Annotated in this window: 74 protein-coding genes, 3 tRNA genes, 1 other RNA gene and 2 pseudogenes (1 of these 80 only partly in view); 29 read left to right on the top strand and 51 right to left on the bottom strand. The window is 71.8% G+C overall.

The annotated features are described in order from the left end of the window. Positions 1–240: 240 nt before the first annotated feature. The 4 genes from HUN58_RS13945 to ptsP form a co-directional block, all read right to left on the bottom strand. A complete protein-coding gene (locus tag HUN58_RS13945) occupies positions 241–1,404 on the bottom strand; it encodes a mannitol-1-phosphate 5-dehydrogenase (protein WP_180224971.1) in 1,164 nt (387 codons plus the stop codon). Further along, positions 1,401–1,838: a PTS sugar transporter subunit IIA gene (locus HUN58_RS13940; protein WP_022907882.1), complete on the bottom strand. Its 438-nt coding sequence runs from the start codon at positions 1,836–1,838 to the stop codon at positions 1,401–1,403. The genes HUN58_RS13945 and HUN58_RS13940 overlap by 4 nt, the downstream gene beginning before the upstream one ends. Before the next feature lie 74 nt (positions 1,839–1,912). Beyond that, positions 1,913–3,466: a PTS mannitol transporter subunit IICB gene (locus HUN58_RS13935; RefSeq protein ID WP_180224970.1), complete on the bottom strand. Its 1,554-nt coding sequence runs from the start codon at positions 3,464–3,466 to the stop codon at positions 1,913–1,915. A 73-nt stretch (positions 3,467–3,539) separates the two neighbouring features. Continuing rightward, on the bottom strand, positions 3,540–5,195 hold the full coding sequence (ptsP, locus tag HUN58_RS13930) for a phosphoenolpyruvate--protein phosphotransferase (RefSeq protein WP_180224969.1): 1,656 nt from the start codon (positions 5,193–5,195) through the stop codon (positions 3,540–3,542). A 249-nt stretch (positions 5,196–5,444) separates the two neighbouring features. On the opposite strand from ptsP, the gene HUN58_RS13925 reads away from it, so the two are divergent. The 9 genes and pseudogenes from HUN58_RS13925 to HUN58_RS13885 all read left to right on the top strand — a co-directional run bounded on the left by HUN58_RS13925 (position 5,445) and on the right by HUN58_RS13885 (position 14,757). Further along, on the top strand, positions 5,445–6,215 hold the full coding sequence (locus HUN58_RS13925; protein ID WP_058742742.1) for a DeoR/GlpR family DNA-binding transcription regulator: 771 nt from the start codon (positions 5,445–5,447) through the stop codon (positions 6,213–6,215). Between the two features lie 75 nt (positions 6,216–6,290). Further along, positions 6,291–6,563, top strand: a complete 273-nt coding sequence (locus HUN58_RS13920; RefSeq protein WP_058742743.1) for an HPr family phosphocarrier protein — start codon at positions 6,291–6,293, stop codon at positions 6,561–6,563. Positions 6,564–6,771: 208 nt separating this feature from the next. Then, complete coding sequence (locus tag HUN58_RS13915) at positions 6,772–7,614, top strand: exodeoxyribonuclease III (protein ID WP_114849865.1); 843 nt, start codon at positions 6,772–6,774, stop codon at positions 7,612–7,614. Between the two features lie 35 nt (positions 7,615–7,649). Then, the gene (trpS, locus tag HUN58_RS13910; RefSeq protein WP_058742715.1) at positions 7,650–8,660 is read left to right on the top strand and encodes a tryptophan--tRNA ligase; all 1,011 of its coding nucleotides are present in this window, start codon (positions 7,650–7,652) and stop codon (positions 8,658–8,660) included. Between the two features lie 2 nt (positions 8,661–8,662). Next, the gene (locus tag HUN58_RS13905; protein ID WP_058742708.1) at positions 8,663–9,244 is read left to right on the top strand and encodes a GNAT family N-acetyltransferase; all 582 of its coding nucleotides are present in this window, start codon (positions 8,663–8,665) and stop codon (positions 9,242–9,244) included. 100 nt (positions 9,245–9,344) lie between these two features. Further along, a complete protein-coding gene (ribD, locus tag HUN58_RS13900) occupies positions 9,345–10,412 on the top strand; it encodes a bifunctional diaminohydroxyphosphoribosylaminopyrimidine deaminase/5-amino-6-(5-phosphoribosylamino)uracil reductase RibD (protein ID WP_180226158.1) in 1,068 nt (355 codons plus the stop codon). Positions 10,413–10,441: 29 nt separating this feature from the next. After that, positions 10,442–11,065 (top strand): annotated as a pseudogene (ribA, locus tag HUN58_RS13895) (GTP cyclohydrolase II); the annotation flags it as partial. Positions 11,066–11,319: 254 nt separating this feature from the next. Then, the gene (locus HUN58_RS13890) at positions 11,320–12,717 is read left to right on the top strand and encodes an MFS transporter (protein ID WP_180224968.1); all 1,398 of its coding nucleotides are present in this window, start codon (positions 11,320–11,322) and stop codon (positions 12,715–12,717) included. 213 nt (positions 12,718–12,930) lie between these two features. After that, positions 12,931–14,757, top strand: a complete 1,827-nt coding sequence (locus HUN58_RS13885; RefSeq protein WP_180224967.1) for an ABC transporter ATP-binding protein — start codon at positions 12,931–12,933, stop codon at positions 14,755–14,757. 4 nt (positions 14,758–14,761) lie between these two features. On the opposite strand, the gene HUN58_RS13880 is transcribed toward HUN58_RS13885, so the two are convergent. From HUN58_RS13880 to HUN58_RS13820, 13 genes and pseudogenes are all read right to left on the bottom strand, one after another. Continuing rightward, positions 14,762–16,231 carry an NAD-dependent succinate-semialdehyde dehydrogenase gene (locus HUN58_RS13880; protein WP_114849867.1) on the bottom strand — a complete coding sequence of 490 codons (1,470 nt, stop codon included), beginning with the start codon at positions 16,229–16,231 and terminating at the stop codon, positions 14,762–14,764. A 62-nt stretch (positions 16,232–16,293) separates the two neighbouring features. Further along, the gene (locus HUN58_RS13875) at positions 16,294–16,914 is read right to left on the bottom strand and encodes an isochorismatase family protein (protein ID WP_114849868.1); all 621 of its coding nucleotides are present in this window, start codon (positions 16,912–16,914) and stop codon (positions 16,294–16,296) included. Between the two features lie 100 nt (positions 16,915–17,014). Further along, the gene (gene dacB / locus HUN58_RS13870; protein ID WP_180224966.1) at positions 17,015–18,502 is read right to left on the bottom strand and encodes a D-alanyl-D-alanine carboxypeptidase/D-alanyl-D-alanine-endopeptidase; all 1,488 of its coding nucleotides are present in this window, start codon (positions 18,500–18,502) and stop codon (positions 17,015–17,017) included. Between the two features lie 11 nt (positions 18,503–18,513). Continuing rightward, on the bottom strand, positions 18,514–19,584 hold the full coding sequence (locus HUN58_RS13865) for a Gfo/Idh/MocA family protein (RefSeq protein ID WP_180224965.1): 1,071 nt from the start codon (positions 19,582–19,584) through the stop codon (positions 18,514–18,516). A 284-nt stretch (positions 19,585–19,868) separates the two neighbouring features. Continuing rightward, a tRNA-Thr gene (locus HUN58_RS13860) sits at positions 19,869–19,944 on the bottom strand. Between the two features lie 44 nt (positions 19,945–19,988). Then, complete coding sequence (locus HUN58_RS13855) at positions 19,989–20,630, bottom strand: TetR family transcriptional regulator (RefSeq protein ID WP_114849653.1); 642 nt, start codon at positions 20,628–20,630, stop codon at positions 19,989–19,991. A 144-nt stretch (positions 20,631–20,774) separates the two neighbouring features. Further along, complete coding sequence (locus tag HUN58_RS13850; RefSeq protein WP_180224964.1) at positions 20,775–21,917, bottom strand: DNA polymerase III subunit delta'; 1,143 nt, start codon at positions 21,915–21,917, stop codon at positions 20,775–20,777. A gap of 25 nt (positions 21,918–21,942) precedes the next feature. Beyond that, positions 21,943–22,617: a dTMP kinase gene (gene tmk / locus HUN58_RS13845; protein ID WP_114849655.1), complete on the bottom strand. Its 675-nt coding sequence runs from the start codon at positions 22,615–22,617 to the stop codon at positions 21,943–21,945. Continuing rightward, on the bottom strand, positions 22,614–25,877 hold the full coding sequence (gene topA / locus HUN58_RS13840; RefSeq protein WP_180224963.1) for a type I DNA topoisomerase: 3,264 nt from the start codon (positions 25,875–25,877) through the stop codon (positions 22,614–22,616). The genes tmk and topA overlap by 4 nt, the downstream gene beginning before the upstream one ends. Then, entirely contained in the window at positions 25,874–26,179 is a 306-nt protein-coding gene (locus HUN58_RS13835; protein ID WP_114849657.1) for a hypothetical protein, read from the bottom strand. The genes topA and HUN58_RS13835 overlap by 4 nt, the downstream gene beginning before the upstream one ends. Before the next feature lie 10 nt (positions 26,180–26,189). Continuing rightward, complete coding sequence (locus tag HUN58_RS13830; protein WP_058741674.1) at positions 26,190–26,396, bottom strand: DUF4244 domain-containing protein; 207 nt, start codon at positions 26,394–26,396, stop codon at positions 26,190–26,192. A 99-nt stretch (positions 26,397–26,495) separates the two neighbouring features. Further along, positions 26,496–27,443: a type II secretion system F family protein gene (locus HUN58_RS13825; protein ID WP_208745542.1), complete on the bottom strand. Its 948-nt coding sequence runs from the start codon at positions 27,441–27,443 to the stop codon at positions 26,496–26,498. After that, positions 27,440–28,177: pseudogene (locus HUN58_RS13820) on the bottom strand (CpaF family protein); the annotation flags it as partial. The pseudogene HUN58_RS13820 and the gene HUN58_RS13825, both read right to left, overlap by 4 nt. A gap of 35 nt (positions 28,178–28,212) precedes the next feature. Between HUN58_RS13820 and HUN58_RS13815 the strand changes: the two are divergent. Beyond that, positions 28,213–29,700 (top strand): recombinase family protein, encoded by a 1,488-nt coding sequence (locus HUN58_RS13815; RefSeq protein ID WP_180224961.1) that lies wholly within the window; start codon positions 28,213–28,215, stop codon positions 29,698–29,700. A 48-nt stretch (positions 29,701–29,748) separates the two neighbouring features. Here the strand turns inward: HUN58_RS13815 and HUN58_RS13810 are convergent, their stop codons facing one another. Beyond that, entirely contained in the window at positions 29,749–30,630 is an 882-nt protein-coding gene (locus HUN58_RS13810; protein WP_180224960.1) for a hypothetical protein, read from the bottom strand. Positions 30,631–30,793: 163 nt separating this feature from the next. Continuing rightward, positions 30,794–31,555 carry a DUF5343 domain-containing protein gene (locus HUN58_RS13805; RefSeq protein ID WP_180224959.1) on the bottom strand — a complete coding sequence of 254 codons (762 nt, stop codon included), beginning with the start codon at positions 31,553–31,555 and terminating at the stop codon, positions 30,794–30,796. A 524-nt stretch (positions 31,556–32,079) separates the two neighbouring features. On the opposite strand from HUN58_RS13805, the gene HUN58_RS13800 reads away from it, so the two are divergent. Together HUN58_RS13800 and HUN58_RS13790 are read left to right on the top strand one after the other, a co-directional pair. Next, on the top strand, positions 32,080–32,340 hold the full coding sequence (locus HUN58_RS13800; RefSeq protein WP_180224958.1) for a hypothetical protein: 261 nt from the start codon (positions 32,080–32,082) through the stop codon (positions 32,338–32,340). Between the two features lie 411 nt (positions 32,341–32,751). Further along, on the top strand, positions 32,752–34,086 hold the full coding sequence (locus HUN58_RS13790; protein ID WP_180224957.1) for an AAA family ATPase: 1,335 nt from the start codon (positions 32,752–32,754) through the stop codon (positions 34,084–34,086). Positions 34,087–34,178: 92 nt separating this feature from the next. On the opposite strand, the gene HUN58_RS13785 is transcribed toward HUN58_RS13790, so the two are convergent. Next, on the bottom strand, positions 34,179–34,373 hold the full coding sequence (locus HUN58_RS13785) for a hypothetical protein (RefSeq protein ID WP_180224956.1): 195 nt from the start codon (positions 34,371–34,373) through the stop codon (positions 34,179–34,181). Between the two features lie 577 nt (positions 34,374–34,950). Between HUN58_RS13785 and HUN58_RS13780 the strand changes: the two genes are divergently transcribed. After that, positions 34,951–35,403: a hypothetical protein gene (locus tag HUN58_RS13780; protein WP_208745540.1), complete on the top strand. Its 453-nt coding sequence runs from the start codon at positions 34,951–34,953 to the stop codon at positions 35,401–35,403. Further along, positions 35,400–36,458 (top strand): hypothetical protein, encoded by a 1,059-nt coding sequence (locus tag HUN58_RS13775; protein WP_180224954.1) that lies wholly within the window; start codon positions 35,400–35,402, stop codon positions 36,456–36,458. Before HUN58_RS13780 ends, HUN58_RS13775 begins: the two co-directional genes overlap by 4 nt. A gap of 54 nt (positions 36,459–36,512) precedes the next feature. On the opposite strand, the gene HUN58_RS13770 is transcribed toward HUN58_RS13775, so the two are convergent. Further along, positions 36,513–36,797, bottom strand: a complete 285-nt coding sequence (locus HUN58_RS13770) for a hypothetical protein (protein WP_180224953.1) — start codon at positions 36,795–36,797, stop codon at positions 36,513–36,515. Positions 36,798–37,454: 657 nt separating this feature from the next. Here HUN58_RS13770 and acs point away from each other — a divergent pair. Next, positions 37,455–39,407, top strand: coding sequence for an acetate--CoA ligase (gene acs, locus HUN58_RS13765; RefSeq protein WP_180224952.1), 1,953 nt, complete (start codon positions 37,455–37,457; stop codon positions 39,405–39,407). Between the two features lie 85 nt (positions 39,408–39,492). Here the strand turns inward: acs and HUN58_RS13760 are convergent, their stop codons facing one another. Beyond that, positions 39,493–39,954 carry a RidA family protein gene (locus HUN58_RS13760; RefSeq protein ID WP_180224951.1) on the bottom strand — a complete coding sequence of 154 codons (462 nt, stop codon included), beginning with the start codon at positions 39,952–39,954 and terminating at the stop codon, positions 39,493–39,495. Further along, positions 39,951–40,109, bottom strand: coding sequence for a DUF4177 domain-containing protein (locus HUN58_RS13755; RefSeq protein ID WP_111227112.1), 159 nt, complete (start codon positions 40,107–40,109; stop codon positions 39,951–39,953). Before HUN58_RS13755 ends, HUN58_RS13760 begins: the two co-directional genes overlap by 4 nt. A 50-nt stretch (positions 40,110–40,159) precedes the next feature. Between HUN58_RS13755 and HUN58_RS13750 the strand changes: the two genes are divergently transcribed. The 5 genes from HUN58_RS13750 to HUN58_RS13730 all read left to right on the top strand — a co-directional run bounded on the left by HUN58_RS13750 (position 40,160) and on the right by HUN58_RS13730 (position 45,684). Next, positions 40,160–42,715 (top strand): transglycosylase domain-containing protein, encoded by a 2,556-nt coding sequence (locus tag HUN58_RS13750; RefSeq protein ID WP_141862208.1) that lies wholly within the window; start codon positions 40,160–40,162, stop codon positions 42,713–42,715. After that, entirely contained in the window at positions 42,712–43,668 is a 957-nt protein-coding gene (locus HUN58_RS13745) for a metallophosphoesterase (protein ID WP_180224950.1), read from the top strand. Before HUN58_RS13750 ends, HUN58_RS13745 begins: the two co-directional genes overlap by 4 nt. A gap of 104 nt (positions 43,669–43,772) precedes the next feature. After that, positions 43,773–43,846, top strand: a tRNA-Pro gene (locus HUN58_RS13740). Between the two features lie 180 nt (positions 43,847–44,026). Next, positions 44,027–45,055 (top strand): sensor histidine kinase, encoded by a 1,029-nt coding sequence (locus HUN58_RS13735; RefSeq protein WP_180224949.1) that lies wholly within the window; start codon positions 44,027–44,029, stop codon positions 45,053–45,055. Further along, positions 45,052–45,684, top strand: a complete 633-nt coding sequence (locus tag HUN58_RS13730; protein ID WP_141862214.1) for a response regulator transcription factor — start codon at positions 45,052–45,054, stop codon at positions 45,682–45,684. The genes HUN58_RS13735 and HUN58_RS13730 overlap by 4 nt, the downstream gene beginning before the upstream one ends. Positions 45,685–45,832: 148 nt before the next feature. Here the strand turns inward: HUN58_RS13730 and HUN58_RS13725 are convergent, their stop codons facing one another. The 12 genes from HUN58_RS13725 to ffs all read right to left on the bottom strand — a co-directional run bounded on the left by HUN58_RS13725 (position 45,833) and on the right by ffs (position 59,630). Further along, complete coding sequence (locus tag HUN58_RS13725; protein WP_180224948.1) at positions 45,833–46,876, bottom strand: LLM class flavin-dependent oxidoreductase; 1,044 nt, start codon at positions 46,874–46,876, stop codon at positions 45,833–45,835. A gap of 91 nt (positions 46,877–46,967) precedes the next feature. Then, positions 46,968–47,594, bottom strand: a complete 627-nt coding sequence (locus HUN58_RS13720) for a thymidine kinase (RefSeq protein WP_141862217.1) — start codon at positions 47,592–47,594, stop codon at positions 46,968–46,970. Beyond that, positions 47,594–48,295, bottom strand: coding sequence for a response regulator transcription factor (locus HUN58_RS13715; protein ID WP_229666641.1), 702 nt, complete (start codon positions 48,293–48,295; stop codon positions 47,594–47,596). The genes HUN58_RS13720 and HUN58_RS13715 overlap by 1 nt, the downstream gene beginning before the upstream one ends. Then, positions 48,282–49,481 carry a hypothetical protein gene (locus HUN58_RS13710; RefSeq protein ID WP_180224947.1) on the bottom strand — a complete coding sequence of 400 codons (1,200 nt, stop codon included), beginning with the start codon at positions 49,479–49,481 and terminating at the stop codon, positions 48,282–48,284. The genes HUN58_RS13715 and HUN58_RS13710 overlap by 14 nt, the downstream gene beginning before the upstream one ends. Next, positions 49,478–50,752 (bottom strand): sensor histidine kinase, encoded by a 1,275-nt coding sequence (locus HUN58_RS13705; RefSeq protein WP_180224946.1) that lies wholly within the window; start codon positions 50,750–50,752, stop codon positions 49,478–49,480. Before HUN58_RS13705 ends, HUN58_RS13710 begins: the two co-directional genes overlap by 4 nt. 106 nt (positions 50,753–50,858) lie before the next feature. Continuing rightward, positions 50,859–52,007, bottom strand: coding sequence for an Rv2578c family radical SAM protein (locus tag HUN58_RS13700; protein WP_180224945.1), 1,149 nt, complete (start codon positions 52,005–52,007; stop codon positions 50,859–50,861). Between the two features lie 51 nt (positions 52,008–52,058). After that, positions 52,059–53,546, bottom strand: a complete 1,488-nt coding sequence (locus tag HUN58_RS13695; RefSeq protein WP_180224944.1) for a malate:quinone oxidoreductase — start codon at positions 53,544–53,546, stop codon at positions 52,059–52,061. Positions 53,547–53,659: 113 nt separating this feature from the next. Then, entirely contained in the window at positions 53,660–54,709 is a 1,050-nt protein-coding gene (locus HUN58_RS13690) for an aspartate-semialdehyde dehydrogenase (protein ID WP_180224943.1), read from the bottom strand. Between the two features lie 31 nt (positions 54,710–54,740). Then, entirely contained in the window at positions 54,741–56,006 is a 1,266-nt protein-coding gene (locus HUN58_RS13685) for an aspartate kinase (RefSeq protein WP_058743290.1), read from the bottom strand. Between the two features lie 137 nt (positions 56,007–56,143). Further along, a complete protein-coding gene (recR, locus tag HUN58_RS13680) occupies positions 56,144–56,743 on the bottom strand; it encodes a recombination mediator RecR (protein ID WP_058743291.1) in 600 nt (199 codons plus the stop codon). Then, on the bottom strand, positions 56,743–59,448 hold the full coding sequence (locus HUN58_RS13675) for a DNA polymerase III subunit gamma and tau (protein WP_180224942.1): 2,706 nt from the start codon (positions 59,446–59,448) through the stop codon (positions 56,743–56,745). Before HUN58_RS13675 ends, recR begins: the two co-directional genes overlap by 1 nt. 85 nt (positions 59,449–59,533) lie before the next feature. Further along, positions 59,534–59,630: signal recognition particle sRNA small type (gene ffs, locus HUN58_RS13670), an RNA gene on the bottom strand. Between the two features lie 36 nt (positions 59,631–59,666). On the opposite strand from ffs, the gene HUN58_RS13665 reads away from it, so the two are divergent. Beyond that, positions 59,667–60,341: an NAD(P)H-binding protein gene (locus HUN58_RS13665; RefSeq protein WP_058743336.1), complete on the top strand. Its 675-nt coding sequence runs from the start codon at positions 59,667–59,669 to the stop codon at positions 60,339–60,341. A 120-nt stretch (positions 60,342–60,461) separates the two neighbouring features. Here HUN58_RS13665 and HUN58_RS13660 read toward each other — a convergent pair whose 3' ends face one another. Together HUN58_RS13660 and pta are read right to left on the bottom strand one after the other, a co-directional pair. Then, on the bottom strand, positions 60,462–61,658 hold the full coding sequence (locus tag HUN58_RS13660; protein ID WP_141862228.1) for an acetate/propionate family kinase: 1,197 nt from the start codon (positions 61,656–61,658) through the stop codon (positions 60,462–60,464). 52 nt (positions 61,659–61,710) lie between these two features. Continuing rightward, positions 61,711–63,819, bottom strand: coding sequence for a phosphate acetyltransferase (gene pta, locus HUN58_RS13655; protein WP_141862230.1), 2,109 nt, complete (start codon positions 63,817–63,819; stop codon positions 61,711–61,713). Between the two features lie 122 nt (positions 63,820–63,941). On the opposite strand from pta, the gene HUN58_RS13650 reads away from it, so the two are divergent. Together HUN58_RS13650 and HUN58_RS13645 are read left to right on the top strand one after the other, a co-directional pair. After that, positions 63,942–64,029: transfer RNA gene (locus HUN58_RS13650), tRNA-Ser, on the top strand. A 332-nt stretch (positions 64,030–64,361) separates the two neighbouring features. Further along, entirely contained in the window at positions 64,362–65,006 is a 645-nt protein-coding gene (locus tag HUN58_RS13645) for a hypothetical protein (protein WP_180224941.1), read from the top strand. Positions 65,007–65,101: 95 nt separating this feature from the next. Here the strand turns inward: HUN58_RS13645 and HUN58_RS13640 are convergent, their stop codons facing one another. Next, a complete protein-coding gene (locus HUN58_RS13640) occupies positions 65,102–67,120 on the bottom strand; it encodes a helicase HerA-like domain-containing protein (RefSeq protein WP_180224940.1) in 2,019 nt (672 codons plus the stop codon). 58 nt (positions 67,121–67,178) lie between these two features. Next, positions 67,179–68,435: a multidrug effflux MFS transporter gene (locus HUN58_RS13635; protein WP_114849680.1), complete on the bottom strand. Its 1,257-nt coding sequence runs from the start codon at positions 68,433–68,435 to the stop codon at positions 67,179–67,181. A gap of 299 nt (positions 68,436–68,734) precedes the next feature. On the opposite strand from HUN58_RS13635, the gene HUN58_RS13630 reads away from it, so the two are divergent. Next, positions 68,735–69,313 carry a TetR/AcrR family transcriptional regulator gene (locus tag HUN58_RS13630; RefSeq protein ID WP_174777944.1) on the top strand — a complete coding sequence of 193 codons (579 nt, stop codon included), beginning with the start codon at positions 68,735–68,737 and terminating at the stop codon, positions 69,311–69,313. A gap of 86 nt (positions 69,314–69,399) precedes the next feature. Here the strand turns inward: HUN58_RS13630 and HUN58_RS13625 are convergent, their stop codons facing one another. The 7 genes from HUN58_RS13625 to HUN58_RS13595 all read right to left on the bottom strand — a co-directional run bounded on the left by HUN58_RS13625 (position 69,400) and on the right by HUN58_RS13595 (position 79,955). Further along, positions 69,400–69,945, bottom strand: a complete 546-nt coding sequence (locus HUN58_RS13625; protein WP_254631695.1) for a substrate-binding domain-containing protein — start codon at positions 69,943–69,945, stop codon at positions 69,400–69,402. 11 nt (positions 69,946–69,956) lie between these two features. After that, complete coding sequence (locus HUN58_RS13620; protein ID WP_180224938.1) at positions 69,957–71,345, bottom strand: MFS transporter; 1,389 nt, start codon at positions 71,343–71,345, stop codon at positions 69,957–69,959. Between the two features lie 116 nt (positions 71,346–71,461). Next, positions 71,462–72,607: a cystathionine gamma-synthase gene (locus HUN58_RS13615; protein WP_141862243.1), complete on the bottom strand. Its 1,146-nt coding sequence runs from the start codon at positions 72,605–72,607 to the stop codon at positions 71,462–71,464. Between the two features lie 61 nt (positions 72,608–72,668). Beyond that, entirely contained in the window at positions 72,669–74,033 is a 1,365-nt protein-coding gene (locus HUN58_RS13610; protein ID WP_114849685.1) for a cystathionine beta-synthase, read from the bottom strand. 10 nt (positions 74,034–74,043) lie between these two features. Continuing rightward, a complete protein-coding gene (locus HUN58_RS13605) occupies positions 74,044–75,501 on the bottom strand; it encodes a mechanosensitive ion channel domain-containing protein (RefSeq protein ID WP_180224937.1) in 1,458 nt (485 codons plus the stop codon). Continuing rightward, complete coding sequence (locus tag HUN58_RS13600) at positions 75,498–77,717, bottom strand: adenylate/guanylate cyclase domain-containing protein (RefSeq protein ID WP_180224936.1); 2,220 nt, start codon at positions 77,715–77,717, stop codon at positions 75,498–75,500. Before HUN58_RS13600 ends, HUN58_RS13605 begins: the two co-directional genes overlap by 4 nt. Before the next feature lie 351 nt (positions 77,718–78,068). Then, complete coding sequence (locus HUN58_RS13595; protein ID WP_254631501.1) at positions 78,069–79,955, bottom strand: ABC transporter ATP-binding protein; 1,887 nt, start codon at positions 79,953–79,955, stop codon at positions 78,069–78,071. A 110-nt stretch (positions 79,956–80,065) separates the two neighbouring features. Here HUN58_RS13595 and HUN58_RS13590 point away from each other — a divergent pair, with 110 nt between their 5' ends. After that, on the top strand, positions 80,066–81,490 hold the full coding sequence (locus HUN58_RS13590) for an APC family permease (RefSeq protein ID WP_180224935.1): 1,425 nt from the start codon (positions 80,066–80,068) through the stop codon (positions 81,488–81,490). A gap of 186 nt (positions 81,491–81,676) precedes the next feature. Further along, entirely contained in the window at positions 81,677–82,603 is a 927-nt protein-coding gene (locus HUN58_RS13585) for a hypothetical protein (RefSeq protein ID WP_180224934.1), read from the top strand. 159 nt (positions 82,604–82,762) lie between these two features. Here the strand turns inward: HUN58_RS13585 and rplL are convergent, their stop codons facing one another. From rplL to HUN58_RS13565, 4 genes are all read right to left on the bottom strand, one after another. After that, positions 82,763–83,146 carry a 50S ribosomal protein L7/L12 gene (gene rplL, locus HUN58_RS13580; RefSeq protein WP_114849690.1) on the bottom strand — a complete coding sequence of 128 codons (384 nt, stop codon included), beginning with the start codon at positions 83,144–83,146 and terminating at the stop codon, positions 82,763–82,765. 51 nt (positions 83,147–83,197) lie between these two features. After that, complete coding sequence (rplJ, locus tag HUN58_RS13575; protein WP_058741931.1) at positions 83,198–83,713, bottom strand: 50S ribosomal protein L10; 516 nt, start codon at positions 83,711–83,713, stop codon at positions 83,198–83,200. Between the two features lie 291 nt (positions 83,714–84,004). Next, positions 84,005–85,456, bottom strand: a complete 1,452-nt coding sequence (locus HUN58_RS13570; protein WP_180224933.1) for a cell wall metabolism sensor histidine kinase WalK — start codon at positions 85,454–85,456, stop codon at positions 84,005–84,007. Continuing rightward, positions 85,453–86,187 (bottom strand): response regulator transcription factor, encoded by a 735-nt coding sequence (locus tag HUN58_RS13565; RefSeq protein WP_217488611.1) that lies wholly within the window; start codon positions 86,185–86,187, stop codon positions 85,453–85,455. Before HUN58_RS13565 ends, HUN58_RS13570 begins: the two co-directional genes overlap by 4 nt. A gap of 109 nt (positions 86,188–86,296) precedes the next feature. Here HUN58_RS13565 and HUN58_RS13560 point away from each other — a divergent pair, with 109 nt between their 5' ends. Genes HUN58_RS13560 through HUN58_RS13550 form a run of 3 tightly spaced genes read left to right on the top strand, consistent with a single transcriptional unit; the run spans position 86,297 to position 89,450 of the window. Then, on the top strand, positions 86,297–87,322 hold the full coding sequence (locus HUN58_RS13560; protein ID WP_180224931.1) for an acyl-CoA dehydrogenase: 1,026 nt from the start codon (positions 86,297–86,299) through the stop codon (positions 87,320–87,322). Next, positions 87,316–88,719, top strand: coding sequence for a PIG-L family deacetylase (locus HUN58_RS13555; protein WP_180224930.1), 1,404 nt, complete (start codon positions 87,316–87,318; stop codon positions 88,717–88,719). The genes HUN58_RS13560 and HUN58_RS13555 overlap by 7 nt, the downstream gene beginning before the upstream one ends. Further along, positions 88,716–89,450 (top strand): glycosyltransferase family 2 protein, encoded by a 735-nt coding sequence (locus tag HUN58_RS13550; RefSeq protein ID WP_180224929.1) that lies wholly within the window; start codon positions 88,716–88,718, stop codon positions 89,448–89,450. The genes HUN58_RS13555 and HUN58_RS13550 overlap by 4 nt, the downstream gene beginning before the upstream one ends. 19 nt (positions 89,451–89,469) lie before the next feature. On the opposite strand, the gene HUN58_RS13545 is transcribed toward HUN58_RS13550, so the two are convergent. Next, positions 89,470–89,777, bottom strand: partial view of a hypothetical protein gene (locus HUN58_RS13545; protein WP_180224928.1) — the 3' portion only. Its footprint extends 637 nt past the window's final position; 308 of the gene's 945 nt are visible here — the last part of the coding sequence; the start codon falls outside the window, past its right edge — the gene reads right to left on this strand; the stop codon is at positions 89,470–89,472.

The following is an 89,777-nucleotide window of genomic DNA, read 5'->3' as shown; positions in this document are numbered from 1 at the left end:
TGACTGCGGTTGAGACGTGTGCTCTTCCGGATCGTCGCCGCCGCCGCACCGCGGCGCGCCCCAGGGCTCCGTCATGGCGCCGGCGCTACGCCGGGACACCGGTCCGCCACCGAGGCACCGCCGGGTGGCCGAGCCGGAGCCGGATCCGGCGGCGGCGCGCGGGCGAAGGGGCGTCTCGGGGAGAGCGGAGCGGCTCGTCCCGGGTGCCGGGGCGCCTCCCGTCCGTCCTGGGGTCGCGTCTCAGGCGCGCGCTGCGCGCACCCGCTCCGTGAACGCGGCGTGCAGCGGGTGCTGCGCGTCGAGCCCGGTGATCTCGGTCGCGACGTCCGCGTCCGCGCGGTCGGACCGGAGCAGCTCCTGCAGCTCGACGCTCTGCTCGTCGTCCGCGACGTCGAAGCGCAGGGCCGCACCCATCGCGTCGAGCAGCGCGGTCGGCTCGGTGCCGTCCTCGGCCAGGGCGGCCGCCGGCGAGACGAAGCGCTCGTCGCGGGACAGCTTGCGGAGCGGCTGCCGGCCGACCCGGGTGACCGTGTCCGGCAGGTGCGGGTTCTCGAAGCGGCCGATGATCGCCTCGACGTAGGAGCGGTGCACCTCGGGGTCGAGCTCGTGGCGGCGCACGAGCAGGTCGCTCGTCTCGGCGAGGACCGACTCGAGCTCGGAGCGCACCGCGGGGATCGCGATCGCGTCGGAGATCTTGTCCGCCCCGGCGAGGAAGCCGTGGTACGCGACGGTGGCGTGCCCGGTGTTGACCGTGAAGAGCTTCCGCTCGATCGACGCCGCGAGTCCGTCGACGTAGTGCGCGCCCGGGATCTTGGGCTCGGAGCCGCCGAACGGGGTGCGGTCGATGGCCCACTCGTAGTAGGTCTCCACCGTGACGTCGAGGCCGGCGCCCTCGGGCTGGGCCGGGACGATGCGGTCGACGGCGGTGTTCGCGAAGACGGCCTTGGCGAGGGCGGCGTCGCGCTCGTCGGTCGGCAGTGCCTCGACGATGGAGTCGCGGAGCCGGTCGGTGGCGTTGATCGCGTTCTCGCACGCCATCACGGCCAGCGGCGCCGCGTCGGCGTCGCGCCGCCGGAGCGCCGCGGCGATCACGGGGGCGATGAACTTCAGCACCGTCGGGCCCACGGCGCACGTGACCACGTCGGCCGCGGCGACCTCGGCGATGACGCCGGCCTCGTCCTGGGCGCTGTTGACGGCCCGGAACCCGGTGACCTCGTGGTCCTGGGCGCCCTGGCCGACCTCGTGCACGGTGTAGGAGTCCGCCGCGGCGAGGGCGTCGATCAGCGGGGCGGCGACGTCGGCGAACACGACCTCGTAGCCGGCCTCGTGGAGCAGCAGCCCGACGAAGCCACGACCGATGTTGCCGGCGCCGAAGTGGACCGCGGTGTGCGTGCCGGAGGTCACTCGTTGACCTCGCCGAGGATCGACAGGATCGCCGCGGTGTCCGGGGCGTCGGTGAGCTTCTGGACCTCGTCCTCGTCGGAGAACACGATCGCGATCTTGGACAGGATGTCGAGGTGCTCGTTGTTCACGCCCGCGATGCCGACCACGAAGCGCACGGGGTTGCCGTCCCAGTCGATCGGGGTGGCGTAGCGGATGAACGACAGCGCGGACGACTTGATCGCGTCCTTCGCATCGTTGGTGCCGTGCGGGATCGCGAGGAAGTTGCCCATGTACGTCGAGACGCTCTTCTCACGTTCGAGCATCGCCGGGTAGTAGTCCGCCGTGACCGCGCCTGCAGCCTCGAGGATCTCGGCGGCCTCCTTCATCGCCTCCGACTTGGTCGGAGCGGTGTCCTCCGTGTGGATGCGGATCTGGCTCTCCTGCAGGACGGGCATGGGGTTCTCCTTGCTGTTCGAGGACGTGGTGGAGGGGGCGGGCCTCGGCCCACCCCCTCCGATACTGCACGCTGTTACTGGTTCTTGAGCTGGTCGACGACCTGGTCGTACTGCGGCGCGTTCATGAAGTTGCCGACCGACACGTGCTGCGCGTTCGGGTTCTTCTGCCGGGCGCGGTCCGTCAGCTCCTCCTGCGTGATGATGAGGTCCTCGGTGCCGTCGAGGTTCGCGATCGCCTTGTTGACGACCGTGACGCCCTCGATGCCCGCCTTCTTCACCTTGTTCCGCAGGACGCTGGCACCCATCGCGCTCGAGCCCATGCCGGCGTCGCAGGCGAACACGACGTTCTCGACGCGGGTCGCCGTCGCGGTGCCGGAGCCGACACCACCGAAGGCGGCCTCGGTCTCCTCCTCGGAGCGCGGGGCGTTGTTGCCGAGCAGGCCCGAGGTCGCGGCGTTGACGTCGCGGCCCTTGTTGGCCTGGAGCTTCGCCATCGCGGCGGTCATGTCGCCACCGCCGTTGGCGAGGTCACGCTTCCGGCTCGCGAGCAGGAAGAACGAGGCCACCGCGAACGACACCGCCGCGGAGAGGACGACCGACAGGATGACGCCGACGTAGCTGTCCTTCGCCGTCGCCGTGAGCACCGCGATGATCGAACCGGGCGACGCCGGGGCGACGAGGCCGGACTGGAAGGCCACGTTCGTCGCGACACCGGTGGCGCCGCCGAGGATGACCGCGAGGAACAGGACCGGCTTCTGCAGCACGTACGGGAAGTAGATCTCGTGGATGCCACCGAAGAACTGGATCAGGATGGCGCCGGGAGCGGTCGAGCGGGCGATGCCGACACCGAAGAAGGTGAAGGCGAGCAGGATGCCGAGACCGGGGCCGGGGTTGGCCTCGAGCAGGAACAGGATGCTCTTGCCGGACTGCTGGACCTGCTGCGCGCCGAGCTGGTCGAGCACACCGTGGTTGATGGCGTTGTTCAGGAAGAAGACCTTGGCGGGCTCGATGATGACGCTGGCGAGCGGCAGGAGCGAGCTGTCGACGAGGAACTTCACCGCGGCGCCGAGGCCCTCTGCGATGAGCTTGAACAGCGGCGCGAGCCAGAAGAAGCCGATGAGCGCGAGCGCGAAGCCGAGGATGCCGGCCGCGTAGTTGTTCACGAGCATCTCGAAGCCCGGCTTGATCTTGCCGTCCCAGATCTTGTCGATCTGCTTGATGAGGTACGCGCCGAGCGGCCCGCAGATCATCGCGCCGAGGATCATGATCGTGCCGTTGGCGCCGATGATGACGCCCATCGCCATGATCGAGCCGACGACCGCGCCGCGGGTCTCGTAGATCATCCGGCCGCCCTGGAAGGCGATCGCGAGCGGGATCAGGTAGGTCAGGATCGGGCTGACGAGACCGATGTTCGCCACCCCGTTCGTCTCACCGAAGCCGCCGAGGACGCCGACGGGCGTCCAGCCGGTCTGGATGAAGAACGCGGTGATGAGGCCCCACGCGATGAAGATCGCGATGTTGGGCATGACCATGCCGGAGAGGAAGGTGCCGAACTTCTGCACGGCGACGCGTGCGCCGCCCCGCGACTTCGCGGGAGCGTCGGGCGCTGCAACGGACGACGTTGTCATGTGCCTGGCTTTCTGTGATGGGTGCTGCAGTGGTGGAGGGTGTGGGTGCTGCTGTGCTGCGGTGGTGCTGCGGCTAGGCGGCGTGCGCTGCGGCCGCGGCGGACTTAGCAGCCGCCGCGGTGCTCGCGGCGAGTGCCGCCTTCGCCATCTCGCGGGCCTGGTCGAGCGTGTGCTTGCCGAGTTCGGCGCGCACGTCGGCAAGGGCCGCGGGGGTCATCGAGAGGGTGGTGGCGCCGAGGCCGACGAGCACGACGGCGAGCAGCGGGTCGGCCGCCGCCTCGCCGCAGATGCCGACCGCCTTCCCGGCGGCCTGCCCGGCCTGGCCGAGCTGCGCCACGAGACGCAGGACGGCGGGGTGCCACGGGTCCTGGTAGGACGCGACGGTGCCGAGCATGCGGTCGGCGGCCATCGTGTACTGGGTCAGGTCGTTCGTGCCGATCGACACGAAGTCGGCGTGCGTCAGGACCTGCTCCGCCATCAGGGCGAGCGACGGCACCTCGGCCATCACCCCGGCGGTGCGGATGCCGAGGTCGCGGGCGAGGTCGACGAAGTACTCGGTCTCCTCGGCGTCGGCGACCATCGGGGCCATCACCCAGAGGTCGGCCTCGGTCGCCGCGTCGGCCTGCGCGAGGGCGGTGAGCTGGTCGCGCAGCACCTCCTCGTGGTTCCGGAGGGCGCGGAGGCCGCGACGGCCGAGCGCCGGGTTCTCCTCGTCCTTGTCGGTGAGGAACGGCAGGGGCTTGTCGGCGCCGGCGTCGAGCGCGCGGACGACGACCTTCTTGCCCGGGAACGCCTCGAGCAGCTGGCGGTAGGACGCCGTCTGCTGCTCGACGGTCGGGGCCGTCGGCGCGTCGAGGAAGAGGAACTCGGTGCGGAAGAGCCCCACGCCCTCCGCACCGAGAGCAACGGCACCGGCGGCGTCGGCGGGGCTGCCGAGGTTCGCCAGGAGCGGGACGGTGTGGCCGTCGGCGAGCGCACCGGCAGTGAGCGGCGCAGACGCGGCGGCGGCACGCTCGGCGATGCGGCGCTCGACGTCGGCGACGAGCTCGTCCGACGGGTCGGTGACGACCGTGCCGGCCGCGGCGTCGACGACGACCTCGGTGCCGTCGGCCAGGGCGTCGGCCCCGGTGACGCCGACGATGGCCGTGATGCCCTTGGCGCGGGCGAGGATCGCGGTGTGCGAGGTCGGGCCGCCGTCACGGGTGACGAGCGCCTGCACCTTGTCGAGGTCGAGGAGTGCGGTGTCGGCCGGCGCGAGGTCGCGGGCGACGAGCACGAAGGGGGTGTCCGACTCGGGGACGCCGGGAGCGGGGACGCCGCGGAGCTTCGCGACGATGCGCTGCGCCACGTCGTCGAGGTCGGCGGCACGCTCCCCCATGTAGCCGCCCATGCCGACGAGCAGGTCGCGGAACTGGCCGAACGCCTCGAACACCGCACGCTCGGCGTTCGTGCCGCCGTCGATGCGGGCGTGCACGTCGTCGAGGAGCGTGGGGTCCTGCGCCATGAGCGCCTGCGCCTCGAGTACGGCCTGGGCGTCGCCGCCGGCGAGCTGCCCGCGCGTGTTGAGGTCCTCCGCGACCACGGCGAGCGCGTCGTGCACGGCCTGCTTCGCGTCGTCCGCGGAACCCTCGAGCGGGGCGGTCGACGGTTCGCCGAGCGGGTCCGCCATGCGGAGCACGGGGCCGTGGGCGACGCCACTGCCGACGCCGGTGCCGAGCAGTTCGGTCATTCGAGACTCCTTCATCTCACGCGGAGGTGCTTGGGGCTGCCGCGCGACGAACGAGGGCTCGACCGCGGCGGCGTGACGTCACACTACCCCGATCCACGTTGACAAACAAACACATCCGGGGATAAAAATGCAGAAACAGATGCCCGTTTGCGTCTGACGGACGAACCGATCCGCGCTGATCCGTCGAGATCGTGCCCGGTCGTGTCCGTTCTGTTCCGAGCACGCCGATCGACCGAGACGACGAGGTCCATGTACGCACCAGAGCGCCACCAGCGCATCGTCGAGCAGGCGCGGGCGCACGGCCGGGTCGACGTGAAGGACCTCGCCGAGCTCCTCGCGGTCACGCCGGAGACCATCCGGCGCGACCTCACGAGCCTCGAGCGGCGTGGCCTCGTCCGCCGCGCGCACGGTGGCGCCATCCCCGTCGAGCGGATCACCCTGCACCCGGGGGTCGGCGACCGCGGCGGCATCAACCAGGCCGAGAAGATGGTCATCGCCGAGGCGGCCCTCGGCGAGCTGCCCGAGAACGGCTCGGTGATGATCGACGCCGGGACCTCGACGATCTGCCTCGCCGAGATGCTCCCGACCGACCGGGGGCTGACCGTCGTCACGCACTCGCTCCCCGTCGCGATGGCCGTCGCGAACCGCCCCGGCATCGACCTGCACCTGCTGGGCGGCAACATCCGCAGCGACTCGCTCGCCGGCGTCGGGACGTGGACGCACCAGCTCATCGGCATGGTGAGCGTCGACGTCGCCTTCATCAGCATCAACGGCATCACGCCCGAGCGCGGCCTCACCACGCACAACATGGCCGAGGCCGCCGTGAAGAGCGCGATGATCAAGTCCGCGCGCCGGAGCATCCTGCTCGCCGACCACACGAAGTTCGGACGCGAGGAGTTCGGCCGCGTCGCCCCGCTCGCCGCGATCGACACGATCATCACCGATCCCGCCGTCAACGCCGACCTCGTCCGCGAGGTCGAGGCGGCCGGCACCGAGGTCTTCTGGCCCGGCCGCGACTGACGTCCGGCCGCCAGGACCGTCCCACCCGGCGCTCGCTACCATGAGCGCCACCACCCCGTCGACAGGAGTTCATCGATGTCCGAAGCCACCCGCACCGTCACCGTCGCCAGCGCGTCCGGGCTGCACGCCCGCCCCGCCTCGCTGTTCGTCCAGACCGTCACCGCGTCCGGCCACCAGGTGACGATCGCCAAGGGCGACAAGTCCGGCAATGCCGGCAGCATCCTGGCCCTCCTCGGCCTGGGCATCGAGAACGGCGACGAGGTCACCCTGACGGTGTCCGGCGACGACGCCGAGGCGACCGCCGACAGCCTGGTCGAGTTCCTGCAGACGGACCACGACGCGGCCTGAGCGCGCAGGTCGCGGTCGCGACCAGACGACGGACGGGAGGCACGGTGCCAGCTGGCACCGTGCCTCCCGTCCGTCCGTGCGCGCTTGTACGGCCGTCATGGAGCAGACGACGTCGCGTCGCCCGTCCGCACCCGACAGTTGCTGCTTCACCGATGCAGGAACGGCGGCGGGACCGGCCGCGTCCGCGCCCGCCGATAAGGTGGTCGGCATGACACGCCTGCGCCTCGCATCCGTCAACGTGAACGGCGTCCGCGCCGCGTTCCGGAAGGGCATGGGCGACTGGCTCGCCACCCGCGACGTCGACGTGCTCGCCCTCCAAGAGGTCCGTGCGTCCACCGACGACCTGACCGGGCTGCTCGGCGACGAGTGGGACGTCGTGCACGACCCGGCGACGGCGAAGGGCCGCGCGGGCGTCGCCATCGCGTCACGGAAGCGCGCGCACCTGCACCGCGTCGAGCTCGGCCCCGCCGACTTCGACTCGGCCGGCCGCTGGATCGAGGCCGACTACGAGGTCGGCGACGCCACGGTCACGGTCGTGTCGGCGTACGTGCACTCGGGCGAGGTCGACACCCCCAAGCAGGACGAGAAGTGGAAGTTCCTCGACGCGATGACCGAGCGGCTCCCGGCGCTCCGCGCGCACAACCCGCTCGCGGTCGTCGTCGGTGACCTCAACGTCGGCCACGACCAGCGCGACATCAAGAACTGGAAGGGCAACGTCAAGCGTGCCGGGTTCCTCCCGCGCGAGCGTGCCTACTTCTCGCGGTTCTTCGGCGCCGACGGCGAGCAGGTCGAGGGCGCGGACGGCTCGACCGGACCGGGGCTCGGCTGGGTCGACGTCGGTCGCGAGCAGGCCGGCGACGTCGACGGCCCGTACACGTGGTGGTCCTGGCGCGGCCAGGCGTTCGACAACGACAGCGGCTGGCGCATCGACTACCAGGTGGCGACCCCCGAACTCGCGGCGAAGGTCGCGCAGTACACGGTGGACCGCGCCGCGGCGTACGACCAGCGATGGTCCGACCACGCCCCCGTGGTCGTCGACTACGAGCTCTGACCCTCCTCTCACCCCCGCACCACCAGGACACCCCCATGACCACGACGCGCATCTTCTCCGGGATCCAGCCCTCCGCCGGGTCCCTCCACCTCGGCAACTACGTCGGGGCGCTCATGCAGTGGCGCGACCTGCAGGACGACCACGACGCGATCTACTGCGTGGTCGACATGCACGCGATCACCTCGCCGCAGGACCCGTCCGAGCTCCGCGCGAGCACCCGAGCGACCGCGGCGCAGTACATCGCCTCGGGCATCGACCCGACGAAGTCGACGCTGTTCGTGCAGTCGCACGTCCCCGCGCACGCCGAGCTGGCCTGGGTCCTCAACACCCTCACCGGCTTCGGCGAGGCCAGCCGGATGACCCAGTTCAAGGACAAGTCGGCACGTCAGGGCGCCGAGGCGGCGTCCGTCGGGCTCTTCACGTACCCGATCCTGATGGCCGCGGACATCCTGCTCTACGACACCGCCGTCGTCCCGGTCGGCGACGACCAGCGCCAGCACGTCGAACTGACCCGGGACCTGGCGAACCGCTTCAACTCCCGGTTCGGGGACACGTTCGTCGTGCCGGAGGCCAAGATCGGCACCGAGACCGCGCGGATCTACGACCTGCAGGACCCGACGAGCAAGATGAGCAAGTCGGCCGCGTCCGACAACGGCCTCATCCGCCTGCTCGACGACCCGAAGCGGACCGCGAAGAAGATCCGGTCGGCGGTCACCGACACCGAGCGCGAGATCCGGGCGGACCGGCAGGCGAAGCCCGGCGTCACGAACCTCCTCGCGATCCTGTCCGCGTTCACGCGCACGCCCGTCGCGACGCTCGAGGAGCAGTTCGTCGGCAAGGGCTACGGCGACCTCAAGGGCGCGGTGGCCGACGCCGTCGTCGCCGAGCTCGAGCCGGTGCGGGCGCGCACGCTCGAGCTGCTCGACGACCCCGCCGAGCTCGACCGCCTGCTCGCGGTCGGCGCCGACCGCGCCGAGTCCATCGCGCAGGCGACGCTCGCCCGGGTGTACGACCGCATCGGCTTCGTGCCCCGCACCCGCGGCTGACGATGCTGCCCGTCACGCTGTCGTCGGACCGGGTCCGGCTCGACCTGCCGATCCGGTCCGACACGGCGGCGATCACCGCGGCGTGCCAGGACCCCGACGTCGTGCGGTGGACGACCGTGCCGACGCCGTACACCGAGCAGCACGCACGGACCTTCCTGGACGCCCTCGTCGGCCCCGGGTGGGCGTCCGACCGCGAGTACACCTGGGCGATCCGCCGTACCGGGTCGACCTGGCTCGAGGGCGTCGTGTCCTTCCGCACCGAGCACCGCGACCTCGGCTTCTGGCTGGCGCCGTCCGCCCGGGGCGCCGGGCTCATGCACGAGGCCGTCGACCTGGTCGTCCGGTGGGCGTTCTCCCAGGGCGCGGCGGACGTGTACTGGGAGTGCTACGAGGGCAACACCGCGTCGGCGTCCGTCGCCCGCTCGGCCGGGTTCTCGTTCACCGGCACCGGTCCGGCCCGCATCCCCGCACGGGACGGTGCGCCGACGACGGCCTGGACCGGGCTCCGTCGCGCGGACGGCGTCCCGGCGTCGGCGCTCCCCTGGCCGGACGCGTCCTTCCGTGACGGCGGCGTCGTTCGCTGACAGGGGACAAGTCGGTGACGCGTCACCACGCTCCCGTCGGTAGTGTCGGAGCGTGACCACGTCCCCCCTCCCGCCGGCTCGTCCGGCCGAGGTCCGTGCGATGCAGCGAGCGCTCGACCTCGCGGCCCGCGGACCCGTCGTCGGCGACCACGCCCGCGTCGGCGCCGTGGTGCTCTCCCCCGCCGGTGACGTCCTCGCCGAGGGCTGGCACAAGGGCGCGGGGACCCCGCACGCCGAGGTCGACGCGATGGCCAAGCTGTCGCCGGAGCAGCTCCGCGGCGCCACGGCCGTCGTGACCCTCGAGCCGTGCAACCACACCGGACGCACCGGGCCCTGCGCCGTCGCGCTCATCGAGGCCGGCGTCGCGCGGGTCGTCTACGCCGTCGACGACCCGGGCGTCCAGGCGCGCGGGGGCGCCGACCGCCTGCGCGCCGCCGGGATCGAGGTGGTCTCCGGTGTCCTCGCGGACGAGGCCGAGGCCTTCCTCGAGCGCTGGCTGCTGTCGGTCCGCGCCGGGCGGCCGTGGGTCACCGTGAAGTGGGCGTCGAGCCTGGACGGTCGTGCCGCGGCCGCCGACGGCACGAGCAAGTGGATCACCGGCGCGGCCGCCCGCCAGCACGTGCACGAGCAGCGTGCCGCGCACGACGCCATCCTCGTCGGCACGGGCACCGTGCTCACCGACGACCCGAGCCTGACCGCCCGCGGCGACGGCGGCGAGCTCCTCGCCGACCAGCCGCTCCCGGTCGTCCTGGGCGACCGCCCCGTGCCCGAGGACGCCGCCGTCCGTCGGCACCCCCGCGGCCTCGTGACCCTCCCCGGGCACGAACTCGACACCGCCCTGCGCAGCCTGCGCGACCACGGTGTCCACTCCGTCTTCGTCGAGGGGGGTCCGACGATCGCGTCCGCGCTGATCGCCGCGGGTCTCGTCGACGAGGTGCTCGTCTACCTCGCCCCGGTGCTGCTCGGAGGTCCCCGGACCGCCCTCGGCGACGTCGGGGTGGGAAGCATCGGCGAGCGTCACCAGTTGGACGTAACATCGACCACCAGCCTCGGCCCCGACCTGCTGGTCCGCGCACGACCCCACCGTTCCCGGCCCGGTACCGGACCGACGACGACGGCCGACGAGCGCGGAGACGACGGGGCTCACGACGACCGGAGCACCCCATGACCGACGCACTCACCTCCCCCACCCCGGGCAGCCCGGTCCAGTTCGAGGTCGCGACGAACGTCCCGACCACCCACGGCACCTTCCAGATGCGCGCCTACCGCGACCTCGTCACGGGCGCGGAGCACGTCGCGATCATCGCGACGGACGACGACGGTTCACTGCCCGGGCCCGGTGCGCTCGTGCGCGTGCACTCCGAGTGCCTGACCGGCGAGGCGTTCGGCTCGCTGAAGTGCGAGTGCGGACCGCAGCTCGACGCTGCGCTGGACACGATCGCCGCCGAGGGCGGTGTGGTCGTCTACCTGCGCGGGCAGGAGGGCCGGGGCATCGGCCTCATCAACAAGCTCAAGGCCTACCGCCTGCAGGAGGACGGTCTCGACACGCTCGACGCGAACCTGGCGCTCGGGCTCCCCGCCGACTCGCGTGAGTACGGCGGCGCGGCCGGCATCCTCGCCGACCTCGGGATCACGAGCGTCCGCCTGCTCTCGAACAACCCGGAGAAGCGGCGACAGCTCGAGGAGCACGGCATCACCGTCGAGTCCCTCGTGCCGCTCGTGGTCGGGGTCTCCGCGCAGAACGCCGGGTACCTCGACACGAAGCGCGACCGGATGGGGCACCAGCTCCCCGCGCACCTGCAGGCCGGCGCCGCGAGCTGACCACGAGCAGGGCTGCGCGGGCGACCGCGAAGCCCTGCTCGGAGCGGGCGACCGCCCAGCGCCGCGCCAGCCGATCCTCGGTGGATTCGCAGCTGGGCGACCTCTGTCGTACGCTGGGTGCTCCGTCACGAGCGGTCCCACCCACCGAACGCACCCGGCAACGCCCCGCGCCACCCCGCGCGGACCAGCCGGTGTCCGCAGCTTCGGCACACCGCCGCGCTCGTCCGAGCGCTCCCCTCGGAGTCCCCCGCACCATGTCCGCCGCACCGGCACCCACGTCCACGACCACACCGGCCCCGGCCGCCGAGAACCCGCGCTCCCGCGTCGTCATCGCGAGCCTCGTCGGCACGTCGATCGAGTTCTACGACTTCTACGTCTACGCGACCGCCGCCGTCCTGGTCTTCCCGACGCTCTTCTTCCCGAACGAGGACCCGACGGCATCGCAGCTGTCGTCGTTCGTCACGTTCGCCCTCGCCTTCTTCGCCCGGCCCGTCGGGTCGATCCTGTTCGGGCACTTCGGTGACCGCATCGGCCGCAAGGCGACGCTCGTCGCGTCCCTGCTCGTGATGGGCGCCGCGACGTTCCTCATCGGCTGCCTGCCGACCTTCGCGAGCGTCGGCATCTGGGCGCCGGTGCTCCTCGCCGTACTGCGCTTCGCCCAGGGCGTCGGCCTCGGCGGCGAGTGGTCCGGCGCGGCCCTGCTCGCGACCGAGAACGCCCCGAAGGGCAAGCGCGGGGTCTTCGGCTCGATGCCGCAGCTCGGCGCCCCGATCGGCTTCCTGCTCGCGAACGGTCTGTTCATCGCGATCAACGCCGCCATGCCCGCCGCCGCCGACGGCACCCCGAACGCCGACTTCCAGGCGTGGGGCTGGCGCATCCCGTTCCTGCTGTCCGCGGTGCTCGTCATGGTGGGCCTCTACGTCCGCTTCAAGCTGGTCGAGTCGACCGTGTTCCGCGGCGTCCAGGAGAGCGGCACGGTCGCGAAGCTCCCGCTCGGCCGGGTGTTCCGCACGTCGTGGAAGGCCGTCGTCGTCGGCACGTTCGGCATGGTCGCCACGTACGTCCTCTTCTACTTCATGACGACGTTCACGCTGAACTACGGCACGAACCCGTCCGAGCCGGCACCGCTGCAGAAGCTCGGGCTCGGCTACAGCCGCGGTGAGTTCCTCACGCTGCTCATGATCGGCGTGGTGTTCTTCGGCATCTTCACCCCGATCGCCGGCTGGCTCGCGGACAAGTACGGTCGCCGCCGCACCCTGATCCCGACCACGGTCGGCATCGCCCTGTTCGGCCTCACGTTCCAGCTCTGGTTCGCCGCCGCCACCGGGCCGATCACCGTCGTGACGTTCCTGATCGTCGGGCTGTCGCTCATGGGCCTGACGTTCGGGCCGATGGGGGCGCTCCTGCCGGAGCTCTTCCCGACGAACGTCCGCTACACGGGCTCCGCGCTGGCGTACAACATCGCGTCGATCATCGGGGCCTCGCTCGCGCCGACGATCGCGCTGCAGCTCTGGCAGCCGGACGGGAACATCTTCTTCGTCGGGCTGTACCTGACCGGGGCAGCCGTCGTGACGCTCGTCGCCCTCCTGCTCGTCCGCGAGACCAAGCAGGCCGGCCTCGCGGACGGGGACGCGACCGCCTCGCGTCGCTGACGCGACCCCGATCGGACTGGAGCGCGCCCCGCTCAGCGGTGACGCGCCAGCGTCACGCGGGGCGCGCCGACCGAGCCTCCGAGGGAGGTGTGCCAGCTGGCACCGTGCCTCCAGTCCGTCCGTCCGTGCGTGCGCAGCGCGCACCCACCGGTCGGTGCGAGACTGGACGACGGCCGCCAGCACCTCCCGCACGGGCGGCAGGAACCAGGAACGATGAGTCTCTTCGCACGTGCCAAGAAGTCCGACGGGCCCCGCGCCAGCTTCGGACGGCTGCTGACCTACCTGTTCGAGAACAAGCCCGCGATGGCCGTGATCATCGTGCTGAGCGTCCTCGGAGCTGCCGCATCGCTCGCGCAGCCGCTCCTGGTGAACCAGGTCGTGACGGCCGTGCAGCAGGGCGACACCCTGTCGGTCCTCGTCTGGGTGCTCGTGGCGCTCGTGCTCGTGTCCGGACTCCTGAACGGCGTCCAGCACTTCCTGCTCCAACGCGCGGGCGAGGGCGTGGTGCTCTCGACGCGCCGCAAGCTCATCGCGCGGATCCTCAACCTGCCGATCTCGGAGTTCGACACGCGGCGCACGGGTGACCTCGTCTCCCGCGTGGGGAGCGACACGACGCTGCTGCGCGCGGTGCTCACGCAGGGGCTCATCGAGTCGATCGGCGGCGCGCTCACGTTCATCGGCGCGATCATCGCGATGGCCGTGATCGACCCGCTCCTCCTCGGCATCACGGTCGTCATCGTCCTCGTCGCGATCGTCGTCGTCGGCGGGCTCAGCCGGCGCATCCGCATCGCGTCGAAGCGGGCGCAGGAGAAGGTCGGCGACCTCACGGCCGCGATCGAGCGCGGCATCGGGGCCGTGCGGACCATCCGCGCCGCCGGTGCCACCGACCGCGAGGTCCGCGAGGTCGACGACCACGCGACCGAGGCCTACCGCCGCGGTCTCGACATCGCGAAGATGTCGGCGTTCGTCGTGCCGGTCGCGAGCATCGTCATGCAGGTCGCGTTCATCGCCGTGCTCGGCGTCGGCGGGGCACAGGTCGCCGCGGGGCAGATCACCATCGCGACGCTCATCACGTTCATCCTGCTGCTCTTCATGATGGTGATGCCGCTCGGGCAGGCCCTGGGCGCGGCGGTGGCCGTCGCGCAGGCGCTCGGCGCGCTCGGCCGCATCGAGGAGATCCTGCACCTGCCGACCGAGGACCAGGACGACGGCGCCGTGCGGGTGGCCGCCGCGACGGAGACGGACGACGCGATCGCGTTCGAACACGTCACGTTCCGGTACGCGCGGGGCGCCGATGCGTCCGGCGCGGACGGGGCTGCGGGTGCGGGTGCCGTTGGTGACGGTGCTCCTGGTTCGGACGACGTCGTGCTGGACGACGTGTCCTTCCGGGTGCCGCGCGGTGCCCGGATCGCGCTCGTCGGGCCCTCGGGCGCGGGCAAGTCGACGACGCTCGCGCTCATCGAGCGGTTCTACGACCCGACCGCCGGCGTCATCCGGCTCGGCGGGGTCGACGTGCGCGGGCTCGACCGCGCGGAGCTCCGCGCCCAGATCGGCTACGTCGAGCAGGACGCCCCCGTGCTCGCGGGAACGATCCGGGCGAACCTGCTGCTCGGCTCGCCCGACGCGTCCGAGGCCGAGTGCGTCCGCGTGCTCGAGGCCGTGAACCTCGGCGACGTGCTGCACCGCGACCCTCGGGGCCTCGACGCGCAGGTCGGTGAGGACGGCGTGATGCTCTCCGGCGGTGAGCGGCAGCGGCTCGCCATCGCCCGGGCGCTCCTGGCGGCGCCGCCGATCCTGCTGCTCGACGAGTCGACCTCGTCGCTCGACGGGGTGAACGAGCAGAAGATGCGGCTCGCGATCGACGCCGTGGCCGAGGACCGCACCCTGCTCGTCATCGCACACCGGCTGTCGACCGTCGTGGACTCCGACGTCATCGTGGTGCTCGAGCACGGCCGCGTGGTGGGCACGGGCACGCACTCCGAGCTCGTGCAGTCCACCCCGCTGTACCGGGACCTGGCGAAGCACCAGCTCCTGGTCTGAGCCGTCAGGCGGCGAAGGGGTCCGGCGTCAGGACGTACACCGACTCCAGGTACTCCTCGATGCCCTCGTGCGACCCCTCGCGCCCGAGTCCGGAGGACTTCACCCCGCCGAACGGGAACGCGGCGTTCGACACGACGCCCGTGTTCAACCCGAGCATCCCCGTCTCCAGGCGCTCCGCCAGCCGCTGCCCGCGACGGAAGTCACCGGTGAACGCGTAGGCGACCAGGCCGTACTCGGTGTCGTTCGCGAGCCGGATGCCCTCGTCCTCGGTGGCGAACCGGGTGATCGAGACGACCGGGCCGAAGATCTCGGTCGTCAGGATGTCGGACCCCGGCTGCACGTCGTCCAGGACGGTGGGCGCGTAGAACGTCCCCGGCCGGTCGACCCGCTCCCCGCCGGTGATCAGCCGCGCCCCGCGCTGCACGGCGTCGTCGACCAGGGCCGCGGCCTTGTCCACCGCCCGGTCGTCGATGAGCGGCCCCATCGTCGTGCCGTCCTCGGTCCCGCGACCGATGCGGAACGCGTCCACCTTCGCGGTGAGCGCCGCGGTGAAGGCGTCCGCGATGCCCTCCTGCACGAAGAAGCGGTTCGCGGCGGTGCAGGCCTCGCCGACGTTCCGGAACTTCGCCTGCATCGCGGCCTCGACGGCCTGGTCCAGGTCGGCGTCGTCGAAGACCAGGAGCGGAGCGTTGCCGCCGAGCTCCATGCTCGTCTTGAGGACGGTGTCCGCGGCCTGCTTGAGGAGCGCCGAGCCGACCGGGGTCGACCCCGTGAAGGTGAGCTTCCGGAGGCGTCGGTCGGCGAGGATCGGCGCGGACAGGCCCTTCGCGTCGAGGGACGACACGACGTTGAGCACGCCGTCCGGCAGCCCCGCACGGCGGAACAGCTCGACCAGGAACAGCGTCGTGAGCGGGGTGAGCTCGGCGGGCTTGAGCACCACGGTGCAGCCGGCGGCCAGGGCGGGCCCGATCTTCCGGGTCGCCATCGCGAGCGGGAAGTTCCACGGGGTGATCGCGTACACCGGGCCGACCGGCCGGCGCAGGACGATCCCGCGGCCGGTGCCCTCCGGGTTCGTGCGGTAGTCGCCGTGGATCCGGACGGCCTCCTCCGAGAACCAGCGGAGGAACTCGGCACCGTAGGTCACCTCGCCCCGCGACTCGGCGAGGGGCTTGCCCATCTCGAGGGTCATGAGCGCGGCGAGGTCGTCCTCGTGCTCGAGCGCCAGGTCGAAGGCCCGGCGTAGGATGTCCGACCGCGTGCGGGGCGGTGTCGCCGCCCACGACTCTTGCGCGGCGGCAGCGGCGTCGAGGGCGGCCATGCCGTCCTCCGGTGTGGCGTCGGCGACCTCGGCGAGGACCTCCCCCGTCGAGGGGTCCCGGACGGCGAACGTCGCGCCACCGCTCGCGGCCCGCCACTGCCCGCCGATGAACAGGCCCGTCGGCACACCCGTCACGCGGACGTGCTCGTCCGCCACGGTCGTGGTCGGGCCGCCGTAGTGCTCGGTGCCGGTGGTGTCGGTGGTGCTGGTGGTGTCGGTCACAGTACTGCTCCTCCGGGGTTCGCGAGCCCCTCGTCCATGTCGCTGCGGTCGACGTGTCCGCCGACCGCTCGGATGTCGTCGAGCGCCGCAGCGCTCCGGTCCGGGTCGACGCCCGCCACCAGGTCCTCGTACACGGCGACGTCGAGGCCGGCTTCGCGGGCGTCGAGCGCCGAGGCACGGACGCAGTGGTCCGTCGCGATGCCGACGAGGTCGACCGTGGTCACGCGGCGCTCCGCCAGCAGGTCCGGCAGGGCGGTGCCGTCCTCGGTCACGGCCTGGAACGCCGAGTAGTCGGGACGACCCTGCCCCTTGAACACGTGGACGTCCAGGACCGAGGTGTCGAGGGCCGGGTGGTACTCGGCGCCCGCGGTGCCGCCGACGCAGTGCACGGGCCAGGTGTCGACGAAGTCCGGGCCCGCCGCGCCGGCGAAGTGGCCGCCGTTGTCGTCGTCGCCGTGGTGCCAGTCGCGGGACCCGACGATCAGGTCGTACTCGTCGGCGTGCCGACCGAGGAACGCGGTGATGCGCTCCGCGAGGGCGGCCCCGCCGGCGACGCCGAGCGCGCCGCCCTCCGTGAAGTCGTTCTGGACGTCGACGACGAGCAGTGCCCTGGCCATGCCGTCCATCCTGCACCCGGCGGCTCCGAGCTCGGTCGGCCGCAAGGGCGACGCGCGCAGGACTCAGCGGAGCGCGAACAGGGCGGCGTCCGTCGCGGGGTCAGGACCCGGTGAGCTGCCCGCCGCACGAGTAGGTGGCCGCGGTCACGGCGTCGAGCGCGGGGAGCGCCGCCGCCCGCGACGAGCCGATCGCGTAGAAGGCGAACGTCAGCCGGGTGCCGTCCGCCGCGTCGATGTAGCCGCCGAGGGTGTTCGCGCTGTCGATCCACCCGGTCTTGGCGTGCACCTTGCCGCGCGCCACGGCGTTCGCCCCGGTGAAGCGGCTCGCGAGCGTCCCCGACTGCCCGGCCACCGGCAGCGACTCCGCGAGGGTCCCGAGGCCCTTCGCGCCGGCCGCGACCTGGACCATGAGGTGGGCGACGAAGTCGGGCGACACCGCGTTCGACGCGCTCTCCCCCGAGCCGTCCTTGATCACGATGCCCGCCGGGTCGACCCCGTACGACGAGAGTGCCGTCTGGTAGACCGCGGTGAGCGAAGCTGCGGAGCCGTCGGCGCCGGACTCCTTCGAGGAGATCCGCGCGAGCATCTCGGCCAGGGTGTTGTCCGAGTTCGGGATCATCTGCCCGATCAGCGTCGAGACGGGCTGCGAGGAGACCGTCGCGATCGTGTCCGTGCTCGTCGTGGCCCGCTTGACGATCTGGGCGTTCCCCGCCCCGACCACGCCCGCGTTCGCCAGTGCCGTCCGGAACGCCGCACCCGCGCGACCGACCGGATCGGTGGAGCGCGGCGAGGTCGCGGCCGCGGGGTTCGCCCGGTCGCCGTCCACCATGAGCGCCGTGACCTCGGGCTGGTACCCGATCGTCCGCTCGCTCACGGGCCACGTGGGATCCCACGCGTCGGCGTCGTTCCAGTAGGTGTCGTCGGTGACGATCGTCGTGACGGGGGCGTCACCGAGGGACGCCTTCACCTGCTGGGCGAGCTGCGCCAGGGTGGGCGCCCCGGGGTAGACCGTGCCGCCGCCGACCGAGAGCGTCGGGTCGCCGTGACCGACGATCGCGATCGTGCCGTCCGACTCCTTCGTCACCGTCGTCGGGATCCGGTGGTCGCCGCCGAGGACCGCGAGGGCCGTCGCCGTCGTGAGGGTCTTCATCACGCTGCCGGTCTGCGCGGGCTGGTCGCCCTTGCGGGAGAACAGGACCTCGCCGGTCGCCGCGTTCATCACGTACCCCTCGAAGTCGCCGAGGCCGGGCGCCGAGGCCGCGGCGTCGATCGTGCACGTCCGCAGGGCGGACGGGCCGGCGACGTCCTGCGGCACCGACCGGCCGGCCGGCGTGGGCGTCGGGGTGGAGGTCGGGCTCGGGGTCCGGGACGTCGTCGCGGACGGCGCCGCGGCGGCGCTCGTCGACCGCGTGGTCGGAGCGGTCGCAGCGGCGATCGCGACGGCTCCCCCGGACCCGAGCACGAGGACGCCGGCCAGGGCACCCGCGATCCACGGCACCGGGCGGCGGGTGACGGACCCGCGGACGGCGGCGACCGCGTGACGGAGGCGGTCGGCGACGGACTGCGACGAGGGCTGCTGGTCGGACATCCCGACCGATCCTACGGAACTGCGGGAGGAGCCTCCAGGCCGGATCCCGGAACCGACCGTCCACCGTCGGCCGGTGCACTCGAGGGAGCAGCGGTGTCGCCGTCGCCGTCGGCCACGTAGCGGACGCCGACCTGGCGACGGGCCTCGTCCATCACGGCCATGATCGCGACGCTCTCCTCGGGGTCCATCGGACCGCCCTCGTGCATGCCGGAGGTGACCATCGCCTCGAAGGCGCGGGCCTCGTGCCCGTAGCCGGCGAGTTCCTCGCGGCCGTCGAACTCCTCGACCACGACGCCGTCCCGGTCCCGGATCCGCCACGTCGTCGGGGTGTACCAGGTCGCGTCGAGGTCGATGCGGCCGTCCTCACCGATGATCGACGCGGTGTTCGGGCTCCGCAGGTCTAGGCCGAAGTGGAGCATCGACTGCGCGCCGCCCTCGTGCGTGAGCACGACGCCCATCTGCGTGTCGACGCCCTGGTCGCTCAGCGTGCCCGCCGCGGTGACCGCCGTCGGGACCCCGAGCACGTCGACCGCGAACGAGATCGGGTAGACGCCGAGGTCCAGGATCGCGCCCCCGCCGAGCGCGGGGTCGTTGAGGCGGTGCGTCGGGTCGGACGGCAGCGCCTGGTGGTGCGTGGCCTCGACCACCCGGGGGCGACCGATGCGCCCTTCGGCGATGACCTGGCGGATCATCGCGGACTGCGGCAGGAAGCGGGTCCACATCGCCTCCATCACGGCGACGTCGGCGCGGCGGGCAGCGTCGACGACACGGCGGGCCTCGTCGGCGGTGATCGTGAAGGCCTTCTCGACGAGGACGTGCTTGCCGGCGGCGACGGCGAGGAGGGCGTCCTCGGCGTGCCGGGAGTGCGGGGTCGCGACGTACACCGCGTCGACGTCGTCCGCGGCGACGAGGTCCTCGTACGAGCCGTACGCCCGCGAGATGCCGTGCTCGGCGGCGAACGCCTCGGCGCGCTCCGGCGTGCGGCTGCCGACCGCGACGAACGCGATCCCGGCGGCGGTGCAGTCCCGCACGAACGAGTGGGCGATGCCGCCCGTGCCGATGACTCCCCAGCGAACCGTCATGCGTCCTGTCTACCAGTCGGCTCCGGGACGGCCGGTCGTGTGACGGGGTGGGTGCGCCCGGCGGACGCGTCGTGTCGCGCACGGGCTCGGCGCGTCCGGCGGACGGGTCGTGTCGCGCACGGGCTCGGCGCGTCCGGCGGGCGGGTCCCGGGCGTGCCCGGCGCGTCCGGCGGACGCGCCGGCGCGTGCCCGGCGCGTCCGGCGGGCGGGTCCCGGGCGTACCCGGCGTTGCGGCCCGGAACGGCGAGAACCCCCGCCTCCTGCTGGAGGACGGGGGTTCTCGGTGGAGCCGCCTGTCGGAATCGAACCGACGACCTATTCATTACGAGTGAATCGCTCTGCCGACTGAGCTAAGGCGGCGGGCACTCCGTTGCCGGAGTGGCACGGGTAAGGACTATACAGGTTCAGACGAGCGAACGCGAAACGAGCGCCCCGAGCTCGGCGAAGGACCGCTCCAGCTCGTCCACCAGGTGCGTCTCGGTCGTGCTGTCCGACCACTCCCACCAGGCGTGCCGCAGGGCCGCGAGCGCCACGATCGAGGCCAGTCTCGCCCGGCGCCGCAGCGCATCCGGGTCCGCGGCGTCCGCCAACGCGGGGTCCGTCGTCCGGAGTCGGGCGGCGACGGCGTCCTCGATCTGCGCCTGGAACTCCTTCATCGACGCCATCCGCCGACTGAACAGCTCGGGCGCGGCGCGCAGCACCTGCTGCCGCTCCTCGAGCAGGCCGCGCTCCTCGATGAGCTCCTCGGTCGCGTGCACCAGCAGGGTCCCCAGGTCGCCGAGCAGGTCCCCGCTCGGCCCGCCGGCGCGGAACGTCGCCAGGGCGTCGTCGTCCGGCAGCGTCGGGTCGTCGCCGAGGAGCGCCTGCTCCTTGCTCGGGAAGTAGTTGAAGAACGTGCGCGGCGACACGTCGGCGCGTCGCGAGACCTCGTCGACCGTCACGGCGGCGAGGCCGGACTCGATCGCGATCCGGAGGGCGGCCTGCTGGATCGCGAAGCGGGTGGCGCGGCGCTTGCGCTCGCGCAGGCCGGGAGCGGCGTCGGGCATGCGGTGATCTTCTCACGGGCGCCGGGCCCGCAGGTGGGGGCGGGGACGGACGGGAGGATCGTGGCGCGGCCCGCCGAGCGGGGGGCGGTGGTCAGCGGGTCGCGCGGGCGATCGTTGCGGGGCCCGCCGTGCGGGCGACGCTGGTCAGCGGGTCGCGCGGGCGATCGTGACCAGGAGGGCCTCGAGTGCCAGGAGCGCGGCGACGTTGGCGGCGATCCGCTGCCGTGCGAGGGCGATCGCGTCGAGGACCTCGAGCGCGGCCGCCGGGGGTACCGCTCCGAGGGCCCGGTCGAGTTCGTCCCGCATGGCCTCGTTCACCGGTTCCGCCGGAGCACCGAGCCCGAGCAGGAGCAGGTCGCGGTACAGCGAGGAGACGTCGACCAGGATGCGGTCGAGACCGTCCCGCAGGCTCCGCGTCGCCCGGCGCTTCTGGTCTTCCTCGAGAGCACGGAGCTGCGAGCGGAGCGCGGGCGGGACCGTCCCGCCGGGCTCGATGCCGAGGGACCGCAGGGCGGCGTCTCGTTCCTCGGCGTCGCGCTGCTGGGTGATCGCCTTCGCGTCCTCGTCCGCGACCGCGAGCAGGTCCGCCGCAGCCATCACGGCGTCACCCACGGAGCGCACGCCGAGCACGGTGGTCAGGGTGCGCCGTCGGCGACCGCGGGCCTCCTCGCTCGTGGCGAGCCGCTGGGCCATCCCGATGTGGCTCTGCGCCTGGCGCGCGGCATCCGTCGCGAGGGCGCGGTCGACACCGGTGCGCGCGACGATGAGCTCGGCGACCGAGGCGACGTCGGGCACCCGGAGACGCACGGACCGGACGCGGGACCGGATGGTCGGCAGCAGGTCGGCCTCGCTCGGGGCGCACAGGATCCACACCGTCCGCTCCGGGGGCTCCTCGAGCGCCTTGAGCAGCAGGTTCGAGGTCCGCTCGGTCATGCGGTCGGCGTCCTCGATGATGACGACGCGGTACCGGCCCACCGACGGCGAGTAGTACGACGACGTCACGAGCTGCCGGATCTCGTCGATCGTGATGATCACCCGCTGGGTGGTCAGGACGGACACGTCCGGGTGGGTGCGCGCTGCGATCTGCCGGAGCGCGTGGTCGTCGTCGGAGCCTGCACCGACCAGCGCGGCGGCGAAGGCCGCGGCGACGTTCGACCGACCGGACCCGGGCGGGCCGGTGATGAGCCACGAGTGCGTCATGCCACCGGTGTCCTCCGGCCCCTCGGCAGCGGACCGCAGCGCAGCCACCGCCTCGTCCTGACCGGTCAGGCCGTCCCACACGCTCACGTGGTCATCCTGTCAGCAGCCACCGTCACGCCGCGGGCACCAGGGCAGCGACGGCCGCACGGATGCGCTGCTGCACCGCAACGGGGTCCTCGGCGGCGTCGACGACCAGGAACCGGTCCGGCTCGGCCGTCGCCATGGCGAGGAACGCCTGCCGGACCGACTCGTGGAACGCCTCGGCCTCAGACTCGAGCCGGTCGAACGTGTCGCCCCGGGCCGCTGCCACCCGCGAACGGCCGACCGTGACGTCGAGGTCGAGCAGGACGGTCAGGTCCGGGACGAGCCCGTCGGCGGCCCAGTCCGACACCGACCGGATGTGGTCGGCGCCGAGGCCGCGCGCGACGCCCTGGTACGCCACCGACGAGTCGATGTAGCGGTCCTGCAGCACGACGTCGCCGCGCGCGACGGCGGGGCGCACCACGGTCTCGACGTGGTGCGCCCGGTCGGCCGCGTAGAGCAGGGCCTCGGCGCGCGGGGCGACGTGGCCGCGTTCGTGCAGGACGATCTCGCGGATCCGCTGCCCGAGGTCGGTGCCCCCGGGCTCACGGGTCCGGACGACCGTGCGGCCGCGCGCCTCGAGCCACGCCGTCAGCAGGGCGGCCTGTGTCGTCTTGCCGACACCGTCCCCTCCTTCGAGCGTGATGAACCACCCGCGCGCCGGCGATCCGTCCGCTGCTGCGAGCGGCGCTGTTCCGTCGGTCACTGCTTCTTCGGGGCGGCCTTCTTCGGAGCGGCCTTCCGCGCCGGGGCCTTCTTCTTGACCGGACCCTTGGCACGCTTGTCGGCCAGGAGCTGGACGGCGCGGGCGTGGTCGACGGACTCGACGTCCTCGCCGCGCGGGATCGTGGCGTTCGTCTCACCGTCGGTGACGTACGGACCGAAGCGACCGTCCTTCACCTTGATCGGCTTGCCGGACACCGGGTCCGCCTCGAACTCCTTGAGCGCGGCGCTCGCGGTCCGACGGCCGCCGTACTTCGGCTGGGCGAACAGCTCGAGCGCGCCGGGCAGGTCGACCTCGAAGATCGCGTCCTCGCTCGGCAGGGTCCGGGTGTCCGTGCCCTTCTTGATGTACGGACCGTAGCGGCCGTTCTGCGCCGTGATGTCCTCGCCGGACTCCGGGTCCTTCCCGACGACGCGGGGCAGGTCGAGGAGCTTCAGCGCGGTCTCCAGGTCGACGGTCTGCGGGTCCATCGACTTGAAGAGCGACGCGGTGCGCTCCTTCGGCGCGGCGGCCTTCTTCGTGGTCTTCTTCGCCGGCGCCTTCGTCGCGGTCGTCGCCGCTGCGGTCGTCGTCGCTGCTGCGGCCTCGGCCGGGGCAGGCTCCGTCACCTCGCCGGTCGCGGGGTCCACGGTGGGCTCGGGCTCGGGGGTCCGCTCGGTGACGTAGGGGCCGAACCGACCGTCCTTCGCCAGGACCTCCTTCCCGGACTCCGGGTTGATGCCCACGACGCGGTCGCCGACGACCGGGGCGTCGACGAGCTCCTGTGCCTTCTCGGCGGTGAGCTCGTCCGGCGCCAGGTCCTCGGGGACGTTCACGCGTCGAGGCTTCTCGGGGTCCTCGCCCGGCACCTCGATGTAGGGGCCGTACCGACCGATGCGGAGCGTGAGCCCCGGCGCGAGCTCGACCGAGTTGATGTCCCGCGCGTCGATCTCGCCGAGGTTGTCGATGACCGTGCGCAGACCACGCTGGTCGCCGCCGCCGAAGTAGAACTCCTTGAGCCAGTCGACCCGGTCCTCGTCGCCGCTGGCGATGCGGTCGAGGTCCTCTTCCATCCCGGCGGTGAAGTCGTACTGCACCAGGTCGGCGAAGTGGTCCTCGAGCAGCCGGACCACGCTGAACGCGATCCAGTTCGGCACGAGTGCGCTGCCGCGCTGGGTCACGTAGCCGCGGTCCATGATCGTCGAGATGATCGCGGCGTACGTCGAGGGTCGACCGATGCCGAGCTCCTCGAGCGTCTTCACCAGGCTCGCCTCGGTGTACCGCGGCGGGGCCGAGGTGTCGTGGCCCTTGGCGTCGACCTCGCTGACGCCGAGGTGGTCCCCCTCGGCCATCTGCGGGAGCTTCGCGTCCGCGCCGTCGGCACCGCCGTGGCGCTCCTCGTCGCGACCTTCCTCGTACGCGTTGAGGAAGCCGCGGAAGGTGATCACGGTGCCGGACGCGGTGAACTCCGCGTCCGTGCCGTTCGCCGTCGACGCCAGGCCCGTGACGGGCTCGGTCGACGTGATCCCGAGGACGACCGACGCGGTCGAGCCCTTGGCGTCCGCCATCTGCGACGCGACCGTGCGCTTCCAGATGAGGTCGTAGAGCTTCCAGTCGTTGCCGCGCAGCACCCCCTCCATCTCGGACGGGGTCTTGAAGGTGTCGCCCGCAGGCCGGATGGCCTCGTGCGCCTCTTGCGCGTTCTTGCTCTTGCCGGCGTAGCTGCGCGGCTTGTCCGGGACGGTCTCCGGACCGTACAGTGACGACGCCTGCTTGCGGGCGGCCGTGATCGCCTGCTGCGACAGGGACGACGAGTCCGTTCGCATGTAGGTGATGTGGCCGTTCTCGTACAGACCCTGCGCGACGCTCATCGTCTGCCGGGCCGAGAAGCGGAGCTTCCGCGCGGCCTCCTGCTGGAGCGTCGAGGTGGTGAACGGCGCAGCCGGACGGCGCGTGTACGGCTTCGAGTCGACGCTGCGGACGACGGCGTCGCCGGCCTGCTCGAGCACACGGGTCAGGGCAGCGGCGGACGCCTCGTCCAGCCGGACGGCCTCGCCCTTGAGCGCACCGCGGTCGTCGAAGTCGCGACCGGAGGCCACGCGGGCGCCCTGGAGACGAGCGAGCCGGGCGGTGAAGGCGGTGTCGCCGACCTTCTCGAAGCGCGCCGTCAGGTCCCAGTAGTTCGCCGAGACGAACGCCAGGCGCTCGCGCTCCCGGTCCACGACGAGACGGGTCGCGGCGGACTGCACGCGCCCGGCGGACAGCCCGGGTCCGACCTTGCGCCAGAGCACCGGCGAGACCTCGTACCCGTAGAGCCGGTCGAGGATGCGACGGGTCTCCTGGGCGTCGACGAGCGCGGTGTCGAGTTCGCGGGTGGCCTCCTGCGCGCGCTGGATGGCCTCCTTCGTGATCTCGTGGAACACCATGCGCTTCACGGGCACCTTGGGCTTGAGCACCTGCAGGAGGTGCCACGCGATGGCCTCGCCCTCGCGGTCCTCATCAGTTGCGAGGTAGAGCTCGTCGGCGTCCTTGAGCGCCCGCTTGAGCTCGGTCACCGTCTTCTTCTTCGCGTCGGAGACCACGTAGTAGGGCTCGAAGCCGTTGTCGACGTCGACGGAGAACTTGCCGAGCGACCCCTTCTTCAGCTCGGCCGGCAGGTTCTTGGGCTCGACGAGGTCGCGGATGTGTCCGACTGACGCCTGGACTTCGTATCCGTCACCGAGGTATTGCGCGATCGTCTTCGCCTTCGCGGGGCTCTCGACGATCACGAGCTTCTTCGTGCCTGGCACGTGACTCCTTGATCGATGGTGCACGCCGGCTCCGTCCCGCACGGGGACCATGGACGACCGGGACGACGGTGACCGGGGGCCGACGTGCACACCATACACACACTGTCGGCACGTCCCGGTGGGCGGACCGGCCACCGCGAGCGCGCCCACGGCGAACGCTCCGGAACCGACCGTGACGCCGACCCGGGCGACGGAGCCCGCCGTCCGACAGTCGGTGAGCCGCGCGTCGTTCGCGCTGGCGACCCGACCGGCAGCGGCGCACGGCGCACCGGCCACGAGCCCGACGGCGGCCGCGGCAGCGGCGATCGCCGCCGAGTCCGCCGTGGCCGCCGCACGAGTCGACAGGACCCGGTCGCGCGCGGCGCCGAGCGCCACCGAGCCGACGAGCAGGACGAGGGCGACGACCCCGACCAGCAGGATCGTCGCCGAACCGCGGTCCGACCGGAGCACCGGACCTCCCCGGTGCCCGCTCACCGACCCGCCTCCGCCGCGCACCCCGTCGCGGTCAGCGGGACGGCGGACAGCGGGCCGCCCGTCCGCCCCACCAGGTCGACGCACACCGTGCCGTCGGCGTGCCGGACGGTCGCGACCGTGCCCGGCGCCCCCTCGCGCACCAGCCGGTCGGCCGCGGCCTGGTCGCCCCGCCCGAGCGCCCGTGCGGCGGCGCCCGCCGCGGCCTGCATGCTCCCGACGCGGTCGACCAGGACGACCCCGGCCGCCAGCGTCACGAGCACGAGGACCACGGCGGGCAGTGCCACGGCGAACTCCACGGTCACGCTCCCGCCGTCACGAGGTGAGCGCACCGCGGACGAGGTCGGTCAGGATCTGCTGGACCTCGCCCGACCGCATCACGGCCACGAGCACGCCGGCGAAGGCCACCGCGGCCAGGATGACGACCGCGTACTCGGCCGTGGCGGACCCGTCGTCGGCGCGGAGCCGCAGCCGGCGCCTCGTGCGGCGGTGGCCGCGGTGGCCCCTCGTGGTGTCGGTCATGTCGTTCCCCTTTCTCTGTGAGGCATCTCGCTCGTCGTGGGACCAGCCTCGCGACCGCGGCGGCCGCGGGACGGGCGGACCATGCGGTCTGTGGATGCGTCAGCCCGGACCCCCGACGGTGGAGGAGAGGACACCGACGACGACCGGCACGACGGCGACCAGCACGAACGCCGGGAGCACGCACACCCCCAGGGGCAGGACGAGTCGCACGCCGAGCCGTTCGGCCTCGGCGAGCGCGGCGGCAGCCGCGTCGTCGCGCACGTCCTCGGCCGCGGCACGGAGGAGCCCCGCCGCGGGCACACCGGCACGACGGCTGAGGGACAGGACCTCCCGGAGCCGGCGCTCGGTCGCCGCCTCCGCCGGAGACGGAGCCGGAGCCGGAGCCGAAGCCGGAGCCAGGGCACCACCGCCCTGCTCGGCGAGGACCTCCCGCACCGTCGTGGCGGCCGCCGCCCACGACCCTCCGCCGGACACCGCGACCGCCCAGGCGTCGAGCAGGACCCCCGCGACCCGGCCGTCCGGCGTCGCTCGGCGGACGAGGCCGGCACTCCACCGTCGACCGACCAGGACGAGGAGCCCGGCCGACACCGTGCAGCACCAGCCGACCGGACCGGTGACGAGCACCTCGACCGCTCCGGCTCCCCACGCCGACGCGAGCGCGAGGCCGAACACCGGCAGCGTCAGCACCACCCGGGCACTCGTCCGCGGCCCCGCGAGCGCCACCCGGACCGCCCGGTCCGAGGCTGCCGTCCGACGCATCGCCGCGGCGAGCGCCCGGAGCGCGTCGGCCACGGGCGCCCCGGTGCGCTCGGCGACCGCGAGGACGGTGCGCACGTCCTGCCAGGCCGGGTCGTCCCCGTCGGGGAGTCCGCCGACCAGCGTCCATGCGCGCGGCGGTGGGACGCCGGCAGCCACCAGGACCGCGACCTGGTCGATCCGACGCGCGATCGCAGCGCCGTCGACCCTGTGCCCGGGCGCGCCGCCTCCGACCCGACGCGCAGCCGCACCGCCGCCGGCCTGCCACCCGTCCGAGCCGTCACCGGTCATCGTCGCCGGCGTGCGGTGCCCTGGAGCGGTCGCGTCGCGAGCCGACCGCCCTCGTCCACGACGAGCGTGCCGACCGCTGCGACGATGCGTTTCCCGGCCCGCCGCTCGAGGTGCACGACGAGGTCCAGCGCGCTGATGACCTGCCGGGCGACGGCGGTGACCCCGAGCCCGGCGAGCGCTCCGAGGGCCTCGAGCCGGGCTGCGACGTCCGCCAGACCGTTCGCGTGCAGGGTCCCGGCGCCACCGTCGTGCCCCGTGTTCAGCGCGGCGAGGAGCTCGCACACCTCGGCGCCCCGGCACTCCCCCACCACGAGGCGGTCCGGACGCATCCGCAGGGCCTCGCGGACGAGCCGTTCGAGGCCGAGCGCTCCGGCCCCCTCGGCGTTCGCCTGACGTGCCTCGAGCGCGACGACGTGGGGATGGTCCACGCGGAGTTCGGCGACGTCCTCGACGGTCACGATCCGCTCGGTGTGCGGGACGGCGGCGAGCATCGCGGAGAGCATCGTCGTCTTGCCGCTGCCGGTCGCGCCGGTCACCAGGACGTTCCGCCGCGCGGCGACGGCGTCCTCGATCACCGACCGTGGCACCGTCCGGAACGCGCCGAGGCCCTCGAGGTCGGCGAGGGTCGGACGACCGGGCCGCGGCAGGCGGACGGACAGCGCGGTCCCGTCGACCGCGACCGGCGCGAGCACGACGTGCACCCGGATGCCGTCCCCGATCCGGACGTCCGCACACGGTGTGCTCTCGTCGAAACCGTAAAATTGACACTATGGAGAAGCCGCAGCCGGTCGGGAGCGCAGACGAAGCGCTCCCGGCCGCAATTTACGCCCGGATCAGCCGAGACAAGGCCGGAGCAGGCCTCGGAGTGGACCGCCAGGAGGCGGACTGCCGGGCTCTCGCGGAACGCCTTGGGTGGGACGTGGTGGCAGTCTTCGTGGACAACGACATCAGCGCCTACGACCGTCGCAAGGTGCGTCCGGAGTACCGCGCGATGCTGGAAGCAGTGAGGACTGGGAAGGTCCGGGGCATCGTCGCCTGGCACCCCGACCGGCTCCACCGCCGGGCTGCAGAACTCGAGGAGTTCATCACCGTGGCCGAAGCGCACAGCCTCGAGATCCAAACCGTTCAGGCGGGCTCGTACGACCTCGCTACCCCTGCGGGACGCATGGTGGCGCGCATGCTCGGGGCCGCGGCTCAGCACGAGGTCGACCACAGTCGCGAGCGAGTTCAGCGCGCCAAGGAGCAGGCAGCCGCGAGCGGCAAGTACCGCGGTGGCATCCGACCGTTCGGGTTCGAGAAGGACGGGGTGACCGTTCGGGAGTCCGAGGCCCAGATCATCCGGGACGCCACGAAGGGCGTGCTCGCAGGACGAACCCTTGCCGCGCTGACGCGTGAACTCAATGAGCGCGGTGTCCAGACTTCTGGACGGTCTGCAACGTGGAAGTACGGCGCACTGCGGGACATGCTGATCCGTCCTCGAAACGCCGGCCTGCTGGCACGAGGTCTCCCCGGCAAGACCGGGCAGTCGTACGAGTTCCAGGTGCTGGGACCCGCCTCTTGGCCCGCAATCGTCTCCGAAGACGAGTGGCGCGCGCTTGTGGCACTCGTGACAGACCCTTCGCGCCGCACGACGCCCTCTAACGAGACGAAGTGGCTCGGGTCAGGCATCTACCGGTGCGGGGTGCCGATCGTCGACGAGAGCGGGCAGGAGCGCCCCTGTGGTGCCACGCTGCGTGCTACGCCGCACGGCGGCACCTACGCACGGCAGTACCAACGCCGCTACTTGTACCGGTGCAGCGAGTCAGCACACCTCACGATCGGCCAGAAGCAGACGGACGAGTACGTGCGCGGCATGATCGCCGAACTCGTGCGTGACCCTCGGATCGTCGCCGCGATGAGTCCGGGAACGCCCGACCTTGCCGCTGACCGCGAGCAGCGCTCGGCACTGGCCGCGAGGCTCGAAGCGTTCGAGTCGGACTACGCGCTCGGGAACATCACGGGGCCGCAACTCGCGAAGGCGACGGCAACGGTCGAGGCGGAGCTCGCCAAGGTGGACGCGAGGCTCGCGAAGGGCCTCAGCCGGTCCGCGTCGTCCTCCGTGCTACGAGCCCCCGACCCCGGTCAGGCGTTCCTCGACGCACCGATCGACGTTCAGCGGGCTGTTCTCGCTTCGACGCTTCGGGTTGCGGTGCTCCCTGCTCTTTCGCGCGGCTCGAAGTGGAGCGCGGAGCGGCTTCAGATCGCCCGTGCAAGCTAGTCAGCAGGGCGCCGTCGAGACTCGCGACGCCCTGCTGACTGACTCTGACTAGAACTTGCCGTCGACGAACGCGGTGAACGCGTCCACGAGGTCCTGCTGAGACTTCAGGGCACGGTTCGTGACACGGATGTTGGTGTCGCGACCCGGCTCGAGGCCCTTCTGCTTCTTCAGAACCTTCTTCGGCGTCTTGACCGGCTTCCCGTTGGCGTACACCATCGTCTCGAACTGTGCGTAGGACAGGACGATGGTGCTCCAGAACCGACGCGCGCGCATCAGGATGCGCTCACGTGCCCATCCCCTCGGGACGAGCAGGAGGGGTTCGCCGTTGACGACGGGCAGCTCCACGTTGGCGGTGTCCCACTTCGACGTAGCCGGGTCCCAGACCTGCCGGGTGAACGTCTGAACGCCCTCCCCGACCGAACGGAACTGCGGGTACTTCGCGATCATGTCGGCCGTGAAGTCAGCCAGCGGGCCGTAGATGATCCGCGTCGTGAGGTCCGACGTGATGTCGTTGTCGACACCTTCGACGAAGAGGGGGATGTGTTCGATCTGCTTGAAGACACCCACCGTGATGAGCACCCGGACGTCTCCGAGGAGAGCGTTCCAGATGTCCGTGCCGACCTTGTCGGCACCGCCGTGCCCGTGGAACCCCACCTTGGCCATCCCGAGGCGCGTCTCCCGCGGCTCGGAGAACTTCTGCAGGAGTTCCTCACCTTCCGCGAGCGCCATCCGCGTCCCGAGGATGATCCGGTTTGTGACGGCGTCGAAGAAGGTGTCCAGGCAGTTCACCGCGTTCGTCGCGAACGGCAGCGGCGAACCCATGAGCCGGATGACGTGCGGGTCCACGTAGAGCCGGTTGTCGTCGTCGAGGTCGACGTCGACGAAGGGCAGCGGCCCCTTGATTCCGTAGTAGTGACTGATGAGATTCATGATCTCGCTTCCTGTTCGGTGGCCCGAGGGGAAGCGTGAGACGCTGGTTGCGCCGCAATTCAGATTCGCTACACTGCTGGGGACTGCTCAGTCACCAACCGCGCCCTCGTGCCGGTTCCTGGTCCCCCGTCGTTCCAGCGGCGGCGGACCAGAAGTCTTTGGCCTACCGCATCGAGTCACTCTCGGTGCGCTTCGGCTTGTAGTTCGTGACGCGGTCAACCAGATCCATCACGAAGTCGCGATCCTCCTTCGACAGACTGAAGAGGTCAACGTCGAGACCGATGTCGACACTGCCGCCCGACGCCAGCTTCAGGCGATGCCGGGAAGGACTACCCGAAGGCGGTGCCGCGACGAAGGAACCGAAGGTCTGGCGAGGACGGCGTCGGGCAGACTCAGAGTCTCCTGCCTGCCGCACTTCGGCTGGGCTGATCAGGGCCTGCGACTCCGATGCCGCATCTAGCTGAACGACAGCTTCGGCGGTGAGGGCCCGCGGCTCGGACGAGGGTGTCATCCGCGCTTCCCGGAGCAGGTTCATGAACAGTGTCACCATCCGAGGCCGCTGACTCGGCGGTCCGAACTGCTGGAACGCGTCCGCCACTTCTTCGTGGGTAGTTCGATCCGATCCGATGAACTCGAAAATCGGCGCGTAGACGTGACGGAGCAGCGATCCCAACCTCGAAGAGAAGTCGGCCCGCGAGGGCGTCGCAAGGCCTTCGAACACCTCAGTCGTCTCCCCCTCCTCGTTGAGCAGTTCGAGGAGCTTCAGCGCCTGGAGGGTGCGCGGCGCGAGACTCTCTCGGATCCCGAGTGCGAGGAGGTCGTCAGGACCGAAGTGGGAGAGCGATCGGTCTCGCCGCTTGGCGGTGATGACCCGCATCACCGCAGACGAGGGCGCGTAGGGCGCGATTCCACCTGGTTCGATCACGGTTGCCTCCTTCCGAGGTTGATCGATAGCGTACAGCATGAAACGGGCTCTGTACAGCCAACTACATTTTAGGCATGCCGTTCGAAACTTTGTTCGGTACTCACCCTCGAAGGGTTGTACATGATTTTCCTTCGTCGACGCGGCACAGCTGCGGGCAAGCGGAAGATCGGCGTTTCACGGGCTGAACAGCGCCGGTCCGAACTTCGGTGCGCGCGCCTCCGGAAACTCGGCCAGATCGGCGCTGAGCGGGCCGGGAAACGACGAACTTCCGCTTGGCGGCACGCGGTGAACGTGGGAAAATAGAACCAGGACGCGGGGAGACTCGCTCCGTCCCCTCGGGAGATGCTGCTGGTAGCCGAGGACGAGGACACGCCGCGCGAACCGACGAGCAACATCCACCACGGACGAGCGCGAGAGAGCAGTGGGAGACGGGCCACCGAGTACCCGGTTCCGAGAGGCACGACCCTCTCAGAAGGTGATCGCAGAGCGCGCCGAAGGCGCGCCGCTCCCTTTGGAGAACACCCGTGGCTCACCACGTCAAAGAGGTCCCTGCGGCCCGTCACTTCAACGTTCACCCTCGAACCATCGCGAACTGGATCGGCAAAGGCTTCATCCACGGCTACGACGACGGCCAAGGCAGCATCTACGTCGACATCGATGAGATCGAGCACGTCCTGCCGGACAACCCGCACATGCGCGACGGACGCCGCTCACGCTACGGGGCGGACGCGAAGATCGTCCCTCTGCCTATCGTCCGAGACACCACCTCCGAGGACGAGAAGTGACCGGCCTCGCCGCGGAGCTCGACGCTCGGAACCGGAGAGAGGCTGCCCGCGCTCGTGCGCGCTCTCTCCCGCCTCTCACCGACGCCCAGGTCGCGCGCATCGCCACGCTGCTCACGCTCGGTGCCCCCTCGGGAGGTACCCGATGAGCAACAGCCAGCCGCCGATCAAGAGCCCGAACAGCCCATCCCGCAAGGGCTCCCCGAAGGACTGCGACGAGTGCGGACGCCGGTTCCGTCCCTGGGTCAAGGGCGGCAAGTTCTGCTCCGTGCAATGCCGCTCTATGTCCTGGTCACGACGCTTACGAACCGTTCGAGAGCCGAAGCCAGCGCCGATCACCAGCCCTGAGCGATTGAAGGCCATCCAGGACGAGGCGCGGGCCGCGCTCGACAACCTCAGGAAGCGACTGGACGGATGAACCGCGAAACGTACGACCAGTACGCGACCTTCGAGTACCGAGGCAAGACTGCGACGCGGTCGCACTATCTCCTGATCGAGCATGAGGGGATCGTGTACGACCCAGACGGAAGACCAGACCGCACCGGCTGGACTCACGACTGGGGAGGGCTCGTGCCCGAGGCCGCAGACGAGCGGCGAACGGTCCTCGCTCAGGGCACGTTCTGGCGCGATGCGGAGCGGCTGAGCCCTGCGCAGACGAACTACGAGCGCGCCAGGATCCTCCGAACGTACGACGGGCTACCCAGCGCCTTCGCGAGCCGCCCCAGCGGCGCCGTGCAGCCGTACATCCCCGGCCTCTGGCACCACCATTCCGTGCCGATGCTCGGCGGGCCCCCGAAGGTCGGGAAGTCGCTACTCGTCAGCGACCTCGTCGCATCTCTCGTGATCGCCGGCCGAAGGTTCCTCGACCACTTCGACCCGGTGAACGTGACGCCAGAAGAACGAGCGCGCCCGATCGTGCTCGTGAACGCCGAGAACCCTGAGGCGGCCATGCACGAGGCACTGCTCGCGACCGGTCTCGAGTACGACGCCGAGGGCCACCCCTACCCGTTCTACTGCGACCCGAACGACGACGGCGAGGGGTCGATGCTCTTCGTCGTGCACCTCGAAGCCGCGGGCGGTGCAGACACGTTCGACCTCACAAAGCAGGACGTCTACGACCGCTGGGAGTTCGAGCTGCTGGGGCTTGCTCGATTGGTAGGGCCTCCCCTCACGCTGATCGTCGACGGTGTGACGGCCATCCTCAACAGCGACACGACGCGCTACGGGCGGTGGTACTCGGAGTTCCGCAGGCTGTTGAAGTCCGTGGACGTGCCGAACGGGCTCCCGACCGGTCACACGGGGATGAAGAACGGCTACCTGATGAACGGCGTCGAGTCCATGGCCGGGCAGGACGGGCTGTGGACGTACGACGCGCACGAGCCCTACGTGAACCCACGAGCGCCGCGCAGGTTCCGCACGGTGCCGCGGCTCCACGCGCCCGCAATCGACCCCACGCCGGTCGTGATCGGTCAGGACGGGCGGCTTCGGCTCGATCCCTCGGGAGCCGTCCGAGTCGGAGGCCGGGAGGCGCAGCCAACTCCCGGCGACAAGCGTCAGTACCTCCGCGACCAGATCGCCTCGCTCAGCGCGGCACGGCAGGACACCTACACGAAGGCGGTGTGCGGCACGGGAGAGGCCTACACCGAGCACGCGGCGGTTCTGCGGCAGATGGAACAGAACGGGGAGGTCCGAAAGGATCGCAAGGGGCAGGGTTTCGTCTGGTCCCTAGTCACCCCAGGATCCGTCTGAGCTCCGAACAGCCGAGTTGCGGGTATTCGGTTCCTAGGGAGTGGAGTTCGAAGAACTCCCCTAGGAAACCGAAACCCGAAACTCGCTACGGCTCAGCGTCCGGAGCGGCCGAATGCGGGTCCGAAGCGATCGAAGTGCCGGTTGACCGCATCACGATGCGCCGACGGGTCGGTGATGCGCTGGACGGCGGTCCACGACCTCGTTGCGAGGGCGGTTCGAGACGGCTGGTACGAGAACGTCTGGGTGCGTGCCGTCATCGTCTGGGTGGTCTTCTGCTGCTCGCTCATGGCTGCTCCTTCGTCGGAAAGTCGACGCTCGGTCAGGGAGCCCGACCCGAGCACCGTGGTCGTTCCCACTTGCACGGTGCGTGCGGCCGCGTTCCGCATGAAGTCGGGCACCCAGAGCGAACGTCACCAATCACTGACTACTATAGGTCGAAACCGTGCCTGCAACAGTAGTACGGTGTGGACAGAGCGCCGGGACCTCTCCGACGCCAAAGGACGCCGCTGGCAGTAGGGCCGGGCCTGAGATCGAAGGCCGATCCATGCCCCCTACCAAGACCGAGTCCGCTCGCGATGCGCTCGCCCATCAGGATGCGCTGAGGACGCAAGGCAGCCTCGCCCGCGGTCGACAGCGGATCGAGAAGGCGCTGTCGCTTCCGTGCCCGCAGTGCGCTGCCGCACCGAGCGTGTACTGCCTGCCCAGCGTCAACGGCTTCTGCCGGTACCGCTACGAGAAGGGCCTGGCTCTGTCGGTCCCGCCCCAGGTGCCGCGCGGGGTTCCGAGCCCGCCTCTCGCGCTGCCCGAGACGAGGACCGAGCCGGACCGCCGCCACCCCAACCGCCACCCCGTTCGGAGCGCCCGATGATCCCCCAGCAGCCTCGGTTCGTTCAGATCACCCACGCAGACGTGATGGCCGCACAGCGAGCCGAGAAGGACACCGAGCAGGGCCTCGAGGTCGACGTGGAGCGGGAGCACAACCGGCGAGCGCGGGAGCGAACCTTTGCCGTCGTCGATGCGATCGCCCCCGCTCCGAAGCGGTACCGCTACGGGATCCGTGTGGAGGAGCGTGGCAACGTGTCGCAGACCTTCGCGTGCAACTGCGGGAAGCATTCGCACGGCCACGGAAAGCCCGAGCACCCCGACGCTTTCGCGTCGATCATCGAGCCCACCCGGTTTGAAGTGGCACCGACGCAGCGGGTCAAGAAGCCGGACGCCGCCGCTGACTTGGCAATCCAGCGCCGCGCCGACGCTCTCGCTCAGCGCGTACGAGACAGCCGGGTGCAGCGCCCGACGATCGATCGGAAGCGCCGATGAGCCCGAGCCTCACGCCGGACGAGTGGAAGCGATTCCTGACCACCGGGAGCACGACCAGCCCTGACACCGAGCCGGGACTGCCATGCCGGGACTGCGGCGTGCTCGTCGCCGCCGGAGAGGGACCCATCGAGACCGTGACGGCGACGGAGCGGGAGCGAGTGCTTCCTGTCCGCTCATCCGAACCCGTGATCCGTACTGAGGAGATCCTGCCGTTCGAGATCCAGCTGTCGCAGTGCTCGCGATGCCGAGCACGTAACAGGGCGGCGGCCAACCTGGTGGACGAGTACCCGTCGCTCTCGCGCTCGCTCGGTGACCGCTGGTACGCGACGCTCGCCTTCGAGGCCATGCTGCTCGTGCCCGACGTAATCGGCATGAACTGGCGATCGATCGTGAAGGGAGGGCAGAAGAGCGTCAGAGTCGCGATGGCACACTTCCGCCCCCTCGGAGGCGCGGCTCGGTGGTCGTCGCTGTTGACGCCGGTCATCCGGCACGACGCGACACAGCCCACTCGGACCCGCTGGCGCCATCTCTCCGAAGAACTCGTCGACCGGTTCCGAGACGCCTACGGCGAGATGTTGGCTGACCTCACGGACGGCCCGCGGATGGTTCCGCCACCCGAGGGGAACGAGTTCCGCACCGCGCTTCGCGGCTGCCTGCTCTGTGGAGTCGGGACGGCCACTGCGATGCGAAACCAGGCGTCGTTCGTCTGGGGGCCGCTTCGTGGGGCTGACCCTGGGCTACTGGGCGGCCAGCGTCTCCCCCACGACATCTACGGCTACCTCTGCCCGACGTGCGCCCGTGCTGTCGCGTCCGTAGGCCCGGGGATCGGACCGACCGGGATGGAGAAGGCGCTCTTCGCGTTCCTCGAGATCGCTCCCCCGGAGCTTGCCGAGGACAAAGTCGCAGAGTTCGGCCGAACGACGGTGCAGGTGAGCCACCTCCGCGCCTGGTGCGCCCTGCCTGCCGGCACTCCTCCGAACGTGACACCCTGGGCGCACGTATCCGGTCTGGGGGAGCTTGCCGAAGGGCTGCGGAGCGCGATCGGAGCTCGCTAGGCAGGAGCACCTCTCCGCCAGGCGAAAAAGTGAAACTCCCAGGTCAGAAATCTGTCAAAAAGTTGGTTTTGACTCGTCGACGTGCCGGTCGCCGAGTGCGACGAGCTCGGTCGCCAGCGCCCGCACGCGCCGCTCGGGCAGGGCCGGCGGGACCCGTTCGAGTCCGCGCCCCCGGTCGACCCACGTGTCACGTCCGCCGACGACCAGGACGTCGGTCGTGTCCGCGTCGACCACGAGGGCGGCGAGCTCCTCGAAGACACCGGCGTCCACCCGACGCCGGTGCGCCGGCCGGTCGACGTGCGGCAGGAAGGGATCGGTCGCGGCTCGGTGTCGGTGCATGACGGGGACGGTAGGGCGACCATCCGTGGTTCGCCGCGCGGACGAACGGCTCTGTGGACAACAGAGCCGATCCCGGCCAGCGGACTCTTTTGTACCCCGAACTACAAAGCCGTACCCCGTTCAGTGCCGCGAGTCCAGGGGTGGCGCAACACCGCACCGAGCCGCCCTGACCCGTCTCACGAGAGGTCCCGGGGCCTCGACACCGATTGAACGCGCGTCGCGCCGCTATGGACAGGTCTGTCCACGGTTCGGCACCAGATCGGGGATCACCCGACGGGCCGCCGGACGGATGCGCGACACCCGTCGGGGAAAAAGAAGAGGCGGCACCGGTTGGGGGGAACTGGTGCCGCCGGACATCGGTGGATTGGGGGGAATCCGAACCGGTGCCACCGGGAACAAGCCCGGTAGGAACCACTGTACCCCATGAACGAGCCTGCTCGGCAACCCCCGGTCGTGATCCGGCTCGTGTCACGACGACCCTCCGGTCCGCGCCCGGCGGTAGTCTCCGTCTGCACCCACTCGACCGCCGACCGCACAGCAACCGACGACCGCCACCCGGCGCCGACCGCACCCGCGACCGACGACCGCCACCCGGCGCCGACCGCACCAGCAACCGACGACCGAGCACCCCTGCCGCAACGACGCGAAAGGACACCGATGTCCACTCCGACCCAGGCCGACGAACGCCACGAGGACGGCCCGACCTTCGCTCCCCCCGCCGACTTCGTCGCCGACGCCGTCGCGCACGAGGACCTGCACGAGGCCGCCGCCGCCGACCGCGAGGCGTTCTGGGCGGACCAGGCGCGGAACCTGCTCGACTGGCGGACACCGTTCACCCGGACGCTCGACTGGTCGGGCGCGCCGTTCGCCAAGTGGTTCGACGACGGCACGCTCAACGTCGCGGAGAACTGCCTGGACCGCCACGTCCGCGCGGGCAACGGCGACCGCGTGGCGATCCACTTCGAGGGCGCCCCCGGCGACACCCGCCGGATCACCTACGCCGAGCTCACCGCCGAGGTGCAGCGCGCCGCGAACATGCTCACCGACCTGGGCGTCGAGCAGGGCGACCGCGTCGTCGTCTACATGCCCCTCATCCCCGAGGCCGTGGTCACGATGCTCGCCGTCGCGCGCATCGGTGCCGTGCACTCGGTGGTGTTCGGCGGGTTCAGCGCCGAGAGCCTCCGCGCCCGCATCGAGGACGCCGGCGCGAAGCTCGTCGTCACCGCGGACGGCGGCTGGCGGCGCGGAGCGGTCTCGCCGCTCAAGCCCGCGGTCGACGAGGCCCTGGCCGGCGACGGCACGGACACCGTCGAGCACGTGCTGGTCGTGAAGCGCGGGGGCAACGAGGTCGGCTGGACCGACCGCGACCTGTGGTGGCACGACGAGATCGCGAAGGCCGCCGCCGAGCACGAACCGCAGGCCTTCCCCGCCGAGACGCCCCTGTTCATCCTCTACACGTCCGGCACGACGGGGAAGCCGAAGGGCATCGTGCACACGTCAGGTGGCTACCTGACGCAGGCGGCGTACACGCACCGCAACGTGTTCGACATGCACCCGGAGAAGGACGTCTACTGGTGCACGGCCGACATCGGCTGGATCACCGGGCACTCCTACGTCGTCTACGGCCCCCTGGCCAACGGCGTCACCCAGGTCCTGTACGAGGGCACCCCGGACGAGCCGAAGCCCGGCCGCTGGTGGGACATCGTCGACTCGTACGGCGTGACGGTCCTGTACACCGCCCCCACCGCGGTCCGCGCCGCGATGAAGGCCGGACGCCAGATCCCCGAGGCGCGCAGCCTGGCGTCCCTCCGCCTGCTCGGGAGCGTCGGCGAGCCGATCAACCCCGAGGCGTGGCAGTGGTACCGCCAGGTGATCGGCCACGACCGCACACCCATCGTCGACACGTGGTGGCAGACCGAGACCGGCGCGATCATGATCTCCGCGCTCCCGGGGGTCACGAAGCTCAAGCCCGGCGCCGCCCAGACCCCGCTCCCCGGCATCACCGCGGAGATCGTCGACGAGGACGGCCAGCGTGTCGCGCCCGGCGGCAGCGGCTACCTCACGATCACCGACCCGTGGCCGTCGATGGCCCGAGGCATCTGGGGCGACCCGGACCGCTTCGTCGAGACCTACTGGTCACGCTTCCCCGGCCGCTACTTCGCGGGCGACGGGGCGCGGCTCGACGGCCAGGGCGACATCTGGGTGCAGGGCCGCGTCGACGACGTCATGAACGTCTCCGGTCACCGCCTGTCCACCGCGGAGATCGAGTCGGCACTCGTCGGGCACGAGGGCGTCGCCGAGGCCGCAGTCGTCGGCGCCGCCGACGAGACGACCGGTCAGGCCGTGGTCGCGTTCGTGATCCTCACCGCCGAGGCGGCCGAGGGCGTCGACCGCGACGCGGTCGCGAAGGAACTCCGTGACTGGGTCGGCAAGCGCATCGGGGCGATCGCGAAGCCGCGCCAGGTGGTCGTGGTCCCGGAGCTCCCGAAGACCCGCTCCGGCAAGATCATGCGCCGCCTCCTCCGCGACGCGGCCGAGGGCCGCCGCATCGGCGACACGACGACGCTCGCCGACCCGACGATCATGGCGACCATCGCGGCACTGATGTAGCGCACGGAACGTGAGCGGGGCCTCCAGTCCGTCCTGACTGGAGGCCCCGCTCACGTGGGCGCACCGGCTGCGGTGCGCGGGTGGTTCAGTCCGTCAGCTCGACGACCAGCTCGACCTCGACCGGCGCGTCCAGCGGCAGCACCGCGACGCCCACCGCGCTCCGCGCGTGGACGCCGGCGTCCCCGAAGACCTCGCCGACCAGGGTCGACGCGCCGTTGGCGACGGCGGGCTGACCGGTGAAGGACGGGTCCGAGGCGACGAAGACCGTCACCTTGACGACCCGGGCCACCCGCTCGAGGGACCCGGCGACGGACTGGACGGCCGCGAGCGCGTTCAACGCGGCCACGCGCGCCTGCGCGGGGGCGGTCTCGGGGTCGACCGACGTCCCGACCTTGCCCGTGACGGGCAGTGCGCCGTCGACGAAGGGGAGCTGTCCCGCGGTGTACACGTACCGGCCGGTGACGACCGCGGGCACGTAGGCGGCGACCGGCGCCGCGACCGCGGGGATCGTCAGCCCGAGCTCGGCGAGGCGGTCCGCGACGCTCACGCGTCGGCCTTCGGGCGCTTCAGGTAGGCGACCAGTCCGCCCTCGGGTCCGGTGACGACCTGGACCAGCTCCCAGCCCTCGTCGCCGTGGGCGTTGAGGATGGCGGCGGTGTTGTGGATCATCAACGGCGTGGTGAAGTACTCCCAGCGAGTCATGCGGTTCCTTGCCAGCCTTTCAGTCGTGGGCGTCGTTTAGGCTGCATCCTATGTCTGCCCAGAAGTCTGCCTCGCGGACCAAGCCCGTCTCCGCGATCGGCGCCTTCGTCGGTTTCGTCGGCTTCAGCGCGCTCGCCGGCCTGCTGGTCACGATCGGCGTCACCCCGGCGATCGCGGTCGCCGGCGTCACGACGACCTCGACGATCGGCGTCTTCGAGTCGCTGCCGGAGTACATCGAGATCGGTGACCTGCCGCAGCGCAACGAGGTCCTGGCGTACTCGAACGGGCAGCCGGTGCACCTGGCGACGGTCTACGACCAGAACCGCCAGGAGCTGCAGTTCGACCAGATCAGCGACCAGCTGAAGAACGCGGCGATCGACGGCGAGGACAAGCGCTTCTACGACCACGGCGGTGTCGACATGACGTCCCTGGTGCGTGCGGGCGTGGGGTCCCTCGCCGGCGGCCTCGGCGAGTCCGGCGGTGGGTCGACGCTGACCATGCAGCTGGTGCGCAACATCAAGATGCAGCAGGCGCTCGAGCTCCCCACCCCGGAGGAGCGCGAGAAGGCCTACAACGACGCCGTCGAGCAGACCATCCCCCGCAAGCTCGAGGAGATGAAGCTCGCCATCGGCCTGGCGAAGAAGTACTCGCACAAGGAGATCCTGACCGGGTACCTCAACATCGCCTACTTCGGCGACCAGACGTACGGCGTGCAGGCCGCCGCGCAGCACTACTTCAACAAGAACGCCACGGACCTGACCCCGCAGGAGGCCGCCTCGATCCTCGCGATCGTGCAGTCGCCGAACTCGCGCAACCTGTCCGACCCCAAGTACTACGACGCGAACGTCGCCCGTCGCGACGTCATCCTCAAGTCCATGTACGCGCAGAAGCACCTGACCAAGGAGCAGTTCGACGCGGCCATCGCCTCGAAGCCCGCGGACTACGTGCACCTGACGGAGCCGAACCAGGGTTGCCAGTCGGCGGCCGGCAACGGCTCGCAGTTCTTCTGCGACTACGCGGTCAAGGTCGTCAAGCAGATGTCCCAGCTCGGCGCGACCGAGAAGGAGCGCGCGACCGCCTGGCGCAACGGCGGCTACACCGTGCAGACCACCCTCGACCTCGACCTGAACGGTCAGCAGAAGGACCTGCTCAACACGTTCGACCCGAACACCGAGAGCCGCTTCAGCCTCGGTGGTGCCCTCAACTCCGTCGAGGCGTCGACCGGGCGCATCCTGACGATGGCGCAGAACAAGGACTACGACCAGTCCCTGCAGACCCCGCCCACGGCGACGTCGATCAACTACTCGGTCGACAAGGAGTACGGCGGGTCGATCGGCTTCCAGGTCGGCTCGACCTACAAGGTGTTCACGCTCCTCGACTGGCTGAAGGCCGGGCACGGGCTGAACGAGAGCGTCAACGGCACGCCGCACAACACGTCGCGGTGGACGCAGTGCGGCTCGACCATCACGTCGAACTGGGCGCCGAAGAACGACTCCGCGGGTGAGAACGGCAACTTCACGGTCGCCCGTGCCACCGCGCTGTCGGTGAACGCGGCGTTCGCGTCCATGGCCGCGAAGCTCGACCTGTGCGACATCCGCCAGACCGCGCAGGACCTCGGCGTGCACTCCGCCGACGAGAAGACCGAGCTGAACGCATACCCGTCGTCGATCCTCGGCACGAACAACATCGCGCCGCTCACCATGGCGTCCGCCTACGCGACCATCGCGAACAACGGCACGTACTGCTCCCCGATCGCGATCGACAACATCACGAACGCCGAGGGCAAGTCGCTCGGCGGCCAGCCGAAGCAGTGCAAGCAGGTGCTCGACCCGAGCGTCGCCGCGACCGCGGCCTTCGCCATGCGCGGGACGATCGCGTCCGGTACGGCCGTGGGCGCGCAGACCCCGGACGGCACGCAGCTGTTCGCGAAGACGGGCACCACGGACGACGCCGACCAGATCTGGCTCGTCGGTGCGAGCTCGAAGGTCGCGACGGCGTACTGGCAGGGCAACACGGACGGTGGCAAGAACAACCTCCGCCACTACCTGCCCGGCGCCGGGTGGGGCTCCTACGCTTCGCAGCGTGCGCACGTGTGGCAGCAGGCGATGATCCCGATCAACGCCAAGCACCCGGCCGACCCGTTCCCGACCCCGTCGCAGACCGCCCTCCGCGGCAACAGCGTCGCCGTCCCGGACGTGTCGGGCAAGACCGCCGACGAGGCCCGTTCGATCCTGTCGTCCGCCGGGTTCACGTACGTCGACGGTGGCGCGCAGCCGGGTGCCGGCACGGCGGGCACGGTCTCCTCGACCTCGCCGGGCGCCGGTTCCCTGCTCTCCACCGGCTCCTCGGTGACCGTGTACACGACGGACGGCTCGCAGTCGACCGTGCCGGAGGTCGCGGGCAAGAGCCTGCAGGACGCCCGGAGCACGCTCGGCGACGCCGGCTTCGGCTCGGTGAACGTCTCCGACCAGTACGCGAAGGGCGGCAAGGAGTGCACCGTGGCCGCGGTCGACCCGGGTGCCGGGACCGCCACCGCGAAGAGCACGGCGCTGACGCTCCAGCTCTTCGGGGACAAGGACGGCAAGGCGCCGAAGGACTGCAAGTGAGTCGCGGTCGCGCCGCGCTGGGCGTCATCGCCGCGGGTGCGACCATCGGAGCGGCGACGGCGGCGTGGGGTTCCCTCGTCGAGCGTCGCCGCTTCGGCATCCGGTGGGAGACCGTGCCGGTGCTCGCGCCCGGATCCCGCGACGTGACGGTGCTGCACCTCTCCGACATCCACATGGCACCGTGGCAGGCCGACAAGCAGCAGTGGCTGCGCGACCTGTCGCTCGTCGAGCCTGACTTCGTCGTGAACACCGGCGACAATCTCGGGCACGCGACGGCGAACAGCGCGGTGGAGTACGCGCTCGAGCCGTTCCGCGGCGTCCCGGGTGCCTTCGCGCACGGGTCGAACGACTTCTACGGACCGTCGCCCCGCAACCCGCTGAAGTACTTCGGCGGTCCGAGCCGCATGCACGCCGACCGTCGGCCGGTGTCGCTCGACATCGACCGGCAGACGGCCTTCTTCGAGTCGCTCGGCTGGCTCGACGTGAACGACCAGGCGCACGCGATCGAGCTCCGCGGGTCACGCTTCGAGCTGTTCGGCACGTCGGACGCGCACCGGGGCTGGGACCGGCTCGACCTGCTGCCGACGAACGTCGACGAGATGCGCAGCGACGTCCCGTGGACCGAGGACGAGGACGGCCCCTCCCCCGTCGCGATCGGGATCACGCACGCGCCGTACCGCCGCGTGCTCGACGCCTTCGTCGACCAGGGCGCGGACATCGTCTTCGCCGGGCACACCCACGGCGGGCAGGTGCAGGTCCCCGGCATCGGCGCCCTCGTCACGAACTCCGACCTGCCGCGGCGGTACGTGAGCGGCCTGCACAAGTGGCAGCACCGCGCGCACTGGTCGTGGCTCGAGGTCTCCGCGGGCATCGGGACGTCGATCTACGCGCCCGTCCGCTTCGCCTGCCGCCCCGAGGCCGTCGTCGTGACCCTCACGGCACGCACCGACTGACCCCTGCGACAGCGACTCGCCCGGGCGTCTCGCCGATGGTCGTGAGCACCCCCGAACATCGGATAGACTTCTGGGGTTGCTCCGGGAACGGAGTGATCACACCGCGGGGTGTGGCGCAGCTTGGTAGCGCGCCTCGTTCGGGACGAGGAGGTCGCAGGTTCAAATCCTGTCACCCCGACACTGTGTTGAGACAGTAACCGCAAGAGGCCCTGGTTCGAAGGAACCAGGGCCTCTTGCTCTGTCTGGCCTTCTGCTCTTTCTGGCCCCGTGCTCGGTCCCCGACGGCGTGTGTCCGTGGGTACAGGACCGGCCCGCGGCACGCTCCCCACCCCGGGGCCCCGCTACGCTCACAGGCGTCATGACGATCCCTCCGCAGCTCGCCGCCGTCCTCACCGAGATCGGGTCCCGGTTCCCGGAGCTCGCCGACGACCCCGTGCTGGCGCAGAGCCTGCTCGAGAACGTGACCTCGATGATCACCGAAGCGCACGCTCGGTACGCCGCGGGCGACGGCACCGCGAGCATCGTCAGCGACCGCTACCTCGACCCGGAGCACCTCGCCACCGGTGCGCTGCACGCCGAGCACGCCCAGCACCCGGCCGGCGCCATGCTCGCCGCGGAGATGCTCTTCGACGCCTACCTGCCGGTCTTCGTCGCCGAGGTCCGTGCGAGCACCACCGACGAGGTCCTCCGCGCCACCCGGGCCCTGCACGCGGGCGTCTGGAGCCGGTTCCCGGCGGGGGCGATCGCGTACACCGAGGCGCTGCGGCAGCGCGTCACGACGACCAACCTCGACTCCCGCACCCAGATCGCCCGGGACCTGCACGACCGGGTCGCCCACGGCGTCCTCGCGGGGCTGCAGCGGCTCGACCTGGTCCTGCTGACCGATCCCCCGACCTCCGAGCGCACCGCGCAGCTCGAGGCGGCCGGACGGCTGCTCCGGACCGCGCTCGGGGACGTCCAGGACCTCGCGGTCTCGCTGCACGCCCGGGTCGGCGACGACCGCCTCGACGACGCCCTGCGACGGCACGTCGACGACCTGTTCCCCGGCGACGACCGGCTGACGATCACCACGACGGGCGTGCCCGGTGCCCTGCCGAACTGGAAGGCCGAGGAGACCCTGACGATCCTGCTCGAGGCCCTCACGAACCGGCGCAAGCACGCCCCGGGATCGACGGGGACGGTGACGTTCGCCTGGTCCGACACGACGGTCGTGGTGACCGTGCGGGACGACGGACCCGGGTTCACGCCGGGGACCGCGGCGGAGGGCCGGCTCGGGCAGCACACCATGCGCGAGCGCGCGGGCGTCCTCGGGGCACGACTCGACGTCGAGAGCGCCCCGGGCACCGGGACCACCGTTCGGCTCGTCGTCCCCATGGGGTCGCTGTGACCGGGCAGCGGCCGGGCATCACGCACGTCGCGATCGTCGACGACCACCGGCTGTTCCGCGAGGGACTCGCCACGATCCTGTCCGCGGTACCGACCATCCGCGTCGTCGCGCACGGCGAACGGCCGTCCGATGTGCTGGACTCCCCCGAGGTCGCGGCGATCGACGTGCTGCTCCTGGACGTGGAGCTCGACGGGCCACCGGCACGGACGACCATCGCGACGGTGCGTCGGCGGCACCCGCACGTCCGGGTGGTCGTGCTGACCATGCACCGGGACGCGGTGCTGCGCCGGGCGCTCCTCGACGCCGGTGCCGTGGACTTCGTCACCAAGGACACCCCGAGCCGCGAGCTCGTCGACCGCATCGTCCGGGCGACGAGCACCGACGCCGCGCCGGTGACCTTCCCGATCGACCTCGTCACCGAGGCACGGGCGGGCACGCCCCTGAGCGACCGCGAACTCGAGGTCCTGCGGCTCGTCGCCGCCGCTCGGTCGAACGCCGAGATCGCGTCGGAGCTGGGCCTGGCGGTCGGCACGGTGAAGCGCCACGTCTACAACGTGTTCCGGAAGCTCGACGTCGGCACCCGCGTCGGTGCGATCGCCACCGCGAACCGCCTCGGCCTGCTGGCCTGAGCGGGACAGCCAGCCAGCGATCGTTCGCGCCCAGCGACATCCCACGGCATCGCGAGCGCGTGAGGTGTCGCTGGGCGCGAAGAGTGGCCGCCAACACCGCAGCAGCGGCACCGCAACAGCCGCAGCGGCACCACAGCCGCAGCCCCGGCTACCGCGCCGCAGCCACCCCGGCGGGCACGAGCCGTCCCTCGGCCTGCAGCGACGCGACGACCTCGAGTGCCTGGTGCCGGTACCGCGCCTGGGCGGCCCCCGGCGCCACGATCACGCCGTCCGCCCCCGTGGACGCCACGAGCTCGTTGAGCTTCGCCGCGACATGCTCACGCGACCCGTACGCCTGACGCTCCGTGCGGGCCGCGATGAACCGCCGCTCGAGGTCGGAGAACGCGTACGCGCGGGCCTCGTCCATCGAGACCGGCTCGGGCTTGGCGCCCTGCCGCATCCGGATGAACGAGATCATCCCCGGCGCGCTCTGCTCCTCGACGACCGCGGGGTCCTCGTCGGTGACGACCTGCACGCCGATCAGCGCGTTCGGCGTCTGCCGGAAGCGCGAGGGTCGGAACGAGTCGCGGTACAGCGCGAGCGCCGCCTCGGTGTTGTCCGACGCGAAGTGGTGCGCGAAGGCGAACGAGACGCCGAGCGCCCCCGCCACCTGGGCGCTGTAGCCGGAGGATCCGAGCAGCCAGAACTCCGGCACGTCCCCGTACCCGGGAACCGCGCGGATGCGCGACAGCGGGTTCTCGGCGTCCATCCCCGTGAAGAAGCCGATCAGGTCGGCGAGCTGCTGCGGGAAGTCGTCGACGTCGAGACGGTCCGTGCGGCGCAGCGCCATCGCGGTCGCACCGTCGGTGCCCGGCGCCCGGCCGATGCCGAGGTCGACCCGGTCGCCGTACAGCGCTCGCAGCGTGCCGAACTGCTCGGCGACGACGAGCGGCGCGTGGTTCGGCAGCATCACGCCACCGGAGCCGATCCGGATCCGCGAGGTAGCGGCGCCGACGGCGCTCAGCAGCACCGCGGGCGCCGACGAGGTGATGCCCGGCATGCCGTGGTGCTCGGCGACCCAGATCCGCTCGTAGCCCAGCCGTTCGGCGTGCACCGCCGTGTCGATCGTGCCCTGCAGGGCCTCGGTGTTCGTCTGGCCGTACTCGCGGGTGGCCAGGTCCAGGACGGACAGGTGCACGGTGGCGTCGCTCATGTGGGCACCAACGGTCGCCGGCTCGCGTGCATTCCGGGCCACGGGACGCACTGGAGGCGCGTGGCGGGGCCCGCCACGCGCCTCCAGTCCGTCAGTCGCCGTCCAGGCGACCGCCCGACTCGGTGAGGTAGCAGTTGGCGCACAGCGCCTCGTAGGTGACGCCGGCGCCGTCGATGGCGACCTGCGAGCCGTCGAAGACGAAGCGTCCGTCGACCTTGCGGGGGTTGAACACCGCCTTGCGACCGCAGCGGCAGATGGTCTTGAGCTCCTCGAGGGAGTGCGCGATCTCGAGCAGCCGCGCGCTGCCGGGGAACGCCTCGGTGCGGAAGTCGGTGCGGATGCCGTAGGCGAGCACCGGGACGTCGTCGAGGACGGCGATGCGGAGCAGGTCGTCGACCTGGCGGGGCGTCAGGAACTGCGCCTCGTCGACGAGGACGCAGCTGAGCGGCCGGACCATGCCGTCGAGCCGGTCGGACTCCGGGTCCACCGCACCGGCAGCTGCGACGGACGCGCGGACGTCGTCGTCCGGCGCGAAGACGACGTCGACGGACCGGGTGACGCCGAGGCGCGACACGATCTCGCGGTCACCCTTGGTGTCGACCGACGGCTTCGCGAGCAGCACGCGCTGCCCGCGCTCCTCGTAGTTGTAGGCGGCCTGCAGGAGTCCGGTGCTCTTGCCGCTGTTCATCGCGCCGTAGCGGAAGTAGAGCTTCGCCACTACGCGAGGAACCCGTCCTCTGCCGCACGACGGATCAGGTCGGACTTCTTCGACGCCGGACGACCGACCTTGCTGTACTTCTCGCGCACGCGGCGCAGGTAGGTCTTGGCCGTCTCGTACTGCACGTTCATCTGCGCGGCGACCTCGTTCGTCGAGTAGCCCGACACGTACAGGCGCAGCGCCTCTTCCTCGCCGTGGCTCAGCTTCGGCCGCTGGTGCGCGTTCGCGCCGGTGGGCAGCGGACGCCAGTCGCGCTGCGGCGGGGTCTCTCGCGAGACGCCCATGACCTCGCGCGCCACGTCCATGACCTCGCGCATCGGCAGCGACTTCGACAGGAACGCCGCGGCACCGGCGGCGAGGGCGCGGTCGCGGGACTCGCGGCTGTCGACGCTGGACAGCACGATGACCTTCGCCCCGGCCGCGCGGCAGGTGCGGACCCGAGCCTCGATCGAGACCGGCTCCTTGAGCTGGAAGTCGAGGAAGACCAGGTCGGTCGGGAAGTTCTCGCTGTGCACCATCTCGAGCCAGGTGTGGGCCGTCAGCGCGAGGTCGAAGTCGAAGGCGTTCACGGCGATCCAGCTCGAGAGGCTGTCGAGCAGCACCTCGTGGTCGTCGAGGATCGCCAGCCGCACGCGTCGGGTGCCGGGCTGCGGGAGCGGGGGTACGCCCTCCGTGGTCCGGTTCGGGTCAGTGCTGGTCATAGGAGAACCTTAGTGCGAGGGACGACGGCCGGACGGCGACGTCGAGGTCGGGGAAGGTCACGCGGAGGACCGCGAGGTAGGGGTCGAAGGTGCGGTGGATGCCCACGTCGGAGTCGTCCACGGCCAGGTCGAGCGCGACGGAGACCGCTCCGGCCCCGGTGGCGCTCGGGGTCGTCGGCGGATCGTCGTCCACCGCCCGCCGGACCCGGGCGCGGAACCCGGCCGGGTCGACCGTCGACGCGCGGAGGGCCGCGCGCAGGAACGTCCGGACGACGGTGCGCTGGTCGGCGTCGAGCGTCGCGATCAGCCCGTCCGGGTCGTCGATCGCGCTGGCCGTCCCGCCGTCCACGACCACGGCGTGCTCGAACCACGTCCGGTCGGCGTCGGCGACCATGGCCCGCCGGATGCCGTCGGCGATCGCACGGGCCCGCGCACGGTCGGCGTCCGTGATGACCTCCCTCGTGCGGAGCTCGGCGAAGAACGGTGCGACGTCGCGGGCGAGGACCACCGAGCGGTCGTGCTGCACGCTCGCGGCGATGCCGTCCCGCTCCGCGCGGGCGACGGAGTAGGACCCGGCCCGGATCTGGACGCGCTCGGCGAGCCCGGCGAAGGTCGCGGCGAACACCACGGCCGCCGTGGTGAGCACGAGCGTCGGGGCGGCGGCGAGGAACGCCGCGACCGACGCCGGGACGCCGTACGGGAACACGGTCGCGGCAGCGCCCCACGCTCCGGCGTCGACGACGGCCAGCACCACCCCGCCCACGGCGAGGTCCCGCCACGGTCGGTACGGCGCGGCCATGACGATGCCGGTCGCGGTGAGCAGGCTCATGAAGTCGTTCAGGGCGCTGCGGTCCGGGCCCCACTGCGCCGCGACGCTCGCGACGGTCGCCGCGGCGAGCAGGACGACGTGGAGCACGAACGCCCACCGTGGGAACGGGGCGCGGAACGGCGACGAGGCGACGAACACGACCGCGCCGGACGCCGCGAGGAGCAGGACGGTCAACGCGCTGAGCGTCGGGCTCCCTGGCACGTCCCGGTCGAACACGGACACGAGGAGCGCCCAGGCCACCCCACCGGCGCCGAGGACGATCGCGAGCGGACGGGACCCCATCGCGCCGAGCGGGTCGTACTGCTGCGCCGTGCGGCTGCCACGGATGCGGGTCCGGACGTCGTCGACGCGGCTCACCGGCCGGTCCCCCACTCGTCGTCGAGCGTGGCAGCGACCGGGACCGCGGCGGCGGCGTGCGGCACCGTCATCATCACGCTGGTGCCGGACCCGGGCGACGACCAGACCTGCACGTCGCCACCGACGCGCGCGATGCGCTCGCGGACGGAGCCGCGCAGGCCCATCCGGTCCGGGCTGGTCTCCTGCTCGTCGAAGCCACGGCCGTCGTCGACGACCATGACCGTGCACGACGCACCGTCGTCGAAGACGCTGACCTCGGCTCGGTCGGTGCCGGCGTGCTTCCGGACGTTGGCGAGGCACTGGCCGACCGCGCGGAACAGCGCGGTCGAGGCGGTGTGGTCGAGGGCGCCGAGCACGGCGGTGTCACCCGTCACGTCGACCTGCAGGCCCTCGGCGCGGTGCTCGTCGACCATCGCCTCGAACGCGTCGACGGCGACGGCGGACGGCCGGTCCACGGTGGACCCGGACGGCGCGAGCCACTCCTTGCCGGTCAGCATCGCGACGTCGGACTCCACCGTGCGTGCGAGTTGCGGGTCCATCGGGCCGTCCGGTGCCAGGGCGATGGCGCCGAGGTGGTTGAGCACGGTGTCGTGGAGGATCGCCGCGGCCTCGGCCTCGACCCCGGCGCGGTACGCCGAGACGTGCTCCTCGCGCGCGGAGCGGAGCAGCTCGGGCTGGACCCGCTCGGACCGTGCGGTGTTCCGGCTGGTGAAGAGCACGAGCGCGACGACGAAGCCGAGGGTCACCCAGGCGAGCAGGAGCGGCCGTGGCGGCCCGTCCACCTGCGCGACGGCGATCGAGGTCGCGAGGCGTCCGACCAGGAACCCGCCGACCGACCAGAGCACGACGCGTCCGGCCACCGCGCCGGCACCACCGACGAGGACGAGCGGGATGATCACGAGCGACAGCAGGTAGCTCGTCACCCAGCCCGCCGGGACCTCGCGCTGCACGACGAGCGCGAACCACCACGCGGACACCCCGCCGACGAGCAGGAAGGCCACGGCCGACCGCCACGTGCCGAACTGCACGTGCACGCCGATCATCAGGGCCATCGGCACGAGGGCGAGCACGGCGCCGACGATCCGGACGTCCGGGTCGGCCAGCCGGTAGAGCAGCAGCACGACCGCCGCGGCCACCACGGACCCGACGGCGGCGGCGTGGAAGGCGCGCACGGTCGACCAGGCATTCACGCGGGGCGCGAGGTGCGTGGGGATGCCGAGCACGGGTCGAGGGTCCTTCCGGAGGGTCGTCGTGTCGCCGACGACGGCCATCGGGAGGCTGTCGTGTACCCCGAAACGAGCACCGTTCGGCGACCCGCCCGATGTTACCGCCGATCACCGACACTCGGTGTCCCCCGAACGCGGAAGCGCACTCGCGTCAGAACAGGGTCGGCCCGGATGCCGCACCGACGCTGGCCGTCCGATGCCCCCAGCCGGGGTCCGCGCGCTGCAGCGGCGACACCGACGGACGCGACTGCTCGTCGAGCGGCGAGGCCGTGGGTCCCGTCGGGATCGTGCGCAGCCGTTCCTCGCGGTCGCGGAACCCCATCGAGCCGGTCGCCGGGTCGACCCGACCGACCGCGACCCCGTGGGCGCGCAGGATGGGACGGACCCGCTCCGCGAGCCACCGGCGGTAGTCCTTCGGGGCGTACGTGTTGTCGAGGTACATCGACCGGTACCGCGCGACCAGGTCCGGCCGGGTCTGCTGCAGCCACGCGAACCACCACGGCTTGACCCCGGGCCGCAGGTGCAACGCCGAGTACATGACGCTCGTCGCACCGGCCGAGGCCGCCCGCCCGATCGCGTCGTCGAGGTGTGCCCGGGTGTCGGTGATGAACGGCAGCACGGGCATCAGGAACACCGAGCAGTCGAGGCCCGCGTCCCGGATCGCCCGGACGGTCGCCAACCGTGCCGCCGTCGTCGGGGTGCCCGGCTCGACCTGCTGCTGCAGCGCGTCGTCGTACACCGCGATCGACATCGCCAGGTCGATCGGTACCTGCTGTGCTGCCTCGGCCAGCAGGGGCAGGTCACGTCGGAGCAGCGTGCCCTTCGTCAGGATGCTGAACGGCGTCCCGGACTCGGCGAGGGCACGGATCACGCCCGGCATCAGCCGGTACTTGCCCTCGGCGCGCTGGTACGGGTCGGTGTTCGTGCCGAGGGCGACCGGGTGCCCCTGCCAGCTCGGTCGGCGGAGTTCGCGGCGGAGCACGTCGGCGACGTTGGTCTTCACGACGATCTGCTGGTCGAAGTCCGCGCCGCCGTCGAACTCCAGGTAGGTGTGCGTCGGCCGGGCGAAGCAGTACACGCACGCGTGGCTGCACCCGCGGTACGGGTTGATCGTCCAGCCGTAGGTACCGGCACCGTCGGCACTGGGCACACGGTTCAGGGCACTCTTCGCCAGCACCTCGTGGAAGGTGACGCCCGCGAACTCCGGCGTCGTGACGCTCCGCACGAGTCCGCTGTTCGACGCGAGTCCCGGAAGCGCGTCGGTCCGCTCCGCGTCGATCGCCTGTCCACTCCACCGCATGCCGCCATTCGAACACACGTTCGAACGGCGGTCAAGCCGGGCGAGCTCGGTTCAGTGGTGCAGCCCGAGCACCTTCGCCGTCCGCGCGAGGGTCTCGTCCGCGAGCGCCGGGTCGGAGCCGAGGTCCGTGCCGTACGTCGGCACCATCTCGCGCACCGTCGGCTCCCAGCCTGCCCAGCGGTCCGGGAAGCACCGCTGCAGCATGGACAGCATGATCGGCACCGCGGTGGACGCCCCGGGGCTCGCACCGAGCAGACCTGCGATCGACCCGTCGGCCGACGTGATGACCTCGGTCCCGAACTGCAGCACCCCACCCTTCTCGCGGTCGGGCTTGATCACCTGGACACGCTGCCCGGCGGTGATCCGGTGCCAGTTGTCCGGCTCGGCCGTCGGCATGAACTCGCGGAGGGCGTCGAACTTCGTCTGCTTCGACGCGAGCAGCTGCCCCACGAGGTAGCGGACGAGGTCGAAGTTGGAGAACGCGACGCTGAGCATTGGACGCAGGTTGTGCGGTCGGATCGAGCGGAACAGGTCGAGCACGGAGCCCTGCTTGAGGAACTTCGGGCTGAACCCGGCGTACGGGCCGAACATGAGCGACGCCTTGCCGTCGACGATGCGGGTGTCGAGGTGCGGGACGGACATCGGCGGAGCACCGACGCTCGCCTTGCCGTACACCTTCGCCGCGTGCTTCTGCACGACCTCGGGCTCGTCGGTCCGGAGGAACTCGCCGGACACCGGGAACCCGCCGTACCCGCGGATCTCCGGGATGCCGGACTTCTGCAGCAGGTGGAGTGCTCCGCCGCCCGCGCCGACGAAGACGAACTTCGCCGCGATGCGCTGCGTGGAGCGACCGATCTCGTTGCGGACGTCGAGGACCCAGCCCTCGGACACCGTCGAGCGGGTGATCTTCCGGACCTGGTGCGACGGCTCGAACTCGACGCCGGCGATCTCGAGCTCGTCGAAGAGCTGGCGCGTCAGCGATCCGAAGTCGACGTCGGAGCCGGCGGCGGAGTACGTCGCCGCGATCGGCTGGTCCTTCTTGCGCCCCGGGATGAGCGCGGGTGCCCACTGCCGGATCTGCGCGGGGTCGTCCGAGAAATCGATGCCCGCGAAGAGCGGGTGGTCCTTGAGCGCCTCCCAGCGCTTCCGCATGTACTCGACGTTGTCAGCACCCCAGACGAACGAGATGTGCGGCGTCGGGTTGATGAAGTTCGAAGGTTCCGGCAGCGCACCGGTCTCGACGAGGTGGGCCCAGAACTGCCGCGACACCTGGAACTGCTCGTTGACCGTGACGGCCTTCGCGATCTCGACCCGTCCGTCGGGCAGCTCGGGCGTGTAGTTCAGCTCGCAGAGCGCCGAGTGCCCGGTGCCCGCGTTGTTCCACGGGTTCGAGGACTCCTGCGCGGCCGATCCGAGCCGCTCGTACACGCGGATGCGCCACGTGGGCTCGAGCCGGTGGATGATCGCGCCGAGCGTGGCGCTCATGATCCCTCCCCCGACCAGGACGACGTCGATGGGGTCCACCTGCTTCACTGCCACCCGTCGATCCTACCGGCGTGCGGCCGGGTGCGAGCCGACCGACAGACGGACGGGAGGCACGTGGCGGACCCGCCACGTGCCTCCCGTCCGTCTTCTGGTCCCTACCCCGGCCGCTACGCGGCGACGGTGCGGCGGGCGACGATCGTCTCGGCGATCTGCACCGCGTTGAGCGCGGCGCCCTTCCGCAGGTTGTCGTTGCTCACGAAGAGTGCGAGACCGTGACCGGCGGGCGCGGACTGGTCGGCCCGGATCCGGCCGACGAACGACGGGTCCTGCCCGGCGGCCTGCAGCGGCGTCGGCACGTCGGCGAGCTCGACGCCGGGCGCCTCGGCGAGGATCGCCGTCGCGCGCTCGGGCGAGAGCGGACGGTCGAACTCGGCGTGCACCGAGATCGAGTGCCCGGTGAAGACCGGGACGCGCACACAGGTGCCGGCGACGAGCAGGTCGGGCAGCTCGAGGATCTTCCGGCTCTCGTTGCGGAGCTTCTTCTCCTCGTCGGTCTCGCCCTCGCCGTCCTCGACGATCGAGCCGGCGAGCGGCACGACGTCGAACGCGATGGGACGCACGTACTTGACCGGCTCCGGGAAGGTCACGGCCGAGCCGTCGTGGGTCAGCGCAGCGGCGTCCTGCTCGAGGGCGGCCTTCGCCTGGCCGAGGAGTTCCTCGACACCGGCGAGCCCGGACCCGGACACGGCCTGGTACGTCGTGGCCACGAGTCGGCGGAGACCGGACTCGGTGTCCAGGACCTTGAGCACGGGCATGATCGCCATCGTCGTGCAGTTCGGGTTCGCGATGATGCCCTTCGGAGCCTGGCCGATGGCGTGCGGGTTCACCTCGCTCACCACGAGCGGGACCTCCGGGTCCATCCGCCAGGCGCTGGAGTTGTCGACGACGACGGCTCCCGCGGCGGCGAACTTCGGTGCGAGGGCGCGCGAGGCGGTGGCGCCCGCCGAGAACAGCGCGATGTCGATGCCGGACGGGTCGGCGGTCTCGGAGTCCTCGACGACGATCTCCTCGCCGCGGAACGGCAGCGTGGTGCCGGCGGACCGGGCACTCGCGAAGAACCGGACGCGGTCGGCCGGGAACGTGCGCTCCTCGAGGAGGCGACGCATCACGGCGCCGACCTGACCGGTGGCGCCGACGACGGCGACGGTGGTGCTCATGTGGTGCTCCTGCTCGTTCGCGGGACGGCGGTCAGCGGCCCGTGCCGGCGTAGACGACGGCTTCCTGGTCGGCGTCGAGGCCGAACGCCGCGTGCACGACCCGCATCGCCTCGTTCAGGGTGTCGGCCCGGGTGACGACCGAGATGCGGATCTCCGAGGTCGAGATCATCTCGATGTTGATCGACGCCTCGTGCAGGGCGCGGAAGAGCGCGGCGGAGACGCCCGCGTTCGTGCGCATGCCCGCGCCGACGAGGGCGAGCTTGCCGATCTGGTCGTCGTACTGGATGCCCTCGTAGCCGATGTCGGCCTTCGCGACCTCGAGCGCCGTGAGCACGCCCTGGCCCTGGTCCTTCGGCAGCGTGAAGGAGATGTCCGTGCGGCCGGTGACGGCCTCGGACACGTTCTGCACGATCATGTCGATGTTCGCGCCGGCACGGGCGACGATCGTGAAGATCTCGGCGGCCTTGCCCGGGGTGTCGGGCACGCCGACGACGGTGATCTTGCCCTCGGAGAGGTCTCCGGCGATCCCGGTGATGATCGGTTCTTCCACGGTTTCCCCCTCTGCAGGGTTGTAGACGATGGTTCCCTCGGCGTTGCTGAAGGAGGAGCGGACGTGCAGGGTGACGCCGTGCCGACGGGCGTACTCGACGGCACGGATGTACAGGACCTTGGCGCCGGAGGCCGCGAGCTCGAGCATCTCCTCGCTCGTGATCCGGTCGACCTTCTTGGCCTTCGGCACCACGCGCGGGTCGGCGGTGAAGATGCCGTCGACGTCGGTGTAGATCTCGCAGACGTCGGCGTCGAGCGCGGCGGCGAGGGCGACGGCCGTGGTGTCCGAGCCGCCGCGACCGAGCGTGGTGATCTCGCCGGTCGTGCGGTTGAAGCCCTGGAAGCCCGCGACGATCGCGACGTGACCGGCGTCGAGCGCCTCGCGCACGCGCTTCGGGGTGACGTCGACGATGCGGGCCTTGCCGTGCTGGGCGTCGGTGAGCATGCCCGCCTGGCTACCCGTGTACGACGAGGCTTCGACGCCCAGGCTCTTGATCGCCATCGCGAGCAGGGCCATCGAGATGCGCTCTCCCGCGGTGAGCAGCATGTCGAGCTCACGACCAGCCGGGATGGGCGTCACCGAGTGCGCGAGGTCGACGAGCTCGTCGGTGGTGTCGCCCATCGCCGAGACCGCGACGACGACGTCGTTGCCGGCCTTCTTCGTCTGGACGATCCGCTTCGCCACGCGCTTGATGCTCTCGGCGTCCGCGACGGACGATCCACCGAACTTCTGCACGATCAAGGCCACTGCTTGGTACTCCCGGGGACGACGGATCCGCGATGAGACGCGGTTCGACAATGGTAGAGGGTGTTCCGCGGATGTTGCGTCGGAACGGGGTGGGACGCAAGGATCCTGCGTGCTGCTGCCCGCCCGCGGCGTCGAGCTCAGCCGCCGACCAGGCGACGACCCTCGAAGGCCCGTCCGAGTGTGACCTCGTCGGCGTACTCCAGGTCGCCGCCCACGGGGAGACCGGAAGCGAGTCGGGTCGTCCGGATGCCCATCGGGACGAGCAGACGACTGAGGTACGTCGCCGTCGCCTCGCCCTCGAGGTTCGGGTCGGTCGCGATGATGACCTCGTCCACCGTGCCGTCGGCCAGGCGCGTCATGAGCTGCTGGATTCGCAGGTCGTCCGGACCGACGCCGTCGATCGGGCTGATGGCACCGCCGAGCACGTGGTAGAGCCCACGGAACTCGCGCGTCCGTTCGATCGCGGCGACGTCCTTCGCCTCTTCCACGACGCAGATCACGGTCGGCGACCGACGGGGGTCGCGGCAGATGCTGCAGCGTTCGGACTCGGTGACGTTGCCGCAGACCTCGCAGAAGCGGACCTTCTCCTTGACGTCGGCCAGGAGCTCCGCCAGGCGGCTCGGGTCGAAGGACTCGGTCTGCAGGATGTGGAACGCGATCCGCTGCGCGGACTTCGGCCCGATGCCGGGCAGGCGACCGAACTCGTCGATCAGGTCCTGGACGATGCCGTCGTACATCAGGCGCCTTCCTCGTGCAGGGCGGTCTCCTCGATGAACTGGGCACCGAGGATCTCACGGACGACGGCCTCGCCGTAGCGACCCGCGACGGGGGCACGACGGGCCGGGGGCGTGGTGGTCGGCTGGGAGCGGGCGGCCTGCTGTCGGGGTGTGGCCTGCTGCTGGGGAGTGCCGTGCTGCTGCGAGGTGCCCTGCCGGGAGGTGCCCTGCTGCTGACCCGACGCCGCTCCGGGCGGTGTCGGCGCCGCGGCTGGCGCTCCGGTGCCGGGGTCCGGGAACGGGGCGCCGTCGTCGTAGGGCTCGTCGTCGAGGGGGTAGTCGTCGACGGGCACGTCGGACCGGCTTCCCGTGGTGTCGGGCGCAGCGGGTGCGGACGCCGACGTCTCGGCTGCCGCCGGCGCGACGGCCGGGATCGACTCGGCATGCGGGCGCGGCGTCGAGGAGGCGCCTCCGCCCAGCGCCGAGGCCGGACGCAGCTGCGCAGCGAGCGCTGCGTCGGCGGCGGGGTCGCCGACGACCTGGACGGGGGTGACGGGCTCGCCGGTGTCCGTCGTGCCGAAGGGCGCCGACCAGCTCGGTTCCGCTCGTCCGGCCGGAGCGGCGGGTGCGGGCGTCGGGTCAGCCGCTGGGATGGTGGCGACCGCCCAGTCGGTGACCGGGCTGCTGGACGCCGGTGCCGGTGCCGCCGGAGTCTGCGCCGCGGGGGCCTGGGGCGCCTGCTGCTGCGCCGGAGCCTGCGGCGCCTGGGCCCGCGGCGCCGCGACCTCGGGCTTCGGCTCGGGGGCACGACGCTCCGGCGCCGCCGCCTGATGCGGCGCCTGCTGCGGGGCCTGCTGCTGCTGCGGGATCTGCTGCTGCGGAACCCGCTGCTGACCGTTCGGCTGCTGCTGGTGCTGCCCGGGCCCGCGGGCGACGAACTTCACCCGGAGTCCGAGGACGTCGATGATCGCCGAGCGGAGGAGCTCGCTGACGCTCGTGGCGGGGTCGGACATCTCCTTGAAGGACGCCACGTCCTGCTGGCTCGGGAACGTCAGGGTGAGCACGTCCTCACGCAGGGCTGTGACCTGCGCCGTGACGACCACGGACCACGCCGACCGACGGGCCTTCTGCACGTGCTCGACGACCTGCGGCCAGGCGTCGCGGAGCTGCTGGAAGCCCACGGCCGCGACGGGGCGGACCACGGGCTCGTCGCCGACGGCCGTGCCCTGCCCGGTCGACGAGGCGTTGGCCGTGCCGGACGGGGCGGCCGGGGCATCCGTCGACGGGCGCTCGGCGTGCGGCTGCTGCACGGGCTGCGGGGTGCTCGGGGCGACCGCTCCCCACGCCGCGGCGGCGTCACGCACGGCATCTCCGGGGGCGGCCGACCCGCCGGCGGACGACGACTCGGTGGTCGAGCGTGCGCTCGCTGCAGGAGCCGCCGACTGCGCGGGCGCAGCGGTCGACTCAGGCGAAGCGGTCGACGCGGGCGCCGGAGCCGCGGCGCGCTGCGGAGCGGCAGGAGCCGCGGCCGCCGTGGAGCCGCCCTGGTGTCCGCCCGCGTCGCCGACACCGACACGACGCTCGAGCCGCTCCACACGGGCGAGGGCCCCGCGCTGGGTGTCGTCGGCCTCGGGCACGAGCATGCGCGCCGTCATCAGCTCGAGGTGCAGCCGCGGTGAGGTCGCACCGGTCATGTCCGTCAGGGCGCGGTTCGCGATGTCCGCCGCCCGGGACAGCGCCGTCGCCCCGAACACCCCGGCCTGACGGGTCATGGTGTCGAGTTCCTCGGGCGAGATGCCGCGCAGGACCGCCGCCGCGCTCTCGTTCGTGGCGGCGACGACGATCAGGTCACGAAGCCGCTCGAGCAGGTCCTCGACGAAGCGTCGCGGGTCCTGACCGGTCTGCACGACGCGGTCGATGGCCGCGAACGCCGATGCCGGGTCCGCGACGGCGAGCGCGTCGACCACGTCGTCGAGCAGTGCCGCGTCGGTGTAGCCGAGCAGGGCGACGGCACGCTCGTACGCGATGGCGCCGTCCTCGCTCCCCGCCATGAGCTGGTCGAGCAGCGACAGGGTGTCACGCACCGATCCGCCACCGGCCCGGACCACCAGGGGCAGGACGCCCGGCGCGACCGACACGGACTCCTGCGCACAGAGCTGCTCGACGTACTCGAGCATCGTGGCCGGAGGCACGAGACGGAACGGGTAGTGGTGGGTCCGCGACCGGATGGTGCCGATGACCTTCTCGGGCTCGGTCGTCGCGAAGATGAACTTCACGTGCTCCGGGGGCTCCTCGACCAGCTTGAGCAGCGCGTTGAAGCCCTGCGGCGTCACCATGTGCGCCTCGTCCAGGATGAAGATCTTGAAGCGGTCCCGCGCCGGGGCGAAGACGGCGCGGTCGCGCAGGTCGCGGGCGTCGTCGACACCGTTGTGGCTCGCGGCGTCGATCTCGATCACGTCGAGGGAACCGCTGCCCCCGCGCGCGAGCTCGACGCAGCTCGGGCAGACACCGCACGGGGTGTCCGTCGGCCCCTCGGCGCAGTTGAGGCAGCGTGCGAGGATGCGGGCCGAGGTCGTCTTGCCGCAGCCGCGCGGCCCGCTGAACAGGTACGCGTGGTTGACACGGTTCGTCCGGAGCGCGGTCCGCAGCGGGTCGGTGACCTGCGACTGCCCGATCAGCTCGGCGAAGTTCTCGGGCCGGTAACGGCGATACAGGGCGGTGACCACGGACCAAGGGTAGCCGGGACGGCCGACACCACCAGCCGTCACACCGAGCCTGTGGACGGCGTCGGGTCACACCCCTTCCGGGAACGAAGAAGACTCCTCACGCACCCGCCAGAGCCCGGTTACCCTTGCTGCGTTTCCGCCCTGGGGGAGTTGGCCTGGATGGCGTCACGTGAGGAGCCTCCGGAAGTCTACCGGACGCGACGGGCAGTATCGGACACATGAAGATCGCCATCGCCGGAGGACACGGACAGATCGCCCTGCTCCTCGCCCGCCTCGTCACCGACGCCGGCCACGACGCCGTCGCCGTCATCAGGAACCCCGCGCACCGCGCCGACGTGGAGCAGCAGGGCGCGACCGCGCTGGTCGTGGACCTGGAGCAGGTCGACGACGACGAACTCGCCCTGCGCCTGCGCGGGGTCGACGCGGTGGTGTTCGCGGCCGGTGCCGGCCCGAACAGCGGTGCGGAGCGGAAGGAGACCGTCGACCGGGACGCCGCACTGCTCCTCGCCGACGCCGCCGAGCGGATGGGCATCGACCGCTACGTGATGATCTCGGCGATGGCGGCCGACTCGTACGACCCGGAGCGGGCCGTCGTGCCCGCCCGCTCCGAGGACGACGTCTTCCAGGTGTACCTGCGCGCGAAGTCCGAGGCGGACGCGAACATCCGCGCGCGGAACCTGCGCTGGACGATCGTCCGTCCGGGTGCGCTCCTCGACACACCGCCGCAGGGCACGGTCGCCGTCGGGCGCACGGTGCCGCGCGGGTCGATCCCCCGTGCGGACGTCGCCGCGGTCGTGCTGCACGCGCTCCTCGACGACTCCGCGGTCGGCGTGCAGTTCGAGGTGACGAGCGGCAACACACCGATCCCCGCCGCCCTGCACGCCCTCGGCTGACCCGATCCGCACGAACGAGACGCCCCCCGCGCTGCCGAGACGCCCCCGAACCGTCGAGACGCCCCCGGATCCGGGGGCGTCTCGCGCACTCGGGGGCGTCTCGCGCGCGACCGCCGCGAGCTACAGCGCGACCGCAGCCGACTGCCGGGCGATCTCGAGCTCCTCGTTCGTCGGGATGACGAGCACCGCGACACGCGACGCGTCCGTGGAGATGCGCCGTGCCTCTCGTGAGGCCAACTCGTTCCGGTCCGCGTCGACCTCGATGCCCAGGTGCTCGAGTCCCGCGAGCACGCGCCGGCGCAGCAGCGCGTTGTTCTCCCCGACCCCCGCGGTGAAGACCACGGCGTCCAGCCCACCGAGCTGCGCCGTGTACGCCCCCACGTACCGGCGGATCCGGTGCCGGTACACGGCGAGCGCCGCCTCGGCGGTCTCGTCACCGCGCGACGCAGCGTCCTGCACGTCCCGCATGTCCCCGTTGCCGGTGAGCCCGAGCAGGCCCGACTGCTTGTTGAGCATGGTGTCGAGCTCGTCGAAGTCGAGTCCGGCCTCGCGGTGCAGGTGCAGCAGGACGGCGGGGTCGAGGTCGCCGGAGCGGGTCCCCATCACCAGGCCCTCGAGCGGGGTCAGGCCCATCGAGGTCTCGATCGAGCGGCCGCCGTCGATCGCCGCGGCCGAGGCCCCGTTGCCGAGGTGCAGCACGATGGTCTTCAGCTCGGACAGCGGGCGGTCGAGGAACGCGGCGGCCTGCTCGGAGACGTACTTGTGGCTCGTGCCGTGCATGCCGTAGCGCCGGATCTGGTGCTTCTCGGCGAGGTCGGCTGGGATCGCGTACGTGTACGCGTGCGGCGGCATCGTCTGGTGGAACGCGGTGTCGAACACGGCGACGTGCGGGACGTCGGCGAAGACCTGCTTCGCGGCCCGGATCCCCTCGAGGTTCGCCGGGTTGTGCAGCGGCGCGAGGCTGTTCAGCGCCTCGATCTGCTCCTCGACCTCGTCCGTCACGACCGTCGCCCGGTCGAACGTGGTCCCGCCGTGCACCACGCGGTGGCCGACGACCGCCGGGGGGTGCTCGTCGAACGACGGGCCGACCTTCGCGAAGGCGTCGAGCATGGCCTGGAAGCCCGCCGCGTGGTCCGGGACGTCGGCTGAGTCGTTCGAGGACGACTCCCCCGTCACCGCGTTCGTGTGCTTCCACGCGCCGGCGGACTCGCCGATGCGCTCCACCAGCCCGGAGGCGAGCGTGCGCTCGCCCTCGAGCTCGATGAGCTGGTACTTGAACGAACTCGAACCGGAGTTCACGACGAGGGCTGCGGTCACTGGGGTGGTGCCTTTCTCGGGACGGACTGGAGGCGCGGTGCGGGTCGGTCGGTCAGGCCGCGTCGGTCGCGGTGCCGGCCTGGATCGCGGTGATCGCGACGGTGTTCACGATGTCGCCGACGAGGGCGCCCCGCGAGAGGTCGTTGATCGGCTTGCGCAGGCCCTGGAGCACCGGACCGATGGCCACGGCACCCGCCGACCGCTGCACGGCCTTGTAGGTGTTGTTGCCGGTGTTCAGGTCCGGGAAGACGAACACCGTCGCCCTGCCGGCGACCGGCGAGCCCGGCATCTTCGTGCTCGCGACGGTCGGGTCGGCGGCGGCGTCGTACTGGATGGGGCCCTCGACGAGCAGGTCCGGGCGACGCTCTCGCACGAAGGCGGTGCCCGCGCGGACCTTGTCGACGTCCGCCCCGGTGCCGCTGTCCCCGGTCGAGTAGCTGAGCATCGCCACCCGCGGATCGATGCCGAACTGCGCCGCGGTCTCGGCCGACGAGATCGCGATGTCGGCGAGCTGCTCGCTCGTCGGGTCCGGGATCACCGCGCAGTCGCCGTACACGAGCACGCGGTCGGCCAGCGCCATGAGGAAGACGCTCGACACGATCGACGTGTCCGGCCGGGTCTTGATGATCTCGAAGGACGGCCGGATCGTGTGCGCCGTGGTGTGCTTCGCGCCGGACACCATGCCGTCGGCCAACCCGAGCTGCACCATGAGCGTGCCGAAGTACGAGACGTCCGTGACGGTGTCGCGGGCGAGCTCGATCGACATGCCCTTGTGCGCCCGCAGCCGGGTGTACTCCTCGGCGAAGCGCTCGCGGAGCTCGGGGTCGAACGGGCTGACGAGCTGCGCACCCTCGAGGTCGAGCCCGAGCTCGGTCGCGCGGGCACGGATCGCGGCGGGTTCGCCGAGGATCGTCAGCGCGCAGACCTGACGCTGCAGCAGCGTGGACGCGGCGTGCAGGATGCGGTCGTCGTCGCCCTCGGGCAGGACGATCCGCTTGCCGTAGCCGCGGGCCCGGTCGAGCAGGCCGTGCTCGAACATGAGCGGCGTCACGACGCCGGACGGCGTGAGCTGCAGCCGGTCGCGCAGGGCGTCGGCGTCGACGTGCTGCTCGAAGAGCGCGAGCGCGAGGTCGGCCTTCCGCGGGGAGTCCGCCGCGAGCCGCCCGCGGGTGTGGGTGATCCGGAGCGCGGTGTCGTACGTGCCGAGGTCGTTCCGGGCGATCGGCAGCGAGCTCGACAGGCCCTCGAGCAGGCGGGTGATCTGCGGCGAGGTCTCGAACCCGCCGTTCAGGATGACACCGGCCAGGCTCGGGAAGGTCTCGGACTGGTTCGCGAGCACCGTGGCGAGCAGCACGTCGCTGCGGTCCCCCGGCACGACCACGATCCCGCCCTCGATGAGCCGGGGCAGCACGTTCTCCATGCTCATGCCGGCGACGACGGTGCCCAGGGCCTCGCGGTCGAGCAGGGCCTCGTCCCCACGGACGAGCGTCGCGCCGGTCGCCTGCAGCAGGGCACGGACGGTCGGTGCGACGAGCACGCGGTCCTCGGGGATGGCCCAGACGGGCGTGTCGGGGTGGACGTCGCGCACCGCGTGCTCGACGCTCGCGACGATCGCCGCGAGCGCGTCCGGGTCGGCACGGTTCACCACCACGCCGAGGAGCTGGGCGTGCGCCGCCCGGAGCTCGCTCGTCGTGACGTCGGCGACCTGCGCCATCGCCTCGGCCGTGCGCGCCCCCCGCTCGGCGGAGTCGCGGCCGCCGAGCACGAGCAGCACGGGCGCCCCGAGGTTCGCCGCGACCTTCGCGTTGAAGGACAGCTCCGTCGGGCTGCCCACGTCGGTGTAGTCGGACCCGAGGACCACGACCGCGTCGCACTGCCGCTCGACCTGCGCGAAGCGGGACAGGATCGTGCCGAGCGCGGCGTCGGGGTCCGCGTGGACGTCGTCGTAGGTGACGCCGACGGCCTCGTCGTACGAGAGCCCGACGGCGGTGTGCTGCAGGAGCAGCTCGAGCACGTAGTCGGGCTCGGCGACCGACCGGGCGACGGGTCGGAACACGCCGACGCGACCGACGGATCGGGCGAGGGTCTCGAGGACACCGAGGGCCACGGTGCTCTTGCCGGTGTGCCCCTCTGCTGACGTGATGTAGATGCGGGTCGACACACCTCCAGGGTAGTCGCGCGCTCGACGGGCCCTCTGGGAGCCGGCGGGGCTGTGGAGGCTCGTGGTCATCCACACCCTCGGGAACCTGTACCATTGGTTTTCGTCATCGCGAGATGTCGCCTGGAGAATTCGCCTAGTGGCCTATGGCGCACGCTTGGAAAGCGTGTTGGGTGCAAGCCCTCGGGGGTTCGAATCCCCCATTCTCCGCCAGCAACTCCCACCAGGAGCGTTCCGGCCAGGAACGTACCGGTCAAGAACGACGAAGGGCACCCGCCGAGCGGGTGCCCTTCGTCGTTCCGGTGGCGCCCGTCGACGCCCGTGTCCCCCGTCAGGCCGACGGCTGTGCCCCCCGTCCGCAACGAGGTGGCCGGAACACGCCGCTGCGCAGTGGAACGCACTGTCCTCCGGCCCCGCCGAGGCCCTAGTCTGTGCTCACGGACGACCCCGGGACGGGTCGGACACGGTGCAACCGGGCGGCAGGGGCGTCGCCCGACGGGCGTGCGGTCGACGCTGCCCGCGCACCCGAGGGCGAGGAGACCCACGTGGGGGACGCGACGGTACCGGCGACGGGACGACTGCGCGCGCCGGTGTTCGACACGGTGCTCCGGCCCCGTCGCGCACTGGTCCGCTCCACCGCCCTGAGCGTCGTCTGCTCCGCCGTCCCACTCGTCGTCGCGCTGGTCTGGGTCACCCTCCCGATGCGCTGGTGGTCGCTCGTGGCCGGCTTCGTCGTGCTCCTCACCGTCCTGGCCGGTGTGCTGTTCGTTCGGCTCGGCTCGGCGTTCCTCGGGATCGACGAGGACGACGTCGTGCTGCACGGCGTGGTCACCGCGAACCGACGCATCCCGCGGGCCCGGGTGCACCACCTCGTCCTCGTGACGACGCAGCACGGGACGGCCGACCGCCCGGTCCGGACGCTCCTGGCGTTCGACGCCGACGACGAGCACCTGTTCCGCATGCGCGGCGACGTCTGGGGCGACGCGGCACTCGAGCGCGTGGTCGACGTGCTCGACGTCCAGGTGGACCGCGAAGGCCGCGTCCTGCCGGCACGCGAGGTCGCCCGCCGCTGGCCGTCGAGCCGCGCCTGGTACGAGCGTCGTGCCGGCGTCGCGGTCGCGGGTGGCGCTGCGGCCGCCCTCGTCGTCGGGGTCCTCGCCGTCGAGACGATCGGACTCCTCGCACGCTGACCGTCCGCGCCGCCCGAGCAGGCTGACCGATCAGCGCCCGACGAGCACGCTGACCGACCGCGCCACCCGAGCTCGCCGACCGTCAGCGCGGCCCCTCAGCGCCGGCGTCGCAGGGTCGAGAAGATCCCCTTCACGACCTCCTTGGCGATGGTCCCGCCGAGCCCCGGACCGAGCAGGTCCGACAGCGGGTCCCCCGACCGCCGCGAGGTCGACGTCCGCGACGACCGTGGCGAGCGATCGCTCCGCCGCGACTCGGCCGTCCGCTCCGCGCGCTCGAACTCCCGCTGCGTGCGCTCGTACTCCTGCTGCGCGGCCCGACGCTCTCGCTCGTCCTGCTTCGCCCGCGCCGCCGCCTCCTTCGCGGCTGCCGCGGCGGCCCGCGCCGCCTGCTTCTCGGCCTCGGCCTGCGCGGACGCGGCGTGCTCCGCCGCCTCCGCGGCGGCGGCCTCGGCGGCCGCGGCCTCCATCCGGCGCGCGAGGATCTCGTGCGCCGAGTCGGGGTCGACGCGGGTGCCGTACCGGGCGAGGAGCGGGGACGAGGTGACCCGGGCCTCCAGGTCGGCCCCCGGCAGGGGCTCCATGGAGCCCTGCGGCGCGCGCAGGCGCGTCCACGCGACCGGCGTGGGCGCACCACGCTCGTTCATCACGGTGACGATCGCCTCACCCGTCGCCAGCGAGGTCAGGACCTCGCCGAGGTCGTACTCGCTCGTCGGGTAGGTCGACACCGTGGCGCGGAGAGCCTTCGCGTCGTCGGGCGTGTGCGCGCGGAGCTGGTGCTGGATGCGCGACCCCAGCTGCGCGAGCACGTCGTTCGGGACGTCCTTCGGCGTCTGCGTGACGAAGAACACGCCGACGCCCTTCGAACGGATCAGCCGGACGGTGCGGACGACCTGCTCGGTGAAGTCCTTCGACGCACCCGTGAACAGCAGGTGCGCCTCGTCGAGGAAGAACACGAGCTTCGGCTTGTCCTGGTCGCCGACCTCGGGCAGCTCGTTGAACAGGTCTGCGAGCATCCACATCAGGAACGTCGAGAACAGCTGTGGCTGGTCCTGCACGCCGGGGACCTCGAGCAGGCTCACGATCCCGCGGCCGTCCGGGGCCGTCCGGAGGAACTCGGCGGTGTCGATCTCCGGCTCCCCGAAGAACGCGTCGGCACCCTGGTCGGCGAAGGTGACGAGCTCGCGCAGGATCACGCCGACCGTCTGCTTCGACAGACCGCCGAGGTCCGCGAGTTCGCCCTTGCCCGCGTCGCTCGTCAGGTAGGTCAGGACGCTCCGCAGGTCGGACAGGTCGACGAGCGGCAGCCCGGCCTGCTCGGCGTAGTGGAAGACGAGCCCGAGCGACGACTCCTGCGTCTCGTTGAGACCGAGCACCTTCGCGAGCAGCAGCGGCCCGAACCCGGACACCGTCGCCCGGACCGGGACACCCGTGCCGACGCCGCCGAGGGCGTAGAACTCGGCCTGGCTGCCGACGCCCTGCCACTGCTGGCCGATGCCCGCCGTGCGCGCGAGCAGCTTGTCGTTCGGCTGGCCGGGGGTCGCCAAGCCGGACAGGTCGCCCTTGACGTCCGCCGCGAACACCGGCACACCGGCCGCGGCGATCTGCTCGGCGAGGAGCTGCAGGGTGCGGGTCTTGCCCGTGCCGGTGGCACCCGCGACGAGGCCGTGCCGGTTGAGCATGCCGAGCGGGATGCGGACCTGGACGTCCGGCAGCGCCTCGCCGTTGACGAGCGCGCCGAGTTCGAGGGCGGTGCCGCCGACGGCGTACCCGGTACGGACGGCCGCCACGGCGTCGGCGCCGAGCGGTCCGGCGGGTGGTGCGGTGAGCGGCGGGGTCGCCTGGTCGCCGGGTCGGGTGTCGGGCCGGACGGGAGGCTCGGTGCCTGTGGACGACGTCGACTCGGCTGCCGGGGTGGCCGGGTCCGTGGGCGCTGCTGCCGGCTCGGCTGTCGTCGCCGCCGGCTCGGTGGGCGCTGCGGCCACTGTCCGGCTCAGCGCTGCGGCGAGCTCCTCGGCCCGCCGTGCGGCCTCATCGGCGAGCCGACGCGCCTCCTCGGCGGCGGCCTGCGCCGCCGCTGCCGATGCTCTCGCCTGCTCCACCGCGTCGTCGCTCATGGCCACAGCGTACGGACGCCGACCGACGCCGGTCCGGCCGGACGACGACGGGGAGTGACTAGTGCGTGAGGGCGGGGACCGTGCGGGGGCGGACCACGGCCCAGAGCAGGACGATCGCCACCGCCGCCGTGCACGCCATCACGGCCGCCATCGGCGCCGCGGTCTCGATGCCGAGCCAGCCGACGATCGGCGAGATGAGCCCGGCGACACCGAAGTTCAGGGCGCCGAGGAGCGAGGCGGCGGTGCCGGCTTCCTTGCCGTGCGCGGCGAGGCCGATCACCTGGACGAGCGGGAACGAGAAGCCGCACGCCGCGATGAAGAACCAGAGCGGCACGAGCACGCCGACCAGTCCGGCACCCAGCGCGTCGAGCACGATGATCGCGACCGACGCCAGGAACAGGGTCGCGGTCGAGCAGGCGAGGATCCACTGCGGGCCGACACGCTGCGCGATCCGCGAGGAGATCTGCACGCCGACGACGACGCCGATGGAGTTCACCGCGAAGAGCAGTCCGTACTGCTGCGCGTTGAGCCCGTAGACGCCCTGGAACAGGAACGGCGACGAACTCAGGTACGAGAACAGGCCGCTGAACACCATCGCTCCGATGAGCGCGACGCCGACGAAGATCCGGTCGGAGAACAGCGCCTTGTACCGCTGGCCGACGGTGGAGTGGCCGGCCTCGTGCCGGCGCTCCTTCGGCAGCGTCTCGACGATGAGCAGGATCGACGCGATCACGACGGCCAGGCCGTAGCAGGCGAGGAACACGAAGATGCCGCGCCAGCTGGTGAAGCGGAGCATCTGCGAGCCGATGAGCGGCGCGAGGATCGGTGCGAGGCCGTTCACCATCGCCAGGCGCGACAGCATGCGCACGAGGGGCTTGCCGCCGAACAGGTCGCGGACGGTGGCCATCGCGACGACACCACCCGCCGCGGCACCCATGCCCTGCAGGACGCGGAACACGGCCAGCAGCTCGATGTCCGGCGCGGTGGCCGCTCCGATGGACGCCGCGATGTGCACCGTGGTGGCGATGATGAGCGGCAGGCGACGACCGACCTTGTCGCTCCACGGGCCGACCAGCAGCTGGCCGACCGCGAACCCGAGCGTCGTCGCCGTGAGCGTGAGCTGCACGGCGCCGTCGGAGACCCCGAACTGCTCCTTGAGCGACGGGAACGCCGGCAGGTAGAGGTCGATGGTGAACGGCCCGAGCGCGGTGAGCGCGCCGAGCACGAAGACGTAGACGAGGCGCTGACCCCGGGTGAGCGAGTCACCGGGGTGGAGCACGACGCGGAGTGGACCAGTGGTGGCGGGCGCGGTCACGAGCGAGCGGTCCTTCGACAGGAGAGACGGGAGAGGGAGGTGATCACGGGCGCCGCGGTTGCCCGGCGCCGGGAGAGCGGGGTCGCACCGGGCGGACCCGGCCGAGTCGAATCGAATCGATTCGCCCACGGAACCATCCTACGGGCTGCGTGAGCGCTCCCGGAACCTCCCGCACCACATCCGTCGCGTCACACCGCGCTCTCCGTCCCGTCCGGGCGGTCGCCGTACGGTAGCGTCGACCGTGCTCGTCGACACCTGGTCGGACCGGGCAACGGACTCGGCGAGAAGGGGGTGGGACCGTGGTCGACGCACGGATCCTGCACACGACCGCAGCCCTGCGCGAGGCGATCCTGCGGCTGGCCGCCGACCGCCCCGTGTCCACGATCACCGTCGCGGACGTCACGCGCGCGGCCGGGATCAACCGTGCGACCTTCTACTCGCACGCGGTCTCGCCGGGGTCGCTGCTCGCCGACGTGCTCACGCCCGAGCTCGACCGCATCCGCGAGGACGACGCCGAGGCCCGCCGGACGGCTGCCGCCCGTGGTGCGAGTGCCGACGAGCTCGCTGCGATCACCCGTCGCGGGATCGACGCGGTCGTCGAGCACGTGGTGTCCCACCGGGACATCTACGCGAAGGGGCTCCCGGACACCGAGGACGCCTCGCTCCACCGGCTCCTCGTCGAGCACTTCACCGTCTCGAGCGCGCAGCACATCCGCGAGCTCCCCACCGAGCGCCCGACCATGCTCGACGACGTCGCGGCCGGGTTCGTCGCGCAGGGGTTCGTCGGTGCGATCGAGGCCTGGCTCGCCGGGCCCCGGCGGTCGCGGAGGTCGCTCGTCGAGACGATCACGCTGTCGTTCCCGTCCTGGTGGCACTGAGCGCCGCGGCACCGGCGACAGCAGCGACCGTCGGTCGCTGATCGTCGGTCGCTGATCGTCGGTCGCTGATCGTCGGTCGCTGACCGTCAGTTGCTGACCGTCGGCTTCTCGCCGCGCTGCAGCGACCGCACCACGTCGACCGTGGCGTCGACGAACGCGTCCCCGTCGTCGCCGGGCACTCGATGGTCGGCGGACACCCCGTCGCCCCCGGTCCCGCTCGCGGGCAGGGACCCACCGAGGGACACCACGACCACGCCGGCGTCGTGCGCGGTCTGGAGCGCCCCGGCCAGGGCCGAGGCGTCGACTGCGCGGACGAGCACCGCCTTCGCGCCGCCCCGGACGAGCGCGTCGACCGCCTCGCGCTGGGCCGCCGCGCCGTCCTGCTCGGGCGCCACCCGGACGTCCGACCGGAACCCCGCTGCGTCGAGCCGGTCGCCGAGCGCCGTGCCGAGCGAGCCGTCCGCGGCGGACAGGACCACCCCGACCACGGCGTGCCGGTCGAAGCCGCCGTCCGAGCTGGTCAGGTCCGAGCTCTGCACGGGCGTCGGCGCCGCGGTCGTGGGACCCTGGCAACCGGTCAGGGCGACGAGGGCCGCCCCCACCACGACGGCCACGACGGCCCCGACCCGCATGCGCACGCGCGTCACGCTACCCGCTCGGCACCTGCAGGCGGCGGCACCGGGCCGAGCCGTCGGACCGCCGCGGTGGCGAGCAGCGCGATCACGATCATCGCGAGGAACACGAACGGGAACGACCACGCGGCGTCCGCTCCCCCGCTGCCGACGAACAGCAACCCGGTGACCGCGAGCCCGACGACGCTGCCCGAGGCGTCCGCGATCGTCAGCGCCGAGCTCGCGAACCCGTCGTCGCCCTCGCCCGAGAACCGCAGCGTCAGCATCGACGCCCGCGGGTACAGCCCGCCCATGCCCGCGCCGCCGACGAACCAGCCGACGACGAGCACCCACCACGGCAGGTCGAACGCGGCGACCGCGAGCGCCGTGACCAGGCTGACGAGCACCAGGGCGAGCCCGACACCGAACGTCCTGGCGGCCGTCAGGCGTTCCTCGCCGACCCGTCCGTGCACCCAGCTGGCACCGGCCCAGCTCAGGGCGGCGACGGTCAGCGCGAGGCCCGCCGTCGACGCCGACAGACCGTGCCGCGACTGCAGCAGGAACGGCACGTAGGCCTCGCTCCCGAAGAACGCCGCCGCGACGAGTCCCCGCAGGAGCACCACGCTCGGCAGCCCGGGCGCCGCACGGAACGTCCCGGTCGGCAGCAGCGGACGGAGCGCCGCCCACGTGCCGACGACCCCGACGACGACCGCGGCGACGCGCGGCCACGGGCCGAGGTCCGGGGCGACGTTGAGGAGCAGGATCGCGATCGCCGCCCCGACGGACCAGCCGATCCTGGTGCGTTGCCACACCGGTCGGAGCGCGGCGGCCGGGGCGTGCAGCTTCCCGAGGGTCGGCACGAGCAGGGCGAACGACACCACCGCGATGACGAGCGCCCCGGCGAAGACCCAGTGCCAGCCCCACGTCTCGGTGACGATCCCCGCGACCGCCGGGCCGACGAGCGCCGGGACGACCCACGCCGCGGCGAACCCGGCGAACACCGGGCCGTGCAGCTCGGCTGGGAAGATCCGTGCGACGAGCACGTAGAGCACGACGTCGATCGCCCCGGCACCGAAGCCCTCGACGAGCCGCCCGACGAGGAACACCTCCATCGTGGGCGCCAGCATCACGACCGCGGTGCCGAGCGCGAAGAGCGCGGCCGAGACCCACGCGACGACACGACCGCCGGACCGGTCCGTCCAGTTCCCCGCGAGCACCATCCCGGGGACACCCGCGGCGAGGGGTGCCGCGAAGGCGAGCGCGTACAGCGTCTCGCCGTCGAGGTCACGGCTGATCTCCGGCATGACCGTGGTCATCGCCAGGTTCTGGAACGCCGCGACGCCCACGATGGCGACCATGCCGATCGTCGCGAGCGCGTAGCGCCCGCTGAGGATCCCGGTCGTCGTCGCCACGCTGCTCACCCGGGTCACGCTACCGGTGACCACGGACGGACTGGAGGATCGTGGCGGCGCCGCCACGATCCTCCAGTCCGCCCAGCGCGCGCGTCAGCGCGCCGCGACGTCAGCGCGCCGGGACGTCAGCGCTCCAACGCCTGCAGGACGTCCGCGACCAGGTCGCCGGCGTCCTCGATGCCCACCGACAGGCGGACGACGTTCTCCGGCACGGCGAGCTCCGTGCCCTTGACGGACGCGTGCGTCATCTCGCTCGGGTAGCCGATGAGCGACTCGACCCCGCCGAGCGACTCGGCGAGCGTGAACACCTCGGTCGACTCGACGAACCGCTTCGCCGCCGCGGGGCCGCCGGTCAGCGCGACCGAGAGCATGCCGCCGAAGCCACGCATCTGCTTCGCGGCGACGTCGTGCCCGGGGTGGTCGGCGAGGCCCGGGTAGAAGACGCGCTCGACACCCGGGGCGGACACGAGCGCCTCGGCCACGGCCTGCGCGTTCGCGGAGTGCCGCTCCATCCGCAGCGGCAGCGTCTTGATGCCGCGGGTGGTCAGGAAGGCGTCGAACGGCGAGGCGATCGCACCCGCACCGAACTGCAGGAAGCCGACCTGCTCCGCGAACTCCTGGTCCCGCAGCACGACCGCACCGCCGACGACGTCGGAGTGGCCCCCGAGGTACTTCGTCGTGGAGTACGACACCGCGTCGGCGCCGAGCGCGAGCGGCTGCTGCAGGTACGGCGAGGCGAACGTGTTGTCCACGACGACGAGCGCACCGGCGGCGTGCCCGACCTCGGACAGCAGCGCGATGTCGGCGATCTTCATGAGCGGGTTCGTCGGGGTCTCGACCCACAGGACGGTCTTCGCGGGGGCACCCTCGAGCGCGGCGCGGACCCGGTCGACGTCGCTCATGTCGACGACGACGAGCTCGACGCCCCACGGCACGTGCAGCCGGTTCACCAGGCGGTGCGTCCCGCCGTAGACGTCGTTGCCCATCACCACGCGGGCGCCGGGCTCCAGGTACGCGCGGAGCAGGGCGTCCTCGGCGGCCAGCCCGGACGCGAACGAGTACGCCGCGACGCCGCCGTCCAGGTCGGCGAGGAGCGTCTGCAGGGCGTCCCGCGTCGGGTTGCCGCCGCGCGAGTACTCGTAGCCGTTCCGCATGTTCCCCACGCCGTCCTGCACGTAGGTGCTCGTGACGTGGATGGGCGGGATCACCGCGCCGGTCGTGGCGTCGGGGTCCTGGCCGGCGTGGACGGCACGGGTGTCGAACTCGGTCATGCGATCGGGGTTCCTTGCAGCTCGGGGTCGTGGTCGGGGGCGCGTCGGTGCGCGGCCCGGGTCACTCGGACAGGGAGGTCAGCAGGTCGTGCCGGGTCAGCACGGTCACCGGCTTGCCGTCGTCGACGACGAGCAGGGCGTCGACGGACTCGAGCGCCCGCCGGGCCGCGGACAGGGACTCCCCCGTGCCGATGAGCGGGAGCGGGTCCCCGACGAAGCCGGACACCGCGTCGGTCATCGCGGCCGCGCCGGTGAACACCTGCTCGAGCAGGTCCTTCTCGGCGACGGCACCGACGACCTCGCCGATCACGACGGGCGGTTCGGCGCTCAGGACCGGCATCTGCGAGACGCCGTACGTCGCCATGATCTCGACGACGTCCCGCACGGTGTCCGACGGGTGCGCGTGCACGAGGTCCGGCAGACGGCCGTCCTTGCCCGCGACGACGGACCCCACCGTCCGCGCGTCGTCGGTCTCGGCGAAGCCGTACGAGCGCATCCACCGGTCGTTGAAGATCTTGCCGAGGTAGCCCCGGCCGCTGTCCGGCAGGAGCACCACGACGACGTCGTCCTCGGTCAGGTCCTGCGCGGCCCGGAGCGCGGCGACCACGGCCATGCCGCTCGACCCACCCACGAGCAGGCCCTCCTCGCGCGCCAGGCGGCGGGTCATCGCGAACGACTCCGCGTCCGTCACGGCGATGATCTCGTCCGGGATCCCGGCGTCGTACGCGGCTGGCCAGAAGTCCTCGCCGACGCCCTCCACCAGGTACGGCCGCCCGGTGCCGCCCGAGTAGACCGAGCCCTCCGGGTCCGCGCCGACGATCCGGACGCGTCCGTCCGACGCTTCCTTGAGGTACCGGCCGGTGCCGGAGATGGTGCCCCCGGTGCCGACGCCGGCGACGAAGTGCGTGATCTGCCCCTCGGTGTCGCGCCAGATCTCGGGACCGGTGGTCTCGTAGTGGCTCCGCGGGCCGTTCGGGTTCGCGTACTGGTTCGGCTTGTAGGCGCCGGGGATCTCCCGCACGAGCCGGTCCGACACGGAGTAGTACGACTCGGGGTGCTCCGGCGGGACCGCGGTGGGGGTGACGACGATCTCGGCGCCGTACGCGGTGAGGACGTTCCGCTTGTCCTCGCCGACCTTGTCCGGCAGGACGAACACGCACCGGTACCCGCGCTGCTGGGCCACGAGCGCGAGCCCGACCCCGGTGTTCCCGGAGGTCGGTTCGACGATCGTCCCGCCGGGGCGCAGGTCGCCGGAGGCCTCGGCCGCATCGATGATCCGCGTCGCGATGCGGTCCTTCGACGAGCCGCCCGGGTTCAGGTACTCGACCTTGACCAGGACGGTCGGCCGGATGCCCTCGGTGACGCGGTTCAGACGGACGAGCGGGGTGTCGCCGACGAGGTCGACGACCGAGTTCGCGTAACGCACGCGGCCGAGTCTAGGCGGCTCCCCCGGCGACCCGCTGGGATGCGACGCGGGACTGCAGGCGGACCTGCTCCTGGGCCTGCAGGACGTCCTGGACGTCCTGGTGACGGCGGTCGATGACGGCGCTGATGTCCTTCGCCAGGCGCGGGGTCCGCTGCACGATCGCGTCGAGGACCGGGGCCGGGACCGCGAGCACGGACACCTCGGTGGTCGCCACCTGGAACGCCTGCACGACCTCGCGGGTCAGGGCCGTCTGCCCGACGTAGTCGCCGGCTTCCACCTTCGTCGCCAGGAGCTGCGTCCCGTCGAACGGCACCCGCAGCTCGATGCTGCCGCTGAGGACGAACCGGATCACCGTCGGCACGACGCCGGGGCGGGCGATCACCTCGCCGGCCGCGTAGCGCTCGAGCCGCACGGCAGGGGCGAGCGCCGCGCGGTCCTCGTCACCGAGGTACAGGATCGGCGCCACCGCGGCGAGCGCCGCGTCCCGCCGTTCCTCGGTCGCGTGGTCGTCCGTCCCGTCGCCGTCGAGTGCCAAGCCCTCACGGCGGGCGGCGTACCAGAGCCACGTCCGGAACTGCGCGAGCGCCGGTCCCTCCTGGGACGGGCCGCCGACCTCGAACGACACCGTGTACGCCGCGCCGCCGGCCGGCTCAGCCGCCGGCGCGGTGTCCCGCGCGAGCTGCGGCAGGGCCGCGGCGGTGCGCTGCAACAGCGCGACCACGGCCGCCGGGGCGTCGTCCGTCGTGAACGTGACGGACGTCGTGACCGGGAACGTGCCTCCTGTCCGGCTGAGGTTCGTGAACGACGCACCGGCGAGCGACGAGTTCGGGGTGACCAGGATCCCACCCCCGGTGTCGATGTGCACGGACCGCCAGTTCACCTCGACGACCCGGCCACGGGTGCCGCCCACGTCGAGCCAGTCGCCGAGCCGGAACGGCTGCTCGAAGAGCAGGAAGAGTCCCGCGATGACCGGTCCGACCGCGGACTGCAGCGCGAGGCCGATGACGAGCGACCCGACACCCAGGGCGGTGAAGATCCCGCCGACGTCGGCGCCCCAGACGATCTTGAAGACGAGCGCGAGCCCGAGCGCGATGAGCACGATCCGGGCGATGTCGACGAATATCGACGGGACCTTCTCGCGCCACGACCCGGCGCGGGCGTTCGTGAAGAGCAGGACGTTCAACCCGTTCAGCACGAACACGATCACCAGGAACCCGAGGACCGAGGCGATGACCTGGTTCACGACCGGCTGGCCGGGGTCCACCGCATCGGTGACCTGCACGGACAGCACCAGGATCGCGATGATCGGCACGACCGCGTTCCGGAGCAGCCCGATGACCTTGTGCATCGGGTTGTGCCGGCGCTGCAGCGAGGACTGCAGCTCGGTGAGGGCGAGCAGCAGCACCGGCAGGCCGACGATCACCGCGATCGACGGCCAGAACCACGACTGCTCCCAGAACGCGGTCACGACGCCACCTGCTCGAGCTTCCAGATGCGCTGCGTGCCGCTCTGGGTGCGGACCTCGCCGGCGTCGACCAGGCCGTCGCGGTCGCCGAGCTTGTCGACCACGCGCTGCGTCGCGTAGACGCCGGCTGCCGGTGCGATGCCCTGCACGCGGTACGCCAGGCTGACCGCGTCGCCCCACATGTCGTAGACGAGCTTCGACCGGCCGACGAGCCCGCTCGTCACCTGCCCGGTGTCGATGCCGGCGCGGAGGCCCACGCGCGAGCCGTGTTGCGCGTTGAAGCGGTCGACGACGCGCTGGGACTCCTCAGCCCAGTCGACCATCCGCCGAACGTTGTCGACCCGGGGAACGCTCAGGCCGCACGACGCCAGGTAGCCCGCCCGCGTCGTGCGCACCCGCTCGACGCCGTACCGACTCGCCGCCTCGTCCAGCGACCGCCACAGGTCGTTGACGAGCGACAGGCTCTCCTCGGCGGACAGGCCACGCGCGAAGTCGTCGAACCCGACCAGGTCCGCGTAGACGACGGCCACGTCCTGGTGGTCGGCCGCGATCGTGTCGTCACCCTGCTTGTACCGCTCGGCGACGTCGGCCGGCATCATCGTGAGGAGCAGCGCGTCGTTCTGCCGCCGCTGCTCGTCGAGCAGGTCCTGCTTCACCTGCAGGCTCCGGCTCATGTCGTTGAACGCCACCCCGAGGTCGCCGATCTCGTCTCCGGGACGGGTGCGCACCTCGACCCCGAGCTCGCCCGCGCTGACCCGGTTCACGGCGGTCTGCAGCCGTCGGACCGGGCGCACGAACACCTGCGCGAGGAGCAGCGAGAGCAGGCTGACGAGCACGATGATCCCGACGAGGGACAGCCCGAGGTTGCGGGTGAAGTCGTTCACCGGGCCGAACGCCTCGGCGGTGTCGGTCTGCGCGACGACCACCCACCGCAGGCCGTCCACCTCGAGCGGCGCGTACGCGGCGAGGACCTCCTTGCCGCGGTAGTCGGTGCCGATCACCGTCCCGGTCTTCCCCTGCAGCGCCCGGGACACCGCGGTCGAGTCCACCTCCTGGAGCAGCACCGACCCCTTCACGGCCAGCTGCCGCTCCGCGACGGACGGTGCCGTCCCCGCGGCGACGACGTCCTGCTCGTACTGCCGGGGGTGCTGGAGCAGCTGGCGGGGGTACGACCGCATGAGGTGGTCGGCGCCGACCAGGTACGACTCACCGGTGTCCCCGAGCCCGTCGCCCTTCCAACCCTCGTTGCCGGTCATGACGCTGTTCACGAGCTCGACCGGCACCTGCACGGCCATCACGCCGATGATCTTCCCCTGGTCGCCGACCGGGGACATCACCCACAGCGTCGGGACGTTCAGGCTCGGGACGTACCGCGCGAAGTCGGTCACCACGAAGTCGTCGGCGCTCGTCAGCCGGAGGGCGTCCTGGTAGCCGGACGCCAGGTTCGAGTCCCGGTACGGCCCGTCGTCCAGGTCCGTCCCGAGGTCCGCGCCGCCGTACGCCGAGTAGACGACGTTCCCGTCGGTGTCCATGAGGAGCAGGTCGTCGTATCCGACGGTCTCGGTCGCCTGCCGGAAGTACTCCTGGTACTCCGCGTGCGCGGCCGACCACGCGCTGCCGTCGCCCGCGTCGTCTTCCTCGATCGCCTCGTCGTAGTCGGTGAACGGCGCCGTGTACCGCGCCTGCAGGTAGATCTGCGGGTCCGTCGTCGGGGCGAACTGCTCCGGGTTCGCGGTCTCGCCGGAGCGGGCGTCGAGCTGCGGCACGAACGTGTCGCGGTACCAGCCGTCGACCTTCGTCCGGTCCGCGTCTGTCACCGGCTGGCGCTGGAGGTCCTGCCACCCGGCCGTGAAGGCCTTCGTCGCGCCCACGACGCTCGCGTTCCGGGTCTGGGCGACCACGGTCTGCGTGAACTGCGAGAACGAACGCTGCAGCTCGGTGATCCGCGTTTCACGGAGGGACGTCACCTGGTTCGTCGCCGCGGTCTGCAACGAGGACCGGCCGTTCAGGTAGCCCACCGCGCCGACGACCAGCGCCGCGACGATGCTCACCCCGAGCAGCATCACGAGGAGCTTCGACTGGATGTCCAGCGACCCCCGCGAGAACAGGCCCCGCAGGGCGGGTCGGCGCCGCGGCGCCTCCTCGACGACGCGCGGGGCGTCGGGTGCCGCGTCAGCCGCGGGCGGGATCGGATCGGGCTGCGGTGGGACTGCGGTCACGTCGTTCTCCTGGTGGATCGAGGCGCGGGCTGTCAGACCACGGTTACCAGGTGAGGGGTGCTCGGGTGCGGGATCGGCTGTCTGCTCTGCGCGGCTGTCCGCTAGCCGCATCGCGCGCGGGGGTGGGCTGCGGCCGGCAGGTGGGCCGTATCCGGACTGGAGGCACGGGGTCGCGCCCGGCGCGTCCGGTGCGGCGCGCAGCTGCCCGCAGCGCGTGGGGCGCCGCGCCGGTTCCTCCGGTGAGCAGAAGACGTCGCCTGCGTCTCCGGCGCGCGACGTCGTCCGCTCACTCGACGGTGCGCGGTGGCGCCTCGGGAGGCCTCGGCGGGCGGGCCGGTGGGCTCCGGGCGGTCAGCGGTCCGCGTCGACCGTCGCATTCTGCTGCCGGAAGAGCGCCGCGTACACGCCGTCACGGTCGAGCAGTCCGTCGTGCGTCCCACGTTCCACGATCCGCCCGTGGTCGAGGACGAAGATCACGTCGGCGTCCCGGATCGTCGAGAGCCGGTGCGCGATCGAGATCGTCGTCCGCCCGGCAGCCGCCGTGTCGAGGGCGGTCTGGACGACGTGTTCGGAGATGGAGTCGAGCGCGCTCGTCGCCTCGTCGAGCACGAGCACCGGCGGGTCCTTGAGCAGCACCCGAGCGATCGCGATGCGCTGCTTCTCACCGCCGGACAACCGGTAACCGCGCTCCCCCACGACGGTGTCGTAGCCGTCGGGGAACGAGGCGATCGTCTCGTGGATGTTCGCCGCACGTGCCGCACGCTCGAGCTCGGCGTCGGTCGCGTCCGGCTTGGCGTACCGGAGGTTGTCGCCGATCGAGGCGTGGAACAGGTACGTCTCCTGGCTGACGATGCCGACGTGACGCATCAGGTCCTCGTGCTCCAGGTCGCGTACGTCTGCGCCTGCGAACCGCACCGAGCCCGAGGACGCTTCGTACAGCCGAGGGACCAGGTAGGAGATCGTCGTCTTGCCCGCGCCCGATGGCCCGACGAAGGCGGCGAACTGCCCCGGTTCGAGCTCGAACGAGACCTGCTGCAACGTGGGTGCGTCGGCCTGGGCGTCCGGGTAGGCGAAGGTGACGTCCTCGAACGCCACGTGCCCGACGCGGCGCTCGTCGACCTTCTGGGCGGTCGGCGCGTCGGTGATGGCGGGACGCAGGTCCAGGTACTCGAAGATCCGGGCGAACAGCGCTCCCGAGGTCTGCAGGTCGAGGACGACGCGCAGCAGGCCCACGGTCGGGAAGAGCAGCCGCGACTGCACCGTGGTGAACGCGACGATGGTGCCGGCGGTGATCGGCACGTTCCCGATGATCAGGTACGCGGCCACCACGTAGATGACCGCGGGGATGATCGACAGGAAGACCTGGACGATGGCGAAGAACCACTGGCCGGACATCTGCTGCCGCACCTGCAACTGGATCTGGTTGCGGTTCTCGTCCCCGTAGCGCTGCGTCTCGCTGCGCTGCTGGTTGAAGGACTTGGCGAGCAGGATGCCGGAGACGCTCAGTGCCTCCTGGGTGATCGCCGTCATGTCGGACAGCGACTCCTGCGTCTGCGCGGCGATCCGCGCGCGGACCTGGCCGACCCGCCGCTGGGCGACGACCAGCAGCGGCAGCAGGACGACCGCGACGAGCGTCATCTGCCAGCTCAGCAGCAGCATCGCGACGATCGCGGCGATGACGGTGACGGTGTTGCCGAGGACGGACGAGATCGTGTTGTTGAGGACGCTCGCGACGCCACCGACGTCGTTCTGCAGCCGCGACTGGATGACGCCGGTCTTCGTGCGGGTGAAGAACGCCAGTTCCATCCGCTGCAGGTGCCCGAAGAGCCGCATGCGCATGGCGCCCATGACCTTGTTGCCGACGGTCGCCGTCAGGTAGGTCTGCCAGATGCCGACGCCGGCACTCGCGATCCAGAGGGCGATCATGCCGCCGACGAGCTCGAACAGCACCGGCAGGTCCGGGCGACCACCCGGCGGGAACAGTCCGCGGTCGAAGGCCTGCTGGGTGAGCAGCGGCGGGATCACCGACAGGGCGGCCCCGACGAGCACGAGCACGACCGTCAGGACGATGGCGCGGCGGTGCGGCACGAACAGTTCCGCGATCCGCCGGACGAGGTGCGGGATGCGCGGTGCCTCGGCGTTGGCGGCCTTCTGTGCCCGGACGTCGCCGCTCGAGATGCGCCCACCGCCGCGGGGCCCACCCGCGGTACCCGGTCGCATCCCGTGGCCCATGCTCATGGGGCAAACCTATCCCCGCCCGGGGACAGTGGCGGGGCGGCCCGTATTTGACCCCGTTCAGGGGCCGTGCGACCATCAGCAGTCCCCTTCCCCGGCTCCACAGAGGTCCCATGACGTCCGCGCCCACCCGCCCCACGTCGCTCCGCCAGCAGCTCGCTCGGCGCAAGCCCATCGAGCAGCTGCAGGCCGAGGCCGCGCGCGGCGTGGACGGTGCGCCGCTCCGCCGCTCGCTCGGCGTGTGGCACCTGACGATGATCAGCGTCGGCGCGACCCTCGGCACCGGCATCCTCGTCGTGCTCGGGACCGCGGTGCCCCTCGCCGGACCGGCCGTGTGGATCTCGTTCGTCGTGGCCGGGGTCGCCGCCCTGCTCTCCGCGCTGTCGTACGCCGAGATGGCCGGCGCGGTGCCGACGTCGGGGTCGAGCTACTCGTACACGTACGCGACGATGGGCGAGGGCATCGCCTGGGTCTGCGGCTGGTGCCTGGTCCTCGAGTACGCGGTGTCCGTGGCCGCCGTGGCCGTGGGTGCGAGCGAGTACGTCGACGAGACCCTCCGCGTCTTCGGTCTGCACCTGCCGACGGCCCTCGCAGCGCCCCCGGGCGACGGCGGGGTCGTCAACCTGCCCGCGGCGCTCCTGGTCCTGCTCGCGACGGCGGTCCTGCTGCCCGGCGCGCGCGAGAGCGCCTGGGTCAACACGCTCATGGTCGTCGTGAAGATCGCCCTGCTGGTGTTCTTCGTCGCCGTCGCCTTCACCGCGTTCCGCGCGCAGAACTTCGAGCCCCTCGCACCCATGGGTGCCGCGGGCGTCACCGCTGCGGCCTCGCGCCTGTTCTTCTCGTACATCGGGTTCGACGCCGCGTCGACCGCGGGCGAAGAGGCGAAGGACCCCCGCCGGGACCTCCCCCGCGCGATCATCGGGTCGATCGCGCTCATCACCGCGCTCTACATCCTCGTTGCGATCGCCGCGATCGGAGCGCGCTCGTGGACGTCGTTCTCCGCCGACGAGGCCTCGCTCGTCCGCATCGTCGTCGACGTCACCGGCCAGCCCTGGGTCGCGCTCGTGTTCTCCGTCGGCGCCGTGGTCGCGATCGCGAGCGTCGTGCTCACCGTGCTCTACGGCCAGACCCGCATCCTGCTGACGATGGCGCGGGACGGACTCGTCCCGAAGCTCTTCGGCCGGGTCTCCCACCGCACCGGCACGCCCGTCGTCGGCACCCTCGTGGTCGGTGTCGTCGTGACCGTCGTCGCGGCGCTCGTGCCGCTCGGGGAGCTCGCCGACGCCACGAGCATCGGCACCCTCGTCGCGTTCGCCCTGGTCAACGTGTCGGTGCTCGTGCTGCGCCGCAGCCGGCCCGGCCTCGAGCGCTCGTACCGCGTCCCGCTCTTCCCGGTCGTCCCGGTGCTCGGCACGCTCTCCTGCGTCCTGCTCGCCGTGTTCCTCGGAGCCGACACGTGGATCGCCTTCGGGCTGTGGATGCTCGCCGGCGTGGTGCTCTACCTGGCCTACGGCCGCCGACACAGCACCCTGCGCTGACGCGCCCGGCGGCCCCGCGCCCTGCTGCGTCCTCACGCGCTCAGCGACACCTCACGCGCCGGTCAGCCCGTGACCTGTCGCTGAGCCCGTGCCATCCGTCCTCCACACAGCCGGTCGCTGCGGAGGTCGTGCACCGGTCCCGCCGATCCCACCCCGGACCCGCCCGGGCACGGCCACGATCGGCGCATGCACGAACACCGGAAGCGCACACCGATCCTCCGGACGTCCCCCGCCGACCCGGCGACCGCTCGGACCCTGCAGCGTCGGCACGCGGCGGGCAGTCTCGTGCGGCTGCTGCCCGGGGTGTTCATCGAGCGCGACGTCTGGGAAGGCCTCGCCCTCCACGAACGACACCTCACCCGCGCCCGTGCCGTCGCGCCGCTGCTGCGTCCCGGGTCCGTCTTCTCGCACGGGACCGCCGCGATGATCCACGGCTGGCCCTGGATCGGGGACGTCGGCGATCGGGTCCACGTGCTCGATCCGAACGCAACGGTCATCCAGCACCGAGCTGGTGTCATCCGTCACCCCGGCGTCCCGCGGACCGCCGTCGACCCCGCGGCGTTCGATGGCGTTCCCGTCACCTCGGCCCTCGACACGGCCGTGATGCTCGCGACGTCGTGTGCGCTGCACGTCGCAGCGGTTGCCGTCGATGCCGCCGTCCGCCGCAAGCAGGTCCGGATCGACGAGCTGCAACAGCACGTCCCCCGACGACCAGCCCGTGGGTCCGTCCGCGCCGCCGCCGTGCTCGAGGCGCTCGACCCGCTCCACGAGTCCGCCGGGGAGTCCTTCGCCGCCGCGCGGTTCGTCGAGCTGGGCATGCCGCCGTGGGTGAGCCAGGCGCTGGTACGGCACGCCGACGGCACGATCGACCGGCTCGACTTCTGGTTCCCGTCCCTGGGGGTGGTCGTCGAGTTCGACGGGCGACAGAAGTACGTCGACCCGACGATGCTGGACGGACGCGACCCCGGCGACGTGCTCTGGGCGGAGAAGCGTCGCGAGGACCGGGTCCGGGCGCTGCCCGCCGTCCGTACGGTCGTCCGGGCGACGTGGTGGCACCTGGTCGAGCTCGACCGACTCCGAGCGCTCTTCCGCGCACACGGCGTCCCGGTGTGAGCCAGAGCAGCTCACGCGCTCAGCGACACTTCACGCGCGCCTGCCGCCGTGAAGTGTCGCTCAGCGCGTGAACTCCCGCCCGACCCGCGCCGCCCCCGCACACGACGAAGGCCGCCACCCCGAGGGGCAGCGGCCTTCGCGAAGAGCCGTAAGCAGTACTTACGCGAGCTCGACCGTGGCGCCGGCGGCCTCGAGGGCCTCCTTCGCCTTGTCGGCCGTCTCCTTGTTGACACCCTCGAGGATCTTGGCGTCGGCGGTCTCGACGAGCGCCTTGGCCTCGCCCAGGCCGAGCGACGTGAGGCCACGGACCTCCTTGATGACCTGGATCTTCTTGTCACCGGCCGACTTGAGCACGACGTCGAACTCGGTCTTCTCCTCGACCTCCTCGGCCGGGGCAGCGGCGCCACCGGCCGCGGCGACCGCGACGGGGGCAGCAGCGGTGACCTCGAAGACCTCCTCGAACTTCTTCACGAAGTCCGAGAGCTCGATGAGCGTGAGCTCCTTGAAGGCCTCGATGAGCTCGTCCTGCGAAAGCTTCGCCATGATTTTCTCCTACTACTAGCTAGTACGTGTGGTTGATGAACGCGTGCCTGGTCAGGCCGCGGACTCCTGCTTCTCGCGGAGGGCGTCCACGGTGCGGACGGCCTGCGAGAGGGGTGCCTGGAACAGGTACGCAGCACCGAACAGCGAGGCCTTGAAGGCGCCGGCGAGCTTGCCGAGCAGGACTTCACGGGACTCGAGGTCGGCGAGCTTGTCCACCTCGGTCGCGGTGAGCGGGTTACCGTCGAAGTAACCGCCCTTCACCACGAGCTGGGGGTTCGCCTTGGCGAATGCACGCAGCGACTTCGCGACGGCGACGGTGTCACCGTGGACGAAGGCGAGAGCGGACGGACCGGCGAGCTCGTCGTCGAACGACGTGATGCCGGCGTTGTTCGCCGCGATCTTGGTCAGCGTGTTCTTCACCACGGCGTACGTGGCGTGCTCACGGATCGAGTTGCGGAGCTCCTTGAGCTGCGCGACCGTGAGACCGCGGTACTCGGTGAGCAGAACGGCGTTCGAGCTCTGGAATGCATCCGTGAGCTCGGCGACCGCAGCTTCCTTGTTCGCCATGGTTCTCCTTGGGGGTTTCTTGCCGGCTAGCCCCGGGTCGATGACTGTGACGAGCACAGTCCGCACACATGAAAAAAGCTCCGGCGCAGAGGCTCGGAGCTGCTCCCCGGCGAAGAGGAGTGGGTCTGAACACCTGCGCTGGTCTCCTCACGAGTGAGGACCTTCGGTCTGTGCGCGAGCGCACAGACGACCGGCGGTCTTTGGCTTCGAGAACGGTACCACAGGACGCGGGTGGCGACCAACCCACGGACGGGAGGCACGGGGCGGGGCCCGCCCCGTGCCTCCCGTCCGTCATGCGGTCGCCGCCACCACGTCGGCGGGCGCGACCGGACGCGTGCTCGGCAGGTGCACCGTGAACACGGTGTCCCCCGGCACGCTCGCGACCGACACCGTCCCGCCGTGCGCCTGCACGACCGCGTCGACGATCGCGAGCCCGAGCCCGGTCGACCCCGCACTCCGCGACCGCGAGCTGTCCGCCCGGGCGAACCGCTCGAACAGCTTCGGCAGGAACTCCGGGGCGATGCCCTGCCCGTCGTCCCGCACGGTCAGGTCCACACCGCCGGCAGCCGGGGCCAACCCGACCGTGATCCGGGTGCCGTCCGGGGTGTGCGTCCGGGCGTTCGTGACGAGGTTGACGATGACCTGGTGCAGCCGGGCCGCGTCACCGGGGACGACCACGGGCTCGTCCGGGACCTCGACGGCGATCTCGTGCGCCGGCGAGGCGGCGTGCGCGTCGTTGACGGCGTCGAACACCAGGCCGGTCAGGTCGACCTCGGCGAACTGGACCTCGCGGCCCTCGTCGAGACGGGCGAGCAGGAGCAGGTCCTCGACCATGCTCGTCATCCGGAGCGACTCGGACTCGATCCGGCCCATGGCGTAGACGACGTCCGGCGGCAGGTCGCCGCCCATCCGTCGGGTGAGCTCGGCGTACCCGCGCACCGACGCGAGCGGCGTGCGGAGCTCGTGCGAGGCGTCCGCGACGAACTGGCGGACCTTCTGCTCCGAGCGCTCGCGGGCCTGCATGGCGTTCCCGATGTGCCCGAGCATCCGGTTGAACGCGGTGCCGACCCGGCCGACCTCGGTCCGGGGGTCGGTGTCGGGGACGCGGACCCCGTCGAGCGCGTCGCTCCGCTCGAGGGGCATCCGGGCCACGGCCGAGGCGGTCTCCGCGACGCGCTCGAGCGGGCGGAGCGACCGGCGGACGACGACGGCCGCGACGAGCGACGCGACGAGGAGCGCGACCACGGTGACGATGAGGACGACGCCGAGGAGCTTCCACATGCTCTCGTACACCGGGGCCATCGGCAGGCCGACGACGAGGACCGCGGTCCCGAGCGACACCGCGGTGACGCGGTAGCGCCCGAGGTCACCGCCGAGGTCGACGGTGTGCGGGAGTCCGTCGACGGTCACGCCGCCGAGCGGCCGGACGACGTCCGTGCCGATGCGGTCGACCGCCCCGTCGTTGTCGAGCACGGTCCCGACCGCCACGTCGCCGTTCAGGAAGTAGACGGTGAGCGTGCCGGCGGCCTGCCCGCTCGGACGGCCGATGTCGATCCCGGGGCTCCCGCCGCCCTGCTGCTGCTCGACGGACCGCTGCGCGCGACTCGTCGCGTACTGCAGCTGCTGGTCGATCGCCGAGCGCTGGATGGACGCGAGCGCGAGGATGCTGCCGGCACCGATCACCGCGCTCACGGCGACCACGAGCGCGACGATGCTCAGGACGAGCCGGCGGCGGAGCGTCACGACGTCGGCTTGATGACGTACCCGACGCCCCGGACGGTGTGGATCATCGGGGTCTCGCCGGCGTCGATCTTCTTGCGCAGGTACGAGATGTAGATCTCGACGACCGAGGACTTGCCGCCGAAGTCGTAGGACCAGACGCGGTCCAGGATCTGCGCCTTCGAGAGCACGCGGCGCGGGTTGCGCATGAGGAAGCGGAGCAGCTCTAACTCGGTGGCGGTCAGCTCGATCGGGCGTCCGGCGCGGGAGACCTCGTAGGACTCCTCGTCGAGCACGAGGTCGCCGACGACGATGCGGGAGTCCCCGGCCTCGGAGATCGAGATCTGCGACCGGCGGATGAGTCCGCGGAGCCGCGCCACGACCTCCTCCAGCGAGAACGGCTTCGTGACGTAGTCGTCGCCACCTGCCGTGAGCCCGGTCACCCGGTCCTCGACGGAGTCCTTCGCGGTGAGGAACAGCACCGGGGTGTCGTCGTTGTTCTGCCGGAGCCGACCGAGCACCTGCAGCCCGTCGAGGTCCGGCATCATCACGTCGAGCACCATCGCGTCGGGCTTCCACTCCCGGGCCGTGGCGAGGGCCTCCTGCCCGCCGTTCGCGCTCTTGACGTCCCAGCCCTCGTAGCGGAGCGCCATCGACAGCAGGTCGGTGAGGCTGGCCTCGTCGTCGACGACGAGGATGCGCAACGGGGATCCGTCGGCACGGGAGAGACGCGGGGCTGCTGCGGGCTGGGAGATGGTCACGTCTTCGAGTATCGAGCAATTCCTATGAGCCGTCTGTGCAGCGCCCCTCCGCGCTCTGTGGATCGCCGGGCAGGGTCCGAAGGGGCCACTCGGTAGCGGCGACATGCTCCGGTCCCCCGCGTGGCCCGCTTCCGCGCGGGACGTCGCCACCGCGGACGTCGAGGCCACGGCCGGGAGGCACGGTGCCACCCCGGCCGGTCGGCTCGCGGTCGCGCGGACCCTCGCGTCCACCACTCCGGTCATCACCGCCGGCACGTCGGGTGCCGTGTTCGCGACGCTCGCCGCGGTCGCCGCCGCGGACGTCGCCACCGCTCGGACGGTCGAGCCGCACCTCGACGCGCTGGCGATCCTCGCGCAGGCGGGCGTGCCGGCTCCGGCAGACGCCACGTTCGGCGTCTTCGCCGCCGAGGCCCCGGGGCTCCGCGTCGACGCGACCGAGGGCGGTGCGGGGGTCTTCCGGCTCGACGGGACGAAGCCGTGGTGCTCCCTGGCGTCGTCGCTCTCGCACGCCCTGGTCACCGCGCACGTCGGCGACGACCGACAGCTCTTCGCCGTCGACCTCCGTCAGCCTGGGGTGACGGTGCACGACGAGGCCTGGGTGGCCAGGGGCATGCCGGACGTCCCGAGCGGGCCGGTCGACCTCGTGGACGTCCGGGCCGTCCCGGTCGGTGGGCCCGGGTGGTACCTGACCCGACCGGGGTTCGCCTGGGGCGGCATCGGTGTCGCGGCCTGCTGGTGGGGTGGTGCGCTCGGGCTGGCCCGGGTCCTCCGGTCCCTCGCGGCGACGCGGCCGGACTCGGAGTTGCTCCAGGCGGCACTCGGCGTGACCGTTGCCGACCTCGCCGACGCCGAAGACGCCCTGGCCGCGGCCGCCGCCCGCATCGACGGCACCGACGACGACACCGACTGGTCCTTCCTCGCTCAGGTCACCCGGTCGCGGGTGCGCCGAGCCGTCGACACCGTCCGCGAGCGTGTGGTCCGCACGGTCGGTCCGGCGCCGCTGACCGCGGACCGCGCCGTCGCCGCGCGGGTCGCCGACCTCGAGCTGTACGTGCTGCAGGACCACGGGGACCGGGACCTCGCCCGGATCGGCCGCAAGGTCCTCGAGCACGGCGGTGTCGCGTGGTGAGCTTCGACCACCGGGACCCCGGCACCGATCCCGCCGTCTGGACGACCTTCCTCGCGGGTCTCGACCCGGACAGGGTCGACCTGCGTGGGACCGGGTCGGTCGTCGTGGTCGCACCGCACCCGGACGACGAGACCCTGGGCGCCGGCGGACTCGTCGCGACCGCGGCCGACGCCGGGATCCCGGTGCACGTGCTCCTCGGCACCCGCGGCGAGCGCTCCCACCCCGACTCCCCCACGACGACGCCCGCGGCGCTGGCCGAGCGTCGTGGCGCCGAGTTCCGTGCGGCGCTCCGGGTGCTGCACCCGACCGCGACCGCCACCGAGCTCGACGTGCCGGACGGCGGGGTCCGCGAGCACGCCGAGGTCCTCCGCGAGGCGCTCGTCCGGCGGCTGGCCGGGGCCGTGCGCCCGACGCTCGTGGTCGCACCCTGGCGGGGCGACGGGCACCGGGACCACCGCGTCGCGGGCGAGGTCGCCGAGCAGGTCGTGGCCGCCACCCCCGGGGCGACGCTCCTGGCGTACCCGATCTGGGCGTGGCACTGGGACGCGCCCCCCACCGATGCCGACGCTCGTGGCGCTGATGCCGCTGATGCCGCTGCCGCTGCCGCTGCGATGCCGTGGTCGCGGGCGCGCGCGCTGCACCTCGCCGCCGCCGTGCGAGACCGCAAGGCGCGGGCCCTCGATGCCCACCGGTCGCAGACCCGACCGCTCTCCCCGGCGCCCGGCGACGAGGCGGTGGTGGACGCCCGCCATGCCGCCCACCACCTGCGCGCCGAGGAGTGGTACTTCGCGCCCGTGCAGTCGAGGTCGCGCGAGTCGTTCGACGCGCACTACGCCCGGAAGCCCGAGGGCTGGGACTTCGAGGGCTCCTGGTACGAGCGGCGGAAGCGCGCGATGACGCTCGCGGCGCTCCCCCGCGAACGCTTCCGGTCGGCGCTCGAGCTCGGGTGCGCCACCGGCGTCCTGACCACCGCGCTCACCGAACGGGCGGACGACGTCCTCGGCACGGACCTCGCGGCGGCGGCGCTCGAGCGCGCCCGACGCCGCGCGCCGTCGGCCCGGTTCGCCCTCGCTGCGTTCCCCGGGGAGTGGCCGGAGGGACGCCGGGACCTCGTCGTCCTCAGCGAGGTCGGCTACTACCTGTCCCCGGACGACCTCGACCGGACCGTGGACCGGGTGCTCGACACGCTCGACGACGACGACGGGGTGCTCGTCGCCTGCCACTGGCGGCACGCGGACGACCACGCCGTGTCGGACGGCGACACGGTGCACACCGCGATCGCCCGGCGGTGGCCGAGACCGGCGCTCGTGCAGCACGTCGAGCCGGACTTCGTGCTCACGGTGTTCCCCGGTGCCGCGGTGCCCTCGGTCGCGCGTGCGGAGGGGCTCGTCGGGTGAGCGGTCACCGCATCGACGTCGTGGTCCCCGCGCACGACGAGGAGACCACGATCGGCCGGTCGCTCGCGGCGCTGGCCGTCGCCGTCCGGACCGTTCGACGGGCCCACCCGGGCACCGCGGTCGGCGTGACCCTCGTGCTCGACGGCTGCACGGACGGCACGGCCGCTGCGGTCGACGCCGCGGTCCGCACGGATCGGACCTGGGCGGACGGCACCCTCGCGGTGCACACCTCGGACCGGGTCGGGGTCGGTCGGGCCCGGGCGCTCGGCGTGCTGCTCGCCCGACGCACGGTGGCCGCGGACGTGCCGCCGTCCGGACACTGGTTCGCCCACACCGACGCCGACTCGCGGGTGCACCGGGACTGGCTCGTGCAGCAGGCCGACGTGCTGGTCGACGGCGGCCACCTGCTCGTCGGCGCGGTCGTGCCCGACCCCGACGACCTGGAACCCGAGGTGCTCCGGCGCTGGCGTGCGGCCCACCCGCCCGGGTCGACGCTCGGCCACGTGCACGGCGCGAACCTCGGGGTCCGGGCGGACGTCGACCGAGCGGTCGGCGGGTTCGATCCCGTACCGGAGCACGAGGACGTCCGACTCGTCGAGCGGGCCCGAGCACTCGGCTTCGACGTCCGCGCGACGACCGCGCTGCCCGTCGTCACGAGCGGCCGCTTCGACGGTCGGACGCCCGGCGGGTACGCGGAGCACCTGCGCCGCACCTACGGCGACGCCGGCTGAGCGGAGCCGGGCTCGGCGGTCACGCCACCGGGTAGTCGCAGTACGCGAACCACGTCGAGTCGGGCGACCACGGCGGCACGTTGACCGTGCCCTGGCCACCGTGGAGCGCGACGAGGGTCTCCGGCACGACGGCCACCCGCGCGCCGCGGGTCAGCACACCCGGGAGCAGCCGGAGCTCGACGGGGTGGTCGGCGGGGTGGCCCTGCACACCCGGTCCGTAGGACAGGTAGAGCAGGTGCTGCCCGTCCGGCGACAGGTGCGGGAACCAGTCCACCCGCTCGTCCGCGGTCAGGCGGACCGGGCCGCCGCCGTCGAGTCGGAGCGCCG

The organism is Curtobacterium sp. Csp1 (assembly GCF_013347185.1).
Note: the sequence above shows the minus strand (reverse complement) of the source record. Positions and strands in the feature narration are given on the sequence as shown.

Bases quoted from the DNA above. Each gene is read 5' to 3' on its own strand.
- HUN58_RS13940 (WP_022907882.1), bottom strand. From the start codon at position 1,838: ATGCCCGTCCTGCAGGAGAGCCAGATCCGCATCCACACGGAGGACACC.
- HUN58_RS13935 (WP_180224970.1), bottom strand. From the start codon at position 3,466: ATGACAACGTCGTCCGTTGCAGCGCCCGACGCTCCCGCGAAGTCGCGG.
- ptsP (WP_180224969.1), bottom strand. From the start codon at position 5,195: ATGACCGAACTGCTCGGCACCGGCGTCGGCAGTGGCGTCGCCCACGGC.
- HUN58_RS13925 (WP_058742742.1), top strand. From the start codon at position 5,445: ATGTACGCACCAGAGCGCCACCAGCGCATCGTCGAGCAGGCGCGGGCG.
- HUN58_RS13920 (WP_058742743.1), top strand. From the start codon at position 6,291: ATGTCCGAAGCCACCCGCACCGTCACCGTCGCCAGCGCGTCCGGGCTG.
- HUN58_RS13915 (WP_114849865.1), top strand. From the start codon at position 6,772: ATGACACGCCTGCGCCTCGCATCCGTCAACGTGAACGGCGTCCGCGCC.
- trpS (WP_058742715.1), top strand. From the start codon at position 7,650: ATGACCACGACGCGCATCTTCTCCGGGATCCAGCCCTCCGCCGGGTCC.
- HUN58_RS13905 (WP_058742708.1), top strand. From the start codon at position 8,663: ATGCTGCCCGTCACGCTGTCGTCGGACCGGGTCCGGCTCGACCTGCCG.
- ribD (WP_180226158.1), top strand. From the start codon at position 9,345: ATGCAGCGAGCGCTCGACCTCGCGGCCCGCGGACCCGTCGTCGGCGAC.
- HUN58_RS13890 (WP_180224968.1), top strand. From the start codon at position 11,320: ATGTCCGCCGCACCGGCACCCACGTCCACGACCACACCGGCCCCGGCC.
- HUN58_RS13885 (WP_180224967.1), top strand. From the start codon at position 12,931: ATGAGTCTCTTCGCACGTGCCAAGAAGTCCGACGGGCCCCGCGCCAGC.
- HUN58_RS13875 (WP_114849868.1), bottom strand. From the start codon at position 16,914: ATGGCCAGGGCACTGCTCGTCGTCGACGTCCAGAACGACTTCACGGAG.
- dacB (WP_180224966.1), bottom strand. From the start codon at position 18,502: ATGTCCGACCAGCAGCCCTCGTCGCAGTCCGTCGCCGACCGCCTCCGT.
- HUN58_RS13865 (WP_180224965.1), bottom strand. From the start codon at position 19,584: ATGACGGTTCGCTGGGGAGTCATCGGCACGGGCGGCATCGCCCACTCG.
- HUN58_RS13855 (WP_114849653.1), bottom strand. From the start codon at position 20,630: ATGCCCGACGCCGCTCCCGGCCTGCGCGAGCGCAAGCGCCGCGCCACC.
- HUN58_RS13830 (WP_058741674.1), bottom strand. From the start codon at position 26,396: ATGACCGACACCACGAGGGGCCACCGCGGCCACCGCCGCACGAGGCGC.
- HUN58_RS13825 (WP_208745542.1), bottom strand. From the start codon at position 27,443: ATGACCGGTGACGGCTCGGACGGGTGGCAGGCCGGCGGCGGTGCGGCT.
- HUN58_RS13815 (WP_180224961.1), top strand. From the start codon at position 28,213: ATGGAGAAGCCGCAGCCGGTCGGGAGCGCAGACGAAGCGCTCCCGGCC.
- HUN58_RS13810 (WP_180224960.1), bottom strand. From the start codon at position 30,630: ATGAATCTCATCAGTCACTACTACGGAATCAAGGGGCCGCTGCCCTTC.
- HUN58_RS13790 (WP_180224957.1), top strand. From the start codon at position 32,752: ATGAACCGCGAAACGTACGACCAGTACGCGACCTTCGAGTACCGAGGC.
- HUN58_RS13785 (WP_180224956.1), bottom strand. From the start codon at position 34,373: ATGAGCGAGCAGCAGAAGACCACCCAGACGATGACGGCACGCACCCAG.
- HUN58_RS13780 (WP_208745540.1), top strand. From the start codon at position 34,951: ATGATCCCCCAGCAGCCTCGGTTCGTTCAGATCACCCACGCAGACGTG.
- HUN58_RS13775 (WP_180224954.1), top strand. From the start codon at position 35,400: ATGAGCCCGAGCCTCACGCCGGACGAGTGGAAGCGATTCCTGACCACC.
- HUN58_RS13770 (WP_180224953.1), bottom strand. From the start codon at position 36,797: ATGCACCGACACCGAGCCGCGACCGATCCCTTCCTGCCGCACGTCGAC.
- acs (WP_180224952.1), top strand. From the start codon at position 37,455: ATGTCCACTCCGACCCAGGCCGACGAACGCCACGAGGACGGCCCGACC.
- HUN58_RS13755 (WP_111227112.1), bottom strand. From the start codon at position 40,109: ATGACTCGCTGGGAGTACTTCACCACGCCGTTGATGATCCACAACACC.
- HUN58_RS13750 (WP_141862208.1), top strand. From the start codon at position 40,160: ATGTCTGCCCAGAAGTCTGCCTCGCGGACCAAGCCCGTCTCCGCGATC.
- HUN58_RS13735 (WP_180224949.1), top strand. From the start codon at position 44,027: ATGACGATCCCTCCGCAGCTCGCCGCCGTCCTCACCGAGATCGGGTCC.
- HUN58_RS13725 (WP_180224948.1), bottom strand. From the start codon at position 46,876: ATGAGCGACGCCACCGTGCACCTGTCCGTCCTGGACCTGGCCACCCGC.
- HUN58_RS13715 (WP_229666641.1), bottom strand. From the start codon at position 48,295: ATGACCAGCACTGACCCGAACCGGACCACGGAGGGCGTACCCCCGCTC.
- HUN58_RS13705 (WP_180224946.1), bottom strand. From the start codon at position 50,752: ATGGCCGTCGTCGGCGACACGACGACCCTCCGGAAGGACCCTCGACCC.
- HUN58_RS13700 (WP_180224945.1), bottom strand. From the start codon at position 52,007: ATGCGGTGGAGTGGACAGGCGATCGACGCGGAGCGGACCGACGCGCTT.
- HUN58_RS13690 (WP_180224943.1), bottom strand. From the start codon at position 54,709: ATGAGCACCACCGTCGCCGTCGTCGGCGCCACCGGTCAGGTCGGCGCC.
- recR (WP_058743291.1), bottom strand. From the start codon at position 56,743: ATGTACGACGGCATCGTCCAGGACCTGATCGACGAGTTCGGTCGCCTG.
- HUN58_RS13665 (WP_058743336.1), top strand. From the start codon at position 59,667: ATGAAGATCGCCATCGCCGGAGGACACGGACAGATCGCCCTGCTCCTC.
- HUN58_RS13640 (WP_180224940.1), bottom strand. From the start codon at position 67,120: ATGAGCGACGACGCGGTGGAGCAGGCGAGAGCATCGGCAGCGGCGGCG.
- HUN58_RS13625 (WP_254631695.1), bottom strand. From the start codon at position 69,945: ATGCGGGTCGGGGCCGTCGTGGCCGTCGTGGTGGGGGCGGCCCTCGTC.
- HUN58_RS13615 (WP_141862243.1), bottom strand. From the start codon at position 72,607: ATGACCGAGTTCGACACCCGTGCCGTCCACGCCGGCCAGGACCCCGAC.
- HUN58_RS13595 (WP_254631501.1), bottom strand. From the start codon at position 79,955: ATGAGCATGGGCCACGGGATGCGACCGGGTACCGCGGGTGGGCCCCGC.
- HUN58_RS13590 (WP_180224935.1), top strand. From the start codon at position 80,066: ATGACGTCCGCGCCCACCCGCCCCACGTCGCTCCGCCAGCAGCTCGCT.
- HUN58_RS13585 (WP_180224934.1), top strand. From the start codon at position 81,677: ATGCACGAACACCGGAAGCGCACACCGATCCTCCGGACGTCCCCCGCC.
- rplL (WP_114849690.1), bottom strand. From the start codon at position 83,146: ATGGCGAAGCTTTCGCAGGACGAGCTCATCGAGGCCTTCAAGGAGCTC.
- rplJ (WP_058741931.1), bottom strand. From the start codon at position 83,713: ATGGCGAACAAGGAAGCTGCGGTCGCCGAGCTCACGGATGCATTCCAG.
- HUN58_RS13560 (WP_180224931.1), top strand. From the start codon at position 86,297: ATGCTCCGGTCCCCCGCGTGGCCCGCTTCCGCGCGGGACGTCGCCACC.